The 115343-nt window shown below is 73.3% G+C and carries 94 protein-coding genes, 3 tRNA genes, 2 rRNA genes, 1 other RNA gene and 1 pseudogene (2 of these 101 running past the window's edge); 68 read left to right on the forward strand and 33 right to left on the reverse strand.

The genetic code is table 11. The features are described 5' to 3' along the window. Nucleotides 1-1689: ribosomal RNA gene (locus QPK52_RS16940) — 23S ribosomal RNA — on the forward strand (it extends 1433 nt beyond the left edge of the window). A 74-nt stretch (nt 1690-1763) separates the two neighbouring features. Then, nucleotides 1764-1880: ribosomal RNA gene (gene rrf, locus QPK52_RS16945) — 5S ribosomal RNA — on the forward strand. A 378-nt stretch (nt 1881-2258) separates the two neighbouring features. On the opposite strand, the gene QPK52_RS16950 is transcribed toward rrf, so the two are convergent. Genes QPK52_RS16950 through QPK52_RS16970 form a run of 5 tightly spaced genes read right to left on the reverse strand, consistent with a single transcriptional unit; the run spans nt 2259 to nt 7759 of the window. Next, nucleotides 2259-3569 carry a DUF58 domain-containing protein gene (locus QPK52_RS16950; RefSeq protein ID WP_410538341.1) on the reverse strand — a complete coding sequence of 437 codons (1311 nt, stop codon included), beginning with the start codon at nt 3567-3569 and terminating at the stop codon, nt 2259-2261. Nucleotides 3570-3587: 18 nt separating this feature from the next. Further along, complete coding sequence (locus tag QPK52_RS16955) at nt 3588-4553, reverse strand: AAA family ATPase (protein ID WP_410538342.1); 966 nt, start codon at nt 4551-4553, stop codon at nt 3588-3590. Beyond that, nucleotides 4550-5776, reverse strand: a complete 1227-nt coding sequence (locus tag QPK52_RS16960) for a DUF4350 domain-containing protein (RefSeq protein ID WP_410538343.1) — start codon at nt 5774-5776, stop codon at nt 4550-4552. The genes QPK52_RS16955 and QPK52_RS16960 overlap by 4 nt, the downstream gene beginning before the upstream one ends. Then, on the reverse strand, nt 5773-6489 hold the full coding sequence (locus tag QPK52_RS16965) for a DUF4129 domain-containing protein (RefSeq protein ID WP_410540361.1): 717 nt from the start codon (nt 6487-6489) through the stop codon (nt 5773-5775). The genes QPK52_RS16960 and QPK52_RS16965 overlap by 4 nt, the downstream gene beginning before the upstream one ends. A 22-nt stretch (nt 6490-6511) precedes the next feature. Continuing rightward, entirely contained in the window at nt 6512-7759 is a 1248-nt protein-coding gene (locus tag QPK52_RS16970) for a hypothetical protein (protein ID WP_410538344.1), read from the reverse strand. 150 nt (nt 7760-7909) lie between these two features. Here QPK52_RS16970 and mtnA point away from each other — a divergent pair, with 150 nt between their 5' ends. From mtnA to QPK52_RS17005, 7 genes and pseudogenes are all read left to right on the forward strand, one after another. Then, nucleotides 7910-9100, forward strand: coding sequence for an S-methyl-5-thioribose-1-phosphate isomerase (gene mtnA, locus QPK52_RS16975; protein WP_410538345.1), 1191 nt, complete (start codon nt 7910-7912; stop codon nt 9098-9100). Further along, on the forward strand, nt 9097-9774 hold the full coding sequence (gene mtrA / locus QPK52_RS16980) for a two-component system response regulator MtrA (RefSeq protein WP_014061181.1): 678 nt from the start codon (nt 9097-9099) through the stop codon (nt 9772-9774). The genes mtnA and mtrA overlap by 4 nt, the downstream gene beginning before the upstream one ends. Before the next feature lies 1 nt (nt 9775). Beyond that, nucleotides 9776-11734 carry an MtrAB system histidine kinase MtrB gene (gene mtrB, locus QPK52_RS16985; protein ID WP_410538346.1) on the forward strand — a complete coding sequence of 653 codons (1959 nt, stop codon included), beginning with the start codon at nt 9776-9778 and terminating at the stop codon, nt 11732-11734. Further along, nucleotides 11712-13607 (forward strand): LpqB family beta-propeller domain-containing protein, encoded by a 1896-nt coding sequence (locus QPK52_RS16990; protein ID WP_410538347.1) that lies wholly within the window; start codon nt 11712-11714, stop codon nt 13605-13607. The genes mtrB and QPK52_RS16990 overlap by 23 nt, the downstream gene beginning before the upstream one ends. A gap of 19 nt (nt 13608-13626) precedes the next feature. After that, a pseudogene (locus QPK52_RS16995) lies at nt 13627-14295 on the forward strand (ComF family protein); the annotation flags it as partial. A 552-nt stretch (nt 14296-14847) separates the two neighbouring features. Beyond that, nucleotides 14848-15552: a ribosome hibernation-promoting factor, HPF/YfiA family gene (hpf, locus tag QPK52_RS17000; RefSeq protein WP_410538348.1), complete on the forward strand. Its 705-nt coding sequence runs from the start codon at nt 14848-14850 to the stop codon at nt 15550-15552. Between the two features lie 148 nt (nt 15553-15700). Beyond that, nucleotides 15701-16453: a response regulator gene (locus tag QPK52_RS17005; protein ID WP_410538349.1), complete on the forward strand. Its 753-nt coding sequence runs from the start codon at nt 15701-15703 to the stop codon at nt 16451-16453. A gap of 132 nt (nt 16454-16585) precedes the next feature. Here QPK52_RS17005 and QPK52_RS17010 read toward each other — a convergent pair whose 3' ends face one another. Further along, complete coding sequence (locus QPK52_RS17010; protein ID WP_410538350.1) at nt 16586-17767, reverse strand: winged helix-turn-helix domain-containing protein; 1182 nt, start codon at nt 17765-17767, stop codon at nt 16586-16588. Between the two features lie 92 nt (nt 17768-17859). After that, a complete protein-coding gene (locus QPK52_RS17015; RefSeq protein ID WP_410538351.1) occupies nt 17860-18441 on the reverse strand; it encodes a GNAT family N-acetyltransferase in 582 nt (193 codons plus the stop codon). 190 nt (nt 18442-18631) lie between these two features. On the opposite strand from QPK52_RS17015, the gene secA reads away from it, so the two are divergent. Then, the gene (gene secA / locus QPK52_RS17020; protein WP_410538352.1) at nt 18632-21463 is read left to right on the forward strand and encodes a preprotein translocase subunit SecA; all 2832 of its coding nucleotides are present in this window, start codon (nt 18632-18634) and stop codon (nt 21461-21463) included. 219 nt (nt 21464-21682) lie between these two features. On the opposite strand, the gene QPK52_RS17025 is transcribed toward secA, so the two are convergent. After that, nucleotides 21683-22105 (reverse strand): Rv3235 family protein, encoded by a 423-nt coding sequence (locus QPK52_RS17025; protein WP_410538353.1) that lies wholly within the window; start codon nt 22103-22105, stop codon nt 21683-21685. A 304-nt stretch (nt 22106-22409) separates the two neighbouring features. On the opposite strand from QPK52_RS17025, the gene QPK52_RS17030 reads away from it, so the two are divergent. From QPK52_RS17030 to QPK52_RS17040, 3 genes are all read left to right on the forward strand, one after another. Further along, nucleotides 22410-22925 carry a DUF6912 family protein gene (locus QPK52_RS17030; RefSeq protein ID WP_410538354.1) on the forward strand — a complete coding sequence of 172 codons (516 nt, stop codon included), beginning with the start codon at nt 22410-22412 and terminating at the stop codon, nt 22923-22925. Nucleotides 22926-23019: 94 nt separating this feature from the next. Then, nucleotides 23020-23703, forward strand: a complete 684-nt coding sequence (locus QPK52_RS17035) for an HAD family hydrolase (protein ID WP_410538355.1) — start codon at nt 23020-23022, stop codon at nt 23701-23703. 329 nt (nt 23704-24032) lie between these two features. Then, a complete protein-coding gene (locus QPK52_RS17040; protein WP_410538356.1) occupies nt 24033-29084 on the forward strand; it encodes an NAD-glutamate dehydrogenase in 5052 nt (1683 codons plus the stop codon). A gap of 108 nt (nt 29085-29192) precedes the next feature. Here the strand turns inward: QPK52_RS17040 and QPK52_RS17045 are convergent, their stop codons facing one another. The 5 genes from QPK52_RS17045 to QPK52_RS17065 all read right to left on the reverse strand — a co-directional run bounded on the left by QPK52_RS17045 (nt 29193) and on the right by QPK52_RS17065 (nt 36310). Further along, a complete protein-coding gene (locus QPK52_RS17045; RefSeq protein ID WP_410538357.1) occupies nt 29193-30134 on the reverse strand; it encodes a carbohydrate ABC transporter permease in 942 nt (313 codons plus the stop codon). Further along, the gene (locus tag QPK52_RS17050) at nt 30131-31492 is read right to left on the reverse strand and encodes an ABC transporter permease subunit (protein ID WP_410538358.1); all 1362 of its coding nucleotides are present in this window, start codon (nt 31490-31492) and stop codon (nt 30131-30133) included. The genes QPK52_RS17045 and QPK52_RS17050 overlap by 4 nt, the downstream gene beginning before the upstream one ends. 26 nt (nt 31493-31518) lie before the next feature. Next, a complete protein-coding gene (locus QPK52_RS17055; protein WP_410538359.1) occupies nt 31519-32904 on the reverse strand; it encodes an ABC transporter substrate-binding protein in 1386 nt (461 codons plus the stop codon). Between the two features lie 176 nt (nt 32905-33080). Continuing rightward, nucleotides 33081-35204 carry an FtsK/SpoIIIE domain-containing protein gene (locus tag QPK52_RS17060; protein ID WP_410538360.1) on the reverse strand — a complete coding sequence of 708 codons (2124 nt, stop codon included), beginning with the start codon at nt 35202-35204 and terminating at the stop codon, nt 33081-33083. Beyond that, nucleotides 35087-36310 (reverse strand): FHA domain-containing protein, encoded by a 1224-nt coding sequence (locus QPK52_RS17065; protein ID WP_410538361.1) that lies wholly within the window; start codon nt 36308-36310, stop codon nt 35087-35089. Before QPK52_RS17065 ends, QPK52_RS17060 begins: the two co-directional genes overlap by 118 nt. Before the next feature lie 421 nt (nt 36311-36731). Here QPK52_RS17065 and QPK52_RS17070 point away from each other — a divergent pair, with 421 nt between their 5' ends. The 4 genes from QPK52_RS17070 (at nt 36732) to QPK52_RS17085 (ending at nt 42257) form a co-directional block, all read left to right on the forward strand. Further along, nucleotides 36732-38450: a serine/threonine-protein kinase gene (locus tag QPK52_RS17070; protein WP_410538362.1), complete on the forward strand. Its 1719-nt coding sequence runs from the start codon at nt 36732-36734 to the stop codon at nt 38448-38450. A gap of 132 nt (nt 38451-38582) precedes the next feature. Beyond that, on the forward strand, nt 38583-39902 hold the full coding sequence (locus QPK52_RS17075) for a serine/threonine-protein kinase (protein ID WP_410538363.1): 1320 nt from the start codon (nt 38583-38585) through the stop codon (nt 39900-39902). Between the two features lie 103 nt (nt 39903-40005). Continuing rightward, entirely contained in the window at nt 40006-41124 is a 1119-nt protein-coding gene (prfB, locus tag QPK52_RS17080; RefSeq protein ID WP_093654080.1) for a peptide chain release factor 2, read from the forward strand. Nucleotides 41125-41441: 317 nt separating this feature from the next. Further along, complete coding sequence (locus QPK52_RS17085) at nt 41442-42257, forward strand: LPXTG cell wall anchor domain-containing protein (RefSeq protein ID WP_410538364.1); 816 nt, start codon at nt 41442-41444, stop codon at nt 42255-42257. 163 nt (nt 42258-42420) lie between these two features. Here QPK52_RS17085 and QPK52_RS17090 read toward each other — a convergent pair whose 3' ends face one another. Beyond that, nucleotides 42421-42621, reverse strand: a complete 201-nt coding sequence (locus QPK52_RS17090) for a hypothetical protein (RefSeq protein ID WP_410538365.1) — start codon at nt 42619-42621, stop codon at nt 42421-42423. Between the two features lie 281 nt (nt 42622-42902). On the opposite strand from QPK52_RS17090, the gene ftsE reads away from it, so the two are divergent. The 5 genes from ftsE (at nt 42903) to ssrA (ending at nt 47130) form a co-directional block, all read left to right on the forward strand. Beyond that, nucleotides 42903-43592, forward strand: a complete 690-nt coding sequence (ftsE, locus tag QPK52_RS17095; RefSeq protein WP_093654086.1) for a cell division ATP-binding protein FtsE — start codon at nt 42903-42905, stop codon at nt 43590-43592. 9 nt (nt 43593-43601) lie between these two features. Further along, the gene (ftsX, locus tag QPK52_RS17100) at nt 43602-44519 is read left to right on the forward strand and encodes a permease-like cell division protein FtsX (RefSeq protein ID WP_093654088.1); all 918 of its coding nucleotides are present in this window, start codon (nt 43602-43604) and stop codon (nt 44517-44519) included. 130 nt (nt 44520-44649) lie between these two features. After that, nucleotides 44650-45888: a S41 family peptidase gene (locus QPK52_RS17105; RefSeq protein WP_410538366.1), complete on the forward strand. Its 1239-nt coding sequence runs from the start codon at nt 44650-44652 to the stop codon at nt 45886-45888. A gap of 18 nt (nt 45889-45906) precedes the next feature. Next, nucleotides 45907-46386 carry an SsrA-binding protein SmpB gene (gene smpB / locus QPK52_RS17110; RefSeq protein WP_093654092.1) on the forward strand — a complete coding sequence of 160 codons (480 nt, stop codon included), beginning with the start codon at nt 45907-45909 and terminating at the stop codon, nt 46384-46386. A 372-nt stretch (nt 46387-46758) separates the two neighbouring features. After that, nucleotides 46759-47130: a transfer-messenger RNA gene (ssrA, locus tag QPK52_RS17115) on the forward strand. 92 nt (nt 47131-47222) lie between these two features. Here ssrA and QPK52_RS17120 read toward each other — a convergent pair. Further along, nucleotides 47223-48596, reverse strand: coding sequence for an MFS transporter (locus QPK52_RS17120; protein ID WP_410538367.1), 1374 nt, complete (start codon nt 48594-48596; stop codon nt 47223-47225). A gap of 83 nt (nt 48597-48679) precedes the next feature. Here QPK52_RS17120 and QPK52_RS17125 point away from each other — a divergent pair, with 83 nt between their 5' ends. The 6 genes from QPK52_RS17125 to QPK52_RS17150 all read left to right on the forward strand — a co-directional run bounded on the left by QPK52_RS17125 (nt 48680) and on the right by QPK52_RS17150 (nt 57477). Continuing rightward, a complete protein-coding gene (locus QPK52_RS17125) occupies nt 48680-49657 on the forward strand; it encodes a LysR family transcriptional regulator (RefSeq protein ID WP_410538368.1) in 978 nt (325 codons plus the stop codon). Nucleotides 49658-49837: 180 nt separating this feature from the next. Then, nucleotides 49838-51256 (forward strand): MFS transporter, encoded by a 1419-nt coding sequence (locus QPK52_RS17130; protein WP_410538369.1) that lies wholly within the window; start codon nt 49838-49840, stop codon nt 51254-51256. Between the two features lie 175 nt (nt 51257-51431). Beyond that, nucleotides 51432-52562 (forward strand): uroporphyrinogen-III synthase, encoded by a 1131-nt coding sequence (locus tag QPK52_RS17135; RefSeq protein WP_410538370.1) that lies wholly within the window; start codon nt 51432-51434, stop codon nt 52560-52562. A 111-nt stretch (nt 52563-52673) separates the two neighbouring features. Further along, entirely contained in the window at nt 52674-55034 is a 2361-nt protein-coding gene (locus QPK52_RS17140) for a HelD family protein (RefSeq protein WP_410538371.1), read from the forward strand. Nucleotides 55035-55446: 412 nt separating this feature from the next. Then, complete coding sequence (locus QPK52_RS17145) at nt 55447-56880, forward strand: NAD-dependent malic enzyme (RefSeq protein ID WP_410538372.1); 1434 nt, start codon at nt 55447-55449, stop codon at nt 56878-56880. A 315-nt stretch (nt 56881-57195) separates the two neighbouring features. After that, nucleotides 57196-57477: an HU family DNA-binding protein gene (locus tag QPK52_RS17150; RefSeq protein ID WP_093654109.1), complete on the forward strand. Its 282-nt coding sequence runs from the start codon at nt 57196-57198 to the stop codon at nt 57475-57477. A 100-nt stretch (nt 57478-57577) separates the two neighbouring features. Here QPK52_RS17150 and murA read toward each other — a convergent pair whose 3' ends face one another. Then, nucleotides 57578-58906, reverse strand: a complete 1329-nt coding sequence (gene murA / locus QPK52_RS17155; protein ID WP_093654111.1) for a UDP-N-acetylglucosamine 1-carboxyvinyltransferase — start codon at nt 58904-58906, stop codon at nt 57578-57580. Nucleotides 58907-59133: 227 nt separating this feature from the next. Here murA and QPK52_RS17160 point away from each other — a divergent pair, with 227 nt between their 5' ends. From QPK52_RS17160 to QPK52_RS17185, 6 genes are all read left to right on the forward strand, one after another. Beyond that, nucleotides 59134-59694 (forward strand): YqgE/AlgH family protein, encoded by a 561-nt coding sequence (locus QPK52_RS17160; protein ID WP_093654113.1) that lies wholly within the window; start codon nt 59134-59136, stop codon nt 59692-59694. Between the two features lie 109 nt (nt 59695-59803). Further along, nucleotides 59804-60091, forward strand: coding sequence for a DUF3039 domain-containing protein (locus QPK52_RS17165; protein WP_093654114.1), 288 nt, complete (start codon nt 59804-59806; stop codon nt 60089-60091). 321 nt (nt 60092-60412) lie between these two features. Further along, nucleotides 60413-62161 carry a beta-N-acetylhexosaminidase gene (locus QPK52_RS17170; RefSeq protein ID WP_410538373.1) on the forward strand — a complete coding sequence of 583 codons (1749 nt, stop codon included), beginning with the start codon at nt 60413-60415 and terminating at the stop codon, nt 62159-62161. 382 nt (nt 62162-62543) lie between these two features. Beyond that, nucleotides 62544-63404: an FAD binding domain-containing protein gene (locus tag QPK52_RS17175; protein ID WP_093654116.1), complete on the forward strand. Its 861-nt coding sequence runs from the start codon at nt 62544-62546 to the stop codon at nt 63402-63404. Next, nucleotides 63401-64966 carry a 2Fe-2S iron-sulfur cluster-binding protein gene (locus QPK52_RS17180; RefSeq protein ID WP_410538374.1) on the forward strand — a complete coding sequence of 522 codons (1566 nt, stop codon included), beginning with the start codon at nt 63401-63403 and terminating at the stop codon, nt 64964-64966. Before QPK52_RS17175 ends, QPK52_RS17180 begins: the two co-directional genes overlap by 4 nt. Next, nucleotides 64963-67305 carry a xanthine dehydrogenase family protein molybdopterin-binding subunit gene (locus tag QPK52_RS17185; RefSeq protein ID WP_410538375.1) on the forward strand — a complete coding sequence of 781 codons (2343 nt, stop codon included), beginning with the start codon at nt 64963-64965 and terminating at the stop codon, nt 67303-67305. Before QPK52_RS17180 ends, QPK52_RS17185 begins: the two co-directional genes overlap by 4 nt. A gap of 60 nt (nt 67306-67365) precedes the next feature. Here QPK52_RS17185 and QPK52_RS17190 read toward each other — a convergent pair whose 3' ends face one another. Continuing rightward, complete coding sequence (locus QPK52_RS17190; protein WP_410538376.1) at nt 67366-67965, reverse strand: DoxX family membrane protein; 600 nt, start codon at nt 67963-67965, stop codon at nt 67366-67368. 210 nt (nt 67966-68175) lie between these two features. Then, the gene (locus tag QPK52_RS17195; RefSeq protein ID WP_410538377.1) at nt 68176-69435 is read right to left on the reverse strand and encodes a PP2C family protein-serine/threonine phosphatase; all 1260 of its coding nucleotides are present in this window, start codon (nt 69433-69435) and stop codon (nt 68176-68178) included. A gap of 348 nt (nt 69436-69783) precedes the next feature. Here QPK52_RS17195 and QPK52_RS17200 point away from each other — a divergent pair, with 348 nt between their 5' ends. From QPK52_RS17200 to QPK52_RS17235, 8 genes are all read left to right on the forward strand, one after another. Continuing rightward, nucleotides 69784-71280 (forward strand): MFS transporter, encoded by a 1497-nt coding sequence (locus QPK52_RS17200; RefSeq protein ID WP_410538378.1) that lies wholly within the window; start codon nt 69784-69786, stop codon nt 71278-71280. 45 nt (nt 71281-71325) lie between these two features. Continuing rightward, nucleotides 71326-71523 carry an Arc family DNA-binding protein gene (locus QPK52_RS17205; RefSeq protein WP_410540362.1) on the forward strand — a complete coding sequence of 66 codons (198 nt, stop codon included), beginning with the start codon at nt 71326-71328 and terminating at the stop codon, nt 71521-71523. Then, the gene (locus QPK52_RS17210) at nt 71524-71907 is read left to right on the forward strand and encodes a type II toxin-antitoxin system death-on-curing family toxin (RefSeq protein WP_410538379.1); all 384 of its coding nucleotides are present in this window, start codon (nt 71524-71526) and stop codon (nt 71905-71907) included. It begins immediately after the preceding gene. A 107-nt stretch (nt 71908-72014) separates the two neighbouring features. Then, nucleotides 72015-73805, forward strand: a complete 1791-nt coding sequence (locus QPK52_RS17215) for a DEAD/DEAH box helicase (protein WP_410538380.1) — start codon at nt 72015-72017, stop codon at nt 73803-73805. Between the two features lie 442 nt (nt 73806-74247). Beyond that, nucleotides 74248-74892, forward strand: coding sequence for an IclR family transcriptional regulator (locus tag QPK52_RS17220; RefSeq protein WP_093654126.1), 645 nt, complete (start codon nt 74248-74250; stop codon nt 74890-74892). A 104-nt stretch (nt 74893-74996) separates the two neighbouring features. Continuing rightward, the gene (locus QPK52_RS17225; RefSeq protein WP_410538382.1) at nt 74997-75797 is read left to right on the forward strand and encodes a S16 family serine protease; all 801 of its coding nucleotides are present in this window, start codon (nt 74997-74999) and stop codon (nt 75795-75797) included. A 270-nt stretch (nt 75798-76067) separates the two neighbouring features. Continuing rightward, nucleotides 76068-77258, forward strand: a complete 1191-nt coding sequence (locus QPK52_RS17230; protein WP_410538383.1) for a S8 family peptidase — start codon at nt 76068-76070, stop codon at nt 77256-77258. Between the two features lie 158 nt (nt 77259-77416). Further along, nucleotides 77417-78001, forward strand: coding sequence for an RDD family protein (locus tag QPK52_RS17235; RefSeq protein WP_410538384.1), 585 nt, complete (start codon nt 77417-77419; stop codon nt 77999-78001). A gap of 136 nt (nt 78002-78137) precedes the next feature. Here the strand turns inward: QPK52_RS17235 and hppD are convergent, their stop codons facing one another. Next, on the reverse strand, nt 78138-79283 hold the full coding sequence (gene hppD, locus QPK52_RS17240) for a 4-hydroxyphenylpyruvate dioxygenase (RefSeq protein ID WP_410538385.1): 1146 nt from the start codon (nt 79281-79283) through the stop codon (nt 78138-78140). Nucleotides 79284-79405: 122 nt separating this feature from the next. On the opposite strand from hppD, the gene QPK52_RS17245 reads away from it, so the two are divergent. Further along, nucleotides 79406-79891, forward strand: a complete 486-nt coding sequence (locus QPK52_RS17245) for an Lrp/AsnC family transcriptional regulator (RefSeq protein WP_410540363.1) — start codon at nt 79406-79408, stop codon at nt 79889-79891. A 244-nt stretch (nt 79892-80135) separates the two neighbouring features. After that, entirely contained in the window at nt 80136-81800 is a 1665-nt protein-coding gene (locus QPK52_RS17250) for an RDD family protein (protein WP_410538386.1), read from the forward strand. Between the two features lie 216 nt (nt 81801-82016). On the opposite strand, the gene QPK52_RS17255 is transcribed toward QPK52_RS17250, so the two are convergent. Next, nucleotides 82017-82292, reverse strand: coding sequence for a hypothetical protein (locus QPK52_RS17255; RefSeq protein WP_410538387.1), 276 nt, complete (start codon nt 82290-82292; stop codon nt 82017-82019). A 355-nt stretch (nt 82293-82647) separates the two neighbouring features. Between QPK52_RS17255 and QPK52_RS17260 the strand changes: the two genes are divergently transcribed. Both QPK52_RS17260 and QPK52_RS17265 read left to right on the forward strand, forming a co-directional pair. After that, on the forward strand, nt 82648-85023 hold the full coding sequence (locus QPK52_RS17260; RefSeq protein WP_410538388.1) for an immune inhibitor A domain-containing protein: 2376 nt from the start codon (nt 82648-82650) through the stop codon (nt 85021-85023). 171 nt (nt 85024-85194) lie between these two features. Next, the gene (locus tag QPK52_RS17265; RefSeq protein WP_410540365.1) at nt 85195-85545 is read left to right on the forward strand and encodes a hypothetical protein; all 351 of its coding nucleotides are present in this window, start codon (nt 85195-85197) and stop codon (nt 85543-85545) included. A 22-nt stretch (nt 85546-85567) separates the two neighbouring features. Here the strand turns inward: QPK52_RS17265 and QPK52_RS17270 are convergent, their stop codons facing one another. Together QPK52_RS17270 and QPK52_RS17275 are read right to left on the reverse strand one after the other, a co-directional pair. After that, nucleotides 85568-86161 carry an isochorismatase family protein gene (locus tag QPK52_RS17270; protein ID WP_410538389.1) on the reverse strand — a complete coding sequence of 198 codons (594 nt, stop codon included), beginning with the start codon at nt 86159-86161 and terminating at the stop codon, nt 85568-85570. 166 nt (nt 86162-86327) lie between these two features. After that, nucleotides 86328-87662 carry a nicotinate phosphoribosyltransferase gene (locus QPK52_RS17275; protein WP_410538390.1) on the reverse strand — a complete coding sequence of 445 codons (1335 nt, stop codon included), beginning with the start codon at nt 87660-87662 and terminating at the stop codon, nt 86328-86330. 212 nt (nt 87663-87874) lie between these two features. Between QPK52_RS17275 and clpS the strand changes: the two genes are divergently transcribed. The 8 genes from clpS to QPK52_RS17315 all read left to right on the forward strand — a co-directional run bounded on the left by clpS (nt 87875) and on the right by QPK52_RS17315 (nt 93913). Next, nucleotides 87875-88186 (forward strand): ATP-dependent Clp protease adapter ClpS, encoded by a 312-nt coding sequence (gene clpS / locus QPK52_RS17280; protein WP_245769831.1) that lies wholly within the window; start codon nt 87875-87877, stop codon nt 88184-88186. Further along, on the forward strand, nt 88186-88791 hold the full coding sequence (locus QPK52_RS17285; RefSeq protein ID WP_410538391.1) for a DUF2017 domain-containing protein: 606 nt from the start codon (nt 88186-88188) through the stop codon (nt 88789-88791). The genes clpS and QPK52_RS17285 overlap by 1 nt, the downstream gene beginning before the upstream one ends. Nucleotides 88792-89234: 443 nt before the next feature. After that, complete coding sequence (locus tag QPK52_RS17290; RefSeq protein ID WP_410538392.1) at nt 89235-90794, forward strand: alanine/glycine:cation symporter family protein; 1560 nt, start codon at nt 89235-89237, stop codon at nt 90792-90794. 98 nt (nt 90795-90892) lie between these two features. Beyond that, nucleotides 90893-91324 (forward strand): Mov34/MPN/PAD-1 family protein, encoded by a 432-nt coding sequence (locus QPK52_RS17295; RefSeq protein ID WP_410538393.1) that lies wholly within the window; start codon nt 90893-90895, stop codon nt 91322-91324. 91 nt (nt 91325-91415) lie between these two features. Then, entirely contained in the window at nt 91416-91574 is a 159-nt protein-coding gene (locus QPK52_RS17300; protein WP_410538394.1) for a putative leader peptide, read from the forward strand. A 99-nt stretch (nt 91575-91673) separates the two neighbouring features. Then, a complete protein-coding gene (locus tag QPK52_RS17305; protein WP_093654152.1) occupies nt 91674-91952 on the forward strand; it encodes a MoaD/ThiS family protein in 279 nt (92 codons plus the stop codon). Continuing rightward, nucleotides 91952-92902, forward strand: coding sequence for a PLP-dependent cysteine synthase family protein (locus QPK52_RS17310; RefSeq protein ID WP_410538395.1), 951 nt, complete (start codon nt 91952-91954; stop codon nt 92900-92902). The genes QPK52_RS17305 and QPK52_RS17310 overlap by 1 nt, the downstream gene beginning before the upstream one ends. A 255-nt stretch (nt 92903-93157) precedes the next feature. Then, nucleotides 93158-93913 (forward strand): MBL fold metallo-hydrolase, encoded by a 756-nt coding sequence (locus QPK52_RS17315; RefSeq protein WP_410538396.1) that lies wholly within the window; start codon nt 93158-93160, stop codon nt 93911-93913. Between the two features lie 132 nt (nt 93914-94045). Here QPK52_RS17315 and QPK52_RS17320 read toward each other — a convergent pair whose 3' ends face one another. Then, nucleotides 94046-95248, reverse strand: coding sequence for a PTS transporter subunit EIIC (locus tag QPK52_RS17320; RefSeq protein WP_410540366.1), 1203 nt, complete (start codon nt 95246-95248; stop codon nt 94046-94048). A gap of 437 nt (nt 95249-95685) precedes the next feature. Between QPK52_RS17320 and QPK52_RS17325 the strand changes: the two genes are divergently transcribed. The 4 genes from QPK52_RS17325 (at nt 95686) to rdgB (ending at nt 98031) form a co-directional block, all read left to right on the forward strand. Further along, entirely contained in the window at nt 95686-95919 is a 234-nt protein-coding gene (locus QPK52_RS17325) for a glucose PTS transporter subunit EIIB (RefSeq protein WP_410538397.1), read from the forward strand. Nucleotides 95920-96012: 93 nt separating this feature from the next. After that, nucleotides 96013-96756, forward strand: a complete 744-nt coding sequence (gene rph, locus QPK52_RS17330; RefSeq protein WP_410538398.1) for a ribonuclease PH — start codon at nt 96013-96015, stop codon at nt 96754-96756. A 166-nt stretch (nt 96757-96922) separates the two neighbouring features. Next, nucleotides 96923-97303: a hypothetical protein gene (locus tag QPK52_RS17335; protein ID WP_410538399.1), complete on the forward strand. Its 381-nt coding sequence runs from the start codon at nt 96923-96925 to the stop codon at nt 97301-97303. Nucleotides 97304-97425: 122 nt separating this feature from the next. Beyond that, the gene (gene rdgB, locus QPK52_RS17340; RefSeq protein WP_410538400.1) at nt 97426-98031 is read left to right on the forward strand and encodes an RdgB/HAM1 family non-canonical purine NTP pyrophosphatase; all 606 of its coding nucleotides are present in this window, start codon (nt 97426-97428) and stop codon (nt 98029-98031) included. Between the two features lie 86 nt (nt 98032-98117). Here rdgB and QPK52_RS17345 read toward each other — a convergent pair. The 3 genes from QPK52_RS17345 to bcp form a co-directional block, all read right to left on the reverse strand. Further along, a tRNA-Leu gene (locus QPK52_RS17345) sits at nt 98118-98201 on the reverse strand. 48 nt (nt 98202-98249) lie between these two features. After that, nucleotides 98250-99248 (reverse strand): HNH endonuclease, encoded by a 999-nt coding sequence (locus tag QPK52_RS17350; RefSeq protein WP_410538401.1) that lies wholly within the window; start codon nt 99246-99248, stop codon nt 98250-98252. Nucleotides 99249-99403: 155 nt separating this feature from the next. Beyond that, nucleotides 99404-99871, reverse strand: coding sequence for a thioredoxin-dependent thiol peroxidase (gene bcp, locus QPK52_RS17355; RefSeq protein ID WP_410538402.1), 468 nt, complete (start codon nt 99869-99871; stop codon nt 99404-99406). A 195-nt stretch (nt 99872-100066) separates the two neighbouring features. Between bcp and QPK52_RS17360 the strand changes: the two genes are divergently transcribed. After that, complete coding sequence (locus QPK52_RS17360; RefSeq protein ID WP_410538403.1) at nt 100067-100384, forward strand: DUF3618 domain-containing protein; 318 nt, start codon at nt 100067-100069, stop codon at nt 100382-100384. 76 nt (nt 100385-100460) lie between these two features. Further along, nucleotides 100461-100763: a GroES family chaperonin gene (locus tag QPK52_RS17365; protein WP_093655608.1), complete on the forward strand. Its 303-nt coding sequence runs from the start codon at nt 100461-100463 to the stop codon at nt 100761-100763. 112 nt (nt 100764-100875) lie between these two features. Here QPK52_RS17365 and QPK52_RS17370 read toward each other — a convergent pair whose 3' ends face one another. Together QPK52_RS17370 and QPK52_RS17375 are read right to left on the reverse strand one after the other, a co-directional pair. Then, nucleotides 100876-103308, reverse strand: a complete 2433-nt coding sequence (locus QPK52_RS17370) for a transglycosylase domain-containing protein (RefSeq protein ID WP_410538404.1) — start codon at nt 103306-103308, stop codon at nt 100876-100878. A 444-nt stretch (nt 103309-103752) separates the two neighbouring features. Further along, entirely contained in the window at nt 103753-105063 is a 1311-nt protein-coding gene (locus tag QPK52_RS17375) for an SGNH/GDSL hydrolase family protein (protein WP_410538405.1), read from the reverse strand. Between the two features lie 274 nt (nt 105064-105337). Here QPK52_RS17375 and QPK52_RS17380 point away from each other — a divergent pair, with 274 nt between their 5' ends. Further along, a complete protein-coding gene (locus tag QPK52_RS17380) occupies nt 105338-106723 on the forward strand; it encodes a DUF445 domain-containing protein (RefSeq protein ID WP_410538406.1) in 1386 nt (461 codons plus the stop codon). A 36-nt stretch (nt 106724-106759) separates the two neighbouring features. Here the strand turns inward: QPK52_RS17380 and QPK52_RS17385 are convergent, their stop codons facing one another. Further along, a complete protein-coding gene (locus QPK52_RS17385; protein ID WP_410538407.1) occupies nt 106760-107644 on the reverse strand; it encodes an aldo/keto reductase family oxidoreductase in 885 nt (294 codons plus the stop codon). A gap of 119 nt (nt 107645-107763) precedes the next feature. On the opposite strand from QPK52_RS17385, the gene QPK52_RS17390 reads away from it, so the two are divergent. Beyond that, entirely contained in the window at nt 107764-108627 is an 864-nt protein-coding gene (locus QPK52_RS17390) for a LysR family transcriptional regulator (RefSeq protein ID WP_410538408.1), read from the forward strand. Between the two features lie 91 nt (nt 108628-108718). Here QPK52_RS17390 and QPK52_RS17395 read toward each other — a convergent pair whose 3' ends face one another. Further along, nucleotides 108719-109810, reverse strand: coding sequence for a Gfo/Idh/MocA family oxidoreductase (locus QPK52_RS17395; RefSeq protein ID WP_410538409.1), 1092 nt, complete (start codon nt 109808-109810; stop codon nt 108719-108721). Nucleotides 109811-109866: 56 nt separating this feature from the next. Here QPK52_RS17395 and QPK52_RS17400 point away from each other — a divergent pair, with 56 nt between their 5' ends. The 5 genes from QPK52_RS17400 (at nt 109867) to QPK52_RS17420 (ending at nt 113950) form a co-directional block, all read left to right on the forward strand. Further along, nucleotides 109867-111030 (forward strand): ROK family transcriptional regulator, encoded by a 1164-nt coding sequence (locus QPK52_RS17400; RefSeq protein WP_410538410.1) that lies wholly within the window; start codon nt 109867-109869, stop codon nt 111028-111030. 200 nt (nt 111031-111230) lie between these two features. Further along, nucleotides 111231-112010 carry an HAD-IIA family hydrolase gene (locus QPK52_RS17405; RefSeq protein WP_093654177.1) on the forward strand — a complete coding sequence of 260 codons (780 nt, stop codon included), beginning with the start codon at nt 111231-111233 and terminating at the stop codon, nt 112008-112010. 123 nt (nt 112011-112133) lie between these two features. Beyond that, entirely contained in the window at nt 112134-112874 is a 741-nt protein-coding gene (locus QPK52_RS17410; protein WP_410538411.1) for a hypothetical protein, read from the forward strand. 20 nt (nt 112875-112894) lie between these two features. After that, nucleotides 112895-113617, forward strand: a complete 723-nt coding sequence (locus QPK52_RS17415) for a class F sortase (protein ID WP_410538412.1) — start codon at nt 112895-112897, stop codon at nt 113615-113617. 180 nt (nt 113618-113797) lie between these two features. Next, on the forward strand, nt 113798-113950 hold the full coding sequence (locus QPK52_RS17420; protein WP_177213816.1) for a hypothetical protein: 153 nt from the start codon (nt 113798-113800) through the stop codon (nt 113948-113950). Between the two features lie 107 nt (nt 113951-114057). Here the strand turns inward: QPK52_RS17420 and QPK52_RS17425 are convergent. Beyond that, nucleotides 114058-114131 (reverse strand) — tRNA-Lys (locus tag QPK52_RS17425). 187 nt (nt 114132-114318) lie between these two features. On the opposite strand from QPK52_RS17425, the gene QPK52_RS17430 reads away from it, so the two are divergent. Next, the gene (locus QPK52_RS17430) at nt 114319-114969 is read left to right on the forward strand and encodes a nucleoside/nucleotide kinase family protein (protein WP_410538413.1); all 651 of its coding nucleotides are present in this window, start codon (nt 114319-114321) and stop codon (nt 114967-114969) included. Nucleotides 114970-115011: 42 nt separating this feature from the next. Here QPK52_RS17430 and QPK52_RS17435 read toward each other — a convergent pair. Both QPK52_RS17435 and QPK52_RS17440 read right to left on the reverse strand, forming a co-directional pair. Beyond that, nucleotides 115012-115085, reverse strand: a tRNA-Lys gene (locus QPK52_RS17435). A 177-nt stretch (nt 115086-115262) separates the two neighbouring features. Next, nucleotides 115263-115343 carry the final stretch of an IclR family transcriptional regulator gene (locus QPK52_RS17440; protein ID WP_410538414.1) on the reverse strand. The gene runs 645 nt beyond the window's last position, so the window shows 81 of its 726 coding nt (coding positions 646-726); its start codon lies off the right edge, out of view; its stop codon occupies nt 115263-115265.

The raw sequence follows: 115343 nt of genomic DNA on the forward strand, positions 1-115343 counted from the left end.
GGGTCAAGCTGATCTGCCCAGGGTAAGTCGGGGCCTAAGGCGAGGCCGACAGGCGTAGTCGATGGATAACCGGTTGATATTCCGGTACCCGCTGTGGAGCGCAAGGGCCGAGCCCGGTGATGCTAAGTCCGTGAAGCCGCCCGCATCCTTCGGGGTGTGGTGCTGGTGGAGCCGACGGCCCGATCCGGTAGTAGGTGAGTGATGGGGTGACGCAGGAAGGTAGTCCAGCCCGGGCGGTGGTTGTCCCGGGGTAAGGGTGTAGCCCGTTGTGCAGGTAAATCCGTGCAACGTTCGAGGGTGAGACCTGATGCCGAGCCGATGTGGTGAAGTGGATGATCCTATGCTGTCGAGAAAAGCCTCTAGCGAGTTGCACGGCGGCCCGTACCCTAAACCGACTCAGGTGGTCTGGTAGAGAATACCGAGGCGTTCGGGTGAACTATGGTTAAGGAACTCGGCAAAATGCCCCCGTAACTTCGGGAGAAGGGGGGCCACGCCTGGTGATCCGTCTTGCACGGTGAGCTGGGGGTGGCCGCAGAGACCAGCGAGAAGCGACTGTTTACTAAAAACACAGGTCCGTGCGAAGCCGTAAGGCGAGGTATACGGACTGACGCCTGCCCGGTGCTGGAACGTTAAGGGGACCGGTTAGTGGTGCTTCGGCGCCGCGAAGCTGAGAACTTAAGCGCCAGTAAACGGCGGTGGTAACTATAACCATCCTAAGGTAGCGAAATTCCTTGTCGGGTAAGTTCCGACCTGCACGAATGGCGTAACGACTTCTCGACTGTCTCAACCATAGGCCCGGTGAAATTGCACTACGAGTAAAGATGCTCGTTTCGCGCAGCAGGACGGAAAGACCCCGGGACCTTTACTACAGCTTGATATTGGTGTTCGGTTCGGCTTGTGTAGGATAGGTGGGAGCCGGTGAAGCATGCACGCCAGTGTGTGTGGAGGCGTTGTTGAAATACCACTCTGGTCGTGCTGGATGTCTAACCCGGGTCCGTGATCCGGATCGGGGACAGTGTCTGGTGGGTAGTTTAACTGGGGCGGTTGCCTCCCAAAGGGTAACGGAGGCGCCCAAAGGTTCCCTCAGCCTGGTTGGTCATCAGGTGGTGAGTGTAAGTGCACAAGGGAGCTTGACTGTGAGACTGACGGGTCGAGCAGGGACGAAAGTCGGGACTAGTGATCCGGCGGTGGCTGGTGGAAGCGCCGTCGCTCAACGGATAAAAGGTACCCCGGGGATAACAGGCTGATCTTCCCCAAGAGTCCATATCGACGGGATGGTTTGGCACCTCGATGTCGGCTCGTCGCATCCTGGGGCTGGAGTCGGTCCCAAGGGTTGGGCTGTTCGCCCATTAAAGCGGTACGCGAGCTGGGTTTAGAACGTCGTGAGACAGTTCGGTCCCTATCCGCTGTGCGCGTAGGAGTCTTGAGAAGGGCTGTCCCTAGTACGAGAGGACCGGGACGGACGAACCTCTGGTGTGCCAGTTGTTCTGCCAAGGGCATGGCTGGTTGGCTACGTTCGGGAGGGATAACCGCTGAAAGCATCTAAGCGGGAAGCCTGCTTCGAGATGAGGACTCCCACCCCCACTGAGGGGGTAAGGCTCCCGGGAGACGACCGGGTTGATAGGCCAGAGATGGAAGCCGGGTGACCGGTGGAGTTGACTGGTACTAATAGGCCGAGGGCTTGTCCGTAGATGTTCGCGTCCACTGTGTGGGTTCTGAGACCACGACCCGTCTGGCCGGCGGTTGCGTGTGTGTCATGGTGTTTCGGTGGTCACAGCGTGAGGGAAACGCCCGGTTACATTCCGAACCCGGAAGCTAAGCCTTTCAGCGCCGATGGTACTGCATGGGGGACCGTGTGGGAGAGTAGGACGCCGCCGAACGATTGTTCAGCCTCGGTCTTCGAGTTTCGACTCGGAGACCGAGGCTTTTTCACGTTGTGCTTCCACGAGGCGTGCTGCCGACATCGACGGATGGCGGACCACCCTCGGTTCTGTGGCGATCGTGGTATTCCCGGGGCGATGCACGGGACCGGACTGGCGGCACAGCCCCTGGAAGCTGCTGCCGGGCGGTCCCGGGAACAGCCGGAAACCGGCAGGCTGGGGCCCGGCTGTACGTGCACGGGCACAACCGTCGGGCTGCGGCTTTCCACTGCCGTCGGGTTTTTCTGAACGAGCACCGGAGGGGGTCGATACCGACCCCGGGGCTTTCGCGTTCACCGGCCTACGTGCAGCTTCTTTCCGGGCATCGTCGTCGAAAGCTCAGAGGCGGCCGGCGGCCTTGAGGGCGAGGTAGGCGTCGGCCAGGGCCGGGGCGAGCTCGTCGGGGACGGCGTCCACGACGGTGACACCGCGGCGGCGGAGCCGGGACGCGGTGTGGCGGCGTTCTGCCTGTGTCCGGGCTGCGGCCGCGGCTCCGTAGACGGCGTCGAGTGTGCCGCGTGCGGTGGCCATCTCCTCGATGCGGGGGTCGGCGACCGATGCGACCAAGACGGTGTGGCGCTGGGTGAGGAGAGGGAGTACGGGGAGCAGGCCCTCCTCCACGGGGGAGGGGTCGAGGCCGGTGAACAGGACGACGAGGGAGCGCTGAGGAGCGTTGCGGAGGATGGTCGAAGCCATGCCTCGGGCATCGGACTCGATCAGTGCCGGTTCGAGCGGTGCCATCGCCTTGACCAGTGCGGGCAGCAGGTCGTGGGCGGTGCGGCCCTGGACTGCGGCGCGCACCTGGCGATCGTAGGCGAGAAGGTCGAAGCGATCACCCGCGCGGGCGGAGAGGGCGGCCAGCAGCAGGGCGGCGTCCATCGCGGCGTCGAGGCGCGGGATGTCGCCCACCCGGCCCGCCGAGGTGCGCCCGGTGTCCAGGACGGCCAGGATGCGGCGGTCGCGTTCGGGGCGCCAGGTGCGGACGGCGACGGTGCTCTGACGGGCGGTGGCACGCCAGTCGATGGACCGGGTGTCGTCGCCGGGGATGTACTCGCGAAGGCTGTCGAACTCGGTGCCCTCGCCGCGGGTGAGGACGCTGGTGCGCCCGTCGAGTTCACGGAGCCGGGAGAGCCGCGAGGGAAGGTGCTTGCGGCTGGTGAAGGCGGGCAGGACGCGCACCGTCCAGGGGACGGAGTGACTGCCCTGGCGGGCGGCGAGGCCGAGCGGGCCGTACGAGCGCACGGTGACGCGGGCGGCGTGGTGGTCGCCGCGCCGGGTGGGGCGCAACTGTGTGGTGAGGCGGCGGCGTTCCCCGCCGGGTACGGTCAGCCGGTGCCGGGAGGCGGCGATCTCGGAGCCGGCCGTCCAGACACTGGGCGGCCAGGCGTCGCGGAGGTGCGCGCGGAGCGGGCGTCCGGTGGGATTGGTGACGGTGAGCCGGACTTCGGCGGGCTCACCGAGTCGAACTGATGTATCACCGGAACGGGTGAAAAGGAGCTTTCGGACTGGTGCCGCGCGTCCCAGGTCGTACAGAATTGCGAGCAGCAGGGTGAGTTCCACGGCGAGCAGGCCGGTCCAGCTCGGGAGCAGGAAGCCGACGAGAAGCGCGCCGAGGGCGGCGATGAGGGCTGTACGTCCGGTGAGAGCCATCGGTCGGTTCGCGTCGCCTCAGCGGGGCACGGGGACATGGGCGAGCAGTGAGGAGATCACACTGTCCGCGGTGACACCCTCCATCTCGGCCTCGGGGCGCAGTTGGATGCGGTGTCGCAGGGTGGGCAGGGCGAGCGCCTTCACATCGTCGGGGGTCACGTAGTCACGTCCGGTGAGCCAGGCCCAGGCGCGTGCGGTGGACAGCAGTGCGGTGGCGCCGCGGGGTGAGGCGCCCAGGGAGAGCGAGGGGGATTCGCGGGTGGCACGACAGATATCGACGACGTAGCCGGCGACCTCGGGGGAGACGGATGTCTTTGCGACCGCGGCCCGCGCCGCGTCGAGTTCCGCGGGGCCGGCCACGCGGCGTACGCCGGCGGCGGCGAGGTCACGGGGGTCGAAGCCCTCGGCATGCCGGGAGAGCACCTTGATCTCCTCCTCTCGGGAGGGCAGCGGGACCTGGAGCTTGAGCAGGAAGCGGTCGAGCTGGGCTTCGGGGAGGGGGTAGGTGCCCTCGTACTCGACGGGGTTCTGGGTGGCGGCCACCAGGAAGGGGTCGGGGAGCTTGCGCGCGGTGCCCTCGACGGTGACCTGCCGTTCCTCCATGGCCTCGAGCAGGGATGCCTGGGTTTTCGGTGGGGTGCGGTTGATCTCGTCCGCGAGGAGGAGGTTGGTGAACACCGGACCGGGCTGGAAGGAGAACTCGGCCGTGCGGTTGTCGTAGATGAGCGATCCGGTGACGTCACTCGGCATCAGATCGGGGGTGAACTGGACACGCTTGGTGTCGAGTTCGAGCGTGGCGGCCAGGGCGCGGACGAGGAGGGTCTTGGCGACACCCGGGACGCCCTCCAGCAGCACGTGCCCGCGGCAGAGCAGGGCGACGACAAGTCCGGTGACGGTGGCGTCCTGGCCGACCACGGCCTTGGAGATCTCGCTGCGCAGAGCCTCGAGGGCGGCGCGGGCGCTGTCTGCGGAGGGGGCGCTCACGGGGTGCGGTCCTTGTCTCTCGGAGATGGGGTGATGCGGCGTTCGAGGAGGTCGAGCCGGTCGGCGAGCCGGACGAGGGCTTCGTCGTCGGCGGGGGCCGGGCCGAACAGAAGGCTGTGGATCTGGATGCCGTCGTCTCCGGTGCGGGCGGCGACGGCCGGACACAGGGCCTCGGAACGGTGTGCCTGTGCGGTGGGTACGCCGGCGAGGGGGGCGATCCGGGCGCGGGTGGCCGAGCGCAGCGCTTCGGCGGCGCGTTCGCGCGCGTTCGCCTGGCGGTAGAGGCGGGCGCGGCCCTCGGTCGCCTCGGACGCCGGGACAGCCACGGGCAGCCGTTCGGGGACGAGGGGGCCGAGGCGCCTGGCCCGCCAGAGGGCGGCGAGGACCGCGGCGATCGCGAGCTGGAGGGCGCCCCACCGCCAGCCGGAGGGGATGAGGTCGAAGAAGCTCTCGTCGCCGCCGTCGGTGGCGGTGGCGTCGTCCAGGGAGGGGAGGTACCAGACCAGATGAGGACGGGAGCCGAGGAGTTGCAGGGCGAGCGAGGCGTTGCCGTGGTCGTCGAGACGGTGGTTGTACAGCAGGTCCGGGGCACCGAGCACCACGGTGTCGCCGTCGCCGGTCTCCGCGGGGAGCCTCAGCAGTGTGGGCAGTTCGCCGCTGGGGTAGCAGGCCTCGACCGAGGAGGCGGAGGTGGTGTAGGTGATGCCGCCGAGTTCGGCCGCGCCCGCGCGCCGGGCGTACGGGGCGTCGCAGCCGGGGCCGAGCACCTCGACGGAGGCGGGCTCCACGGCGCGTACGTCCGGGGCCAGGGTGCCCAGCGAGGCGGGGCCCGGGGCCAGCAGGACGGTGCGGCCTCCGCTGTCGAAGGCGGCGGCGCGCAGCGCGGACTGCTGACGCGCGCTGAGCAGGTCGGGGTCGGTTACCAGCAGTGTGGTGTCGGGGCCCAGTGCCTCGGTGGCCTCGGCGATGCCGGTGACGACGGTGGTGTCCACGCCGCGGTCGGCGAGGAGTTCGGCGGTGGCGCGGCTGCCGTAGCGGTCGGCGGAGCGGGGGTCGAGCAGTCCGTACTGCTCCCCGGAGCGGAGGGCGGCGATGACCAGGCCGGCCAGCGCCAGGACGGCCGCTGCCAGCAGCAGGCCGCGGGCGCGTCCCCACAGCTGGCGTGCGGTGGGCGATACCGGGGTGGCCGCGGCACTGGACGGGGTGGGCGGTGCGGTCGTCATACGGCGCCTCCGCCGGGGGCCGCGGGGGTGGGACGGCCGCCGGCGAGGTGGGGCCTGCTGTGCCGGACGGCTTCGTCGAGGTCCCGCAGCCGCAGGTACGCGGCCTGGTCGGCCGGCCGCCCGGCGTATGTGACCTCGTCGAAGGCGAGGGCGGCGGCGTACAGGCCCGTGGTGTGGTCCGGGAGGACCCGGGCGGCTTCGGCGGCGGCCTCGTCGGCGGTGCGGCCGGGACGCGGGTCGAGCAGGGCGCGTTCCTCCAGGGAGCGGACGAGCGCGCGCATCCTCTCCTGGAGGGCTTCGCTCCAGCGGGCGGCGGAGGCGTACCGCTCGGCCGCGGCGCGGTGCTCGTCGGCACTGCGCGGGCGGTCGTCGAAGAGTTCGCCGCGTCCGGCGGATCCGGGCGTGCGGCGCAGTGCGCCCATGCGCAGCCTCAGGCCGACCAGGAGGAGTACGACGAGCAGGGCGACGACCGTGAGGCCGACCCAGCCGCCGGGCGTGGCCCCGGCGGCGGCGTCGAGAAGATCGCCGATCCGCTCCCACACCCAGTCGAGGAGGCGCCGCAGCGGGCTCGGGTCGTTCTCGTGGTACATGGGCTTGGACAGTTCGTCCTCGGCGGCCTCGCGCGCCGGGACGCGCGGGATCGTCACCGGAACCCCGTCGTCGGAGTCGTCGGAGCGCACGGCGAACGGGGCCTCCCGTACCGCCGTGCGCATGCCCTCGGACCGCGTCACCACATCAGTTCCCCGGGGTGGTGCCGTCGGCGGGCCGTTCGTAGCCGGGAACTCCCGCGGCGCGGGCGAGTTCGAGGTCGAGGGCCTCGCGGCGGATGCGCTGATCCATGTAGAGGAGGGCGGTGACGCCCGCGCTGAGCGGGAGGGTGATGGTGGAGGCGAGTACCGCGCCGATGCCGACGACGATCAGGTATGTCCAGGTGATGTCGGCGACGCTGCCGGTCATGAAGCTGTCGATGCCGTCGCCGCTCAGTACCGGGGCCAGCAGGGAGGCGGGAAGCTGGATGATCATGCTGATCATGAAGGCCAGCACGACCGTGAGGAGCTGGATGCCGAAGATGCGCCACCAGGAGTTCCGCACAAGCTTGGCGGAGCGCCGGAGGGCGGCGAGGACGCCCTGCCGCTCCAGCATCAGGGCGGGAGCGGAGAGGCAGTAGCGGACCCACAGCCAGACGGCCGCCACGGTGCCCGCGAGGCCGCCGAGGAGGCCGATGCCTATTCCGGCCACTTCCGAACCCGCCACGCCGAGGAGGATGCCGGGCAGGAGACCCAGGGTGACGGCACCGACCACGATCAGTCCCACCAGCAGCGTCAGTCCGAGCAGGCGGGCGAGTTGCGGCCGGGAGTCGCGCCATGCCTCTCCGGTGGACACCGGGCGGCCCAGAACGGCACGGCTGACCACCACGGTGAGCATCGCGGTGGCGATGACCGTGCCGACCAGGGAGGCCAGCAACTCGACGCCCAGGGCGCTGAACGTACCGCTGAGGGCGTCCAGGACCTCGTCCGTGGTCGGCTCCGCCTTGGTCTCCAGCGCCTGCAGGCCGCTGTTGTCCCGCATCCAGACGCCGGTTGCCACGGTGGAGGCGAGCTGGATCATGATCGCGACCGCGAGCGAGATGCCCAGGACCGTCCGCCAGTGGGCCCGTGCGGTGGAGACCGCCCCGTCCAGGATCTCGCCCACGCCCAGGGGGCGGAGCGGGATGACACCGGGTTTGGCCGCGGGCGGCTGGTTCCAGTTTCCCCAGCCGGGCCCGCCCGGCGGCGGGGGAGGAGGCGCGCCCCAGCCCTGCGGGGCGGCGGGCGGCTGCTGTGGCGACCAGTTCGTGGGCGGTTGCGCTGGTGGGGCCTTGTCGATGGACACCTTGTCGGTGGGCTGCCCGGAAGTACCGCCACCGGATGCGCCCCCGCCGGAGGCGGGGGGAGGATCGGAAGGGGAGGATCCGGGCGAGACCCAGCCCGGAGAGTCACTCACAGCAGTTCACCTCGTGTTCTCGCGGCCTGTCCGTGGGGATGTATCGGCTGGTTGGCAGCCATCGTGCCATGGGCCGCCGCGGAACGGAGCGGGCCCTGTGGCTCCCGGTTGCCTTCGACTGATGGTCGGGAGAAGGGGCAGACTGTCCGAATGGTTGACCAGACTGAGGAACGATCCACGGCTTCGGCGCCCGATGACGCACCGGTTCCCGTTCCCGCGCTGCGCTGGGAGGAACCTCCTGAGGGGCCGGTGGTGGTGCTGCTCGACCAGACCCGGCTGCCCGCCGAGGAGGTCGAGCTCGTCTGCACCGATGTGCCCGCACTGGTGGAGGCGATCCGCTCGCTTGCGGTGCGCGGGGCGCCGCTGCTGGGGCTGGCGGGTGCGTACGGTGTCGCACTGGCCGCCGCCCGCGGCTACGACGTGACCGATGCGGCCGAGCAGCTCAGGCACGCGCGTCCGACCGCGGTCAACCTCGGGTACGGGGTGCGCCGGGCCGAGCGGGCCTTCCGGACTGCGGCCGACGGCGGTGCGGGATACGAGCGGGCGGCCGCCGCGGCGCTCGCCGAGGCCCGCGCACTGCACCGGGAGGACGCCGAGGCGAGCGTGCGGATGGCCGAGCACGGCCGGGCGCTGCTGGGCGAGCTGCTGCCGGGCGGCGGCTACCGCGTCCTCACACACTGCAACACCGGGGCGCTGGTCTCCGGTGGTGGGGGCACCGCGTTCGGTGTGGTGCGGGCCGTGCACCGCGCCGGCGAGCTGCGCAGGCTGTGGGTGGACGAGACCAGGCCGCTGCTCCAGGGGGCGCGGCTGACGGCGTACGAGGCGGCCCGGGAGGGCATGGCCTACACGGTGCTCCCGGACAGCGCGGCCGGTTCGCTGTTCGCGGCGGGCGAGGTGGACGCGGTGCTGGTCGGCGCGGACCGGATCGCGGCCGACGGCTCGGTGGCGAACAAGATCGGCAGCTATCCGCTGGCGGTGCTGGCCCGCTACCACCACGTGCCGTTCGTGGTGGTGGCGCCCGTGACCACGGTGGACCTGGAGACGGCCGACGGCGGGTCGATCGAGGTGGAGCAGCGTCCCGGCCACGAGGTGACGGAGTTCGCGCCGCCGACGGTGCCGGGGGCCGGCGCGGAGCCGGGCAGCGGCATCCCGGTGGCTCCGCTGGGCGCGCAGGCGTACAACCCGGCCTTCGACATCACTCCGGCGGAACTGGTGACCGCGATCGTCACCGAGCGGGGCGTGGTCTCACCGGTCACGGGGGACGCGCTGGCCGAGCTGTGCTCGCCCTCACCGTCACCCCGGGAAAAGTCACGATCGGGTAATGGGATGATGGACGCATGAAGGGACGCGTCCTGGTCGTCGACGACGACACCGCACTGGCAGAGATGCTCGGCATCGTGCTGCGCGGCGAAGGCTTCGAACCGTCGTTCGTGTCGGACGGAGACAAGGCCCTCGCCGCCTTCCGCGAGACCAAGCCCGATCTGGTGCTGCTCGACCTGATGCTGCCGGGCCGGGACGGCATCGAGGTGTGCCGGCTGATCCGTGCCGAGTCCGGGGTGCCGATCGTCATGCTCACGGCCAAGAGCGACACCGTCGACGTGGTGGTGGGTCTGGAGTCGGGGGCCGACGACTACATCGTCAAGCCGTTCAAGCCCAAGGAGCTGGTGGCCCGCATCCGGGCGCGGCTGCGGCGGTCGGAGGAGCCCGCGCCCGAGCAGCTCGCCATCGGAGACCTGGTCATCGACGTGGCGGGGCACTCGGTGAAGCGCGACGGGCAGTCCATCGCGCTGACCCCCCTGGAGTTCGACCTGCTGGTGGCCCTCGCCCGCAAGCCGTGGCAGGTCTTCACCCGCGAGGTGCTCCTGGAGCAGGTGTGGGGCTACCGCCACGCGGCGGACACACGGCTGGTCAACGTCCATGTGCAGCGGCTGCGCTCCAAGGTCGAGAAGGACCCGGAGCGGCCCGAGATCGTGGTGACCGTACGCGGCGTGGGGTACAAGGCCGGACCAAGCTGACATGTGGCGTGGCGGTCGATTCCTCCCGGACGGGCTGCTGTCCGAAGGGGCGACGGGCAGCCGGGCGCACCCTCTGTTCCGGATGTTCGTCCGCTGGGTGCGACGCCCGCTGCTGGCCGTGGCACGGCTGTGGCGGCGCAACATCCAGCTGCGGGTGGTGACCGCCACGCTGCTGATGTCCCTCGCGGTCGTCCTGCTGCTGGGCCTGGTCGTCATCGGCCAGGTCAGCAACGGGCTCCTGGACGCCAAACAGCAGGCCGCGCGGAGTCAGGCCGCCGGGGGCTTCTCGGTGGCCGAGCAACTGGCCGACGACGCGGCCGACGACGTGGCCCAAGGTGGCACCGGCAACAGCCGCGACGGGCGCCAGGACACCGGCACCTGGCTGAACAACCTGGTGACGCAGCTCGCCAGCGGTGGCCAGGGCGTCTACTACCTGGTGGCGCTCAGCTCCGAGGAGGGGCCGGACACCTTCGGCACGGGGGAGGGCTCGGGCAACCACGGGCCCCGCGCGTCCTTCGACCTCAAGCCCGAGGAGAGCGTGTCGCCGCAGCTCCGTGCGGCGCTGGACGACAGCCCCGACACCCACGAGCAGTACGGCACGATCGTGCTGGAGGGCGGCCGGACCGAGGCCGCGCTGGTGATAGGAAAGCGCCTCAACGACCCCAACGGCGATCCGTACCAGTTGTACTACCTCTTCCCGTTCCAGCAGGAGGAGAAGTCCCTCAGTCTGGTCAAGGGCACCCTCGCCACCGCCGGGGTCTTCGTGGTGGTGCTGCTGGGAGCCATCGCCTGGCTCGTCGTTCGCCAGGTGGTCACCCCCGTCCGGATGGCCGCCAGGATCTCCGAGCGGCTCGCCGCCGGACGTCTCCAGGAGCGGATGAAGGTCAGCGGCGAGGACGACATCGCCCGGCTGGGCGAGGCCTTCAACAAGATGGCGAAGAACCTCCAGACGAAGATCCAGCAGCTGGAGGAGCTGTCCCGGATGCAGCGCCGCTTCGTCTCGGACGTCTCCCATGAGCTGCGCACCCCGCTCACCACGGTGCGGATGGCCGCCGATGTCATCCACGAGGCGCGCGGCGAGTTCGACCCGGTGACGGCCCGCTCGGCCGAACTGCTGCTGGGGCAGCTGGACCGCTTCGAGTCGCTGCTGGCGGATCTGCTGGAGATCAGCCGCTTCGACGCCAAGGCGGCCGCGCTGGAGGCCGATCCGGTGGATCTGCGCGATGTGGTCAGGCGCGTTCTGGAGGGTGCGGAGCCGCTCGCCGAGCGCAAGGGCAGCCGCTTCCTGGTGTACGGCGACGAGCGGCCGGTGATGGCGGAGGCCGACGCCCGGCGTATCGAGCGCGTGCTGCGCAACCTGGTGGTCAACGCGGTCGAGCACGGTGAGGGCCGGGACATCGTGGTCCGGCTCGCCTCGGGCGACGGCGCGGTGGCCGTGGCGGTGCGCGACTACGGCGTGGGGCTCAAGCCTGGCGAGGCCAACCGGGTCTTCAACCGCTTCTGGCGTGCCGACCCGGCCCGTGCCCGCACCACCGGCGGCACCGGCCTGGGCCTGTCCATCGCGGTCGAGGACGCCAGGCTGCACGGTGGCTGGCTGCAGGCATGGGGCGAGCCCGGCGGCGGTTCGCAGTTCCGGCTGACCATTCCGCGGACCGCGGGGCAGCCGCTGCGCGGTTCCCCCATCCCCCTGGAGCCGGCCGACTCCCGCCGGCGGAGGGAGGAGGCCCGGGCCGCTTCCGGCGGGGCGCGCGCCTCCGTACCGTCCCCGGCCCCGTCCCGGGGGCCCGTGCAGGAGCCGCACCGGTGGCCCGGTGGCGCGGTGGCGGCACCACCGAGGGAGGCCGGGGACGGCGGGAGCACCGCGGGCGGCGGGGAGCCGGACATGCGGAGGCGGACGGCGCAGGGGCCGGAGGAGCCGATGGAGGAGCAGGGTGGACATGGTGAACGGCAGGGCGACTGAGCGCTCCCGGGAGGGCTTCCGTCCTCCCCGCTCCCCCCGTACGCGCCGCAGGTCCGCGGCGGTGCTCGGCGCCCTCGTCCTGCTGCTCGCCGGGTGCGCGTCCATGCCCTCCGAAGGCGAGGTCCGCAGGGTGGACCCCTCCTCCCGGGCCGACACCGACTCCCAGGCGCGGGTGTTCGGGGTGAGCCCGCGGAAGGGCGCGCAGCCCTGGCAGATCGTGCGCGGTTTCCTGGAGGCCACCACGAGCGACGAGCCGGGGTTCGCCACCGCCCGCGAGTACCTCACCGGCAGGGCCGCGCACAGCTGGGATCCCTTCGCCCGTACGACGGTGCTCGGCGTCACCCCCACCGTGCTCGCCCCCGGCCGCTCCTCCACCGGCGAGGAGGAGGACGGCACCACCCTGGAGGTGACCGGCCCCACCGTCGCGCTGGTGGACAGCGAGCACGCCCACCGGCCCAGCAACGGGACGTACCGGGAGACGTTCCACCTCGTCCGGGTCGGCGGCGAGTGGCGCATCGACCGGCTGCCGGACGGGCTGGTGGTGGCCGAGGCCGACTTCGAGCGCAACTACGAGTCGGTCAACACCTACCACTACGCCGACCTGGGCCCGGACACCGGCGCGGTGACGCGGGGCGAGGACGTCCTGGTCGCCGATCCGGTCTACGTGCGGGAGCGCATAGACCCGCTGACCGAGGCGGTCGAGGCGCTGCTGGACGGCCCGACCGGCTGGCTGGCCCCGGTGGTCGGCTCGGCCTTCCCCGAGGGCACACGGCTCGCCGGTGGCACGAAGCTCTCCCCGAACGACTCCGGCACGCTCACCGTTCCGCTGGTCGTACGCGACGGGAAGGGACGTGAGCGTCCGCTCGGGGTGGGGAGCGCCCAGTGCGACCGGATGGCCGCCCAGGTGCTGCACACCGTGGACGGCCAGGTGTCGGCCAGGACCTCCCGGGTCCGGCTGACCCGGGGCGACGGCGGTGCGGAGCTGTGCTCCCTGACCCGTGACGAGGCCGAGGCGTACGCGCCGGGCCGGCTGGGCGGCGACGGCGGCGGCCAGTACTTCGTCGACGACCGTGACCGGCTGGCCGTGGTGCTGGGCGACGGCGACCGCACCGCGCCCGTCAACGGCCCGTTCGGTGCGGGGCAGATCCGGATGGGCGCGGTCTCGGTGAGCCGGGACGAGAAGCGCGGTGCGGGGGTGTCGCTGGACGGCCGGTCGCTGTTCGTCGCCCCGCTCACCGCCGACACCGGGCTCGGCGCCCCCGTCGTGACCAGTGGTGCGCAGCGGGAGAGCGACGGGCTGACGACTCCGAGCTGGGACGGGCTCGGCGATCTGTGGGTGGCCGACCGCGATCCGGACAGGTCCCGGCTGCTGTGGCTGCGCGGAGGCCAGGAGGAGGCGAAGGAGGTCGAGGTGGTCGGTCTCGGCCGCGGCCGGATCGAGGCGCTGCGGGTCTCCTCGGACGGCGTGCGCATGGCACTGCTGATCAGCGAGGAGGGCCGGACGACCCTGCGGCTCGGGCGCATCGAGCGGGAGGAGTCCGAGGACGGGAGCCCCACGGCGACCGTGGAGGGCCTGCGGCCCATCGCTCCGCGGATGGATGAGGTGCTGGACGCCTCCTGGGCGGGCGACAGCAGGCTGGTGGTCGTCGGCCGGGAGGCGAAGGGCGTGCAGCAGTTGCGCTACACGGCGACGGACGGCTCGTCGGCCGGCCCCTCCACGCTGCCCGGGCTCAACGGGGTGACCGGGGTGGCGGCCTCGGAGAACGGCGACAAGCCGCTGCTGGCCGACACCGGGGAGGGCATCGCCCGGCTCGAGCGCGCCGAGTGGGAACTGGTCACGGACAAGGGATCGATGCCCGCCTACCCTGGGTAGTCGTCCCGGTGTGTTCGGTATGCGGGAGTGGTGGCGGGAACTGGCCGACCTGGTGCTGCCGGCCGACTGCGCCGGGTGCGGTCTGCCGCGCACCGGCCTGTGCGCGCGGTGCCGGGAGCTGCTGAGCGGGTCACGGCCGTGGCGGGTGCGACCGGATCCGCCGCCGGACGGCCTGCCGCCGGTCCACGCGTGCCTGGCGTACGCCGACGAGGTACGGGCGGTGCTGCTCGCGCACAAGGAGCGCGGCGCCCTGCGGCTGGCCGCACCGCTGGGGGCGGTGCTGGCCGGTGCGGTGCGGGCGGCGGCACGGGGGAGTACGGGGCCGCTGCTGCTGGTGCCGGTGCCCTCCGCAAGGCGCTCGGTGGCGGCGCGCGGCCACGACCCGGTGCGGAGGATGGCGCTGGCGGCGGCCGGAGAGCTCAGGCGCGGCGGGCGGAGGGCGCGGGTCCTGCCCGTACTGCGGCAGCGGCGTGCCGTGGCGGACCAGACGGGGCTGGACGCCCGGCAGCGCCTGGCCAATCTGGCCGGCGCGCTGGACACGGCGGCCGGTGCGGGGCGGCTGCTGGAGCAGGGTCCCGTGGTCGTGGTGGACGACCTGGTGACCACGGGCGCCTCGCTCGCGGAGGCGGCGCGGGCGCTCGGCGGGGCGGGCGGGAGGGTGGTCGGCGCGGCGGTGGTGGCGGCCTCGCGGCCCGGCGCCCGCTAGTGCCGCGCCCGCCGGGACGTCTGTGAGGTGCCGGTGAGGCGCCGGCGGGGTCCGCTCGCCTCTCGCCCGGTCTCGCCGCCCCCGGGTCCCGCACCGGTGTGCGGACGCTCGCCCGGCAGGCGGTTCGCGGGGCGTACCCCGGCCGTGAGTGGGCAGTGTGGTCCGTACGGGCGGGGAACCGCAGGCGGGAGCGCCTCGTTCCCGGCGTGAGGGCGAAGCCGCCCGCGACCGGAGGTACGTGCCGACAGGGGGTGCCGAGTTTCCCCCGGCGGAGGTAGGTTCGGTTGTGAGGAATGGCGAAGGTCGTTCCGTACGGCGGGACATGTGCGCTGCACGGCGTTCGCCCGGCTTTGCTGCTCATTCTCCCGGAAACGGGAGGGTGGCGATCTTCCCGACTGGGGAGGAGGAGGTGAAAGTCGCAACCCGACGTAGGGCCGGACGGTGACGGGCAGGGGCCCGCATCTTCCGGACTCGGTGCACAAAGGGCGTGCTCCGCCGCTCAGGCCGCGGAGGCGCCCGGGAACGGAGTTCTGCGTGGACATCGTCGTCAAGGGCCGTAAGACAGAGGTGCCGGAGCGGTTCCGCAAGCACGTGGTCGACAAGCTCAAGCTGGACAAGATCCAGAAGATCGACGCCAAGGCGATCCGCCTCGACGTCGAGGTGTCCAAGGAGCCCAACCCGCGTCAGGCCGACCGCTCCGACCGGGTTGAGATCACGCTGCGCTCCCGTGGTCCGGTGATCCGCGCCGAGGCGGCGGCGGCCGACCCGTACGTGGCGCTGGACTTGGCCACGGAGAAGCTGGAGTCGCGGCTGCGCAGGCAGCACGAGAAGCGGGTCTCCGCGCGGAAGGGGAACGGCCACCACCGGATTCCGGCGCGCGACGTGGCCGTGACCGTGCCGAACGCGGCGACCATCGGCGAGGACGGCCGGCTCGGACCGCAGCGCACGGCGGCCGAGGAACAGCCCGTCACCACCAGGGTGGGACCACTGGAGGTCCAGGGGGAGGGCCCTCTGGTCGTCCGGGAGAAGACCCACGCGGCGGCCCCGATGTCGTTGGACCAGGCCCTGTACGAGATGGAGCTGGTCGGGCATGACTTCTACCTGTTCGTCGACTCCGAGACCAAGCTGCCGAGCGTCGTCTACCGGCGGCACGGTTACGACTACGGCGTCATCCATCTGGAACCCGACCCGTTCGTGGAGGAGGCACCGCAGGGCGCCGGAGGCGCTCTGGGTGGCTGATAACAGTCGCTGACGCCGCGAACCGGACCCGCCCCCGGCCGAACGAGGAATTCGGCCGGGGGCGGGGGCATGGAATCATGGCCATGTCCAACCGGTGCCCTGCATCGGCCGGTTGGCGCTGCGTAGCCTGGCTGCAGGGGGAGGAACGATGGCGGACAGCTTCGGGCCCGTGACGCCCGGCGCGCGGGACGGCGGCCGCGGTGCCGCCCCCGCGGACGCGGGCGCGGAGGGCCTGCGCAAGGAGCCCATCCGGGTCCTGGTCGTCGACGACCACGCCCTCTTCAGACGCGGGCTGGAGATCGTCCTCGCGCAGGAGGAGGACATCGAGGTCGTCGGCGAGGCGGGGGACGGGGCCGAGGCCGTGGACAAGGCCGCGGACCTGCTGCCCGACATCGTGCTGATGGATGTGCGGATGCCCCGGCGCGGCGGTATCGAGGCATGCACCTCGATCAAGGAGGTGGCCCCCAGCGCGAAGATCATCATGCTGACGATCAGCGACGAGGAGGCCGACCTCTACGACGCGATCAAGGCCGGGGCCACCGGCTATCTGCTCAAGGAGATCTCCACCGACGAGGTCTCCACCGCGATCCGCGCGGTCGCCGACGGGCAGTCGCAGATCAGCCCGTCCATGGCGGCCAAGCTCCTCACCGAGTTCAAGTCGATGATCCAGCGCACCGACGAGAAGCGGCTGGTGCCCGCGCCGCGCCTGACCGACCGGGAGCTGGAGGTGCTCAAGCTCGTCGCCACCGGCATGAACAACCGCGACATCGCCAAGGAACTCTTCATCAGCGAGAACACCGTCAAGAACCACGTCCGCAACATCCTGGAGAAGCTCCAGCTCCACTCCCGGATGGAGGCCGTGGTCTACGCGATGCGGGAGAAGATCCTGGAGATCAGGTGAGGCGGCCCGGCCCCGCGGCGACCCGGCACTGCCGACGCGGCCCGCGGTGGGGCCCGGGCCGCGTCGGCAGTGCCGGGCACACCGGGCACAGGCGCTCCGGAGGTGCCGAACGTCCCAAAGGCGGCGGGCGCGTCAGCCGACGGCCGCGGCGAGGGCGGTGGTGAGGGCCGAGGCCAGTGCCGGGTCGTCGCAGCGCTCGACACGGACGGCGTCGCAGCCCACCCAGTCCGCCGCCTCCCGCAGCGCCCGGGCCATCGGCTCCACCGCCCCGCCTCCCGCCATCGACACCTGCCGCGCCACCAGCGTCCTCCCCTCGCGAGCCGGATCGACCCGGCCCAGCAGCCGTCCCCCCGACAGCAGCGGCATCGCGAAGTAGCCGTGTATCCGCCGGGCCCTGGGCACGTACGCCTCCAGCCGGTGGGTGAAACCGAAGATCCTCTCGGTGCGCCTGCGATCCCAGATCAGCGAGTCGAACGGCGACAGCAGCGTGGTGCGGTGCCGCCCCCGGCCCCCGGACGACTCGGCCTCCAGCGCCGCAGGGTCCGCCCAGGCGGGTTTTCCCCAACCCGCCACCTCCACCGGGACCAGACCCGTCTCCGCGACGACCGCGTCGACCTGCTCGCCCTTCAGCCGGTGGTAGTCGGCCAGATCCGCGCGGGTGGCCACGCCCATCGCCGCACCGGCCCGGGCGACCAGCCGGCGCAGGCACTCGTGGTCGGTCAGATCGTCGTGGAGCAGCTCGCCGGGGACGGCGCGCTCGGCCAGGTCGTACACCCTCTTCCAGCCGCGCCGCTCGGTGCAGACCACCTCGCCGGTGTCCAGCAGCCACTCCACCGCGATCTTCGTCTCGGACCAGTCGTACCACTCGCCGCCGTTCTTCGCGCCGCCCAGCTCGGTGGCCGTCAGCGGGCCGTCGGCCTTCAGCCGGTCGCGTACGGCGGCGCAGGAGCGCTCGGAGTCCTCCATGCGGTGCCAGCGGTGCCCCCTGGCCCGGAACGCCCGGCGCCGGAAGGCGAAGTACGGCCACTCCTCGACCGGCAGGACGCAGGCGGCGTGCGACCAGTACTCGAAGGCGTGCCCTCCCGTCCAGTACGCCGCCTCCACCGTGTCGCGGCCGACCGCTCCCAGCCGTGCGTACGGCACCAGTTCGTGGGAGCGGGCCAGCACCGAGATGGTGTCCAGCTGCACGGCCCCCAGGCGGCGCAGCATCCCCCGCACCCCGGCCCGGCGGTCCGGCGCTCCCAGCAGTCCCTGCGCGCGCAGCGCGATCCGGCGGGCCTCGTCGGCGGAGAGTGAGAGTGAGACGGTGGTCATGCGCCGACGATAGGGCCTGGCACCGACAACAGGGCCCGGAAGCGGCCGGCGCCCGTGGCCTGCGGGGGCCGGGGCCCGCGGGTGCGCGGGCGCTACGGCGCGGGCAGGTACGGCACGGCCGCCGTCCGCCCCCAGTCGGAGGGCAGCAGCGACGCCACCCACGCGTCCCGCCGGGTCCCGCGGAAGGTGATCCGCGCCCGCAAGGTGCCCTCCACCACGAAGCCCAGCCGCTCCGCCACGGCCCGCGACCCGGTGTTCCCGGCCTCGGCGAACCACTCCAGCCGCTCCACGCCCAGCTCGCCGAAGGCCCAGTCGGCCACCGCCCGCGCGGCTTCCACGGCGTATCCGCGCCCCCGCCGCTCCCTGGCCGTCCAGTAGCCCAGCTCCGCCAGGCGTCCCTCCGGGCCGGGCGGGGTGATGCGCACCAGCCCCACCGAACCGGTCAGCTCCCCGTCCCTGGTGAAGACGCCGAAGTTGTACGCGGTGTCCTCGCGCCAGCCGGCCGGGCCGATGCTGAGCACGAACTCCTGCGCGTGCCGCCGCTCGTACGGTTCGGGGAGGGTGGTCCAGCGCAGGATGTCCGGATCCTGGCAGGCGGCGTGGACGGCGGGAACGTCCCGCGGCTCGAAGGGACGCAGCACGAGGCGCTCGGTGCCGAGGGTGACGGGTCGCATGGAGGAGATTGTGCCGGTCATCCAATCGGGCGGAACCGGCACCTTCCGAGTCTCCGGCACGTTGGGGGGTACAGGGGCCGGTGCCCCTCGCATACGATGGCCGGTGCGGCTGGGCCCGACGCAAGGAAGAGGCCCGCCGTGCCAGAGCACCCAGACCGTGCCCGGCCCGACCGGCAAGGAGCCAGCCTACGTGTCCGTCTTCGGCAAGATCATGCGTGCAGGTGAAGGCAAGATCCTGCGCAAACTGCACCGCATCGCGGACCAGGTGTCGTCGATCGAAGAGGATTTCGTCAACCTCAGCGACGCCGAGCTGCGGGCGCTCACGGACGAGTACAGGGAGCGCCTCGCCGACGGAGAGTCCCTCGACGACCTGCTGCCCGAGGCCTTCGCGACGGTCCGCGAGGCGGCCAAGCGCGTACTCGGCCAACGCCACTACGACGTGCAGATCATGGGCGGCGCCGCCCTGCACATGGGCTACGTCGCCGAGATGAAGACCGGTGAGGGCAAGACGCTGGTGGGCACCCTGCCCGCGTACCTCAACGGCCTGTCGGGCAAGGGCGTCCACCTCATCACGGTCAACGACTACCTGGCCCAGCGCGACTCCGAGCTGATGGGCCGGGTCCACAAGTTCCTGGGCCTGACGGTCGGATGCATCGTCGCCAACATGACCCCGTCGCAGCGCCGCGAGCAGTACGCCTGCGACATCACCTACGGCACCAACAACGAGTTCGGCTTCGACTACCTGCGCGACAACATGGCGTGGTCGAAGGACGAGCTGGTGCAGCGCGGCCACAACTTCGCGATCGTCGACGAGGTCGACTCGATCCTCGTCGACGAGGCCCGCACCCCGCTGATCATCTCGGGCCCGGCGGACCAGGCCACCAAGTGGTACGGCGACTTCGCCAAGCTGGTGAGGCGGCTGGAGCGCGGCGAGCCCGCCAACCCGATCAAGCAGCAGCCGGAGACGGGCGACTACGAGGTCGACGAGAAGAAGCGCACGGTCGCCATCCACGAGTCCGGTGTGGCCAAGGTCGAGGACTGGCTGGGGATCGACAACCTCTACGAGTCGGTCAACACCCCGCTGGTGGGCTACCTCAACAACGCGATCAAGGCCAAGGAGCTCTACAAGAAGGACAAGGACTACGTCGTCCTCGACGGCGAGGTCATGATCGTCGACGAGCACACCGGCCGCATCCTGGCCGGCCGCCGCTACAACGAGGGCATGCACCAGGCGATCGAGGCGAAGGAGGGGGTGGAGATCAAGGACGAGAACCAGACGCTCGCCACGATCACCCTCCAGAACTTCTTCCGCCTCTACGACAAGCTCTCGGGCATGACCGGTACGGCCATGACCGAGGCCGCCGAGTTCCACCAGATCTACAAGCTCGGCGTGGTGCCGATCCCGACCCACCGCCCGATGATCCGCAAGGACCAGTCGGACCTGATCTACCGCACCGAGGTCGCCAAGTTCGACGCGGTGGTCGAGGACATCGTCGAGCGGCACGAGAAGGGCCAGCCGGTCCTGGTGGGCACCACCTCGGTGGAGAAGTCCGAGTACCTGTCGCAGCAGCTGAAGAAGCGCGGCGTGCCGCACGAGGTGCTCAACGCCAAGAACCACGAGCGTGAGGCCGCGATCGTCGCCCAGGCGGGCCGCAAGGGCGCCGTCACGGTCGCCACCAACATGGCCGGCCGCGGCACCGACATCAAGCTCGGCGGCAATCCGGACGATCTCGCCGAGACCGAGCTGCGCGCCAAGGGCCTGGACCCGGTGGAGAACGCCGAGGAGTGGGCGGCTGCCCTGCCCGGGGCCATGGAGCGCGCGGAGCAGGCCGTCGCGGCGGAGCACGAGGAGGTCACCGAGCTCGGCGGCCTGTACGTGCTGGGCACCGAGCGCCACGAGTCGCGCCGCATCGACAACCAGCTGCGCGGCCGCAGCGGCCGCCAGGGCGACCCGGGCGAGTCCCGCTTCTACCTCTCGCTCGGCGACGACCTGATGCGGCTGTTCAAGGCGCAGATGGTCGAGCGTGTGATGTCCATGGCCAACGTGCCCGACGACGTCCCGATCGAGAACAAGATGGTCACCCGCGCCATCGCCTCGGCGCAGTCGCAGGTCGAGCAGCAGAACTTCGAGATCCGCAAGAACGTCCTGAAGTACGACGAGGTCCTCAACCGGCAGCGCGAGGTCATCTACGGCGAGCGCCGCCGCGTCCTGGAGGGCGAGGACCTGCACGAGCAGATCATCCACTTCATGGACGACACCATCGACGCCTACGTCCAGGCCGAGACGGTCGAGGGCTTCGCCGAGGAGTGGGACCTGGACCGGCTGTGGGGCGCGTTCAAGCAGCTCTACCCGGTGACGGTCACCGTCGAGGACCTGGAGGAGGCCGCCGGGGGCCGCGACGGCATCACGGCGGACTTCATCGCCGACGCCATCAAGGACGACATCCACGAGCGGTACCAGGAGCGCGAGAAGCAGCTCGGCTCGGAGATCATGCGCGAGCTGGAGCGCCGCGTGGTCCTCTCCGTCCTCGACCGCAAGTGGCGCGAGCACCTGTACGAGATGGACTACCTCCAGGAGGGCATCGGCCTGCGCGCCATGGCGCAGCGCGACCCGCTGGTGGAGTACCAGCGCGAGGGCTACGACATGTTCATCGCGATGATGGACGGCATCAAGGAGGAGTCCGTCGGCTACCTGTTCAACCTGGAGGTCCAGGTCGAGCAGCAGGTCGAGGAGGTGCCGGTCGAGGAGGCCGGGCCCGCCCCCTCCCTGGAGAAGGCCCCGCAGGAGGAGGCCGTCGCGGCGGGCGGGCGCCCGGCGATCCGGGCCAAGGGCCTGGACGCCCCGCAGCGTCCGGACCGGCTGCACTTCTCCGCGCCGACCGTGGACGGCGAGGGAGGTGTCGTCGAGGGCGACTTCGCCAGCGGTGAGGACGGCGGCCCGGTCCGCTCGCCCGCGGACGGCATGACCCGCGCCGAGCGCCGCAGGGCGCAGAAGGAGAAGGGCCGCCGCCGCAAGAAGTGACCCGGCGACCGCCGCCGCACGGCGGCCGGCGGTCCGCTCCGGGGCCGGTTCGGGGCCGGTTCGGGGCCGGGCGTCCGAGGAGGACGCCCGGCCCCGCGGCGTCTCCCGCACCGCACGGGCCCCCGCGTCCCGCGCGGTGCGGTCGGGGCGCACCGGTCGCATCGGCCGGACCGGTCGGGATGGTCCTGCCGGCCCGACCGTTCGGGACGGCCGGGGCGGTCAGGGCACGGTGTCGAGCTCGACGGCGGAGCACAGCCAGCGCTGGTCGCGGGAGCGCTCCAGGCGGAAGGCCAGAGCGCGCAGCCGGTCGCCGGCGGCGATCCGGGCGAACGCCTCGACCGCGCCGGGACGGGGCTGCGACCAGCCGACCTCCCGGACCACCGGAGCCGGTCCGCCCGTCACCGCAGACCGCAGCGGGGTCAGCGGGGCGAGCCGGACCAGCTGCTCGTACGCCTCGTCGCGGGTGTGGCCGAGCAGCAGGTGGACCGGCCGCAGACCGCTGAGGACGAGCACCAGCCGGTGTGCGAACCAGTAGGGCGGCAGCCGGTCGCGTTCGCGCTGCCTGGCGGCGAGCAGGGCCGAGCGGGCCGGCCGCCGGGAGTCCCGGCGGCCGGGAGGGGCGGTACGGCTGGTGGGCGGCATGGTCTCTCCCCGTGGTCTTGTGCGGTCTTCCGCACGCCGATCAGCTTACTGGGCGGTAACTTCCATCCCGGTTTCTACTGGGCGGCCCGCGGTGCGGCAACGACCGATGGACGGTGGCGGCGGGCCGTCTGTGTTTCACCTGTCCGGTGGAGGAGTCGCCGGGGCTTGACGGCCGAGGCCGCTGACCTGCGCCGTCCGTCCGGGACGGGAGGACGGATCCGGCCGGGACCGGGGGCGTCCGGCGCGCGGAAGCCGCCGTATGCTGTCGGAACACCCGGAGCGGCCTTACACGAAAGTGGTGGCGATGCGCGTCTATGTCCCCCTCACCCTGCCCGGCCTGGCGGCCGCGCACCGGGCGGGCGAGCTCGGCCCCGGCCCGCTGACCGCCTACGCGGTCACCCCCGGGCTGCGCGAGTGGTACGTCTCGGACGACATCGAGGAACTGGAGTACGCCGCGCTCGGCCGCGCCGCGCAGGCCTCGCTGCGGCTCCTGGCCGTCGCCCCGGACGTCCCGCGCCGCCGGGTCGTGGTGGCCGTCGACGTGCCCGACCGCGAGGCCGTGGCCGACCCGGACCGGGGCCTGGACCCGGCCGCGCTGGGCGAGGTGCGCATCGAGCGGGCCGTGCCGCTGGAGCGGGCCGCCGCCGTACACGTCGACGGGGACGACGCCGAGGCGGACGTCGCCGCGGCGGCGCAGGCGCTGGGCGCGGCCGACCAGGGCGACGACGACGCCCGCTTCACGGTGGACGGGGCGGACGACCACGAGCTGCTGTGGTACGCCACCCAGGAGATCGGCGACATCGTGGGGGAGCTGGGCTGAGCCCGCTCCCGGCCGGCGCCGCAGGCCCGGCCCACCGACCCGTCCCGCCGACCGCGTCTGTCGCTTGTCACACCCAGCCCTTACCGTCGTGGGTATGGACTCGGGCACGGGGAGAGCCCACATCGTGTGGGACTGGAACGGCACGCTGCTGCACGACATCGACGCGGTCATCGCGGCGACCAACGCCGCCTTCGCCGAGATAGGGCTGCCCGCCATCACGCTGGAGCGCTACCGGGAGCTGTACTGCGTACCGGTGCCGCGCTTCTACGAGCGGCTGATGGGCCGGCTGCCCACCGACGAGGAGTGGGCCGGAATGGACGAGGTCTTCCACCGGCACTACTTCGCGCGCATCGAGCAGGTGGGGCTCGCAGAGGGCGCGGCGGAACTGCTCGCCGCGCGGCGGGAGGCCGGGCTGACCCAGTCGCTGTGCTCCCTGGCCCCGCACGACCATCTGGTGCCGCTGGTGCGCCGGCACGGCATCGAGGAGCACTTCGTCCGGGTCGACGGGAACCTCGGCGGCGGCAGCGGGTCGAGCGTCGGCAAGGCCCGGCAGATGGCGGCGCACGTGGCGGCGCTCGACGGGTTCGATCCCCGCCGCACCGTGGTGGTCGGCGACGCGGTGGACGACGCGGTGGCGGCCGCCGCCGTGGGTGCGCGGGCCGTGCTGTACACCGGCGGCTCGCACAGCAGGAGCAGCCTGGAGGCGGCCGGGGTGCCGGTGGTGGACAGCCTCACCGAGGCGGTGGAGGTGGCCGAGCACGTGATCGCGGGGGACTGAGACCGCCGTGCGCCGTGTCGCCCGCGGCCCGGTGGATGCTGTCCACAACGTCCAATTCCGGCCCCCGGTTTTGTACACATACTGTCCATGACGGGGCCCGGCCGAGGAGGGGTAGCCTAGCCGCGTGATCAGCGAGACACCCGCGGGAGGCAGTGCCGCCTCCGACCCCGGGCACCCGTGCGACGCCGCCGGGACCGGGGATGCCGCAGGTCACACCCTCTCCGGGCATGACGCCCCGCTCCGGCGGACACTTGGTGTGCCGGCGCCGGACCCTCAGAACCCTCAACGCCTTGACGTCACGCAACGGCGCGCGACAGGAGCCAGACGACATGCAGACCAAGCTGGACGAAGCAAAGGCCGAGCTGCTCGAACGAGCCGCCCGGGTCGCCGACAGCGGTCCCGCCGGCAGCCAACCCGTACCGGGACTGGACGCCGGGGCCCTCGGCCCGTACCTCCAGCGCTACTACCTGCACACCGCTCCCGAGGACCTCACCGACCGCGACCCGGTCGACGTCTACGGGGCCGCGGTCTCCCACTGCCGGCTGGCCCAGCAGCGCCCCCAGGGCACCGCCAACGTCCGCGTCCACACCCCGTCCGTCGAGGAGAACGGCTGGACGTGCACCCACAGCGTCGTGGAGGTCGTCACCGATGACATGCCCTTCCTGGTGGACTCGGTCACCAACGAGCTGACCAGGCAGGGACGCGGCATCCACCTGGTGATCCACCCCCAGGTCATCGTCCGCCGCGATGTCACCGGCAGGCTGCTCCAGGTCCTGGACGCGGGCGCCCGGCCCCGGGAGGAGATGCCGGACGACGCGCTCACCGAGTCCTGGATCCATGTCGAGATCGACCGCGAGACCGACCGCGACGACCTGAAGCGGATCACCGCCGACCTTCGGCGCGTCCTGTCCGACGTGCGCGAGGCCGTCGAGGACTGGCAGAAGATGCGGAACGCCGCGCTGCGGATCGCCGACGGCCTGCCCGACGAGCCGCTCGCCGGCGACCTGCCCGAGCAGGAGGTCGAGGAGGCGCGTGAGCTGCTGCGCTGGCTCGCGGACGACCACTTCACCTTCCTGGGGTACCGCGAGTACGAGCTGACCTCCGAGGCCGCGGACGGGAACGAGGAGCTGCTGCTCACCGCCGTCCCGGGCACCGGTCTGGGCATTCTGCGCTCCGATCCGCACCACGACGACCATGGCGACGACGACCGGGGAGGCGACGACCGGGGAGGCGACGAGGGCGGCGCACGCGGCGGTGACCACGACGGCGCCTCCCCCCGCCCCCACGCGCCCGCCCACACCCACGCCCACCCGGTGTCGCCCTCCTTCAACCGCCTCCCGGCCGGTGTCCGCGCCAAGGCCCGCGAGCACAGGCTGCTGGTGCTCACCAAGGCCAACAGCCGGGCCACCGTCCACCGCCCCTCCTACCTCGACTACATCGGGGTGAAGAAGTTCGACGAGGCCGGCAACGTGGTGGGGGAGCGCCGCTTCCTCGGCCTGTTCTCGTCGGCCGCCTACACCGAGTCGGTGCGCCGGGTGCCGGTCATCCGCCGCAAGGTCGAGGAGGTGATCGGCTCCACCGGCTTCGTCCCCGACAGCCACGACGGCCGCGACCTGCTCCAGATCCTGGAGACGTACCCGCGCGACGAGCTCTTCCAGATCCCGGCCGACGAGCTGCGCGAGATCGCCACCTCCGTGCTGTACCTCCAGGAGCGCCGCAAACTCCGGCTCTACCTGCGGCAGGACGAGTACGGCCGCTACTACTCCGCGCTGGTCTACCTGCCGCGCGACCGCTACACCACCGCCGTGCGGCTGCGGATGACCGACATCCTCATGGAGGAGCTGGGCGGCACCAACGTCGACTTCACCGCCTGGAACACCGAGTCGGTCCTCGCCCGGCTGCACTTCGTCGTCCGCGTCCCGCAGGGCACGGAGCTGGTGGAGCTGACCCACGCCGACGCCGAGCGCATCGAGGCCCGGCTGGTGGAGGCCGCCCGCTCCTGGGCCGACGGCTTCTCCGAGGCGCTGGTCGCCGAGGTCGGCGAGGAGCGGGCGGCCCGGCTCGCCCACCGTTACGGCGGCGCCTTCCCCGAGGGATACAAGGCCGACTTCCCGCCCCGCACCGCCGTCGCCGACCTCCAGTACATCCAGGGCCTGGAACGGGGCGAGGGCGTCAGCGACTTCGCCCTCAGCCTGTACGAGCCGGTCGGGGCCGGCCCCGGCGACCGCCGCTTCAAGATCTACCGCACCGGCGAGCCCGTCTCGCTCTCCGCCGTGCTGCCGATCCTCCAGGCCATGGGCGTGGAGGTCGTCGACGAGCGCCCCTACGAGCTGCGCTGCGCCGACCGCTCCCCGGCATGGATCTACGACTTCGGGCTCCGGCTGCCGGCCAACCACGCGCAGAACCTGGAGGGGGACGCCCGCGAGCGCTTCCAGGACGCCTTCGCCGCCGTCTGGAGCGGCGAGGCCGAGAGCGACGGATTCAACGCGCTGGTGCTGTCGGCCGGACTGACCTGGCGGCAGGCGATGGTGCTGCGCGCCTACGCCAAGTACCTGCGGCAGGCCGGCTCGCCCTTCAGCCAGGACTACATGGAGGACACCCTCCGCCGCAACGTCCACACCACCCGGCTGCTGGTCAGCCTCTTCGAGGCCCGCCTCTCCCCGGACCGCGCCGCCGCCGGCCACGAACTGACCGACGGCCTGCTGGAGGAGCTGGACGGGGCGCTGGACCAGGTCGCCTCGCTGGACGAGGACCGCATCCTGCGCTCGTTCCTCACCCTCATCAAGGCCACCCTGCGCACGAACTACTTCCAGCCGCGCGACGAGGAGTCGGGCCGGCCGCACGCGTACGTGTCGATGAAGTTCGACCCGCAGGCCATCCCGGACCTGCCCGCCCCCCGCCCGGCGTACGAGATCTGGGTGTACTCCCCGCGCGTGGAGGGCGTGCACCTGCGGTTCGGCAAGGTCGCCCGCGGCGGCCTGCGCTGGTCCGACCGGCGCGAGGACTTCCGCACCGAGATCCTGGGCCTGGTCAAGGCGCAGGAGGTCAAGAACACGGTGATCGTGCCGGTGGGGGCCAAGGGCGGCTTCGTCGGCAAGCGGCTGCCCGACCCCTCGGTGGACCGCGACGCCTGGCTGGCCGAGGGCATCGCCTGCTACAAGACCTTCATCTCCGGCATGCTCGACATCACCGACAACCTCGTGGGCGGCCAGGTCGTACCGCCCGAGCGCGTGGTGCGGCACGACGGGGACGACACCTACCTGGTCGTCGCGGCCGACAAGGGCACCGCATCCTTCTCCGACACCGCCAACGAGGTCGCCACCGCCTACGGCTTCTGGCTCGGCGACGCCTTCGCCTCCGGCGGCTCGGCCGGTTACGACCACAAGGCCATGGGCATCACCGCCCGCGGCGCCTGGGAGTCGGTCAAGCGGCACTTCCGCGAACTCGGGCACGACACCCAGACCGAGGACTTCACGGTCGTCGGCATCGGCGACATGTCCGGGGACGTCTTCGGCAACGGCATGCTGCTCAGCGAGCACATCCGGCTGGTGGCCGCCTTCGACCACCGCCACATCTTCCTCGACCCGGACCCGGACGCGGCCACCTCCTACGCCGAACGCCGCCGGCTGTTCGAACTGCCGCGCTCCTCCTGGGCCGACTACGACACCTCGCTGCTGTCGCCCGGCGGCGGCGTCCACCCCCGCAGCGCCAAGTCCATCCCCGTCAGCGCGCAGGTGCGCCAGGCGCTGGGTATCGAGGGCGGCGTCACCAAGATGACGCCGGCCGAGCTGATGAGGGCCATCCTCAAGGCCCCGGTGGACCTGCTGTGGAACGGCGGCATCGGCACCTACGTCAAGGCGTCCACCGAGACCGACGCCGACGTCGGCGACAAGGCCAACGACGCGATCCGCGTCAACGGCCGGGACCTGCGCGTGCGGGTCGTCGGGGAGGGCGGGAACCTGGGCCTGACCCAGCTCGGCCGCATCGAGTTCGCGCACGAGGGCGGCCGGATCAACACCGACGCCATCGACAACAGCGCGGGCGTGGACTCCTCCGACCACGAGGTCAACATCAAGATCCTGCTCAACTCGGTCGTCGCCGACGGCGACATGACCGTCAAGCAGCGCAACGCGCTGCTGGCGGAGATGACCGACGAGGTCGCCGAGCTGGTGCTGCGCAACAACTACGCGCAGAACGTGGCGCTGGCCAACGCGATGCGGCAGGCGCCCGACCTGCTCCACGCCCAGCAGCGGCTGATGCGCAGCCTCTCCCGCCAGGGGCGGCTGGACCGTCAGCTGGAGTTCCTGCCCGCCGACCGGCAGATCCGCGAGCGGCTGGCGCACGGCCGCGGGCTGACCCAGCCCGAGATGGCGGTGCTGCTGGCGTACGCCAAGATCACCGTCACCGAGGAACTGGCGGACACCGGCCTGGCGGACGACCCTTACCTGCAGCGGCTGGCGCACGCGTACTTCCCCACCGCGCTGCGCGAACGCTTCCCCGAGCAGATCGAGCGCCACGCCCTGCGGCGCGAGATCGTCACGACCCTCCTGGTCAACGACACGGTCAACACCGGTGGTTCGACCCTGGTGCACCGGATGAAGGAGGAGTCGGGCGCCTCGGCGGAGGAGATCGTGCGGGCGCACACCGCCTCCCGGGAGATCTTCGGTCTGGCCCGCGTCTGGGACGAGGTCGAGGAGCTGGACAACACGGTGGCCGCCGACGTCCAGACCCGCATGCGGCTGCACGCCAGGCGGCTGGTCGAGCGGGGCACCCGCTGGCTGCTGAACAACCGGCCGCAGCCGCTGAAGCTCGCCGAGACCATCGAGGTCTTCCGGGAGCGGGTGGAGGTGGTCTGGTCCCAGCTGCCCAAGCTGCTCAGGGGCGCGGACCTGGACTGGCACCAGAGCGTCAACGACGAGCTGACCGGCGCCGGGGTCCCCGGCGATCTGGCGCTGCGGGTGGCGGGCTTCTCCTCCGTCTTCCCCGCCCTGGACGTGGTGGCCGTCGCCGACCGCACCGGCCGTGAACTGCTGGACGTCGCCGAGGTCTACTACGACTTGGCCGACCGGCTGGGCATCACCGAGCTCCAGGACAGGGTGAGCGAGCTGCCGCGCTCCGACCGCTGGCAGTCGATGGCCCGCGCGGCGATCCGCGAGGACCTCTACGCCGCCCACCAGCTCCTCACGGCGGACGTGCTGGCCTCCGGGGACGGCAGTGCCACGCCCGAGCAGCGCTTCAAGGCGTGGGAGGAGAAGAGCGCCGCCGTCCTGGGGCGGGCCAGGGCCACACTGGAGGAGATCCGCGAGTCGGACACCTTCGACCTGGCGAACCTGTCGGTGGCGATGCGCACGATGCGCACACTGCTGCGCAGCAACCGCTGACGCGCCGGAGCGCCGAGCGCCCGGGCACACCGGGGAGCAGTGGGAGGGCACGGTGGGAGGGGCGGCCGTCAGGCCGCCCTCCCACCGTGTACGGCGCGGTTGCCGGCCCTACTTCACCGCGCCGGCCATCACGCCCGAGACGAACTGCCGCTGGAAGGCGAAGAACACCACCAGCGGGACCACCATCGACACGAACGCGCCCGAGGCCAGCACGTCGATGTTGTTGCCGAACTGGCGCACCTGCTGCTGGAGGGCGACCGTGATCGGCGGATCGCCCGCGTCGGCGAAGATCAGCGCGACCAGCATGTCGTTCCACACCCACAGGAACTGGAAGATGCCCAGCGAGGCGATCGCCGGGCCGCCCAGCGGCAGGACGACACGGGTGAACAGCCGCACCTCGCCGGCGCCGTCCAGCCGCGCCGCCTCCAGGAGTTCGCGCGGGATCTCGGCGAAGAAGTTGCGCAGCAGGAAGATCGCGAACGGCAGGCCGAAGGCCGTGTGGAAGACCACCACGCCGACGGTGGTCTCGAAGATCCCCAGGGTGTTGAAGAGTTTGGCCACCGGGATCAGCGCCACCTGCACCGGCACCACCAGCAGCCCGACGACAGCCAGGAACCACCAGTCCCGGCCGGGGAAGTCCAGCCAGGCGAAGGCGTATCCGGCCAGCGAGCCGATCACCACGACCAGCACCGTGGAGGGCACGGTGATGACCAGGGTGGTCAGCAGGGAGCCGGTGATGGCGTCGTTCTCCAGCAGGGAGCGGTAGTTGGAGGCCGTCAGCTGCGACCAGTCGCCCAGCGCCGTCCACCAGCCGGAGGAGGAGACGTCGGAACGCTCCCGGAAGGACGACAGCAGCAGCCCGGTCGTCGGCAGCAGCCACAGCAGGGCGACCACGACCAGGGTGAAGCGCACCGCCCAGTGCCCGGTGAGCGCGGCGATCCGCGCGCCGAGCGGCCGGCGCGTCCGGTCGCTCCGCCTCGGCGCCGCGGGCGCGGGCACGGGTGCGGGCGCCGGCTCGGGGCCCGATGCCGTGTCGGAGAGAGTGCTCACCGTCGGTTCTCCCTCCTCAGCCGCCGGATGTTGAAGACCATCACCGGCACCACCAGCAGCAGCAACAGCACCGCGATGGCGCTGCCCACGCCCTGGTCCGCGCCCGTGCCGAAGGACGACAGGTACAGCTGGAGCGCCAGCACGTTCGCGTCGGACTGGGTGGCACCCGGGGCGATGATGTAGACGAGGTCGAAGATCTTCAGCACGTTGATCATCAGGGTGACGAGGACGACCGCGAGCACGGGTGCCAGCACCGGCACCGTGACCCTGCGGAAGACCTGCCACTCGTTCGCGCCGTCCACCCGTGCCGCCTCCAGCAGTTCGCGGGGCACCCCCGCCAGGCCCGCCGCGATCAGCACCATCGCGAAGCCCGCCCACATCCAGACGTAGGAGGCGATGATGGCCGGGGTGATCAGGGACGGGCCGAGCCAGTTGACCCCGTTGTAGGCCTCGGTGAAGTTGGAGGCGGGCAGCCGCAGATGGGCGCCGTCCGCCTCGGCGGGCAGGGTGAAGACGCCGTCCTCGCCGGTGGTGGCGGTGGCCACCACCCTGCCGTCCCGCACGGCCTCGACCACCACCCCGGCCAGGGCCTTCTCGCCCGGGTCCACGACGTTCGGCTCGCCTCCGCCGCCCTTGGCGAAGTCCACCCAGACCGTGCCGGTGACCCCGCCGTCGCCCGCGGGCCGCGCGGGCGACGCCTCGGCGGCGTCGGTCAGGTCCTGGGGAGGTACGCCCACCAGCGGCAGGTTCGCCGGGCCCGCGGCGTCCACCGGGGACCCGGTGGTGTACGAGCCGCCGCCGGTCTTCTCCAGGTCCCCGTTCGGCCGCGGGCGGGCGCCGGGCCAGGCGGAGGCCTCGTTGAAGGTGTCGTGTATTCCGACCCAGACGGCGTTCGCCACCCCGCGGTCCGGGTCCTGCTCGTACACCAGGCGGAAGATGATGCCCGCGGCGAGCATCGAGATGGCCATGGGCATGAAGACGATCAGCTTGAACGCGGTGCCCCAGCGAACCCGTTCGGTCAGCACCGCGAAGATCAGCCCGAGGGCGGTGCAGACGGTCGGGGCGACGATCACCCAGATCGTGTTGTTCTTGATCGCCGTCAGGGTGTCGTCGTCGGTGAACAGCTCGATGTAGTTGCCCAGGCCGACGAATCCGGTGCCGGAGGCGTCGAAGAGGCTCCGGTGGACCGAGTAGACGATGGGATAGACGACCAGCGCGCCCAGCAGCACCAGGGCCGGCAGCAGGAAGCAGACCGCCAGCCAGGGCCGGGTGCGGACGATGGAGGAGCGGTGGGTCCCGGGGGCGGGCGGGCCCGGCGGGCCGGGGGCCGCCGGGCCGCCCGCTGTGGCGGTCGACATGGCAGTCGTGCCTCCGTCCCGGCCCGTCAGTCGCCGTACGCCTTGGCCGCGGCGGCCTCCAGCTCCCGCTGGGCGCCGGCCACGTCCCCGGGATCCGCCAGGAAGTCCTGGAGCGCCTTCCACTCGCCCTCGCCCTTGGTGCCGCCGAAGGCGGCCGGAGCCTGGTCGGACATGTCGAAGCGGAAGTCGTCGCCCGCGGCGATCAGCGCCTCGGCGATGTCGCGCTGCACGTCGTCGGGGTAGACGGAGGTGTCCAGCTCCTTGTTGGGCGAGATGAAGCCGCCCTGCTCCGCCCAGATCGCGGCGGCGTCGGTGGAGGCCAGGAAGGTGAGCAGGGCGTGGGCGCCCTCGCTGTCCTTCAGCGCCACCGCCGCGTCGCCCGCGCTGACCACCGGAGAGCTCTCGCCGACGGCCGGGAAGGGGAAGACCTTGGCGTCCTGGCCGATCTCCGCCTCGGTGTCGCCGATGTTGACGGCGACGAAGTCGCCCTCGTAGACCATCGCGGCCTGCGGCTCCTGGACATCGGCGAAGACCTGGGTGACGGACTTGGGGAACTCCGTGCGCAGCGCGCCCTGGTTGCCGCCCGCCAGCAGTTCCTTCCTGCCGAACAGCTCGCCGAGGGTGGTCAGCGCCTCCTTGACGGAGGGGTCGGTCCACTTGATCTCGTGCTTGGCGAGCTGGTCGTACTTCTCGGGCCCGGCCTGGGAGAGGTAGACGTTCTCGAACCAGTCGGTGAGGGTCCAGCCGTCCGCGCCGCCGACCGAGACCGGCGGGACGCCGGAGTCGGAGATGGTCTGGGCGGTCTCCAGGAACTCGTCCCAGGTCTTCGGCTCGCTCACGCCCGCGTTCTCGAAGGCGGCGGTGTTGTACCAGACCAGGGACTTGTTGGCGGCCTTGAAGTAGACGCCGTACTGCTCGCCGTCGTGGGCGCCCAGATCCCGCCAGCCCTGGGAGAAGTTCTTCTCCAACTGCTCGCGCGCCTCGGCCTTGAGCGGCTTGATCCAGCCCTTCTCGGCGAACTGGTGGAGCACGCCGACCTGCGGCAGCATCGCCACGTCCGGCGGCGCGCCGCCCTCGATCTTGGAACCGACGAAGGTCGCCACGTTGTCACCGGTCGGAACGAAGCCGACCTCGGCGCCCGTGCGCTTCTCGAACTCGTCGAGGACCTTGCGGAAGTTCTTCTGCTCCGGGCCGGTCCACACGGCCGCCACCTGGAGCTTCTGCCCCTTCAGATCCGGTAGTTCGACGGTGGACTCCCGCCCGTCGCCCGCTCCGTTCCCGGAGCCACCGGACTTGTCGCCCCCGCCGTCACCTCCGCCGCAGGCGGCCGTCAGCGACAGTGCCAGCGCCGCGGCCAGCGCGATGCCCGCTCTGCGGGCCCGCGATCGAGTTGTACGGACAGAAGTGCGCATAGCTCACCGTCCCCACTGTGGGCACGGCCGGTCGTCGAACGGCCGCGCCGTACGTCCCGTTCGGTCAGTCCTACGCCTGAACACATTGCCCGGCAACAGCGCTTCACATGTCAAATCGTCGTTCGTGACCGGCTCGTGACCATAAGGCCCGACCTGCCCTGCCGGGCCCGCCGGCGTCACATCAGCGAGGGGGGCGCGGGGGCGCCCGCCTCGCGGGCGGCGCGCTCGACCGCGCTGGCGAGCAGAGCCAGATCGGTCGGCCCGTTGCCCAGCTCGCGTACGGGGCGGCGGGCGGGGGGATCCCCGGCGCGCGCCCAGTCCAGGGGGACCACCGTCGGCCGCAGAGTCGCCGTGCGGGGTATGCGGCCCGACACCCGGCCCGCCTGGAAGGGGGTCACCGAGCCGTCCGGCCGGTGCAGCGACCCGCGCCCCGGCAGCGGCCCCTCCGCGGGGCCGCCCCGGCCGTCCGAAGCGCCCCGGACGTCCGGCCCGTCGCGGGTGTCGGAGCCCAGGAAGGCCCGCAGGACCGCGCCCTGCCCGGTGGCCGTCCGCCCGGTGTGCTCCGGCCGCCCGGTGGCGGCTATCAGATGCACCCCCAGCCGCGCCCCGTCCCGTGCCACGGCCTCCAGCGCCCGGACCACCGAACCGGCCGCCGGCCGGCCGGGGTTGCCCAGGGCGGGGGCGACCAGCGTGTCGAAGTCGTCGACGAGGACCACCAGCCGGGGCAGCGGTCCCGGAGCGGCCGCGGCCTCGGCGGGATCCGCCTCCCCGGGCGCACGGAGCTTGAGGGCGCCGGGCTCGGCGCCCGTGCCGACCCCCGCGCCGGAGCCCGCACCCGTCCGGGGAGCGCCCGCGGCCCGGCGCTGGGCGACCACCCGGGCGGCCGGGCCGCCGGCGGGGCCGACGGCGGCATGGCGCCGCGCGCGCGGCACCTCCGCCGCGTACGCCTCGTAGGTGCGGTCGCCGAGCAGTTCCGCGCGGCGCTTCAGCTCACCGCCCAGGGCCTGGGCGAACTCCCGCATCCGCACCGGATCCCCCGCGGCCAGGTACGTCGTGGCGTGCGGCAGGTCCCCGCAGGCCCGCAGCCCGTCGCCGTCCCCGTCCACCAGGACCAGGGCCAGCCTGTCCGGCCGCTCCCCGGCGGCCAGCGAGGCGGCCGCCGAGCGCAGCAGCTCGGTCTTGCCGGAACCGGCCGGACCCGAGATCAGGAAGGGGCCGTGGCCGGCCGCGAGGTCCGCGGTGACCGGTCCGTGCGGGCCCGCGCCCAGCACGGCCTCGGCCCGCGGACCGGCGGGTGCGCCGCGCTCGGCGGGGTCGTCGGCCCAGCGGGCCAGCAGCGCCGCGGGGGTGGCCCGGGCCAGGCCCAGCTCCTCCAGCAGCCGGGAGCTCGGCGGCAGCGGCACGGGACGGGCCGGGGACGGACCCCTGGCCGCGTCCGCCTCGCGCAGCGGCGCCAGCGCCCGGGCGAACCGCTCGGCCCAGGCCGACGACACCCCGTCCACGGTCGCGACCGGGGCGTTCGCCGGATCCGTGCCGCGCGCCACCACCCGTATCGCCGTGGCGACGGCGCCGCTGAGCAGGCCGACCGCCCCGCAGGAGCGGAAGGCGGGGGAGACGGCGGCCGCCGCCTCCAGGGTCGCGGCGAGCGGTGACGTGGGGGTGGCGGCCGCCGTCTCGGCCAGGCACAGCAGATGGACGCCGGCGGCCGGTCCGTGCGCCGCCAGCCGGGCCGCGGCGTCGCGCAGTTCGGCCGGACCCGGGTCGCCGTCGACCACGGCGACCGTCAGCGGACCGCGTCGCGCGCCCGCACCCGGCTCCGGTTCCTCCAGCCGCCGCAGCAGCTCCTCGGTGCGGGCGGCGGCCTGCTCGCGGTCGTACGCCAGCAGCAGGCGGCAGTCCTGGCCGTGGGCCGGGCGCAGATGCGGCAGCCAGCCCAGCCAGGACCAGTCGGCGCCCTCCGCCGCGTCGTGCGCACCGCCGCGGGGCGCCCGGCCCGGGGCGATCAGCACGATCTCCAGGACGCCCGGCCCGTGCAGCGCGGTGAGCTGGGCGAGGACCGAGCGCACCAGCGGCAGCAGCCGGGCCCGTGGACCGGCCAGACCCAGCGAACCCGTACGCCGCAGGTCCACCGTCACCGGCTCCACGGCCCCGGCCGCGCCTCGGACGGAGCCGAGCCGGACGGTCAGCGCGTCGGGGTGGCCGGGGCCGCGCTCCCACAGGCGGGGGCCGGGGCCCAGGGCGGTGAGCAGGATCTCCGACGGGTCGGGCCAGCGCTCCTGGCCCGCGGACGCGGCGGGCACGGCGGACGGGCCGGGCCGCGCCCGGCCCGTGCCGTGGGCGTCCGCGCCGTCGTCCTCCGGCCGCCCCCGGCGAGCCGCCGCGCCCAGGCGCCCAGGCCGCCGCGCCGGGGCCGCCCTGCGGCCGGGCCGCCGCCGGGAGGCGCGATCCCGGCCCCGTGGGTGCCGCCGCCGGAGGGGAAGGGGTGGTCGGCGCGGCCGTGCTCGATCTCCTCGGCCGCACCCGGACCGCCGGGGACGTACGGGGTGGCCGCCGCGCCGGGGCCGCCCGGACCGCCGTCCCCGGGCCCGTACGGCGACAGCGCCGCCCGGCCCAGCCCGCTGACCGTCTCGGCTGTGGGGGCGGCTGTGGGGGCGGTGGTGCCCGCGGGACCGGCAGGGGGCGCGGAGCCCCGCTCCGGGAGCGGCCCGGCCGCGCCGGCGCCCCCCGCGGCGACCCGCAGGTGCCCCTCCCCGTCCGGAAGGGCGGGCGGCCCGCCCGGCAGCTCCTCCGCCCCGGCCCGCAGCCGTACGGCGGACTCGCCCAGCCGCAGCGTCGCGCCCGGAGGCAGCGGCATCGGACGGTCGTGGACCGCGGCGCCGTCGACCGTCGTGCCGTTGGTGGAGGCCAGGTCGGTGACCGTCACCACCCCCGACTCCGCCACGGTGACCATGCAGTGCAGCCGGGAGACGTCCGGATCGTCCAGTGGCACGTCCGCCTCGGCGGAGCGGCCGACGCGCACCTGCCCGCCCCGCAGCAGATGGACCCCGCCCGCGTCCGGCCCGGCGACCACGTGCAGCCGGGCGCGCGCGCCGGCGGGAGCCGGGCCGTGGCCCCAGGGGGCCGTCGGCCCGTACAGGGACACCACCGCGCCGTCCACCAGCGGCGGCACTCCCAGCATCTGGCGCCCGGCGTCCAGCCGCTGCGCGCCGGAGAACACCGCCACCGCCTCCCCGGAGCCCGCGGCGGGCGCGGCACCGGCGGAGGCGGCCGCCGCCGCGAGGGCACCGGTCACCGCGGAGAGTGTGGTGCCCGCGGGGGCGGTCACCAGCACGTCGCAACCGCCGGTGCTCTGCTCCGCGTGACCGCCGCGCGGCCCGAGGACGGTCAGCCGGATCTGCATCGACATCGGCCCCTTCAGTCCCGTGATGCTGGATGCATCCTCGCACCGACCACTGTCATCGCACCCACGATCCTCCGTCGAATGATCTTGATTGGTCGGCTGTGCACGCAAATGTGGCCGGTAATTGCCCGTCCCCTGCGCGTTTCGCTCCGACGCGAAAACCCGGACGACCGCCCGTCGCTCCGGGAGGGCCGTCCGCACGGGTCCGGGACCGCCCACCGGCAACCGTCCGCCCGCGCGGCGCGTCCGACAGGGCACGGGGACAGGGCACGGGGCGCCCGGACGGGCGCAAGCCCGGCCGGGCGGAACGGCCCGGCCGGGCGCCTGCTCACGCCTGTGCCCTGTCGCACACGGCACTACAGTGAGCCGCCGGAGCGCCGTACAGTGGCGGCTCCGGCAGTTCCGAACGAACCAGGGAGCGCATGACGTGCGGCCGGTAGGGAGCAAGTACCTGCTCGAGGAGCCGCTCGGACGCGGCGCCACGGGCACCGTCTGGCGCGCGCGCCAGAGGGAGACGGCGGGCGCCGAGGCGGCCGTGGCCGGGCACCCCGGCGAGACCGTGGCCATCAAGGTCCTCAAGGAGGAGCTGGCGAGCGACCCGGACGTGGTGATGCGCTTCCTGCGCGAGCGCTCCGTCCTGCTCCGCCTGACCCACCCCAACATCGTCCGCACCCGTGACCTGGTGGTCGAGGGCGAACTCCTCGCCCTCGTCATGGACCTGATCGAAGGCCCGGACCTGGACCGCTACCTGCGGCAGAACGGCCCCTTCTCGCCGGTCGCCGCCGCGCTGCTGACCGCGCAGGTCGCCGACGCGCTGGCCGCCAGCCACGCCGACGACGTCGTCCACCGCGACCTCAAGCCCGCCAACGTGCTGCTCGCCGGTTCCGAGGACGACCCCGCGGGCCTGCGCCCGATGCTCACCGACTTCGGCATCGCGCGCCTGGCCGACTCCCCTGGGCTGACCCGCACCCACGAGTTCGTCGGGACTCCGGCGTACGTCGCGCCCGAGTCCGCCGAGGGCCGGCCGCAGACCTCCGCCGTGGACGTCTACGGCGCGGGCATCCTGCTGTACGAACTGGTCACCGGCCGTCCCCCCTTCGGCGGCGGCACCGCGCTGGAAATCCTCCAGCGCCATCTGACCGAGGAGCCGCAGCGCCCCGGCAACGTGCCCCTGCCGCTGTGGACGGTGATCGAGCGCTGTCTGCGCAAGAACCCCGAGGAGCGGCCCAGCGCCGAGAACCTGGCACGCGCCCTGCGGACGGTCGCCGAGGGGATCGGGGTGCACGCCACGCCCGCGCAGGCCGAGGCCGCGATGGGCGTCGCCGCGCTGCTGGGTCCCGACCCCTCGCCGACCCCGGTGCCGGGGCAGGCCCCGGCCGGCGCCTCCGATCCGACCCAGGTGCTGCCGACCACGGGCCGGCCCGGCGACGGCGCGCCCGCGTACGACCCCGACGCCGCCACCAGCTTCCTGCCGCACGCCGGCGGCCCCGGCCGGGGAGGCCCGGACGAGGGCGCCACCCAGGTCATGCCGCCCGTGCCCCCGGGAACGCCCCCGGGCGGCGGTGACGGTCCCGGGCCCGAGGAACCGCACCCCTGGCAGACCCAGCTGCGCGCCGCCCGGGACCGCAACGAGCAGACCCAGATCCAGCCGCTGGACCCGGAGCAGGACCCGCTGCGCCGCCGCCCCCAGCGCCGCCCCGCCCCGCAGCAGCACCAGCAGCCCCCGCACCAGCAGCACCAGCCGCGGCAGCACGCCCGGCAGCAGCAGCCGCAGCAGCCGTACGCCCCCGCGCCGCAGCACCGGCCGGAGCCGCAGCCGCAGCGGTACGAGCCCCCGCGCCCGCCCGCGCCCCGGCGTGAGCCCCGCCCGCCGCGGCAGCGCACCTCCAACCCCATGCGCATCCCCGGGCTCGGCTGTCTCAAGGGCTGCCTGTTCACGGTCCTCGTCTTCGTGCTCATCTGCGTGCTGGTGTGGAACTTCACCCCGCTGCCCGAGTGGTGGGACCAGGGCCGGCAGTTCTGGGAGGACACCAAGGACTGGGTGGGCGAGGCCTGGACGTGGATGACGGAGTTCGGCAACGCGGCCGAGGAACTGCCCACCGACCTCCCCTCGGACGTCCCCACGGAGCTTCCCGTGGGCAACTGACGGCGAGGGCGGCGGCCCCGGAGGCGGCGGACCGGTTGCTTTGTCGACTTTCGGGGCGGATTTCCGTCCCGGAGGTGGCGGTTGCCGCCATCCGGGGGCACGGCGCCCCCGTGGAAGCGTAGTTTTGTCGCCATGTCACGGAAGATCGGCAGTCGGTACACCGCCCATCGGATCCTGGGCCGGGGCAGCGCCGGCACGGTGTGGCTGGGCGTGGGGCCGAAGGGCAGTCCCGTCGCCGTCAAGCTGCTGCGCGAGGACCTGGCCTCGGACCAGGAACTGGTGGGCCGTTTCGTCCAGGAGCGCACCGCGCTGCTCGCCCTCGACCACCCGCGCGTCGTCAAGGTGCGAGACCTGGTGGTCGACGGCAACGACCTCGCCCTCGTCATGGACCTCGTGCGCGGCACGGATCTGCGCACCCGGCTGGAGCGCGAGCGCCGCCTCGCCCCCGAGGTGGCCGTCGCCGTCGCAGCCGACGTCGCCGACGCGCTGGCCGCCGCCCACGCGGCCGGGATCGTCCACCGCGACGTCAAGCCCGAGAACGTCCTCCTCGACGTCCACGGCCCGGCCGGGCCCGGCGGAGCCCCGCCCGCGCTGCTCACCGACTTCGGCGTCGCCAAGCTGATCGACGCGCCCAGCCGGGGCGGCGGCAGCAAGGTCGTCGGCACCCCCGACTACGTCGCCCCCGAGATCGTCGAGGGCCTGCCGCCGCGCGCCTCCGTCGACGTGTACGCCCTGGCCACGGTGCTGTACGAGCTGCTGGCCGGTTTCACGCCCTTCGGCGGGGGCCACCCCGGGGCCGTGCTGCGCCGCCACGTCACCGAGCGCGTCGCCCCGCTGCCGGGCATCCCCGACGAACTGTGGCAACTGCTCAACCAGTGCCTGGCCAAGGCCCCCGCCTCCCGGCTGCGCGCCTCCGAGATGGCCGCGCGGCTGCGGGAGATGCTGCCGGCCCTGGCGGGACTGCCGCCGCTCGACATCGACGAACCCGAGCCGGAGACCGACGCCTACGGCGGCGAGCGGCGGGGAGCGTACGGACACCACGACGGGCACCACGGCGGCTCCGCGTACGACGACGGCCGGTACGGGCCCGGTGCGGACGCCGACCCGTACGGCGCACCCGCCCGCGGCGCCGTCCCGCTCGTCCACGGCGGGCCCGCCCCCGACTCCACCCGCGACACCCACACCAGCATGCGCGTCCCCGGCGCGGACGAACTGGCGGGCGGCGCCCACGGCACCGCCCGCGCGCCCCGCACCCCGGGCAGCCCGCGCGCCGGATCCGCCCGCCACCGGGCGGCCGAGCGCCGCCGCAGGGTCAGGCAGGGCGTCACGGCCACGGCCGTCGCCGCCGCGCTCGGCATCGGCGGCTGGCTGGCCCTGTCCGGCGGCGGCGAGGAGGGCGGCGGCCCCGCGGTCCCGTCGCAGAGCGAGGAGGACCGCCCGGAGGCGCCCTGAGCGGGCGGCCCTCCCGGTGCACGGCGGGGCCCGGCCACCGGGCCGCCGCCCCCCGCCCGACGGGGCGGCGGCAAAGCTCCTGGCAACCGTTAGTCTGGAGGGCGTGGCAGTCGTCGACGTATCCGAAGCACTGAAGTCCCTCACCTCGACCATGGAGTCGATCGAGGCCGTCCTGGACCTCGAGAAGCTGAGGGCCGAGATCGCCGTGCTCGAAGAGCAGGCGGCGGACCCGGCCCTGTGGAACGACACCGAGAACGCCCAGCGGGTGACCAGCAAGCTGTCCCTGCTCCAGGCGCAGGTCCGCAAGGTGGAGGAGCTGCACGGCCGGATCGACGACCTCGGGGTCCTGTTCGAGCTGGCCGAGGCCGAGGACGACGCCGACACGCGCGCCGAGGCCGAGAGCGAGCTCCAGGCCGTCCAGAAGGCCGTGGACGAGCTCGAGGTCCGCACCCTCCTGTCCGGCGAGTACGACCCCCGCGAGGCCATGGTCAGCGTCCGGGCGGAGGCCGGCGGCGTGGACGCCGCCGACTTCGCCGAGCAGCTCATGCGCATGTACCTGCGCTGGGCCGAGCGCAAGGGCTACCCGACCGAGGTCCTGGACACCTCGTACGCCGAGGAGGCGGGCATCAAGTCCGCCACCTTCTCCGTCAAGGCGCCCTACGCCTACGGCACCCTCTCCGTCGAGCAGGGCACCCACCGCATGGTGCGCATCTCGCCCTACGACAACCAGGGCCGCCGCCAGACGTCCTTCGCGGGCGTCGAGGTGATGCCGGTGGTGGAGCAGACCGACCACATCGAGATCCCCGAGAACGAGATCCGCGTCGACGTCTTCCGCTCCTCCGGCCCCGGCGGCCAGTCGGTCAACACCACCGACTCCGCGGTCCGGATGACGCACATCCCCACCGGCATCGTCGTCTCCTGCCAGAACGAGAAGTCCCAGATCCAGAACCGCGCCGCCGCCATGCGCGTCCTCCAGGCGCGGCTCCTGGCGCACCGCCGGGCGGAGGAGCAGGCCAAGATGGACGCCCTCAAGGGCGACGGCGGCAACTCCTGGGGCAACCAGATGCGTTCGTACGTCCTCCAGCCGTACCAGATGGTCAAGGACCTGCGCACCGAGTACGAGGTCGGCAACCCCCAGGCCGTCCTCGACGGCGACATCGACGGCTTCCTGGAGGCCGGCATCCGCTGGCGCAAGCAGCAGGAGCAGCAGAACGCCGGCTGATCCCCCCGGTCCGCGGCCGGCCCGGGGCCGTTTCCCCGGAAAACCGTGCTCCTGTGTGTCGGTTCTGTCACAACCCGGTCCGCCGGGGCCCTAACTACCCGCCCACCGTGGACATTTCGGGTTGGTCCGGCTTGACGGCGGTGTCGGGGCTGGGAAAGCATTCTGGCCGGCACGCGCGTGTTCGGGGCGCGTAGGTACGGGGGTGGACAGAGCCCGACCGCTGATCGGTCGCCGGCTCGGCACGACGGACCCCGGCACGCAGGAAGCTCCGCACGGCTGCCCCACTGACGAAGACCACTACTGGGGGTAGTTGGCATATGGCAAATTCCAGGACGCGGGTGCGCGTCGCGCGGGTCGCCGCGGGTGCGGTGTTCCTCGCGGGTGTGTCGCTGACGGCCGTCGGCACGGCGTCGGCGCTGGAGGGTTCGGCCGCGCTGGGCGTGAACTTCACGAGTGAAGACGACCCGGAAGTTCCGGACATCCCGGAGAACACCACCGAGGTCAACGTCAACGCCGGTCCCGGCAACACCACGGAGGACCCGGGTAACACGACCGAGGACCCGGGCAACACGACCGAGGACCCGGGTAACACGACCGAGGACCCGGGCAACACCACGGAGGACCCGGGCAACACCACGGAGGACCCGGGTAACACGACCGAGGACCCGGGCAACACCACGGAGGACCCGGGTAACACGACCGAGGACCCGGGCACCGACAGCAATGGCGGCTCGACCGGTGGCTCCACCAGCGGCAACGGCGGCTCGACCGGCGGCAACGGCGGCTCGACCGGCGGCAACGGCGGTTCCACCGGTGGCAACGGCGGTTCCACCGGTGGCAACGGCGGTTCCACCGGTGGTGACGGCGAGCAGCCGGCCAGCACCGGCGGTACCGGTGGCGGGGACGAGGACGCGAACACCTGCATCCTCGACGAGTCCACCGTGGACTGCGGCGGCACCGACACCGACTCCGTCGGCACCAGGCCGATCAGCCAGGAGAAGCCGAAGGAGGAGCTGGCCGAGACCGGCGCCGCCGAGACGACCTTCCTGCTGATCGGTGCCGCCACGATGATCGCCGGTGGTATCGGCTTCCGCCTGATGCCGCGCATGGTGAGCCGCAACACCGTCGCCTGAGCGATCGGCGCGGCGCCGCACACGCCTGACAGCGTGTGACGGCACACGGAGCACAGAAGTCGCGTACGTCAGGGGCCCGGGGACGCATCCAGCGTCCCCGGGCCCCTCACACGTCCCGTACGGTCGCGGCGCGCGCACGCGCCGCACGGCGCCGCGAAGCGGCCTACACGGCGGCCTGGCGGGCCAGCAGGGCCACGGCGATCAGGGTCAGCAGCAGTGCCGCCAGCGCGGCCGGGGAAAGGGAGCCCAGGGAGAACGGTCCGTTCTCCTGGTGCAGCCGCTCGCGGTGCGCGCGGCACACCGAGCAACGGCCCTCACTCACCGGCCCTGCGCAGTTGGCGCACACCAGTCGGTCGCACGTCATGCGATGTCCTCCTTATGCAACGCCAACGCCACCGGACGGCCTTCTGTTCCCGCTTCCGCCTCCGCAGGGTGGAAGCTCTGCTTCCACTGTGCCAGTACCGGGCCCGGAGCGCAGAAAGTCATGGCCAATGCCTGGTTTGTGCCTGATGCGCCGCCGGACAAAACCCCCAACCGAGGACGCCGACTGCGGGCCCCGCGCGGATTCGCGTAGGGTCACCACACCGACGGGGATCCACTCCGCGGTTTCCGCTGCCCCTACCCAGGTCGACGTGGTGTAAATCCGTGATCCGATTCGACAACGTCTCGAAGTTCTACCCCAAGCAGAACCGCCCCGCCCTCCGCGACGTGTCGCTGGAGGTCGAGCGCGGCGAGTTCGTCTTCCTGGTGGGCTCCTCCGGCTCCGGCAAGTCCACCTTCCTGCGGCTGATCCTGAGGGAGGAGCGCGCCAGTCAGGGCCAGGTGCACGTCCTCGGCAAGGACCTCGCCCGCCTGTCCAACTGGAAGGTGCCGCACATGCGCCGCCAGATCGGCACGGTCTTCCAGGACTTCCGGCTGCTCCCCAACAAGACCGTCGGGGAGAACGTCGCCTTCGCACTGGAGGTGATCGGCCGGTCGCGCGGCGACATCCGCAAGTCCGTTCCCCAGGTGCTCGATCTGGTCGGCCTGGCGGGCAAGGAGGACCGGATGCCCGGCGAGCTGTCCGGCGGTGAGCAGCAGCGGGTGGCCATCGCCCGCGCGTTCGTCAACAAGCCGAAGCTGCTGATCGCCGACGAGCCCACCGGCAACCTCGACCCGCAGACCTCGGTCGGCATCATGAAGCTGCTGGACCGGATCAACCGCACCGGGGCGACCGTGGTCATGGCCACCCACGACCAGCAGATCGTCGACCAGATGCGCAAGCGCGTGATCGAACTAGAAAAGGGCCGTCTCGTGCGCGACCAGTCGCGCGGTGTCTACGGCTACCAGCACTGAAAGGACGCCATGCGCGCCCAGTTCGTACTGTCGGAGATCGGCGTCGGTCTCCGCCGCAACCTCACGATGACCTTCGCGGTGATCGTCTCCGTCGCCCTGTCGCTGGCCCTGCTCGGCGGTGCGCTGCTCGCCCGTGAACAGGTGAACAGCATGAAGGGGTTCTGGTACGACAAGGTCCAGGTGTCGATCTACCTCTGCAACGAGAACGACGCCGAGTCCGACCCCAACTGCGCCAGGGGAGCGGTCACCGCGCAGCAGAAGCGCCAGATCAAGGCGGACCTCGACAAGCTCGACATAGTCGAGACGGTCTACCACGAGTCCGCCGAGCAGGCGTACAAGCACTACCGGGAGCAGTTCAAGGACTCCCCGCTGGCCGACTCGCTGACCCCGGACCAGATGCAGGAGTCCTACCGGGTGAAGCTGAAGGACCCGACCAAGTTCGAGGTCATCAGCACCGCCTTCTCCGGCCGCGAGGGCGTCCAGGAGGTCCAGGACCAGCGGAACCTGCTGGAGAACCTCTTCCGGATGCTGGAGGGCATGAACTTCGCGGCGCTCGGGCTGATGGGCCTGATGCTGGTCGTCGCCCTGCTGCTGATCGTCAACACCGTGCGGGTGGCGGCGTTCAGCAGGCGCAGGGAGACCGGGATCATGCGGCTGGTGGGCGCCTCCAGCTTCTACATCCAGATGCCGTTCATCGCGGAGGCCGCGTTCGCGGGGCTGCTGGGCGCGATCGGCGCCACGGTGCTGCTGGTGGTCGGGCGCTACTTCCTCATCGACGCCGGCCTGTCGCTGGCCGAGCAGATGCCGCTGATCGACTTCATCGGCTGGGACGCGCTGCTCAAGGTGCTCCCGCTGGTGTTCGTGGTCGGTGTGCTGATGCCCGCGCTGGCCGCCTTCATCACGCTGCGTAAATACCTGAAGGTGTGATGTGACCGCGATCCGGGAGCGCCCGGGGGCCGTTCGAACTCCCCGGGCGCGCTCCGGATGTGACGAAGGACGCCGTGGCCGTCCGCGCAACCTCCCGTGCGACGCCTGCCCGTGTCCTAGACTCCGCAGCATGTCGGGTACGTCGAAGTTCGTTCCCCACGGTTCCGCCCGGGCCGAGGCCCGGGTCCTGGAAGGCGGGCGCCGGCCTCGCCGCATCCTCCGCGGGGCGGGGCTGACCCTGGTCTTCGCGGTCGTACTGGCGGCCGGGGCCGTCACCGAATCGTGGGGGGACGTCACCGAGGGTGACGCAGCGCCCGTGAGCCCGGGACCGGCCGGCGCGGGGGCGCGGGAGAGCGCACCACCGCACGAGGACGCCGTGCACGACGCCGAGGAACTGGTCAGCCGCAGCGGGGACCGCTGGGCCGCCGCGTACACCGCCCGCGAGTACGCGGGGCTCCGGCAGTCCCTGGACGGCCGGTACGTCGGCGTGGGAGTCTCCGTGCGCAGTACGGGCGCCGACCGCGTCGAGATCGCCCGCGTCCAGCCCGGCAGCCCCGCCGCGAAGTCGGGCGTACGCGCCGGAGACCGGCTGGTCGCCGTCGACGGCACCGGGACCGAGGGCCGCCCCGTCACCGACGTGGTGGCCCTGCTGCGCGGCGGCGCGCCGGGGGAGGGGGCTCCGCCCGGCAGCCGGGTCGTCCTCGGACTCGCCCGCGGGAGCCTGCAGTGGGAGGAGCGGCTGGAGCGGGCCCGGCTCAGCGTCGAGACCGTCACCGTCACCCCCCTGGGCGCGGCCTCCCCCGGTGCGGCGGGGCACTCCGAGGCCGGCGTCACCCGCGTCAGGGTCGACTCGTTCACCAGGGGCACGGGGGAGGAGCTGCGGCGCGCGGTGGAGGGACTTCCCCCGGGCGGGGGGATCCTGCTGGACCTGCGCGGCAACTCCGGCGGTCTGGTCGCCGAGGCCGCCGAGGCCGCCTCCGTCTTCCTCGACGGCGGCCTGGTGGCCACGTACGGGGACGGCGACACCGAGCGCGCGCTGTACGCCCGGCCCGGCGGGAACACCGCCTCCCCCCTGGTGGTGCTGGTCGACGGCGGCACGATGAGCGCCGCCGAACTCCTGGCCGGCGCCCTCCAGGACCGCGGCCGGGCGGTCGTCGTCGGCACCCGCACCTTCGGCAAGGGATCGGTCCAGGAGCCGAGGGAGCAGCCGGACGGCTCGGTCGCCGAGCTGACCGTCGGCCACTACACCACCCCCGGCGGGCGGACCTTCGAGGAAGGGGGGCTGCGCCCGGACCTGGAGGTGCGGCCGGGGCAGGACGCGCAGGAGGAGGCCCGCACGGTATTGAGTGGCCTCGCCACCCGGTCGTAGTGGAACAATGGCGGGGTTATGGCTAAAGAGACGGGGCGCAAACTCATCGCGCAGAACAAGAAGGCGCGGCACGACTACCTCATCCTCGACACCTACGAGTGCGGGCTGGTGCTGACCGGCACCGAGGTGAAGTCGCTGCGGCAGGGGCGGGCCTCGCTGGTGGACGGCTTCGCCCAGCTCGACGGCGGTGAGGCGTGGCTGCACAACGTGCACATCCCCGAGTACAGCCAGGGGACGTGGACCAACCACAGCGCGCGGCGCAAGCGGAAGCTGCTGATGCACCGCGCCGAGATCGACAAGCTGATCGGCAAGCTCCAGGAGTCGGGCCTGACGCTGGTCCCGCTCCAGCTGTACTTCAAGGACGGCCGGGCCAAGGTCGAGATCGCGCTGGCGCGCGGCAAGAAGGAGTACGACAAGCGGCACGCGCTGCGGGAGAAGCAGGACCGCCGCGAGGCCGAGCGCGCGGTCTCGGCGGCCCGCCGACGGCAGCGCGCCTGACGGCCGGGCACGCCGCGGCGGACACCGCCCCCGCCCCCGGCGCGTCCGACGGCGGCGCGTCCGACGGCGGTGCGGCGCGGTGCGCCCCGGCCGCTTACCGCGGTGGCCGTCCGCGCGCCCCGCGTCCCGCCGGAGCCCGGTCGTTCGGCCCCGCCGGTTCCGGCCGGGGGAGCGCCGGGTGCTCCGGGGACCGGAGGCGGCCCGGGGAACAATCCCGGGCCGGGTGCCGTTGGACCGTGCGTACGAGGCCCGCGCGGGCCGGCCCGGCGGCTCCCCGCAGGAGCGGGAATACGTTGGCGGCCTCCCGCGTTGACCCGTACAATGGCACCAGCGCCGTCCGGTTCCGGCCGGGCGAGCTTGTCAAATCAACATGGGGATGATCGGTTTCGACAGCGGCTGTTGAAGCAGGGGAAGCGAGCCGAGGAACGCGGCAATGATCTCGTTAACCATCTGCCGCGAAAAAATAATCGCCAACACCAAGCGCGATTCCTTCGCCCTCGCTGCCTGAGCAGCGACCTGCGAAGTGTCAGCCCAGGGGCGTTCCCGCCCTGGATCCTGGCATCAGCTAGGGAACTTCACCGTTAACCCCGGTCACGGGGGTTGACGGGACATCAAACAGTGACTGGGCCTGTCGGCGGCTTGTCCGCGTGACCGCCGGGGCCGAGAAAATCACAGCGGACTGCGCTCGGAGAAGCCCTGGTTCTGCACCGTTGGACGCGGGTTCGATTCCCGCCATCTCCACTCATCCCATGTGGGCCGAAGGCCCCGCCGTCCACGGACGGCGGGGCCTTCGGCGTGTTCCGGGCCCGCCCGGGCCCATGCCCCCGGACCGTGGCTCAGCGGACCGTGGCCCGGCGCCGCCTCCCGGACGTCCGGGCCCGCGGTCCCGGAGCCCCGGTCGCGGCCGCCGTGGTCAGAGCGACGGCGGCCGCGAGGGCGGCCGCCGCCGGCGGTACCGCGTACCCCCACGAGCCGCCCAGGTGCTCCGCCGCCCAGCCGCCCGCCGCCGAACCGGCGGCTATGCCGCCCAGCAGCGCGGTGACGGCCAGGGTCATGCCCTCGTTCAGCCGGCCGGGCGGGGTCAGCCGCTGGACCAGTGTCATACCGGTGACCATGGCGGGGGCCGTCGCCATCCCGGCGGCCAGCAGCGCGGGGGCCAGCACCAGCAGGCTTCCGGCGGTCGAGGCGAGCAGCGGCAGCGTCATCAGGGCGGCCATCGCGCCCACGCAGACCGCGAAGCGCCGTCCCGGCGATCCCGCCGGGCGCAGGGTGCCGAAGGCGAGTCCGGCCGCGCCCGAGCCCAGGGCCTGGAGGGCGAGGACGGCGCCCGCCGCGCCCTTGTGGCCCAGCCCGTCGGCGTACGCCACGGTCACCACCTCCAGGGCGCCGAAGACGGCTCCGGTGGCGAGGAAGGCGGCCAGCAGCCCCGGCAGGCCCGGGGTGCGCAGCAGCGCGGCCGCGCGGGCGGGGCCGTCGGGCGGTGCGACGGGCGGCTCGGTGCGGCGCTGGGCGGCGAACAGCAGGGTGCCTCCCAGCAGCAGGACGGTGGCGGTCAGGGTGCCCGCCTCGGGGAAGAGCGAGACGCACAGGAAGGTGGCCAGCACCGGGCCGAGCATGAAGCACAGCTCGTCGAGGGCCTGCTCGAAGGAGTTGGCGGTGTGCCGCGCGGCCTCGGCCTCCGGCGAGGAGCCGCGGTACAGGTGCGCCCAGCGGGCCCGGGCCATGCCGCCGGTGTTGGGGGCGGTGGAGCCGGCCGCGTAGGCGGCGAACAGCGTCCAGTCGGGGGCGTCGTGGCGCACGCACAGCAGCAGCGTCAGCGAGGCGGCCGCGGACAGGCACACCGCGGGGACGGCGATCCGGGCCTGTCCGTGGCGGTCCACCAGCCGTGCGACCAGCGGCGCCAGGAGGGCGGTGGCGACCAGCCCGGTGGCGGTGACGGCTCCGGCCAGGGCGTACGAGCCGCGGGTGGTGGCGATCATGATGACCGCGCTGATGCTCAGCATCCCCATCGGCAGCCGGGCGAGGAGGCCCGCGAGGGCGAACGCCCGGGTCCCGGGCGGCGCGAACAGCCGCACATAGGGCGTGAACCAGCGCGTGCGCGCGGTGCGGTTGCCCCGGTCGGCGGACCGGCCGCGCGGCGCGGCGGCCGGTTCGCCGTACTCGGCCGCGGGCGGCGGGACAGGGGCGGGTCCGGTGGACGATTTCGGCATGTACACACCCTGAGCCGGGCCCCTGTGAGGTGTCCAACACTTTGTGGCTGGCCATTGACGCGCTTCCGTTGTCACCATGGGGCGTGCCCCGAGACACCGACCCCCGGCTGCTGCGCGCCTTCGTCGCCGTCGCCGACGAACTGAACTTCACCCGTGCCGCCGCCAGGGTGTTCGTCGCCCAGCAGTCGCTGAGCCGCGACATAAGGCGGCTGGAGGAGCAGCTCGGCACCGTGCTGTTCGTCCGTACGACCCGGCGCGTGTCCCTGACCCCCGAGGGCGAGCGGCTGCTGCCGTACGCCCAGCGCGTGCTGGCGGCGCACGACGAGCTGAACGCCGCGGCCGTACGCGAGGAGCGCCCCCTGATCGTCGACGTCGGCGCCCCGGCCGCCACCGGGCAGCGGGTGCTGGACGAGGCCCGGCGGCTGGCGCCCGACCCGGAGTTCGTCGCCCGCTACCACAGCGGCCTGAGCGGCGCCGCCGCGGAGATCCGCGACGGAACGCTGGACGTCTCCTTCGGCCGGGTCGCCGGACTGGACCCGGCCCTGCTGGGCGTGCTCGACCACCGGCTGATCCGCTACGAGAAGGTGGCCGTGCTGCTGCCGGAGGGACACCGGCTGGCCCGGCTGCCCAGGGTGCCGCTGGACGCGCTGGCGGGGGAGACCCTGTACGCCGGGGCCGGCAACCCCGAGACCGCGGAGTGGACCGACTACGCCCGCCGACTCTTCGCGGGCCGCGGGATAGGGCTCGCCGCGCCCTTCCCCAAGATCGAGGGGGAGGCGGAGTTCACCCGGGTCGTCCGCAGGCGCGGCTGGTCGGTGCTGGCCAGTGAGGCCTTCGCCGCACTGCCGGGCATGGTGCTGCGCCCGCTGGTGGACCCCGTGCCGCTCTCGCCGGTCTCGATGGTCTGGCGGCGCGGCCTGCGCCACCCCGGGCTGGAGGTGCTCCGGGCGGCGGTGCGGCGGCTGGCGGAGGCGGGACGCTGGCGGGAGCGGCCCCACGGCTCCTGGCTGCCGGAGCCGGACGCGCGGGTGCTGGGGGTGGCCGCGCCGCCCGTGCGCTGACCCTCCCCCCGCGCCCCGGACGCGGTCCGGCGGGCGGGCTCACACCTCCTCCGGAGCCGGGCTCACACCCCCTCCGGACTCCGGGTGAGAGCAAGGTTGCGCGGAGGTCACCTGGCGGCACCGGGGTGAAACGCGCCGTCCATAGCGTCGGGAGCCGAAACCCGACGCTATGGAGGCGCCATGACCGCTCCGACGACCGCACCCGGCAGGGGCCGCTGGATCGAGCACTGGGATCCGGAGGACGAGGGCTTCTGGGAGAGGGAGGGCCGCCGCGTCGCCCGCCGCAACCTCGCGCTGTCGGTGGTCTCCGAACACATCGGCTTCTCGGTGTGGAGCATGTTCTCGGTCCTCGCCCTGTTCATGGGCCCCGAGTACGGCATCGACCCGGCCGGGAAGTTCTTCCTGGTCGCCGTCGCCTCCCTGGTGGGCGCCGCGCTGCGGGTGCCCTACGGTTTCGCGGTCGCCCGCTTCGGCGGCCGCAACTGGACGGTGATCAGCGCCGCGATGCTGCTGGCGCCCACCACCGCCCTGCTGGTGGTCATGGAACCGGGCACCTCGTACACCACCTTCATGCTGGTGGCGGTCCTCACCGGTGTCGGCGGCGCCAACTTCGCCTCCTCCATGACCAACATCAACAGCTTCTACCCGCTGCGCCTGAAGGGCTGGGCCCTGGGGGTGAACGCGGGCGGGGGCAACATCGGAGTCGCCGTCGTCCAGCTCGCCGGCCTGCTGACCATCGCCGTCGCCGGGGCCGCACAGCCCAGGCTGCTGCTCGCCGCCTATCTGCCGCTGATCGTCGCCGCCACGGTGCTCAGCGCGCGGTACATGGACAACCTCGGCCCCGTGCGCAACGACACGGGCGCGGCGAGGGAGGCGGCGCGCGACCGCCACACCTGGATCATGTCGCTCCTCTACATCGGCACCTTCGGCTCCTTCATCGGCTACAGCTTCGCCTTCGGCCTGGTGCTCCAGAACCAGTTCGGCCGCACCCCCCTGCAGGCCGCCTCGCTCACCTTCATCGGCCCGCTGCTGGGCTCGCTGATCCGCCCCGTCGGCGGCCGGCTCGCCGACCGGCTCGGCGGTGCGCGGGTCACCCTGTGGAACTTCGGGGCCATGGCGGGGGCGGTCGGCATCGTCGTGGCCGCGTCGGTGCGGGAGTCGCCGGCGCTGTTCATCGCCGGCTTCGTCGTCCTGTTCGTCCTCACCGGCCTGGGCAACGGCTCGACGTTCAAGATGATCCCCGGCATCTTCCAGGCCCAGGCCCGTGCGACGGGCCTGACCGGGGAGGCGGCCGCCGTACGCGCCCGGCGGCTGTCGGGCGCGTCCATGGCACTGATCGGGGCGGTCGGCGGTTTCGGCGGGGTGGGCATCAACATGGCCCTGCGCCAGTCCTTCCTCACCTCCGGCACCGGCACCGGGGCCTTCGCGGTCTTCCTCGGCTACTACGCGGTGTGCGCGGCGGTCACCTGGGCCGTATACCTGCGGCGCGGGGTGGGACGTGCCGGCGGCGGTGCCGGGGGTGCCGGGGACGGTGGCGGGCGTGCCCGTGCCGCGGCGGCGGGAAAGGAGGAGGCGCGGGCCGCTTACGTGGGGGTGTGAGGGGTGGGTGCGCTTGTGGTGGGTGCGGGCCGTGGTGACGTGGTCCGGGTGCGGGGCGGCGCGCGTAACACTGGGGAAACCACGGCGAACCGGGGGCGTCACGCGCGCTTGTCAGGCTCGGTTGCCCACGGCTGTGCGGGCGAGACCCGTACGAACGACTGCGGACGAGGACCCAATGCACCAGGTCGGACCACTGGAAGGCTTCACCGTCGGCGTCACCGCGGCCCGGCGCGCCGACGAACTGGGCGCCCTGCTGGAGCGGCGCGGCGCGGCGGTGGTGCACGCCCCGGCCCTGCGCATCGTGCCGCTGGCCGACGACGGCGAGCTGCTCGGCGCCACCGAGGCGCTGCTCGGCCACGCCCCCGACACGGTGGTGGCCACCACCGCCATCGGCTTCCGCGGCTGGGTGGAGGCAGCCGAGGGCTGGGGGCTGGGCGAGGAACTGCGGGGCGTGCTGGACGGTGCGGAACTGCTCGCCCGCGGCCCCAAGGTGCGCGGCGCGGTACGGGCCGCCGGGCTGACCGAGGCATGGTCGCCGCCGTCGGAGTCGCTGGCCGAGGTCCTGGACCGGCTGCTGGCCGAGGGCGTCGCCGGACGCCGGATCGCCGTCCAGCTCCACGGTGAGCCGCTGCCCGGTTTCGTCGAGGCGCTGCGCGAGGCGGGGGCGGAGGTCGTCGGCGTCCCCGTCTACCGCTGGCTGCCGCCGGAGGACGTCGCCCCGCTGGACCGGCTGATCGACGCCGTGCGGGCCCGCTCGGTGGACGCGCTCACCTTCACGTCCGCCCCCGCCGCCGCCTCGCTGCTGGAGCGTGCGGAGCGGCTCGGTGCGCGGGAGGGGTTGCTGGAGGCGCTGCGGGGGGACGTGCTGGCCGCGTGCGTGGGGCCGGTCACCGCGCTGCCGCTGGTCGCGCACGACGTGCCGGTGGTACGGCCCGAGCGCTTCCGGATCGGACCGCTGGTCCAGCTGCTGTGCCGGGAGCTGCCCGCCCGCGCGCCGGCCCTGCCCGTCGCCGGGCGGCGGCTGGAGATCCGCGGCCACGCGGTGGTCGTGGACGGCGGGCTGCGGCCCGTACCGCCCGCCGGGATGGCGCTGCTGCGGACCCTGGCCCGGCGGCCCGGCTGGGTGGTCTCCCGCGCCGAGCTGCTGCGCGCCCTGCCCGGCGCGGGGCGTGACGAGCACGCCGTGGAGACCGCGGTGGCGCGGCTGCGTTCGGCGCTGGGCGGGCCCCGGATGATCCAGACGGTGGTCAAGCGCGGCTACCGGCTCGCCTTCGATCCGCCGGACGGGGACTCCGGCCCGGGGTGACCGGGGCGCGGGGCGGCGTGCACGCCGCGATCCCCTGGCGTACGGTGGACGGCTGCCCTGAGTACAGCAGAAGGGGGCCGTGCGTTGGGAGCGCAGGAGACAGTGCCGTCGGTGCCGAGGCCCGCCGCCGTCGGCGGCGGCGGGCACGAGGTGCACGACGGCGTACGGGAACGGGAGATCCGCGGGGAGCAGGAGCACCTCGACCGGGTCTACCGGCGTCTTGAGGAGAAGATCCACGAGGCGGAGTTCCTCATGGCGGACGCCGCCAAGGGCGCCCAGGTCGGCACGCCGGGGGCGCTCGCCGAGCGGGACGCGCAGGTCTTCCGCGCCGGTGTGCACCTCAACCGGCTCAACAGCGAATTCGAGGACTTCCTCTTCGGGCGGATCGACCTGCTGCGGGGCAAGGACGGCGAGCGCGGGCCCGACGGCGCGTACACCTCCGTCGAGCCCGCCGACGACGCCGTGCGCACCGGCGGCGCCGGCACCGCCGTCGCGGACATCGCCGAGACCCTGCACATCGGCCGGCTCGGAGTGCTCGACGCCGACTACACCCCGCTGGTCATCGACTGGCGCGCCCCGGCCGCCGCACCCTTCTACCGGGCCACCCCGGTGGCGCCGGGCCGGGTGGTGCGGCGGCGGGTGATCCGCAGCCGGGGCCGCCGCGTACTGGGCGTGGAGGACGACCTGCTGCGCCCGGAGCTGACGGCGTACCTGGACGGCGAGGAGCTGGCCGTGGTCGGCGACGGCGCCCTGATGGCGGCGCTGGGCCGGTCCCGCGGCCACACCATGCGCGACATCGTCGCCTCCATCCAGGCCGAGCAGGACGAGGTGATCCGGGCCCCCGCCGTCTCCGTCACCGAGGTCGAGGGCGGCCCCGGCACGGGCAAGACGGCGGTCGCGCTGCACCGCGCCGCGTACCTGCTCTACCAGGACCGGAGGCGCTACGCCGGAGGCATCCTCGTCGTCAGCCCCACCCCGCTGCTGGTGTCCTACACCGAGGGCGTACTGCCGTCGCTGGGCGAGGAGGGCCAGGTCGCGGTCCGCGCGCTGGGCTCGCTGGTGGAGGGGGCGGAGGCCGACGCCTACGACGAGCAGGCCGTCGCCCGCGTCAAGGGCTCCTCCCGCATGGTGCGGGTGCTGCGCAGGGCGGCGCGCGGCGCGCTGGAGCTCGGCGCGCCGCGGGCCGGCGGGGTGCCCGGCCGGCTGCGGGTGGTCGCCCTCGGCACGCGCCTGGAGCTGGACGCCGACGACCTGCGCCGGATCCGCGAGCAGGCGCTCGGCGGCACCGCGCCCGTCAACCTGCTTCGCCCGCGCGCCCGGCGACTGCTGCTGGACGCGCTGTGGGAGCGCTCGGGGGCCGGCCGGCGGTACACCGACCCGGAGCTGGCGGCCGAGGCGCGCCGGGGGTTCGACGAGGACGTCTCCACCGAGACCGACTTCACCGGCTTCCTGGACGCCTGGTGGCCCGAGCTGACCCCGCGCCGCGTGCTGGCGGCCATGGCGGACGAGAAGCGGCTGTCGCGCTGGGCGCGCCGGGTGCTCCAGCCGCGCGAGGTGCGGCGGCTGGCGCGTTCGCTGGCCCGGCTGGACGCCGGCGGCTCCGGTCCGCTGTCCGTCCACGACGTCGCGCTCCTGGACGAGCTGCGGGTCCTGCTCGGCACCCCCGCCCGCCCCCGCAGGAGGGAGGTGGACCCGCTGGACCAGCTCACCGGCCTGGAGGAGCTGAGCACCTACGCGGACCGCCTCGCCGCCCGTACCGCCCGCGCCGAGCGCCGGGAGGAGGAAGAGCGCACCGACTACGCGCACGTCATCGTCGACGAGGCGCAGGACCTCACGCCGATGCAGTGGCGGATGGTGGGCCGGCGCGGCCGCCAGGCGACGTGGACGGTGGTCGGGGACCCGGCGCAGAGTTCCTGGTCGGATCCGGAGGAGGCCGCCGCCGCCCGCGACGAGGCGCTGGGCGCCCGTCCGCGCCGCCGCTTCGAGCTGACGGTCAACTACCGCAACCCGGCCGAGATCGCCGAGCTGTCCGCCCGGGTGCTGGCCCTGGCCATGCCGGGGTTGCGTCCGCCCCGCGCGGTGCGCGCCACGGGCCTGGTGCCGCGCTTCGCCACGGTGGCGGACGGCTCGGGCGGTGCGGTCGGCCGGGCGGTGCGCGCGGAGGCCGAACGGCTGCTGGCGGAGGTGGAGGGCACCGTCGGCGTCGTGGTGGCGATGGGCCGCCGCGAGCAGGCCCGCACCTGGCTCGCCGGGCTCGGCGGCCGGGTGGTGCCGCTGGGCAGCCTGGAGGCCAAGGGCCTGGAGTACGACGCGACGCTCGTGGTCTCTCCCGCGGAGATCGCAGACGAGTCCCCGGCGGGCCTGAGGGTGCTGTACGTGGCGCTGACCCGGGCCACGCAGCGGCTGACGGTCCTGTCGCGGGAGAAGGACCTGCCGGACGCCGAGGGGGTCCCCGACCTGCTGCGGGAGTGAGGCCCACGGGATTTTCCGATTGCCGGGGCCGAACGGAATCACCGTCGCCGATCGTTTGTTAGCCTGAACGTGGCACCGGCCCGATCCAAGCCCCCGGGCCCAACCTTCGTCGCTTCGAGCGACCACTTGCCGCGAGGCGAGCATGGCGGGTCGGTGTCGCAGACGTGGATCCGAGGGTCCGCACCGCCGAAGGGCGGTGCGGACCCCTCGTCCGTGTGCCCCGGGCCCGGCGCCCGTGGTGTGCCGGGCGTCACACGGCGGACCGCGCCGCGCGTGCCATGGCGGAAAACACTTTCCGCCACCCGGGACCGGTTACCTGCTACCGGCCGGTAGGTGCGACGATCGGGTGACGCGATCCGGCGAGGGGGCCGGATGCGCGGCACAGCACCACGGAAAGCAGAGGAACCCGGCCATGGCAACGGCGCCCAGCGTCTCGTACTCGATGACCATCCGCCTGGAGGTGCCCGCCGGAGGAGCGGCGGTCAGCCAGCTCACCACGGCCGTGGAGTCCTCCGGCGGCTCGGTCATCGGTCTCGACGTCACAGCCTCCGGCCACGAGCGGCTGCGCATCGACGTCACGATCGCCGCCTCCTCCACCGCGCACGCCGACGAGATCGTCGCCAAGCTGCGCGAGGTCGAGGGCATCGCCATCGGCAAGGTCTCCGACCGGACCTTCCTGATGCACCTGGGCGGCAAGATCGAGATGGCGTCCAAGCACCCCATTCGCAACCGCGACGACCTGTCCATGATCTACACCCCGGGCGTGGCCCGGGTCTGCACCCAGATCGCGGCCAACCCCGAGGACGCCCGCCGGCTGACCATCAAGCGCAACTCCGTCGCCGTCGTCACCGACGGCTCGGCCGTGCTGGGTCTGGGCAACATCGGACCGAAGGCCGCGCTGCCGGTCATGGAGGGCAAGGCGGCCCTCTTCAAGCGCTTCGCCGGCATCGACGCCTGGCCGCTGTGCCTGGACACCCAGGACACCGACGCCATCGTCGAGATCGTCAAGGCCGTCGCCCCCGGCTTCGCGGGCATCAACCTGGAGGACATCTCCGCCCCCCGCTGCTTCGAGATCGAGGCGCGGCTGCGCGAGGCCCTGGACATCCCCGTCTTCCACGACGACCAGCACGGCACCGCCATCGTGGTGCTGGCCGCGCTGACCAACGCGCTGCGCGTGGTCGGCAAGGACATCGAGGACGTGCGGGTCGTTATGTCCGGCGCCGGGGCCGCCGGCACGGCCATCCTCAAACTGCTGCTGGCCGCCGGCGTCAAGCACGCGGTGGTCGCCGACATCCACGGAGTGGTGCACGCCGGGCGCGCGGACCTGGTGGGCGCCGCGCCCGACTCGCCGCTGTGCTGGATCGCCGACAACACCAACCCCGAGGGCGTCACCGGCACGCTGAAGGAGGCCGTCGTCGGCGCCGACGTCTTCATCGGCGTCTCCGCCCCGGACGTCCTCGGCGCCGAGGACGTGGCCGCGATGGCCGACGGCGCGATCGTGTTCGCGCTCGCCAACCCCGATCCGGAGGTGGACCCGGCGGTCGCCCGCCGGACCGCGGCGGTGGTGGCCACCGGCCGTTCGGACTTCCCCAACCAGATCAACAACGTGCTGGTCTTCCCCGGCGTCTTCCGGGGCCTGCTCGACGCCCACTCGCGCACGGTCAACGAGGAGATGATGCTGGCCGCGGCGCGGGCGCTGGCCGACGTGGTGCACGAGGACGAGCTGAACGCGAACTACATCATCCCGAGCGTCTTCAACGACAGGGTCGCGGGTGCGGTCGCCGGAGCGGTGCGGGATGCGGCCATCGCGGCCGGGGAGTCTGTGACGACCGCCACGGCGCCCTGACCGTGCGGGACCGGCGCGTCGGGGGCATCCCACCCGGATGGCCCCTTAGGGTGGCGAAAGCCGCATCGAGGGTGGCTACGGAGTGTAATCGTCGCGTGTCACAGGCGTCCTCCGGGTGATGTCGCGGGGCCCCGGATTGGCATTACCACCGCAGGTGGGGGCAGGATGCTTCCCCGAGGGCCGCGTCCTGGGAGCGCCCCCGCGGACGCGGAAGGTCTGGCAGCAGACCCGGGTCCGGGGACTGTCCGAGGGCCCTGGCAGCATCGGCTTCGATCTCATGCCTCACAGGCAAGAAAAACCACGGGAGTACGAATTATGAACCGCAGTGAGCTGGTGGCAGCGCTGTCCGAGCGCGCCCAGGTGACCCGCAAGGACGCCGACGCTGTGCTGGCCGCGTTCGCCGAGACCGTCGGCGAGGTCGTCGCCAAGGGCGACGAGAAGGTCACCATCCCCGGCTTCCTGACCTTCGAGCGCACCCACCGTGCCGCTCGCACCGCGCGCAACCCGCAGACCGGCGACCCGATCGAGATCCCCGCGGGCTACAGCGTGAAGGTCTCCGCGGGCTCCAAGCTGAAGGAGGCCGCCAAGGGCAAGTGAGCCCTGGCGCGGCACCACAGGCGCACGCATGAGGGCGGTCACCCCGCAAGGGGTGACCGCCCTCCGCGTCGCATGCGGCGGCCCGGCCGGGCCGGTGGGGTCAGGCGGGCAGTTCCACCCGCGCCCCCAGCGCCGGCAGCTTCTCCATGAAGTTCTCGTAGCCCCGGTTGATCAGGTCGATCCCGTGGACCCTGGAGGTCCCCTGGGCCGCCAGGGCGGCGATCAGGTACGAGAAGCCGCCGCGGAGGTCCGGGATGACCAGATCGGCCCCCTGGAGCTTCGTGGGGCCGGACACGACCGCCGAGTGGAGGAAGTTGCGCTGGCCGAAGCGGCACGGCATACCGCCCAGGCACTCGCGGTAGAGCTGGATGTGCGCGCCCATCTGGTTGAGGGCGGAGGTGAAGCCCAGCCGCGACTCGTACACCGTCTCGTGGACGATCGACAGGCCCGACGCCTGGGTCAGGGCCACCACCAGCGGCTGCTGCCAGTCGGTCTGGAAGCCGGGGTGGACGTCCGTCTCCAGGGCGATGGCCTTGAGCGCGCCGCCCGGGTGCCAGAAGCGGATGCCGTCGTCGTCCACCTCGAACTCGCCGCCCACCTTGCGGTAGGTGTTGAGGAACGTCATCATCTCGCGCTGGCTGGCGCCGCGCACGTACACGCTGCCCTCGGTCGCCAGCGCCGCGCTCGCCCAGGAGGCCGCCTCCAGGCGGTCGGGCAGGGCGCGGTGGTTGTAGCCGCCGAGCTTGTCCACGCCGGTGATGCGGATCGTCCGGTCGGTGTCCATGGAGATGATCGCGCCCATCTTCTGCAGTACGCAGATGAGGTCCTCGATCTCCGGCTCCACGGCGGCGTTGGAGAGTTCGGTCACGCCCTCGGCCAGCACGGCCGTCAGCAGGACCTGCTCGGTGGAGCCGACCGACGGGTACGGCAGCTTGATCTTGCAGCCGCGCAGCCGCTGCGGAGCCTCCAGGTACTGGCCGTCGGCGCGCTTCTCGATCACCGCGCCGAACTCGCGCAGCACGTCGAAGTGGAAGTTCACCGGGCGCCCGCCGATGTCGCAGCCGCCCAGGCCGGGTATGAAGGCGTGGCCCAGCCGGTGCAGCAGCGGGCCGCAGAAGAGGATCGGGATGCGGGAGGAGCCCGCGTGGGCGTCGATGTCGGCGACGTTGGCGCTCTCCACGTGGGAGGGGTCGAGCACCAGCTCGCCCGATTCCTCGCCCTTGCTCACGGTGACGCCGTGCAGTTCGAGCAGACCGCGGACGACCCGCACGTCGCGGATCTCGGGGACGTTGCGCAGCCGGCTCGGTTCGCTGCCGAGCAGTGCGGCGACCATGGCCTTGGGCACGAGGTTCTTCGCGCCCCGGACTCTGATCTCGCCCTCCAGCGGTGTGCCGCCGTGGACAAGGAGTACGTCGTCAGTGCCGGTCATGGGCCTCGCGTTCCAGGATGAAGAAGAGCAGGGGCACAGGGAATGGTAATGGCCGTGCACCCGGGCCGTATCCGTCCGTCCGGGGCGCGGACGGGTCCGGGCGACGGACGGGTGCGGCCCGCACCGGCGCCGGGCTGCGCCCGGTCGCGCAGCGTGTCCGGTCCGCTCCGCGGTGTCGTGCGCAATTCGGGCCCCCGTCCGGGCCCGGAGTGCGGGATCATTGGGGCATGACCGAGGTGACCTCGCTCACCGGGCGGCTGCTCGTCGCGACGCCGGCGCTGACCGACCCGAACTTCGACCGTGCGGTGGTGCTGCTCCTCGACCACGACGAGGAGGGCTCGCTCGGCATCGTCCTCAACCGGCCGACGCCCGTGGACGTCGGCGACGTACTGGAACCCTGGGCCGCGCTGGCGGGGGAGCCGGGCGTGGTCTTCCAGGGCGGGCCCGTCTCGCTGGACGCGGCGCTCGGCGTGGCCGTCATCCCGGGGGGCGAGGGCCCGCTGGGGTGGCGGCGGGTGCACGGGGCCATCGGCCTGGTGGACCTGGAGGCGCCGCCCGAACTGCTGGCCGCCGAACTGGGCTCGCTGCGGATCTTCGCCGGGTACGCCGGATGGGGGCCGGGCCAGTTGGAGAACGAACTGGAGGAGGGCGCCTGGTACGTGGTGGAGTCCGAGCCCGGCGACGTCTTCGCGCCGGACCCGGAGCGGCTGTGGCGGTCCGTGCTGCGCCGCCAGCGCAGTGAGCTGGCGATGGTGGCCACGTATCCCGACGACCCCTCGCTGAACTAGTGCCGTGACCGGCGGGGTTCGCCCGGCGGCTGGGCGTCCCGCCCCGGCTTCGGCGGGGGCGCGGCGGGTTCGGGTGCCCCCGGGGGCGGCCGCAGTACCCTTGGGGCCCATGAGCACTCCTGAGCCCGAGCGCGGGACGGGCACCGGCACCCTCGTCGAGCCCACCCCGCAGGTGTCCCACGGCGATGGCGACCACGAGCGCTTCGCCCACTACGTCCAGAAGGACAAGATCATGGCCAGCGCGCTCGACGGGACCCCCGTCGTCGCGCTCTGCGGCAAGGTCTGGGTCCCGGGGCGCGACCCCAAGAAGTACCCGGTCTGCCCCATGTGCAAGGAGATCTACGAGTCCATGGGAGCCGGCGGCGACAAGGGCAAGGACGGCGGCGGCAAGAAGTGACGCCGCCCCCCGGCGGCCCTTCCTCTCCCGTCTCGCCCTGATTCGCCCCGCACAGGGCCCGTCACTCCTCCGGCGGCCCCGGAACGCACCCCGGTGCGTTCCGGGGCCGCCGTGCGTAAGGGCGCGTGTCCGGGGCCGGCCGGGTGTCTTGTCGGCCGCGGCCGGTTCCCCTACCCTCCTGCGCAGTTGTGCAGAGCGAAACAGGCGTTGCACACGATGCAACGCTTCTTCTCCAGGGTCGCCCGGGAGCGGGACGCCGAAGACGAGGGCGCGCGCGCCGATGGTGTGCGCCGCCCGCGAAGCATGCGAGGAGAACCGGGCATGTACGAGCCCGATCTGGTCCCCCTGCCCCGCTCCGTCGAGGACGGCGGCGGACGGCTGGCGCTCGGCGCCCGGACGGTGCTCGACGCCGGCCCCGGCACCGAACGGGCCGCCCACTGGCTGCGCACCGCCCTCTCCGCGGCCACCGGTCTGCCCCTGCCGCCCGCCGGCGCGTACGCCGGAGGCGGCCGGGGGAGTGACGCGGACGGCGGCCGCGGCGCCGCCGTACGGTTGCGCGTGGACGAGGCGGTCGCCGCCGAACTCGGCCCCGAGGGCTACCGGTTGGACGTGACCGGCGACGGCGCCGAGATCCGCGGCGGTGCGGCCCCCGGCGTCTTCTGGGGCGCCCAGACGCTGCGGCAGCTCCTCGGTCCCGCCGCGCACCGCCGCGCGCCGCTGCCCGGTCGCGCCTGGTCGCTGCCGTACGTCCGCGTGGCCGACGCGCCCCGCTTCGCCTGGCGCGGCTTCATGCTGGACACGGCACGGCACTTCACGCCCAAGGACGGCGTGCTGCGCTGGATCGATCTGCTCGCCGCGCACAAACTCAACGTGCTGCACCTGCATCTGACCGACGACCAGGGATGGCGCCTGGAGATCGCGCGCTTCCCCCGGCTCACCGAGGTCGGCGCCTGGCGCCGGCGCACCAGGCTGGGGCACCGGGCCTCCCCGCTGTGGGACGTGCGTCCGCACGGCGGTTTCTACACCCACGACGACGTCCGCGAGATCGTCGCGTACGCCGCCGAGCGCCACGTCACCGTCGTCCCCGAGATCGACCTGCCCGGCCACTCGCAGGCCGCGATCGCCGCCCACCCGGAACTGGGCAACGCCGACGCGCGCGAGGGCGTCCCGGAGGTGTGGGACGACTGGGGCGTCAGCACCGACGTCCTGGCCCCCACCGAGGCCGTACTCCGCTTCTACGAGGGGGTGTTCGAGGAGGTGCTGGAGCTGTTCCCGGGCGAGTTCGTGCACATCGGCGGCGACGAGTGCCCCGGGGACCAGTGGCGGCGCTCCCCGGCCGCGCGGGCGCGGGCCGCGGAACTCGGCCTGGACGGCGTGGACGCCCTCCACGGCTGGTTCGTACGGCACTTCGACCGCTGGCTGGCCGAACGCGGGCGCCGCCTCGTGGGGTGGGACGAGATCCTGGGGGACGGTGCGGGGGGAGCGGCCGGAGCAGCCGGAGCGGACGGGACGGGCGCGGGTGTCGCGGGCGCCGGGCTCGGCCCCGGCGCGGTGGTCTCCTCCTGGCGGGGCCGCGCGGGCGCGGTCGCCGCCGCACGGGCCGGGCACGACGTGGTGATGTGCCCCGAGCAGGAGGTCTACCTCGACCACCGGCAGGACGGCGGCGAGGACGAACCGGTGCCCATCGGGTACGTGCGCACCCTGCGCGACGTGTACGGCTTCGACCCCGTGCCGCCCGAACTCGCGGGCACCGGCGCGGCGGAGCACGTCGTCGGCGCGCAGGCCAACCTGTGGACGGAGGTCGTGGAGGACCAGCGGCGCGCCGACTACCAGGCCTTCCCGCGGCTGGCCGCCTTCGCCGAGGCGGTGTGGTCGGGGCCGGGCGCCCGGGACGGGGAGGACGGCCTTGAGAGGCGGTTCCGGGACTTCGAGCGGCGGATGGCCGCCGCGCACTACGCCCGCCTCGACGCGCTGGGCGTGGCCTACCGGCCGCCGTCGGGGCCGTACCCCTGGCAGCGCCGCCCCGGTATCGCGGGACGCCCGTTCGAGGAGCCGCCGAAGGATTCCTGAGGCCGGTCCCGGAGCCTTCCCCCGAGGAGATGCCGGGAGTTCCCGGGCCCGGTGCCCCCGGCGCACTCCGCGCGGTTCCCGCGCCGAGTCCCGGACTGCGCCGCAACGGCACCCGAAATGGCCTGTATAAAGTAGTACAAGGTCTCCCAGGGGTGGCAAGGCGCCCTTGTCGGTGACAACCGCCGAAAGCGGGCCATCGGCCAGGTCAGGGACGGATGCTCCCTTCGCGGACCCCGGCTCCGGCGGCCCCCCGGAATGTGCCAGAGTTGCCACGTCCGGGTTCCCAGCACGTACGGTACGGCTGGGCAGCCGGGACGACCGGGGAAGGGGCGCTGGATTGAGCACGCACGCACCGCACGCACCACGGGCGGCGCAGCCGGTCATGCTGCCGGCCACGCTCGACGAGGCCGTGGCCGCTCTCGCCGCCACGCCTGCCGCCGTGCCCGTGGCGGGCGGCACCGACCTGATGTCCGGGGTGAACTCCGGACTGCTGCGGCCCGCCGCGCTGGTCGGCCTGGGCCGGATCAGCGAGATCCGCGGCTGGGAGTACCAGGACGGCCACGCACTGCTCGGCGCCGGCCTCACCCACGCCCGTATGGGACGCCCCGACTTCGCGGCCCTCATCCCCGCCCTGGCCGCCGCCGCCCGCGCCGCCGGACCGCCGCAGATCCGCAACGCCGGGACGCTCGGCGGCAACATCGTCACCGCCGCGCCCACCGGCGACTCCCTGCCCGTCCTCGCCGCGCTGGAGGCCACCGTGCTGGTCGCGGGGCCGGGCGGTGCGCTGCGCGAGGTCCCCGTCAGCCATCTGCTGGCCGGCATGGAGATGCTGCGGCCCGGTGAGATCGTCGGCTATGTGCGCGTGCCGCTGCTGCACGCCCCCCAGGCGTTCCTCAAGGCCACCGGCCGCACCGGCCCCGGACGCGCGCTGGCCTCGGTCGCCGTCGTGCTCGACCCCGTCCGCCGCGGGGTGCGCTGCGCGGTCGGCGCCGTCGCGCCGATGCCGCTGCGCCCGGTGGAGGCCGAGCAGTGGGTGGCGTCGCTCATCGACTGGGACGGACGACGGGCTCTGGCCCCCGAGGTGCTGGCCGCGTTCGGCGACTACGTCGCCATGGCCTGCATCCCCGATCCCCCCGCCCCGGAGGGCGGGGGGGAGGCTCCCGTACTTCCGCCCGCGGCACTGCACGTACGGCGTACGGTGGCGACACTGGCCCGACGGGGGCTCGGGAGGGCACTCGCATGAGCAACGAGCAGCAGGGGCCGTTCCGGCAGGACGGCCGGCCCGTGCCTCCCCCGGCGCCCGAGGGCGGCTGGGGAGGCGAGTACGACGGTGACTCCACCGCCTTCATACAGCTTCCCGAGAACCTGCCGGGCCCGTACCAGTACGGGTCCGCCGACGGGTCCGGCGGCATGCCCGATCCGCTCGCCGCGCCGGGCACCGGACACGGCTGGGAGCCGCCCGCCATCGACCCCGTCGCCCACCCGGCGCCGGGGGCCCGGGTGCCGGTGACCCCGGAGGCCACCACCGACCCGGCGGCCCCGGTGCAGTGGACCATGCCGTTCGCCGGAGGCCAGGCGGAGTCCGCGTCCGCGTCCGCCGAACCCCAGCGGCCCGGGCGGGAGCAGGCCCCGCCGCCCGGCGCGGCCGCCGCCATGGGGCAGGGCGCCGCGGCGGCCCTGGCCGGTTCGCACGAGGCGCGCGTACGGCAGCAGCGCCGTCCGCAGGGCGACGGCGCTCAGGAGGCCCTGGAGACCCAGGAGGCCCAGGCGCCGGCGGACGGCTCCGGTGGCGACTGGAGCGCGGTCCCCGCGCCCGGCGCGACCGGACAGTGGTCGATCCCGTTCGCGGCGGCGGGCAGCCCCGACGACTCCGGCGAGTACCTGGCCGCCGCGGCGGCCGGGAGGGCCCCCGAGCCGCCGGTCAGCGGACCGCGGGAGGCGCACGGCCCGGAGGCGCACGACCGGGAGACGGAGGCGGCCGGGCCGGCGGAGCCCGGCGCGGAGACCGCACCGGACGCGGATGCCGGGAACGCGCCGGAGGAGCCGGGCGCGCCGGACGCCGGGGAGGCCGGGGGCGCCCCGGAGCCGCCGGCCGCCGGGGAGGCGCCCGCCGGGGAGGCGCCCGCCGATCCGTCCGCGCCGCGGGCGGCCGAGGTCGACAGCGAGCACCCGCACGTCTCCTACGTCCTGCGTGTCAACGGGGCCGAGCGGCCCGTGACCGACGCCTGGATCGGCGAGTCCCTGCTCTACGTGCTGCGCGAGCGCCTCGGCCTGGCCGGCGCCAAGGACGGCTGCTCGCAGGGGGAGTGCGGGGCCTGCTCCGTCCAGGTCGACGGACGCCTCGTCGCCTCCTGCCTGGTGCCCGCCGCCACCACCGCCGGGTCCGAGATCCGCACCGTCGAGGGACTGGCCCAGGGCGGCATGCCCTGCGACGTGCAGCGGGCGCTCGCCGCCTGCGGCGCCGTGCAGTGCGGCTTCTGCGTGCCCGGCATGGCGATGACCCTGCACGACCTGCTCGAGGGCAACCACGACCCGACGGAGCTGGAGACCCGCCAGGCCGTCAGCGGCAACCTCTGCCGCTGCTCCGGCTACCGGGGCGTGCTCGACGCCGTCCGCACGGTCGTCGCCGAGCGCGAGGCCGCGGCCGCCACGCTCGCCGAGGCCCGGGAAGCCGAAGCCGGAGGCCGCCGCACCGGCGATGGCGGGGAGCGGGGCGACGGCTCCCGCATCCACATCCCGCACCAGGCCGGACCGGCCTCGGGCCGCACCCACCACGACCCGCCGCAGGACGGAGGCGCGCAGTGAGCAGTGACGCGGTGACCGCCACCCCGGCCGGAGGAGTGCCCCTCACCGGCGCCGCCGCGGGAGCGGAGGCCGAGCGGACGCGGTACGGACTCGGCGCCTCGCTCCAGCCCGCCGACGCCCTCGCCAAGGTCCAGGGGACCTTCCCCTACGCCGCCGACCTGTGGGCCGAGGGGCTGCTGTGGGCCGCCGTGCTGCGCTCCCCGCACCCGCACGCCCGCATCGTCTCCATCGACACCGCGCCGGCCGCCGAGATGCCCGGGGTGCGGGCCGTCATCACCCACGAGGACGTGCCCGGCGACGCCACCCACGGCCGCCGTGTCGCGGACCGGCCCGCCTTCGCCCGCGACACGGTGCGCCACCACGGCGAGCCCATCGCCGCCGTCGCCGCCGACCACCCCGACACCGCGCGGCTGGCCGCCGCCGCCATCGCCGTCGAGTACGAGGTCCTGGAGCCGGTCACCGACCCGGAGAAGGCGTTCGAGGCCGAGCCGATCCACCCCGACGGCAACCTGATCCGGCACATCCCCCTGCGCTACGGCGACGAGTCCGTCACCGGAGAGGTGGTCGTCGAGGGCCTGTACCGCATCGGCCGCCAGGACCCCGCCCCCATCGGCGCCGAGGCCGGGCTCGCCGTGCCGCGCACCGACGGCGGGGTGGAGATCTACACCGCCTCCACCGACCCGCACACCGACCGCGACCTGGCCGCCGCCTGCTTCGGGCTCCGCCCCGAGCAGGTCAAGGTCGTCGTCACCGGTGTCCCCGGAGCCATGGCCGACCGCGAGGACCTGAGCGTGCAGCTCCCGCTCGGCCTGCTGGCGATGCGGACCGGCTGCCCGGTCAAGCTCGCCGCCAACCGCGAGGAGTCCTTCCTCGGCCACGCCCACCGCCACCCCACTCTGCTGCGCTACCGCCACCACGCCGACTCCGAGGGCCGGCTGGTCAAGGTCGAGGCGCAGATACTGCTGGACGCCGGCGCCTACGCCGACGACTCCGCCGACGCGCTGGCCGCCGCCGTCTCCTTCGCCGCCGGCCCGTACGTGGTGCCGCACGCCGCGATCGACGGCTGGGCCGTGCGCACCAACAACCCCCCGTCGGGCCATGTGCGCGGCGAGGGCGCGATGCAGGTGTGCGCCGCTTACGAGGGCCAGATGGACAAGCTCGCCGCCAGGCTGGGCATGGACCCGGTCGAGTTGCGGATGCGCAACGTCATGGCCACCGGCGACCTGCTGCCCACCGGCCAGACCGTCACCTGTCCCGCCCCCGTGGCCGAGTTGCTGCGCGCGGTGCGCGAGGCGCCGCTGCCGCCGCTGCCCGCCGACGGCGCGGACGGCGCCCCCGGCCCGGAGGAGTGGCTGCTGCCCGGCGGCCCCGAGGGGGCGGGCGACCCGGGCGCGGTGCGGCGCGGGATCGGCTTCGCGCTGGGCATGGTCCACATGCTGGGGGCGGAGGGCACCGACGAGGTGTCCACGGCCACGGTGAAGGTCGACGGACCCGTCGCCACGGTGATGTGCGCGGCCGTGGAGACCGGCCAGGGCTTCTCCACCCTCGCCCGGCAGGTCGTCCAGGAGGTCCTCGGCGTCGAGGAGGTGCACGTCGTCGCCGTCGACACCGACCAGCCCCCGGCCGGACCGGGCGCGCGCGGGCGCCACACCTGGGTCTCGGGCGGCGCGGTGGAGCGGGCCGCCAAGATGGTCCGCACCCAGCTCCTCCAGCCGCTGGCCGCGAAGTTCGGGATGTCCACCGAGCTGCTGACCATCGCCGACGGCAAGATCACCTCCTACGACGGGGTGCTCAGCACCACCGTCGCCGAGGCCCTGGAGGGCAAGGAGCTGTGGGCCACCGCCCAGTGCCGCCCCCACCCGACCGAGCCGCTGGACGAAACCGGCCAGGGCGACGCCTTCGTCAGCCTGGCCTTCGCCGCGATCCGGGCCGTGGTGGACGTGGACGTGGAACTGGGCACGGTCCGGGTGGTGGAGATGGCCGTGGCCCAGGACGTGGGCCGCGTACTCAACCCCCAGCAACTGCGCGCCCGGATCGAGGCGGGCGTCACCCAGGGCGTCGGCGCGGCCCTCACCGAGCACCTGCGGGTCTCGCGCGGCGTGGTGCGCCACCCCGATCTGACGGCCTATCCGCTGCCGACCGCGCTGGACGCCCCGGACATCCGGATCGTGAGGCTGGTCGAGGAGCGGGACGTGGTCGCTCCCTTCGGCGCGAAGTCGGTCAGCGCGGTACCGGTGGTGGTCTCCCCGGCGGCGGTGGCGGCGGCGGTGCGCGCCGCGACCGGGCGCCCGGTCAACCGGCTGCCGATCCGCCCGCAGGCCGCGGTGGCCAACCCCTGACCCTCCGCCGGTCTCCCGCCCGGGCGGGGTGACCGGTTCAGGTCCGGTCCCGGCCGGGCGTCACCCCTCGCCGTCCCGCGCCGCGCCCCGTGCCGAGGCCCTGGGGCGCGGTGCGTGGGCGGCGACGGCGAGACCGGCCGCCACCAGCACCACGTTCTTGAGCACGTACTGCCCGGCCATGGTGGGGTAGGCCAGGCTCCCGTCCCACATCTCGGCGGGCAGGACGGCCAGGGCCGTGAACGTCCCGGCCATGTGGACGAAGAAGGCCAGCAGCGTCAGCCGCAGCAGCAGCCCGGTGACCAGGCCGGCCCCGATCAGTATCTCCGCCGTCGCCAGCAGCGGCCGGGACAGGTCCACCGGTAAACGGCCGGAGGTCAGCTCGCTCATCACCCGGGTGGCCATGTCCTCGGCGGGGCTGGCGCCCGGCATGAGCTTGAGCGTCCCGAACCACAGGAACAGCAGCCCGACGGAGACCCTCAGCACCGTGAAGCTGTGCCGCCGGTAGAGGGCGGCCAGGGCGCGCGGGCCGCGCGGGAGGCGGACGTCCGGGTGGCCGGGCCCGCTCACGGCCGCCGCCGGCGCCGCCCTCCCCGGTCCGGCGGGCCGGGGACTCTCGCGGTGGGTCTCCTCGTGCGCGGGGGGACGCAGGTCGGAACTCATGTGTGCCTCCGTGGGGGGAAGGGCGGCGACCGATTGTGGGAGCGCTCCCACGCACCGTTGCGCGGACTGTACGGTCGTGCTCGGACACCTGGCAAGACGCCTCGCGCGGCGGTTTTCGGCCTTTCGGCGGTGCTTTCCGCCGATCCACGGGGGCGCCGATCCACGGGGACGCCGGACCCGGGTTCCACCGGAGCCGGGCCCCGGTGGCGCTCAGCCCCGGGGGCGGGGGAACAGGGCGGGGGAGGCCTGGGTGAGACTGGCGCCGGTGTGCGCGTCGCGGCGCACCGGCTCGGGGCCGTACCAGTCCAGGCACATCACGGTCGCGTCGTCCTTCAGCTCGCCCCTGTTGGCGTCGAGGACCGCCATGGTCAGGATCTGGGTGGCCTCGCGCGGATGGAGCTCCTGGGTGTCCTTGAGCAGCGCGGGCAGGTCGACGAGCCGGGAGCGGCGGTCCAGCATCCCGTCGGTGAGGATGACCAGCCGGTCGCCCGGCCTGAGCTCCATCCCCTGCACCTCGTACAGGCGATGCGGCTGGACCCCGAAGGGCAGGTTGACCCTCAGCCCGACCTCCTCCACCCTGCCGTCCCGCAGCAGCAGGGGCCAGGGGTGGCCCGCGTTGACGAGCGCGACCCGGCCGTCGCGCAGGCACACCCGCAGCAGCAGCCCCGTCGCCATGGCGCCGCCGCTGTGGTCGACCATGGCCTGATGGGCCCGCCTCGCCTGCTCGGCCAGGTCGCAGCCCGCCCGGCGCGCGCCCCGCAGGGCGCCGACCAGCAGGGTGGCGAGCATGGCGGCGTTCACCTCGTGGCCCATGGCGTCGGTGACGGACAGGTGCAGGGTGTCGCGGTCCAGGGCGTAGTCGAAGGTGTCGCCGCCGACGTTGCCCGCCGGCTCCAGGGCTCCGGCCACCGCGAACTGCGCGGCCTCGCACGACAGCGACGAGGGCAGCAGATTGTGCTGGATCTCGGCGGCCAGACTGAGCGGGGCCGTCCGCTGCCCCCACTGGTAGAGGTCGGTGAAGCGCTGGTTGGCGATGACGATGTAGGCGAGAGTGTGGGCGGCCCGGCTGATCTCCCGCAGTGTTCTGCGGTCCGGATCCGCCGGAACGCGCACCTCCAGCAGGCCGATGGAGTCCCCGCGGTTGGTGACCGGGGCGATCACCCGCTGCCCGCCGTCGCCGTCGACGGCCTCCGCCAGTCGCAGCCGCTGGGTGCGGATCACGTCGCCGTAGACGGTCCCGAACAGCGGGATGGTCTCCATGCTCTCGCCCGTCCCCACCTCGCCCGCCGTGCTCATCCGCACCACCGACTGCCGTGCCAGGTCGGTGATGAGGAACGACACCGAGGTCGCGCCGAAGCGCCGCTTGAGTTCCCGGGCCACCACGTCGACGGACTCCACCGGCGACGCGGCCTCCGCCGCCGCGAGGATCCCCGTATGGGTGCCCCGTTCGGTGTCGTACTCGACCGTCATCGTCAACTCCCCTCGCCGGAACACGCTCGTTCCGGGCCGTCGTCGGCACGCTCCGGACCTCCACCCCGGATGCCGCGCCCCTCATGGTCCGCTGCCGTATCTCCTGTGGTCCGTATGCCCCGGCTTTCCGTTTCAGTGCGCGCGGCTGTGCCGGGCGGCGGTGCGGTGGCGCTCGTATGGCGCTCGTACAGCGCTCGTACGGGCGCCGCCGGAGCGGGCGGAGCCGCCCGGAGACGCGCCCCTCCGGCCCGGGGCGGGCCCCCTCCTTCGGACCTGGTCCGGGAGAACGAGCCGATCACCGCCCTCTGACAGGCGCCAGTGTCGGAGACGGGCCTTACCCTGAGGCGCATGACCGCACTCGACGACGAGCTCGACGGTTCCCTGGACGGGGACCTCGGCACAGTGGCCCCCATCACCCCCGTTCTCACCCCGGTGCCCACTCCGGAGGCGGACGGCGGAGTGCTCGGCCGCACCTACCGGGCGCTGACCCTGGGCATCGTCTCCGTCGTCCTCCTCATCGCCTTCGAGGCGACGGCCGTCGGCACGGCCATGCCCGTCGCCGCCGACCGGCTCGACGGGGTGTCGCTGTACGCCTTCGCCTTCTCCGCGTACTTCACCACCAGCCTGCTGGGCATGGTCGCCGCCGGCCAGTGGTGCGACCGCAGCGGGCCGCTGGCGCCGCTGGCCGCCGGGATCGGGGCCTTCGCCGTCGGGCTGCTGCTGTCGGGCACGGCGGCGCAGATGTGGGTCTTCGTCCTCGGCCGGGCGGTGCAGGGCATCGGCGGCGGGCTGGTGATCGTCGCGCTGTACGTCACCGTCAGCCGCGCCTACCCCGAGCGGCTGCGGCCCACGGTGATGGCCGCCTTCGCGGCCTCCTGGGTGATCCCGGCCGTCGTCGGGCCGCTGATCGCCGGCACGGTCACCGAGCAGCTCGGCTGGCGCTGGGTGTTCCTGGGCATTCCCGCCCTGGTCGTCCTGCCCATCGCGGTCATGCTCCCGCCCCTGCGGCGGGCCGCCTCCGGGCCGCCGCCCGGCGGGGCCAGGCCGCTGGACCACCGGCTGATGCGGCTGGCGGTGGCGGTGTCGCTGGGGGCCGGGCTGCTCCAGTACGCCGGCCAGGACCTGCGCTGGGTCTCCCTGGTCCCGGCCGCGGCCGGCGCGGCCCTGATGGTCCCGGCCGCGCTCGGACTGCTGCCGCGCGGCACGTTCCGCGCCGCGCGCGGGCTGCCGACGGTGGTGCTGATGCGCGGCATCGCGGCGGGGTCGTTCATCGTCGCGGAGAGCTTCGTGCCGCTGATGCTGGTGAGCCAGCGCGGGCTGTCGGTGACGATGGCCGGCCTCTCCCTCGCGGCGGGCGGCGCGACCTGGGCGCTGGGGTCGTTCCTCCAGTCCCGGCCCTTCGCCGAGGCGCACCGGGAGCGGCTGGTGCGGTACTGCATGGTGCTGGTGACGGCGGGGATCGCGGCCACGCCGCTGGTGCTGCTGGAGTCCGTGCCGGTGTGGACGGCGGCGGTCGCGCAGGCGGTGGGCTGCTTCGGGATGGGCGTGGTGATCTCGTCCACGAGCGTGCTGCTGCTGAAGCTGTCCAAGCCGGAGGAGGCGGGCGCCAACTCCGCGGCCCTCCAGCTGAGCGACGGGCTGTCCAACATCGTGCTCCTCGCCGCCTGCGGCGCGCTCTTCGCGGGTCTGGGCGGCGGCGCGGTGTCGGTGGGGCACGGCGCGGGCGAGGCGGCGAGCGCCGCCTCGGCCTCCCATCCGCTGGCGTTCGTGGCGGTCTACCTCCCGGCGGCGGCGGTCGCCCTGACGGGCGCCCTGGTGGCGGGGCGGATGCGGGTGGGGAAGTAGTTGGTACCGTGATGGGGTCACTAGTGGTACTGTTTTGGTATGGCTATGAACCTGCGCATGCCCGATGAGCTCCAGGAGGCACTAAAGCAGCGTGCCGAGGAGGAGGGGAGAAGCATGCACGCCATAGTGATCCAGGCCATCGAGCGCTATCTGGTGGAAGAGGCGGACCGGGCGACAGTCCGCAAGCTGGGGGCCAAGTACGCGGCCAAGCACGCGGACCTGCTGCGGAGGCTGGGGGAGTAAGTGAAGTACCTGTCGGTCCAGTTCGCACTGGACCTGGCCGAGCTTGCCTGCGGGGGGCAGGAGATCGCGGTCCGCGATCTGGGGCTGCTCGACTCCGCTCTGCTCCGCCCTCGGTCGCAGATGTTCGGCATCGAGGCGTATCCCGGTCTCTTCGAGAAGGCGGCCGCGCTGCTGCACTCACTGGTCTCGAATCATCCGCTGGTGGACGGCAACAAGCGCCTGGCATGGATGTGCACCGCCGTCTTCCTCGACATGAATGGGGTTGACATGGCGGACATCGACCAGGACCGCGCGTACGACCTCGTGGTCGACATCGCCGCGGGCAAGCTGGAGGACGTGTCGCTCATCGCGGATTTTCTGAGGGCGCTGCGCGGCGATCTGTGACGTGGATCGCACCCCTTCCCGCCATCCGGGATGTCACCCGGATGGCGGGACGGGCGCCCCGGTAGTCTGACGCGGTTGCCGATCGCCGACCCAGTTCAGCGGAGACCGTGACTACCACGACCACGTCCCACCACCTCTCGCCCGCGTTCCCCGGCCGTGCCCCCTGGGGCACGGCGGGCAAGCTGCGAGCCTGGCAGCAGGCCGCGATGGACCTGTACATCGAGAAGCAGCCGCGGGACTTCCTCGCCGTCGCGACACCGGGCGCGGGAAAGACGACCTTCGCCCTCACCCTGGCCTCCTGGCTGCTGCACCACCACGTCGTGCAGCAGGTGACCGTCGTCGCGCCGACCGAGCACCTGAAGAAGCAGTGGGCCGAGGCGGCGGCGAGAGTGGGCATCAAGCTGGACCCGGAGTACAGCGCGGGCCCGCTGGGCCGCGAGTACCACGGTGTGGCGGTGACGTACGCCGGCGTCGGTGTGCGCCCGATGCTGCACCGCAACCGCTGCGAGCAGCGCAAGACGCTGGTCATCCTGGACGAGATCCACCACGCCGGCGACACCCGCTCCTGGGGCGAGGCGTGCTTCGAGGCGTTCGAGCCCGCCACCCGCCGCCTGGCCCTGACCGGCACGCCCTTCCGCTCGGACACCAACCCCATCCCGTTCGTCACCTACGCCGAGGACGGCGAGGGGATCCGCCGCTCGGTGGCCGACTACACCTACGGCTACGGCAAGGCGCTGTCCGACGGCGTCGTGCGTCCGGTGATCTTCCTGTCCTACAGCGGCAACATGCGCTGGCGCAGCAAGGCGGGTGACGAGCTGGAGGCCAGACTCGGCGAGCCGATGACCAAGGACGCCATCTCCCAGGCGTGGCGCACCGCGCTCGATCCGCGCGGCGACTGGATGCCCAGCGTGCTGCGCGCGGCAGACACCCGGCTGACGGAGGTCCGCAAGGCGATCCCGGACGCGGGCGGGCTGGTGATCGCCGCCGACCAGGACTCGGCGCGCGCCTACGCCAAGCTGATCCGCGAGATCACCGGCAGCGCCGCGACCGTCGTGCTCTCCGACGACGCCGGGGCGTCCAGGCGGATCGAGGAGTTCAGCCGGAGCGACGACCGCTGGATGGTGGCGGTGCGCATGGTGTCCGAAGGCGTGGACGTGCCGCGCCTGGCGGTCGGGGTGTACGCCACGACCATCTCCACGCCGCTGTTCTTCGCCCAGGCCGTCGGCCGTTTCGTGCGCTCCCGGCGGAGGGGCGAGACCGCCTCCGTCTTCCTGCCCACCATCCCCATGCTGCTGGGCTTCGCGCACGAGATGGAGGTCGAGCGCGACCACGTGCTGGACAAGCCCAAGAAGGGCGGGGAGGACGCGAACCCGTACGCGGAGGAGGCCGACCTGCTGAAGGAGGCCGAGAGGCAGCAGGACGAGGACACCGGCGAGCAGGACCAACTGCCCTTCGAGGCACTGGAGTCGAACGCGGTCTTCGACCGGGTGATGTACGACGGCGCCGAGTTCGGCATGCAGGCCCACCCCGGCAGCGAGGAGGAGCAGGACTACCTGGGCATCCCCGGGCTGCTGGAGCCGGACCAGGTGCAACTGCTGCTTCAGAAGCGGCAGGCGCGGCAGATCGCGCACAGCCGCCGCAAGCCGGACTCCGAGGCCGATCTGCTGGAGACGCCCGCCGAGAGGCGTCCGGTGGTCACGCACAAGGAGATGCTGGAGATGCGCCGGCAGCTCAACTCGCTGGTCGGCGCGTACTCGCACCAGAGCGGCAAGCCGCACGGCGTGATCCACACCGAGCTGCGCCGGGTCTGCGGCGGTCCGCCCACCGCCGAGGCGACGGCCGGGCAGCTTCAGCAGCGGATCGCCAAGGTGCGCGAATGGGCCACCCGGATGCGGTGACGGGGGCGGAACACGGACGGAGACGGGGGCGGGGACAGAAGCGCGGAGGGCGCGGACTCGGCAGGGTCCGCGCCCTCCCGCGCACCACCCTCCACCGCCCGGTGGGCGCGATGGGCGCCATTGTGCACATCTGTGCGCTCTGCGTACGGGTGTGGGAGCGTGTCCATGGCCCGAGCCGGACCGCTGTGACCTGCTGCTGTACGCAATGCGGATAAACCATGCCAGCGGCGCCCGGATTCTGGACAGAGTCTTCCGGACGGCGGGCGGGATCGCTAGGTTTCGCGTCACGCACACGCCCCGTGGCAGCGTCGCCTCGGAGCGCAGCCGGTGCGGCCCGCCAAGCGACCGGCGGCTTGCCGGGAACAGCACGCGCGTCCGCCGACGGGACCGGCGGCGCATCTCCCGGAGCGGAGTCGCCGGCACACAACGGAGGAGGGGCGTCGTGACCGCGGAGACATCTCAGACGCTCGACCGGGGACTGCGCGTCCTCAAACTGCTCGCCGACACCGACCACGGCCTGACCGTCACCGAGCTGTCCAGCAAGCTCGGGGTCAACCGGACGGTCGTCTACCGACTGCTGGCCACGCTGGAGCAGCACTCCCTGGTGCGCCGGGACCTGGGCGGCCGGGCCCGCGTCGGGCTCGGGGTGCTGCGGCTGGGGCGGCAGGTCCACCCGCTGGTGCGCGAGGCGGCCCTTCCGGCGCTGCGGGCACTGGCCGAGGACGTGGGCGCCACCGCGCACCTGACGCTGGTCGACGGCAACGAGGCCCTGGCCGTCGCGGTCGTCGAGCCGACCTGGACCGACTACCACGTCGCGTACCGCACAGGCTTCCGCCACCCGCTCGACAAGGGCGCGGCAGGGCGCGCGATCCTCGCCGGGCGCCGTCCGGACCGGGACCTGGAGGACGGCTACGTCCTCACCCACGGCGAGCTGGAGGCCGGCGCCTGCGGCGCCGCCGCCCCGCTGCTGGGCGTCAACGGCATCGAGGGCAGCGTCGGCGTGGTGATGCTGTCGGAGTCGGTGCCGCAGAAGGTGGGGCCCCGTGTGGTGCAGGCGGCGCAGGAGGTCGCCGACTTCCTCCGCTAGCGGTAAGGACCGGTCCGCCTCGGTCCCCCGACCCGGTTCGGCCTGACCCGGCCCGACCCGGTCCGGGTCCGCGCGCGGGGCGGCGGTGAACTAGATTCACCCCCATGCCGGCTCTGTCCTCCCGTACCCAGGCCCTCGCGATCTGCGGGACGCTCGTCGCGGCGCTGCTCGCGGTCGCCGCGCTCGTCCCGCTGCCGTTCTCGGTCGCCCAGCCCGGGGTCACCGCGGACGTCCTGGGCGAGTACCGGGGCAGGCAGGTCATCACCGTCGACGGGGCCGGCGACCCCGGTGGCGGCGACCCCGGGGCGGAGCGGTCGCGGGGGCGGCTGCTGGCGACCACCATCGCGGCGACGACGCCGGACACGACCGTCCGGCTGGCCGACGTGGTGGACGCCTGGTTCGACACCGGGCGCGCGGTGATGCCGCGCGACTCGGTCTACCCGGTCGGCGACGACGCCGAGGAGATCGAGGAGCACACCACCGCCCAGATGGAGGAGTCGCAGACGGAGGCGGTGACGGCCGCACTGCGCCAGCTGGGCATGTCCGAGGACGAGGTGGAGGTGGAGCTGCGGCTCGCGGACGTCGGCGGCCCCAGCGCCGGGCTGGTGTTCGCCCTCGGAGTCGTCGACGAGATCGACGACGGGGACCTCACCGGCGGCCGTACGATCGCCGGCACCGGCACCATCACCGCACGCGGCGAGGTCGGGCCGGTCGGCGGCGTCCCGCTCAAGACCCAGGCGGCGGCGCGCGACGGCGCCACCGTCTTCCTGGTGCCCGAGGCGGAGTGCGACGACGCGCGGGCCGAACTGCCCGAGGGCCTGCGCCTGGTGCCCGTCACCACCCTGGAGGGCGCGCTGAGTGCGCTCAGGGCGCTGCGGGACGGCGGCCGCGTACCGAGCTGCTGAACCCGGGGCAGGCGGGAGGATCCTCGCGCCCCGGCGGTGCGGAACCCGGCAGTGCGCAGTGCTGACCTGCGGCTGTACCGCCCGGACCGGGACGGGTGGCCCCGTGCGTGGGGGGCCGCGGTGACGGTGTGCGGAGCCGGCGTGGAGATCCCCCCGGCGATCTTGTCTTGTACTCGTCAGTAAGTGACCCTCCTCACGGCGGGAGCGCGGGGGACGACCCGCCGGTCTGCGGGTCCGCGCAGACCTTTCCCGACGACGAGGAGGATCCGCGTGAAGGCAGCGAAGAGAACGACCCGGAGCCGTACCGGGGTGGGCCTGGCCGCGGCCGTGGTCGCCGCGGCGCTCGGGCTCGGCTCCGCGGCACCGGCGGGCGCGGCGCAGCCGTCCCAGCGGGAGGCCGGCTACATCGTCATACTCAAGGGCGCGCCGGGCGCCCTGACCACGACGTCCGCGAAGGAGCGGAACAAGGACCTGACCGAGCGCTACGGAGCCGCGCTCGGCCGCACCTTCACCACCGTGCTCAACGGGTTCTCGGCCCGTATGACCCCCGCCGAGGCCGCGCGCCTGGCGGACGATCCCTCCGTCGCCTCCGTGGCCCCGGACCGCAAGGTGACCATCTCCTCCGCCCAGCCCGCCCCGCCCTCCTGGGGGCTGGACCGCATCGACCAGCCCGACCTGCCGCTGGACGACGTCTACGACCACCCGGACGCGGCCGGCCGCGGGGTCACCGCGTACGTCATCGACACCGGCGTCCGCATCAGCCACCAGGACTTCGGCGGGCGAGCCTCCCACGGCTACGACGCCGTAGACGGCGACACGACCGCGGACGACGGCCACGGACACGGCACCCATGTGGCGGGCACCCTCGCCGGATCCTCCTACGGTGTGGCCAAGGAGGCCGACATCGTCGCCGTCCGCGTCCTGGACGACAGCGGCGCCGGCACCACCTCCCAGGTCGTCGCGGGCATCGAGTGGGTGACGGAGAACGCGCGCAAGCCGGCGGTGGCGAACATGAGCCTCGGCGGCCTGATCGACCCCGCGATCGACACCGCCGTGCGCAACTCCATCGCGTCCGGCGTCACCTACGCCGTCGCGGCGGGCAACTCCAGCGCGCCGGTGTTCCTGCACTCGCCCGCCCGGGTCTCCGAGGCCATCACCGTCGGCGCCACCGACAGCGGCGACGCGATGGCGGCCTACTCCAACTTCGGCCTCGGCGTGGACATCCTGGCCCCCGGCTCGTCGATCACCTCCGCCTGGAACACCGGCGACTCGGCGGCCAGCACCGTCTCCGGCACCTCGATGGCCACCCCGCACGTGGCCGGTGCCGCCGCCATCCACCTCGCCGAGAACCCCTCGGCCACCCCGGCCCAGGTCTCGGACGCGCTGACCTCGGCCGCGGCCCGTGACAAGATCAGCGGCAATCTGCTCTCCCCCGACCGGCTCCTGCAGGTCACGGACTGACGGCGCGTCCGCGCCACGGACCGGCCCGCGCCCCCGCCAGGGGCGCGGGCCGGCCCGCGGCGGGGGGTGCGGTTTGGCGGCCGGGGCGGGCGCTGCTTGGATACCGGCCTTGACTTCCTTCCCCTCCCCGGCGGGGGGACCCCTCGAAAGGACACCCGATGAGCCACCCGGCGCCTCCGCCGCCCCACATACCGCAGCCTTCCGTACCGCCGCCCCACATGCCCCCGCCCGGGCAGCCCGGCCCCTCCGGGCCGTACGCCTACGCGCCCCCGCCGTACGCCTACGCGCCGCCCCCGCTGCCGGGCCCGCCGCCGGAACTGGTGGCCCCGCTGGGCAGGCGCTTCCTGGCGAAGCTGGTGGACGGGCTGGTGATGGCGGCGATCGTGGCCGGGATCACCGTGCCGTGCGCCATCCACCTGGACACCGATCCCGAGGGTGTGACGGAGGGGCTGGCGATCACCGGCATCGTCTTCTCGCTCCTCTTCGCCTTCCTCCTCTACGACCCCGTCCTCACGTCCACCGGCGGCACCGTGGGGAAGCGGCTGTGCGGGCTGAAGGTGGCGCGCATCGAGACCGGCGAGCAGGTGGGTTTCGGGGCCGCGCTGGGGCGCCATCTGATGGCGGGACTCATCAACAACGCGATGTGCGTGCCGCTCGCCTATCTGTGGTGCACCTGGGACAAGCCCTTCCACCAGGGGCTGCACGACAAGATCGTGCGCACCGTGGTCGTCCGCACCAGATGACGGCCCTCCCGGGACGGCCCTCCCGGCGGCGCGCGGCGCCGCGCCCGGAAACGGGCCGCGGCCCCGCCGTCAGGGAGGTGGGGCCGCGGGACGCGCCGCGCGCCGTGCACCGCGCGCGGGGAGCGGGAGCGGAGGCTCAGAGGTTGCCGCGCCGCTCCTGCTCGCGCTCGATGGCCTCGAACAGGGCCTTGAAGTTGCCCTTGCCGAAGCCCATGGAGCCGTGGCGCTCGATCATCTCGAAGAACACCGTCGGACGGTCCTGGACCGGCTTGGTGAAGATCTGCAGCAGGTAGCCGTCCTCGTCGCGGTCGGCGAGGATCTTCAGCTCGCGCAGCTCCTCGATCGGCACACGGGTCTCGCCGACCCACTCGCCCAGGGTGTCGTAGTAGGAGTCGGGGGTGTCCAGGAACTCCACACCGGCGGCGCGCATGGCCCGCACGGTGGCGACGATGTCGTTGGTGGCGAGCGCGATGTGCTGCACGCCCGGACCGCCGTAGAACTCCAGGTACTCGTCGATCTGCGACTTCTTCCTGGCGATCGCGGGCTCGTTGAGCGGGAACTTCACCTTGCGCTTGCCGTCGGCGACGACCTTGGACATCAGCGCGGAGTACTCGGTGGCGATGTCGTCGCCGACGAACTCCTTCATGTTGGTGAAGCCCATGACCTTGTTGTAGAAGGCCACCCACTCGTCCATCTTCCCGAGTTCGACGTTGCCGACGCAGTGGTCGATGGCCTGGAAGAACCGCTTCTCCTGCGGCGCGACGATCGGCCTGGCCGCGGTGAAGCCGGGCAGGTAGGGGCCGTCGTAGCCGGAGCGGTCCACCAGGGTGTGGCGGGTCTCGCCGTAGGTGGCGATGGCGGCCAGCACGACGGTGCCGTGCTCGTCCTTGATCTCGTAGGGCTCCTCCAGGCCGGTGGCGCCGTGCTCGACGGCGTAGGCGTACGCGGCCCGGGCGTCCGGCACCTCGATGGCCAGGTCCACCACGCCGTCGCCGTGCGCGGCGACGTGCTCGGCGAGGAAGCGGCCGCGCTCGGTGGCCGGCTTGATGACTGACGTCAGGACGAAGCGGGCGGAGCCCGACTCCAGGACGTAGGAGGCGGTCTCGCGGCTGCCGTTCTCGGGGCCGGAGTAGGCCACGAGCTTCATGCCGAAGGCCGTGGAGTAGTAGTGCGCGGCCTGCTTGGCGTTGCCCACGGCGAAGACGACCGCGTCCATCCCCTTCACCGGGAAGGGATCGGCCTGCCGGGCGGTGCTGGGGGTGTTGTGCATGGTCTCAGTCATGGCCGCAGGCTCCCGCTGTTCCACAAGATGCGCAATAGTTCGTGTGAAAGCTGAGCAATCTGTATAGTGATTCAGCCATCACTCCGGTCGATCTGTACAGGATGACCATTGGGAGGCAGGCCATGGGCATCGACGAACTGGACGGCCGGCTGCTGGAGCTGCTCGCCGCCGAACCGCGCATCGGCGTACTGGAGGCGTCCCGCCGTCTGGGCGTGGCCCGGGGCACCGTGCAGGCGCGGCTGGACCGGCTGCAGGGCAGCGGGGTCATCCGCGGCTTCGGCCCCGACGTCGATCCCGCGGCCATCGGCTACCCGGTCACCGCCTTCGCCACGCTGGAGATCCGGCAGGGGCAGGGCCGCGACGTACGGGCGCACCTGGCGACCGTCCCGGAGGTGCTGGAGCTGCACACCATCACCGGCCGCGGCGACATGCTCTGCCGTCTGGTGGCCCGCTCCAACGCCGACCTCCAGCGGGTGATCGACAAGGTGGTGGGGTTCGAGGGCATCGTGCGGGCCTCCACGGCCATCGTCATGGAGAACCCGGTGCCGCTGCGGATCGTCCCGCTTGTGCGCCAGGCGGCCCGAGACGCCGGGGGATCCGTCTCCTGACACCCGGTCATGGGTCCGGGCCGCGCGGGGAGTGGGGAGGCGGGGCGCCGGCCGTGCGGCGTGACGCGTTCCCCGCGGCGCGGCGACGGGCCCCGGTGTCGCTGGATGGGGGTGGGGTCGCCGATGGCCGGGGCGAGAGACCTCCCGTCTCTGGTAGATGTGGAGCCAGCGCTCCCCGGTTGCGCCGCCGGACGGGGAGCGGCACACGCCACAGCGACGGCCGAGCAGATACGGGACCGGACACATGAGCGCCCCTCCGTCAGCATCCGCCAACGGCAGCCCGGGCCCGGGCTACTACCCCGACCCGTCCATTCCGGGATACATCCGCTACTGGAACGGCGCCGCGTGGGTGCCGGGAACGAGCCGTCCCGAACCGCGCGAGGGCGAGCCGATGCCCGCGGCGCCCCCCGGGGTGGTGGTGCAGGCCCCTCGTCCGCCCTCGCCCGCCGCTCCCTCGCCCACCGCCTCCCCGGTACCGGCCGCGCCCTCCGTGCCGGGTGAGTCCCCGCAGGAGGAGACCGGCCCGGTCTTCCTGGACGAGGAGGAGACCACCGGGGACCGGGCCGCGGCCCCGGCGCGCGCCCCGGGCGACTTCCTGCCCCAGCCGCGCGGGCGCGGCGAGGTGGAGATCCGCCCGGGGGACCGGGTGACCACCTGGGACGACCCCTCCCGGCTGCACGGTGTCCGGCCCGAGCCCGCGTCCGCCTGGCAGGCCGACGCCGCACGGCAGACGGGCTTCGACGGAGAGCGGGACGGCCGCGTCTCCTGGGGTGCGGGCGGTGCGGGCGGTGCCGGCGAGGGGGCGGCCCCGGCCGCGCCACCGGCGCTGGGCGCGGGCCGCGCCCCGCAGGCGCTGGGACCGGGCCCGGATCCGCGCGGCGGCTCCGGCCGCGCCGAGGGCGCCGGACCGGCGGACGGCGAGAACACCGGGAACGCGCAGCCGCGCGACGAGGGCACCGTGCGGATGCGGCCCGTACGTCCCGAGGGCACCGCTCCGGCGGCGGGCGGACGGTCCGCCGGGCGCGAGGACACCGTGGGGCTGCGCCGTACGGAGGCGCCCGCGGTGGGCGCCCCGGCCGCACCGGTGCCGAGCGCGCCCGCGGCGCCCGTGCCCGCCGAGCCGGCGGGCCCCGCCGCGCCCGTCGGCCCCGCTTCCGCGCAGCCCTCCTGGACGCGGCAGGTGCACGAACTGGCCCAGCGCGCCCCCGCGTCCGCCGCTCCGGCCCCCGCGCCGCCGGCCTCCACGCCCCACGCCCCCCTGCCGCACGCCCCCCTGCCGCACGCGTCCGCCCCCGCCGTGCCGCAGCAGCAGTCGCCGGCCGGGCGGCCCGGCGGTCCCGAGCAGGTCGTGCCCTGGCGTCCTCCGGTCGACGACCCCTTCCTGCGGGCCGCCCAGCGGCAGGCCCGCCCCGCAGGGCTCGGACGCAGGCTGGGCGCCCGCCTGGTGGACGGCGTCCTCACCGCGGCGGTGGCCGCGGCGGTGGCCCTCCCGTTCGCCGGCCCCAGCGCCGAGCACTTCCGCAAGCAGGTGGAGGCGGCCGAACAGGCCGGTGAGACACGGCAGATCTGGCTGGTCGACGGCACCACCGGCGTCTACCTGGCGATCGTGCTCGGCGCCCTGTTCCTGTTCGGCCTCCTCTACGAGGTGCTGCCCACCGCCCGTTGGGGCCGCACGCTCGGCAAGAAGCTGTTCGGCGTCCAAGTGCTGGACATCGAGGAGCAGGACACCCCCTCCTTCGGCGCCGCGCTGCGCCGCTGGCTGGTGTACGGACTGCTGGCGCCGGTGGGCATCGGCGTGGTGAACGTGCTGTGGTGCCTGTTCGACCGGCCCTGGCGGCAGTGCTGGCACGACAAGGCGGCGCGCACCTTCGTGGCGCGCGGTACCGAGGAGTCCGTCCCGGCCGGATGACGTCCCGGCCGATGACGCTCCGGGGAGTCCCCCGGACGGCCCACCCCTGATGCGCGGTGCGCCGCGGCGCGGTCGACTCTGAGCATGAGAACGCGAACGCCGTGCCGGATACGCAGGCCGCGCCGCCCCGAGGAGGGCGGCGCGGGCGGAGCGCCCGGCGCGGGAGAGGGACGTACGGCCGGTGCGCGCGGCCCGCCGGCCCGCGGCCCGGCCGGGTCAGCGGCGCGAGGAGGTCTCCGCCAGACGCCGGCCGCCGTCGGCGCTCTCCGCGCCGCGCTGCGCGGGCACCGTGCCGGCCGCCGTACGCGAGGCCCCGGGGGAGCGCCGGAGAGGCACCCTGGCCGCGACGAGCAGTCCGAGCGCGAGCGCCGCACTCGCGATGACCGCGATCCCGGCCCCCGAACGCGCCTGCGACACCAGCAGCATCGCGAGAGCCGAGAGGATGACGGTGGCCGAGCCGTAGGCGAGCTGTGCGGGATTCGGACGCGGCATGACGGAATCCGTCCTCCGGGATCGGTGGTTGACCGGGGGCGAGGTCGCCGGACGGCGAACGTGGTCCGTCGAACGACTCTACGATGCCGGATGCCCGTACGCAGTCGCGGGTAAGCGCGACCTGACCCGCCGCCACCGACGCGCCGATGCACAGGGGGCGCACGGAGTCACGCCCCGGCCGCACCGTCATCGGCCGTTACCGTCCGGTCTCCGGACTCCGCAATTGGCTGGCCGGACACGGTACTTGCGTGGCGTGTTCAAATCAAGGACTGTTTTTTCGGCCGCCGCTCATGTCGAATGCCTCCACGCGTGTGCACACACGTGCCATGGCCATGCATGGGGAGGGCAATACCTAGTGAAGAGCCAACGGAGGACGATCAGATCCGCCGCCCTGGCCACGACGGTCGCCGTCATAGGGGCGACCTTTCTGACCGCCGGCACCGCCTACGCCCACGAGGGCACCGCACCCGACGGCCGTGACCCGGCCGCCGCGGAACACGGCGACCACGCCAGGGGCGGGCACAAGCACGGCAAGGACAAGGACGGCAAGCACGTCGACCACGACCTGCCCGGCCCGCTCACCAAGAAGCAGCGCTCCCAGCGCCTCGCGGCCCTTGAGCGGCTCGCCTCCGGCCAGAAGCCCGTGACCAAGAACGGCTCCAAGGTCATGAAGCTCGGCGACGACAAGTACGTCGAGATGGAGCAGACCAAGACCGACAAGATCTTCACCATTCTCCTCGAGTTCGGTGACAAGATCGACCCCCGGTTCGGCGGCACCCCCGGTCCGCTGCACAACCAGATCGCCGAGCCCGACCGCAAGCAGGACAACACCACCCTGTGGAAGGAGGACTTCAGCCAGGAGCACTTCGAGGAGATCTACTTCGGAGAGGGCAAGGGCTCGCTCAAGACGTACTACGAGACCCAGTCCTCCGGTAAGTACTCCGTCGACGGCATGGTCTCCGACTGGGTCAAGGTCGACTACAACGAGGCCCGTTACGGCAACAACGCCTGTGGTCAGAGCACCTGCAACACCGTCTGGGACGCCGTCCGCGACGGTGTGAACCAGTGGGTCGCCGACCAGAAGGCCGCCGGCAGCACCACCGAGGAGATCAAGGCCCAGCTGGCCGAGTACGACCAGTGGGACCGCTACGACTTCGACGGTGACGGCGACTTCAACGAGCCCGACGGCTACCTGGACCACTTCCAGTTCGTCCACGCCGGCGAGGACGAGTCGGCCGGCGGCGGCGCGCAGGGCGAGGACGCCATCTGGGCCCACCGCTGGTACGCCTACGGCACCGACTACGGCAGGACCGGCCCCGAGTTCAACAAGGCCGGCGGCACCGAGATCGGCGACACCGGCATCTGGGTCGGCGACTACACCGTGCAGCCCGAGAACGGCGGCCTGGGCGTCTTCGCCCACGAGTACGGCCACGACCTCGGCCTGCCGGACCTGTACGACACCAGCGGCGGCGAGAACTCCACCGCCTTCTGGACCCTGATGTCGTCCGGTTCCTGGCTGAACAACGGCAAGGACGCCATCGGCGACTGGGCCGGCGAGATGACCGCCTGGGACAAGCTGTCCCTGGGCTGGCTGGACTACGAGACGGCCAAGGCCGCCACCAAGTCGCGGCACAAGCTGGGTGTTTCGGCCCACCAGGGCAAGAACCCGCAGGCGCTGATCGTGGAGCTCCCCGAGAAGGAGGTCACGACCTCCGTCGTGGAGCCCGCGGCGGGCGAGAAGCAGTGGTGGAGCGGCAGCGGTGACGACCTGCGCAACTCCCTGACCCGTACCGTCGACCTGACCGGGGCCTCCTCCGCGTCGCTCGACCTCAAGGGCTGGTGGGAGATCGAGGAAGGCTACGACTACCTCTACACCCAGGTCTCCACCGACGGCGGCGCCACCTGGACCGCCCTGGAGGGCACCCGCAACGGCGAGCCGCTCGGCAAGGACGCCTCCGGCGCCCCCGCCCTCGACGGCTTCTCCGGCGGCTGGGAGGACCTCTCCTTCCCGCTGGACGCCTACGCCGGCAAGAAGATCGACCTCCGCTTCCACTACCGCACCGACGGCGGTGTGGCGGAGAAGGGCTTCACCGCCGACGAGATCACCATCACCGCCGACGGCCGGGCGATCGTCACCGACGGCGCCGAGGGCGACGACAACGGGTGGACGGCGAGCGGCTTCTCCCGGATCGGGGGCTCGTTCACCAGCTCCTACCCGCAGTTCTACATCGCCGAGAACCGCCAGTACGTCTCGTACGACAAGACGCTGAAGACCGGCCCGTACAACTTCGGCTGGGCGAACACCCGTCCCGACTGGGTCGAGCGCTACGCCTACCAGAACGGTCTGCTGATCTGGCTGTGGGACACCTCGCAGCTCGACAACAACACCAGGGTCCACCCGGGTGAGGGTCTGGTCCTCCCGATCGACGCGCACCCCAAGGCCGAGAAGTGGGCCGACGGGACGACGATGCGCAACCGCATCCAGTCCTACGACTCCACCTTCAGCTGGTACCCGACGCGTGGCATGACCCTGCACAAGAACGGCGTTGCCACCAAGATCGGTTCGAAGATGGGCAAGCCCTACTTCGACGACCGCAAGGGTACGTACTGGGACGAGTCCAACCCGACCGCGAGCGTGAAGGTGCCCGACACCAACACCCGCATCACGATCGTCAAGCAGCCGCTCGACGGCAGGACGATGACCCTCCAGGTCGGACCCTCCACCAAGTGACACCCGAGTGACGCCCCGGTGACGCTGCGTTTGCGCAGGTCGCCGCGGTAAGGCAGTGAACGGTCGGCCGTCGCCCCCTAGCGGGCGGCGGCCGATCGTGCTGAGAATGCGCGTACCGCCCGAGGGCGGGTGGCCATTGTTGACGTGGTGTATAACGGGGGAGTGGTGAAGATGGCAGGCGGTGGCTGGACCAGGCTGCCGGACGGCAGCGTGGTCGTGGCGCTCTCCGTGCCCCGGCCGGGGCACGGCGGGCAGCGTGCCCGCTTCCTGGTCCACGCGGCCAACCGCGCCCGCGCCCTGACCCGGCTGAGGAACCTCGGCCTGCGCGCGGTCTACCTGCGCGGCAACACCGAGCCGCCCACCCCCGACGAGATCAGCGCGGTACTGCACCACCCCGACGGCCTGGTCTGGCGCCCGGCCCCGCAGCACGGCGCCGCCGGCGCACCCGCCGACGAGGGGACGCGCGCGGAGGGCGGCTTCTGGCGGCCCATAGGCGCCCTGCGCCGCGCCGCGGCCGGCTAGGACCGCAGGGCCGCCGCCGCGTTCAGGCGGCGCGGACCACCGGCTCGCCCGACAGCTCCACGCCCGCCCCGCGCATCTCCTCCAGCGCCAGCTCGGTGGTCCGCGCCGCCACCCCGGCCGTCATGCCGAGCAGCACCCGGGTGCGGAAGCCCTCACGGGCCGCGTCCAGCGCGGTGGCGCGCACGCAGTGGTCGGTGGCGATGCCCACCACGTCCACCTCCGTCACATCACGGGAGCGCAGCCAGTCGGCGAGCGGGGTGCCGTTCTCGTCCTTCCCCTCGAAGCCGCTGTAGGCGGCGGCGTACGCGCCCTTGTCGAAGACCGCGTCGATCGAGCCGGAGGCGACGGCCGGGGCGAAGTTCGGGTGGAAGCCCACGCCCTCGGTCCCCGCCACGCAGTGCGCGGGCCAGGAGTGGCGGAAGTCGGGGCGGTCGGAGAAGTGGTCGCCCGGGGAGACGTGGTGGTCGCGGGTGGCCACCACGTGGCGGTATCCGGGGGTGCTCTGCCCGACGAGGTCGGTGATGGCCGCGGCCACGTCGGCACCCCCCGCCACCGCGAGGCTGCCGCCCTCACAGAAGTCGTTCTGGACGTCTACGACGATCAGGGCCCGGTGCATGGTGCACACCTTTCGGCTGGAGTGGCTGTGGCTGGCTGTTGCTGCGGCCGGCTGTTGCGACCGGCGGCCGGCCCGCGGCCGGCGCGGTCCGCGGGGGGACGGGGGCGGGACGTGTCCGACCATAGACACTCGGCGTCCGCCGCGGGAGTGCGAGGACACGCGGCGCTCACCCCCCGGTGTACTCGGTGGGCAGGACAGGCTCGCCGCGCGAGAGCTGCGTCGCCGACAGCGGCAGCCCGTCGCGGGCCCGCAGGTGCCGCTCGCGGGCCGCCTCCAGCCGCTCGCGCGCCACGATCTCCCCGCCGCGGACCAGGTCCACCGTCAGCAGGTGGTCCGCCAGCTCCGCGGGCACCTCGCCGGTGCCGACGACCTCGGCCTCGGCCACGCCGTCCGCGTCCGGCCGCCGGGCGGCCCACTTCACGCCCCCGACCGACAGCTTCCCGCCCATGGACTTCTTCGCCACCGGGCGCAGCGGCGCGCCGGGGTCGGAGGAGTCGGCCCGGGCCACCAGCTTGTAGACCATCGAGGCCGTGGGGTGCCCGCTGCCGGTGACCAGCTGGGTGCCCACGCCGTAGGCGTCCACCGGGGCGGCGGCCAGCGAGGCGATGGCGTACTCGTCCAGGTCGCTGGTCACGATGATCCTCGTGTCCCGCGCCCCCAGCTCGTCGAGCTGCTGCCGCACCCGGTGGGCGAGCAGCAGCAGGTCGCCGGAGTCGATGCGCACCGCGCCCAGGCCGGGGCCCGCCACCTCCACGGCGGTGCGGACGGCCTCGGCCACGTCGTAGGTGTCCACCAGGAGCGTGGTGCCGCTGCCCATGGACTCCACCTGCGCGGTGAAGGCGTCCCGTTCGGTGTCGTGCAGCAGGGTGAAGGCGTGGGCGCTGGTGCCGACGGTGGGGATGCCGTAGCGGAAGCCCGCGGCCAGGTCGGAGGTGGTGGAGAAGCCGCCGACGTACGCGGCCCGGGCCGCGGCCACCGCCGACAGTTCGTGGGTGCGGCGCGCGCCCATCTCGATCAGCGGGCGCCCCCGGGCCGCGACGGCCATCCGGGACGCGGCGGCGGCGACGGCCGAGTCGTGGTTGAGGATCGACAGGATCACCGTCTCCAGCAGCACGCACTCGGCGAAGGTGCCCTCCACCCGCATGATCGGCGAGCCGGGGAAGTAGACCTCGCCCTCCGGGTAGCCGCTGATGTCGCCGCGGAAGCGGTAGTCGGCCAGCCACTTCAGGGTCGGCTCGTCCACCACCTCCCGCTCGCGCAGGAACTCCAGGATCTCCGGCTCGAAGCGGAAGTTCGCCACCGCGTCCAGGACTCTTCCGGTGCCCGCCACCACGCCGTAGCGGCGGCCCTCTGGCAGACGGCGCGTGAAGACCTCGAAGACGGAGCGCCGGTCGGCGGTCCCGCCGCGCAACGCCGCCTGGACCATGGTGAGTTCGTAGTGGTCGGTGAAGAGGGCGGTGGACGGCACGGCGACCGGCAGGCCCAGGTCTGCGGTGTTCATGGGACGGATGCTACCCCCAATCTCGTCACTTTGACGATATCCGGTTCCGGGGAACCGCGCCGCCGCCCGCCGGAACCCCGTTTGCACCACCGCCCGGTCAGGGTGGCAGCATGGGGACCGTGAGCGACGACACACACCGGACGACACCCCCGGCCGTCGCGGTCGCGCGGCCGCCCGCCGCGGACCGCGTACCCGGTCCGCACGGCGCCCATGTGGCGCGGCTGTCGGTCGCCCCCACCGAGATCACCCGCCCCGAGTCGGGCGAGGCCCCCCGGGTGGTGTCCGAGCCGGACGTCCCGTGGGTGACGGTCGTCCACAACGACCCGGTGAACCTGATGAGTTACGTGACCTACGTGTTCCAGACCTACTTCGGTTATCCGAAGGAGAAGGCCAGGAAGCTGATGATGGACGTCCACCACAAGGGCCGCGCGGTCGTCTCCAGCGGCACCCGCGAGGAGATGGAGCGCGACGTACAGGCCATGCACGGCTACGGCCTGTGGGCGACCCTCCAGCAGGACCGCTGATGGCAGGGCTCTTCCAGCCCGCGGCCGGCGTGCCCGGAGGCGCCGCCGTCGCGCTCGACGAGGTGGAGATCTCCATCCTGCGCAGCCTCACCGTCCAGCTCCTGGAGCTCATCGGGCCCGGCCCGGGCGCCGGCGAGGACGGCGGCGAGCAGGACCCGCTCGCCGCGCTGATGGCCGACGGCCCCACCGAGCCGCCCTCCGACCTGGCACTGGCCAGGCTCTTCCCCGACGCCTACGGCGGCCCCGGCGCCGGAGGGGACGAGGAGACGCGCGAGGCCGCTGCGGAGTTCCGGCGCTACACCGAGAACGACCTGCGCGCCCGCAAACGGGAGGACGGCCTCGCCGTCGTGCGCACCCTGGACTCCCTCGCCCCCGCCGGCGAGGGGGGAGCGGTGCTCACCCTGACGCCCGAGCAGTCGCGCCGGTGGCTCGGCGCGCTCAACGACCTGAGGCTGGCGATCGGCGCGCGCCTGGAGATCGCGGACGACGAGGACGGCGACGAGCTGTACGCGCTGCCGGACGGCGACCCGCGCAAGCCGATGGTGATGGCGTACCTGTGGCTGGGGGCGCTCCAGGAGTCGCTGGTGGAGACCCTGGCGCCCTGATGCACCGGGCGGCCCGCCGCGCGGGCCGCGACGGTCCGCCGCCGCTTCCGGCGGGGCCGGCGGGACGCGCCGCCTTCCGGCATTTGTTTGTGCCATACATTAAAAAGCCCCTGTGAACCCGTCGCGTCGCACAGGGTGACTAAAACTCTCCGTTAATCGGATGCGACGCTTCTTTGGGCGGGATGACTGCCCGATTCATCCCTCGATTCCCCTGTGTGACCCGACCGTAATATGAGCATGTGATCCAGGTCACACCGGCGCGGTAGCGCAGCGTGATAGGAACTCCCAACCCGATTTTTATCCGAGTCTTACAACTCGGAGAACTTCGGAGGAAACTGCGCTCGAAACCGGACGCCGAGGTCGGTCCTTCCGCCGCACCACAGGCAACCACCGTTGCACCCGCCCCCACACGTCCTCGCAGCCGCTACAGCCAGAGGGAACCCATGGCAAACGAATCCTGGACTACACGGATCGACGAATCCATCACCGAATTCGTCGATCCGGTCGCCTCGAAAATCAGCGACATCGTCTTCTACACCATCCCCCTCGGGGAGACCGAGTTCCCCTGGATCGTCGGCTGGCTGGTGGTCGCGGGGCTGGTGTTCACCGGATACTTCGGTTTCGCCCAGGTCCGCCACCTGCCCAAGGCCCTCAAGCTGGTCCGCGGCAAGTACGACCAGAAGGGCGCCCCCGGTGAGGTGAACCACTTCCAGGCCCTCACCTCCGCCGTCTCCGGCACCGTCGGCCTCGGCAACATCGCCGGTGTGGCCATCGCGGTCACCATCGGCGGCCCCGGCGCCACCTTCTGGATGATCGTCTGCGGTCTCCTCGGCATGGCGACCAAGTTCGTCGAGTGCACCCTCGGCGTGAAGTACCGCGAGGTCCACGCCGACGGCACCGTCTCCGGCGGCCCGATGCACTACCTGCGCAAGGGCATGGCCGAGCGCGGCCTGGGCGGCGTGGGCAAGGTGCTCGCCGTCGGCTCCGCCGTCGCCCTGCTGTTCTTCACCTTCTTCGGCGGCAACCTCTTCCAGGTCAACCAGAGCCTGGAGCAGCTCCAGTCCGTCACCGGCGGCGACGACAGCCTCTTCAGCAGCTCCGGCGGCGCCCTCTTCTTCGGCATCCTGATCGCCGCCCTGGTCGCCCTGGTCCTCATCGGCGGCATGCGCTCCATCGGCGCCGTCACCAGCCGGCTGGTCCCCGCGATGGCGATCATCTACGTCATCGCCTGCCTGTTCGTCATCCTGACCAACATCACCGCCGTGCCCGACGCCGTCTCGGACATCGTCGTGGGCGCCTTCGCCCCCGAGGGTGTGGCCGGCGGCCTCATCGGCGCCCTGATCGTCGGCTTCCAGCGCGCCGCCTTCTCCAACGAGGCGGGCATCGGCTCGGCCCCCATCGCCCACTCCGCGGTGAAGACCAAGCGCCCCGCCACCGAGGGCCTGGTCGCGATGATCGAGCCGTTCATCGACACCGTCGTCATCTGCACCATGACCGCGCTGACCATCGTCATCGCCCGCACCCCGAGCTGGGAGGCGGCCCGCGAGGCCAGCGCCAACGGCGACCCGATCGCCTCCGGCGTCTCGCTCACCTCGGACGCCTTCGAGACCGCGATCTCCTGGTTCCCGTACATCCTGGCCGTCGCGGTCCTGCTCTTCGCCTTCTCCACGATCATCACCTGGAGCTACTACGGCCTGAAGGCGTGGACCTACCTCTTCGGCCGCAGCAAGACCAGCGAGAACGTCTACAAGGTGCTCTTCAGCCTCATCGTCATCACCGGTGCGCTGATGTCGCTGTCCTCCCTGGTCTCCCTGGCCGACTCCTTCCTCTTCCTCGCGGCGGTGTTCAACATCATCGGCCTCTACCTGCTGGCGCCCGTCGTCAGGAGGGAGCTCAACCGCGTCCTCGACTACGTCCGCCGCCGCGACGCGGGCGAGACCGACGAGCAGATCGAGGCCGCCGAGGCCGCCGAGCCCGGCGAGGCCACCACGCTCGCCAAGTGACACCCGCCCCCCGGGGCACGGCACCGCGCGGGCCCCGCCCGTACCGCACACCGGTACGGGCGGGGCCCCGTCCGCGTGCCCTGCCTATGCTGTCGCCCATGCTGACCATCACCCAGGAGCTGCACGACAAGATCGTGGCCCACGCCCGCCGGGACCACCCCGACGAGGCGTGCGGCATCATCGCGGGCCCGGCCGGCAGCGGACGCCCCGAGCGCTTCATCCCCATGCTCAACGCCGCCCGCTCGCCCACGTTCTACGAGTTCGACTCCGCGGACCTGCTGAAGCTCTACCGCGAGATGGACGACCGCGACGAGGAGCCGGTGGTCGTCTACCACTCCCACACCGCCACCGAGGCATACCCCTCGCGCACCGACGTCGCCTACGCGGGCGAGCCCGGCGCCCACTACGTGCTGGTCTCCACCGCGGAGTGCGGCAACGACGAGGGGCCCTTCTCCTTCCGCTCCTTCCGCATCGTCGACGGCGAGATCACGGAGGAGGAGGTCAGGATCGTTACCGCCTACGAGGACTGATCCACAAGCCTCCGACAACAGGTGAGACGGCAGGGTCCGCATCATGGAACAGGTATCCGGATCCGGAGGCGGGAATCGTTACGATGAGCCCATGGTTAACCACGACGTGAGCGATACCCGCCGGGGTAAGTCCCCGGGCACGCTGCTCGTGGCGCGCCTGCACGTCGATCTGTGCCGCATCGCCAGCGCCATGGGGTCTCCCCGGTGCCGCGGTGCGGCATGCCGGTGCCGCGCGGCCGGCCGCGTCTGACCCGGACGGCCATCCCCGCGCGGCCCGCCCGGCCGCACCCCGCGCACGCGCCCGCGCCAGGCCCACACGCTTCCCGCCCTCTCCCACAGGAGTACACCCATGGCCATCGAGGTCCGCATCCCGACCATCCTCCGCACCTACACCGACGGCCAGAAGGCCGTCGAGGGCGACGGCGGCACCCTCGCCGAGCTCATCGAGGACCTGGAGACCCGCCACAGCGGCATCCGGGAGCGGCTGGTCGAGGGCGGCGAGCTGCGCCGCTTCGTCAACGTCTACCTCAACGACGAGGACGTCCGCTTCCTCGACGGGATCTCCACCAAGCTGAGCGACGGCGACAACGTGACGATCCTCCCCGCCGTGGCCGGGGGCATGCGCTGATGCGCTACGACTCGCCGATCGCCGCGGTGGGCAACACCCCTCTGGTGCGCCTGCCGCGGCTCTCGCCGTCCGAGGACGTCCGCATCTGGGCCAAGCTGGAGGACCGCAACCCCACCGGCTCGATCAAGGACCGCCCGGCCCTGTACATGATCGAGCAGGCCGAGAAGGACGGCCGGCTCACCCCCGGCTGCACCATCCTGGAGCCCACCTCCGGCAACACCGGCATCTCGCTGGCCATGGCGGCCAGGCTCAAGGGCTACCGCATGGTCTGCGTCATGCCGGAGAACACCAGCGCCGAGCGCCGCCAGCTGCTGGCCATGTGGGGCGCCGAGATCATCTCCTCCCCGGCCGCGGGCGGCTCCAACACCGCCGTGCGCGTCGCCAAGGAGATCGCCGCCGAGCACCCCGACTGGGTCATGCTCTACCAGTACGGCAACGCCGACAACGCCGGCGCCCACTACGCCGGCACCGGCCCCGAGATCTACGCCGACCTGCCCTCGATCACCCACTTCGTCGCGGGGCTCGGCACCACCGGCACCCTGATGGGCGCCGGCCGCTACCTGCGCGAGAAGGTCCCCGGCATCCAGATCGTCGCCGCCGAACCGCGCTACGACGACCTCGTCTACGGCCTGCGCAACCTCGACGAGGGCTTCGTCCCCGAGCTGTACGACGAGACCGTCCTCACCACCCGCTACTCGGTCGGCTCCGAGGACGCCGTCACCCGCACCCGCGAACTCCTCGCGCAGGAGGGCATCTTCGCCGGAGTCTCCACCGGCGCCGCCCTCCACGCCGCCATCGGGGTCGGCCGCAAGGCCGTACGCGCGGGCCGGAGCGCCGACATCGTCTTCGTCGTCGCCGACGGCGGCTGGAAGTACCTGTCCACCGGCATCTACACCGCGCCCACCACCGAGGCCGCGGTCGAGGCCCTCCAGGGACAGCTCTGGGCCTGAGCCCGACCCGCACGTCCGCGACGCCCGCCCGCCGCGCCCGCCGTACCCCGCCCCTCCGGCGGCCGGGAGCGGCGGTGCGGCGGCCGCCGCCCGGGACCGCGCGCCCCCGAGGCCGCGCGCCGCGCGATCCGCGCCCCGCACCACCCCCGCCCTGGTGATTCCGCCCACAACGGGGCACTGCGGAGGAGCCACCGGCCCCCATGCGCCTTACGCTCAGGTAACCCCTCTTCCCGGGCCACGGAGGTTCCTTCCCCTATGAAGCTCACCGTCGTCGGCTGCTCGGGATCGTTCCCGTCCGCGGAATCGGCCTGCTCCAGCTACCTCGTCGAGGCCGACGGCTACCGGCTCCTGCTCGACATGGGCAACGGCGCCCTGGGCGAGCTGCAACGCCACTGCGGCCTCTACGACCTCGACGCCATCGTCCTCAGCCACCTCCACGCGGACCACTGCATCGACATGTGCGCGTACTTCGTGGCCCGGTACTACCGGCACGAGGGAGGACGCTGCGAGGCCATCCCGGTGTACGGCCCCAAGGGCACCGAGCAGCGGCTGACCACGGCCTACGCCGACACCCCGTCCGAGAGGTCCATGAGCGAGGTCTTCGACTTCCACGACCTCGCCCCCCGGAGCACCTTCCGGCTCGGACCGCTGACCGTCACCGCCGACCGGGTGCGGCATCCGGTGGAGACCTACGGCTTCCGCGTCGAGCACGACGGCAGGGCCCTCGTCTACTCCGGCGACACCGGCCCCTGCGACGCCCTGTGCGACCTGGCCCGAGGCGCCGACCTCTTCCTGTGCGAGGCCTCCTTCACCGACGGCAAGGAGGACATCCCCGAACTCCACCTCAACGGGCGGCAGGCCGGGGAGTGCGCCCGGGACGCGGGCGCCGGACGACTGGTCCTCACCCACATCCCGCCGTGGACGGACCCCCAGCACAACCTGCGCGACGCACGGGCCGCCTTCGGCGGCCCCGTGGAGATGGCCCGCCCCGGCGCCGTCTACGAGATCTGACCGGCCGCCGGCCGGGCCCGGCGGTCACGGACCCGGCCGGCGCGGCACGGGCCGTACGGCACCCCGGACACCGGAACCGACACGAGCCCGGCAGGGCCCGGCACAGGGACCGGCACAGGGACCGGCACAGGGCTACGCCCGGTACTGCGCCTTCTCCTGCTCGGCGATCTCCGCGTCCGACTCCCGGCCCGGCGTCGGCAGGTCGAACCGCGTGATCGCGAACCGGAAGACCGCGTAGTAGACCACCGCGAAGCACAGCCCCAGCACCACCAGCAGCCACGGCCTGGTCGCGATCCCCAGGTTCAGCAGGAAGTCGATCGCCCCGGCGGAGAAACCGAAGCCGTCCCGCGCCCCCAGCGCCCAGCTCAGCGCCATGGACACCCCCGTCAGCACCGCGTGGACCGCGTACAGCGCCGGCGCGATGAAGATGAACGTGAACTCGATCGGCTCGGTCACCCCGGTGACGAAGGCGGTCAGCGCGATGGAGAACATCATCCCGCCCACCACCTTGCGGCGTTCGGGCCGCGCGCAGTGGTACATCGCCAGACAGGCCGCGGGCAGGGCGAACATCATGATCGGGAAGAAGCCGGTCATGAACTGACCCGCCGTCGGGTCCCCGTGCAGGAAGCGCGCGATGTCCCCCTCGTACCGCACCCCGCCGTCCTCGTAGGAACCCGCCTGGAACCACGGGAACGAGTTCAGCAGATGGTGCATGCCCACCGGGATCAGCGCCCGGTTGGCCACCCCGAACACTCCCGCCCCCAGCGCGCCCGAACCCACCAGCCACTCGCCGAAACCGTGGATCCCCGCCCCCAGCACCGGCCAGGCGTATCCGAAGACCACGCCCAGGAACAGACCCGCGAACGACGCCAGGATCGGCACCAGCCGGCGGCCGCCGAAGAAGCCCAGCCAGTCCGGCAGCTTCCTGCGGTGGTAGCGCTGGTAGAGCACGGCGGTGACCAGCCCCATCACCACACCGCCCAGCACACCGGCGTCCGCGGGCCGGGCGACGCCCTCCTCGGGAGGCAGGTTGGGATCGCTGAAGGTGGCCATCACCTGCTGGAAGACCAGATAGCCCACGACGGCCGCCAGCCCCGTCGAGCCGTCCGCCCGCCTGGCGAAGCCGACCGCGATGCCCACGGCGAACAGCAGCGGCAGATTGTCCAGCAGCGCCCCGCCGCCCGCCGCCAGGAACTCGGCGATCCGGTTGACGAAGTCCGGGAAGCCCGCCCGGCCCAGCATGTCCTCGTAGCCCAGCCGGACCATCAGAGCCGCCGCGGGCAGCACCGCGATCGGCAGCATCAGACTGCGGCCGATGCGCTGGGCCACCGCCATCGCGCCCGCGCCGCGCCTCTTTCCGCCCCCGCCCCTGCCGCCTCCGCCCCCGTCGCCTCCGTCGTCGGATGTCCTGGCAGTGGCCGTGGTCATCGGCTTCCTCCCGTGGGGCCGTGCGGTCCGCGCCGCACATCCGCATCGCAAGCATCACAAGGGCAATAGAGTGCTTAAGTCACCTTGTAACACGAACAAAGGCATCGAAAGCACCCAGACGGGCAACGAGGCCGACGGAACGGGGACAGTGCCGGAATGCAGTACCCGGACCGCCCGCGGGCCCGCACCCTCTTCCCCGCGGGGCCGGGAAGCGGTATGGAGCCGGTGAGGCCCCTATCGCGAAGTGTGCATAACGTGGGTTAATGTGCCAATCCAGTCCGGATGGGGCACGGACACAGGACGGGCCGAGACGGCCGGCGGCAGCCGGCGGGAAGGCGGAGGACATGCCCGGCAAAGCGGAGAACATCGTCGCCGGACTCGGCGGCATCGACAACATCGTCGAGATCGAGGGCTGCATCACCCGCCTGCGCACCGAGGTCGAGGACCCCGCCCTCATCGACGAGGCCGCGCTCAAGGCCGCCGGCGCACACGGCGTCGTGAGGATGGGCTCCGCCATCCAGGTCGTCATCGGCACCGACGCCGACCCCATCGCCGCCGAGATCGAGGACATGATGTGACGGGCCGCCCCGCCCCGGGGCGGCCCCCGCGCACCGGGCCACCAGGCCGTTCACCCCAACGGCCGCCCCGCCCGTGGCACTAGGCTCGCACCCATGTCACGCATCGACGGCCGCACAGCCGAACAACTCCGACCCGTCACCATCGAACGCGGCTGGAGCAAGCACGCCGAAGGGTCCGTCCTCATCTCCTTCGGCGACACCCGCGTCCTCTGCACCGCCAGCGTCACCGAAGGCGTACCCCGCTGGCGCAAGGGCAGCGGCGAGGGCTGGATCACCGCCGAGTACGCCATGCTCCCCCGCTCCACCAACACCCGCGGCGACCGCGAGTCCGTCCGCGGCAAGATCGGCGGACGCACCCACGAGATCTCGCGCCTCATCGGCCGCTCCCTGCGCGCCGTGGTGGACCTCAAGGCCCTCGGCGAGAACACCGTCGTCCTCGACTGCGACGTCCTCCAGGCCGACGGCGGCACCCGCACCGCCGCCGTCACCGGCGCCTACGTCGCCCTCGCCGACGCCCTCGCCTGGGCCCGCGGCAGGAAACTCCTCCGCGCCAAGGCCCAGCCGCTGACCGGCACCGTCTCCGCCGTCAGCGTCGGCATCGTCGACGGCAACCCCCTCCTCGACCTCTGCTACGAGGAGGACGTCCGAGCCGAGACCGACATGAACGTCGTCTGCACCGGCGACGGCCGCTTCGTCGAAGTCCAGGGCACCGCCGAGGGAGTCCCCTTCGCACGCGCCGAACTCGACGCCCTCCTCGACCTCGCCGTCGCAGGCTGCGCCCAACTCGACGGCGCCCAGCGGCACGCGCTGGACACGGACGCGCTGCCTCCGGCCTGACCTCCGGCCCGCCCTCGGCGACGGCCCCGTCCGGGCCGCCCGGGTGACGCCCGGTGAGAACGCGGGCGGAGCGCGGAACTTTGCGAGCGCTTTACGCGTCCTACAGGGCACGGGCCGTACGGGTCGAGCCGTGCGGCCCGTCCAGACATCAGGAGGACCACGACCCATGCGCAGACGGACCGCCCTCGCCGCCGCCCTCGCCCCCGTCGTCCTCACCCTCCCCCTGGCGGGCTGCAGCACCGTCCAGAACGCGCTGGACTGCGCCAACACCGCCGTCGTCGTCGTGGACAGCGCCAACGCCCTCCAGCAGGCCGTCGCCGACGGCGTCGAGAACCCCGCCGAGGTGGACCGGTCCCTGGACCGCATCAACGAGAACCTCGACAAGATCATCGAGAACACGGACAACGCCGACATCACCCGGGTCGCCGAGGACATGCAGAAGGCCGCCGACGACGTCCGCGAATCCGTCGAACAGGGCAGGACCCCGGACGCCGGCCCCCTCGCCGACGCGGCCGACGAACTGACCCAGGTCTGCACCCCCGGCTGACGGGCACCGGGCCGGCGGGCTCCGGTCCCCGACCCCGGACGCCGGTCCCCGACCCCGGACGCCGGCACCGGCGTCCGGCCCGCCCGGTGATTCCGGCCGCCGCAACGGGATAATCGGTCCCCATGAGCCAGCGTCTGATCCTCGCCACCCGCAACGCCCACAAGGTCCGAGAACTCGAGGCCATCCTCTCCGCCGCCGGACTGGACCTCACCCTGGTCGGCGCCGACGCCTACCCCGAGGTCCCGGACGTCAAGGAGACCGGCCTCACCTTCGCCGAGAACGCACTCCTCAAGGCCCGCACCCTGGCCAAGGCCACCGGAGTGCCCGCCGTCGCCGACGACTCCGGTCTGTGCGTCGACGTCATGGGCGGAGCCCCCGGCATCCTCTCCGCCCGCTGGGCCGGACGCCACGGCGACGACAGGGCCAACCTGGACCTGCTCCTCGCCCAGCTCTCCGACATCGACGACCCCCACCGCACCGCGTACTTCGCCTGCGCGGCGGCCCTGGCCCTGCCCGACGGCACCGAGCGCGTCGTCGAGGGCCGCCTGGCGGGCACCCTCCGCCGCGAACCCGCCGGCGCCGGCGGGTTCGGCTACGACCCGATCCTCCAGCCCGAGGGCGAGACCCGCACCTGCGCGGAGCTGAGCCCGGAGGAGAAGAACGCCATCAGCCACCGCGGCCAGGCGTTCCGAGCCCTGGCCCCCGTGGTCCGGGAGCTGCTGGGCTGAGACCGCGGGGCAACGGCCGCGGGGTCGGTCCGCCGGGAACACCGAAGGCCCGGCTCAACGAGCCGGGCCTTCGAATCCAAGGTGCGTGCGGCCGGTGGGATTCGAACCCACACGGGGAAACCCCCACTGGGACCTAAACCCAGCATGACTGCCAGTTCCATCACGGCCGCCGGTCGCCGCCCATCGTACCGGTTCGGCCGCTCCCGGAGAGTCGTCGGCTACGGTGCTCCCCGCCGGTTCCGGCCACACCATGTGTCTGTGATCGCGTGGCAGTTCGGGCACAGATAGCGCAGATTCCCGCGACGGTTGTCGTGCCAGTCCCCGTTGACGTGGTCGATGTGGAGGGTCATCACCGCCTCACGCCACTCGCCGGGGTTGCCGCAGCCGACGCATTGGTATGGGACGCCGATCTCGTCCAGAGCCCGGCGCAATCGCGCGTGGTTCACACGGGGTGTGCCTCGGGGACGCACGCGCAGGACTTCGCCGGCGATCCGCTTCGGCGTCCTCGGGCGGGGTTCGCGTCTGCTTCGCCGCCTGAAGTGAGACGTGTCCAAGCCCAGCCGTACCACCTGCCGGTGCACCCGCCGGTGGTTCGCGTCGTTGACCGGAAGCCCCAGATGGCGCATCACATCGGCATAACTCGTGCTGCTCGGGACGGCGGCGCGGAGCGCCGTCTCGGGGACGGTGATGCGCGCGTGGGAGAAGTGCGAGACGTCGACGCCCAGTTCGGTGAGCATGCGGCGCAGCGCGGCACGCGACCCGCTGTCGTCGGCGAGGCCCAGGGAACGCGCCAGGGAGCGGACGCTGGTGGCGGTGGCCGCTGCCTTCCTCACCTCTTCGGGCGCGACCGGAAGACCGACCCGGGGACGATTCAGCGCGGGGAGATGGCTGGTGTCGATTCCGGCGGCGGCGATACGGCGCCGGATGTGGGAGAGCGTCCCCGTCGCGGGTGTCGCGCCGAGCTTGGTGACGACCTCGCGCAGCGTGCTCGAACCCGCGACGGCCTCGGCGATCGCCGTGTCGGTGTACTTCCGCCATGGACTCTGCCGCCCGAAGTGGCCCGTGTCGATTCCGTACTCGGCGACGAGCCGCTGGAGCGTGCGGCGCTTTCCCCCGCTGACCTCCGCACCCAGCTCGCGCATGAGGTGCGCCCATGTCGAGGAACGGGCGACGGCTTCGGAGAGCTCCTCCCGTGTGTACGCACGACCGGCGGCCATGGCCCCTCCCCCTGTGAACCGTCCGCGCGTGGTCGTTCGGTCTTCCGTCGCGGACTCGCACTGGTCAACGAACGGCGCGTGGGGTGGTTACGCCGCCCGGGGGAGGAGCCCCGGGGCGGGTCCCCGAGACCCCGGGGCCCGGAGGCCCGGCGGGCTCAGAGGGAGAGGTCCCGGATGAGCTTGGCGACATGGCCGGTGGCCTTGACGTTGTACAGCGCCCGCTCGACCTTCCCCTCCTCGTCGACGATCACCGTGGAGCGGATGACGCCGGTGACGGTCTTGCCGTAGAGCTTCTTCTCCCCGAAGGCGCCGTAGGCCTCGAGGACCTTCTTCTCCGGGTCGCCGACGAGGGTGACCCGGAGGTTCTCCTTCTCGCGGAACTTCGCGAGCTTCTCCGGCTTGTCGGGGGAGACGCCGATCACCTCGTAGCCCGCGCCGGCGAGGAGGTCGAGGTTGTCGGTGAAGTCGCAGGCCTGCTTGGTGCAGCCGGGGGTGAGGGCGGCGGGGTAGAAGTAGACGATCACCTTGCGTCCGGCGCGGTCGGCGAGCGAGACGGGGTTGCCGTCGGCGTCGGGCAGGGTGAAGGCAGGGGCGGTGTCGCCGGGTTGCAGTCGCTCGCTCATCGGTACTCCTCTGGCCGGGCCGGCGGTCCCGTGGTCGGGGCCGTTATCGGTTCGAAAGCCTAGCCACGGGGTGTGACGGGGGTGGCGGGGGGCATCGGAGGTGAGGGAACTGCCAGACTGTCCGGTAGCCGGGATCCCGGTACAGGGCGGCCCGGGTGGGGCGGACGAGACGGATGAGACGACGGAGGCAGTGCGGTGTCGGAAGCCAGGACCCCCGCGGAGATCGAGGCGGAGATCGTCCGCAGGCGGCAGGAGCTCGCCGAGACGCTGGACGAGCTGGCGGTGCGGGTGCACCCGAAGACGATCGCCGACGGTGTGAGGGCGCGGGCGGCGTCGGCCGTGGACCGCACCGCGGGCCGGGCGTACGTCGCGGTGAACCACGCGCTGTCGGATGTGCGGGACCGCTTCACGGACGAGGAGGGCCGTCCGAGGGCGGCGCGGATCGTGCCGGTGGCCCTGGTGGCGGTGGGGGTGGCCGGGCTGCTGGTGCTGTCGTCCCGGCGCCGCCGCTGAGCGCCGTGGAGACGGGCTGAGATACGGTTCTGCCGTGAGCTCCAAGACGTCCCACCACGACAAGCTGCCCATCCGGATGCTGCACGACCGGGTGCTGGTGCGTACCGACATTCCCGAGGGCGAGCGCCGTTCCTCCGGTGGCATCGTCATCCCGGCGACGGCCGCGGTCGGCCGCAGGCTCAACTGGGCCGAAGTGGTCGCCGTCGGGCAGAACGTGCGCACGGTGGAGCCGGGCGACCGCGTGCTGTTCGACCCGGCCGACCGGGCCGAGGTGGAGGTGCGCGGGGTCGCGTACGTGCTGATGCGCGAGCGTGATCTGCACGCGGTGGCGGCCGAGCGGCTGCAGGGGTCGGAGGACTCCACCGGGCTGTACCTGTAGGAGGGCGAAGGCCGCAGGAGCGGGCCCCGCGGACGTACCGCGGGGCCCGTCGTGCCGTCCGCTCCGGCCGCCCGCCGAGGGACGCCGGTCCGGGGCCGGTCCTGAGAACGTTCTACGGCCGGGGGGAGCCGGAGGCGCCGGGGGACTCCTGCGGGAGGGGCCCGGCGGACGCCTTGGCCGCGGGGGCCGGGGAGGATGCGGCTGCGGCGGGGTTCTTGCCGTCGGCCGCCCCGGCGGAGGGCTTCGCCGGTTTACCCGGCTGCTCGTCCGCCTTCTTCCCGCGGTCGCGGTCCCCGGCGTTCTTCCCGCCTTCTTCCCGCTTCTTCTCCCCGTCCTTCCCCTCCGCCTTTCCGCCCTTGTGCGGGGTGCGTTCGCCGTTGGCGCCGTCGTCCCCGGTATCCCCGCCGCTCCCGGTGTTCTCGGCGTCGTCCCGGCCGGGGGCGGAGGCGTCCGGGCTCTCCTCGGAGCCGTCAACCTGGGTGGGTTCCTCCTCGGGGGCGCCGGGGCCGTCGGACGGTTCGGAGGGGCCGGCGCTGCCGGAGGGGCTGGGGGAGGCGTTGGGGAGCCGGTTCTTGCCGGGCTTGAGGTCGAAGTCCCTGACGGGGGTGCCGCGCAGCGCCTCGGCGGTGTAGGCGGCCCAGATCCGGGCGGGGATGCCGCCGCCGTTGACACGGGGGAGTCCGGCGGCGCCGTAGAGGGGTTTGTGGGCGCCGGTTTCGGGGTTCTGTCCCATGACGGCGACGACGGTGGCGAGGTCGGGGGTGTAGCCGGCGAACCAGGCGGCCCGGTCCTCCTCGGCGGTTCCGGTCTTGCCGGCGGCGGGGCGTCCGGCGGCCTGGGCGGCGGTGGCGGTGCCGCTCTTGACGACGCCGCGCAGGACGGCGGTGGTGGCGTCGGCGGTGGAGCGGGAGACGGCCCGCAGGGTGGCCGGTTCGGGGACGCGGACGCGTTCGCCGCCGTGCCGGATCTCCTTGACGAGGCTGTGGTCGATGCGTTCGCCGTGGTTGGCGAGGGTGGCGTAGGCCTGGGCCATGTCGAGGGTGCTGGGGGTGGTGGTGCCCAGGGAGATGGATCCCTGGGCCTCGGCCATGCCGGGGGTGGTGTCGGGGAGGCCGAGGCGGGCGGCGGTCTCCTTGACCCTGGCGGGGCCGACGTCCACGCCCATCTGGGCGAAGACGGCGTTGACGGACTTGTTCATGGCGGTGCTGACGGGGATGTCGCCGTAGTCGACCTGGTCCTCGTTCTCGGGTTTCCAGGTGGTGGGTCCGCCGGGGCCGACGACGGTGCGTCCGCTGTCGCCGTTGTAGGTGGTGTCGGGGCCGATGGGGTCGCCGTCGCGGGTCTTGGCGCGGTGTTCGAGGGCGGCGGCGTAGACGAAGGGCTTGAAGGTGGAACCGGGCTGGTAGTCGCGGCGGGTGGCGTTGTTGACGAACTGCCGGGTGTAGTCGACGCCGCCGTACATGGCGACGACCTCGCCGGTTTCGGGGTCGATGGAGGTGCCGCCGGCGCGGACGTGGCGGTCGATCTCGCGTTCCTCGCTGAGCTGGGAGAGCAGTTCGCGCTCTACGGCCTTGACGAAGGCGTCCTGTTTGCGGCGGTCGATGGTGGTGGTGATGCGGAATCCGCCCTGGGCCAGGCGCTCCTCGCTGAGGATGTCGCGGGCGGCGAGGTGCTGTTTGACGGCTTCGACGATGTAGCCGCGCTGGCCGGACAGGCCGGTGGGGGGCTTCGCGGGGTCGGGCTGGGGGAACTTCGCGGCGGCGCGTTCGCGGGGGGTGAGCCAGCCTTCCTTGACCATGCCGTCGAGGACGTACTTCCAGCGGGCGACGGCGCGTTCCCTGTTCTCGGGGTGGGCGGCGACGTCGTAGAGGTTGGGGGAGTTGAGGAGGGCCGCGAGGTAGGCGCCCTCGGCGGTGGTCAGGTCGCCGGCGTCCTTGCCGTAGTAGGCCTGGGCGGCGGCCTGGACGCCGTAGGCGTGGCGGCCGAAGTAGCTGGTGTTGAGGTAGCCGGCGAGGATCTCGTCCTTGCTGGCCTCGCGGTCGAGTTTGAGCGCGATGAAGAACTCCTTGGTCTTGCGGGTCAGGGTCTGTTCCTGGCCGAGGTAGTAGTTCTTCACGTACTGCTGGGTGATGGTGGAGCCGGACTGCTTCCCCTCGCCCCGGAGCATGTTCCAGCCGGCGCGGGCCATCGCCACCACGTCGACGGCGGGCTGGTGGTAGAAGTCCCGGTCCTCGGCTGCCAGTACGGCGTGCCGGGTGCTCTCGGGGACGGCGTCGAGCTCGACGTTCTGGCGGTTGATGTCGCCGTCGCGGGCGAGCTGGCTGCCGTCGGAGTAGAGGTAGACGTTGTTCTGCGCGGCGGCCGCGGAGTTGGGTGCGGGGATCTCCACGAGCATGTATCCGGTGATCAGGGCACCCGCGCCGGCCAGGAGGGCCACCGAGGTGGCGGCCAGGAGTGTCCTCCAGGTGGGCAGCAGGCGCCGCGGGCCGGTGCGCCGCGGCCTGGGTTTCTGGTCGCCGTTGGGCTCCTCGGGCTCCTCGCTCATGACCGCAGGGCTCCTTGTCGGTATGGGACTTTCGTACCGGTTCCTGTGGATTGCCCCGTAGGACACTGTGGCATCATCCGCGCCGACGGGCGAGGCAGGTTCACACCGCTGGCGGTGCGCGGCGGAGTGCGGCGGCACGAACGGGCGTGCGAACCGTTCGGCGGTCGGCCCGTTGACGGCTGGCCGCCGGCGCCGCGGGGCCGGCCGGGACCTCACGCTCCGCCATCACCCGGGAGGGTGCCGGAAGGCCGCCGCACATCGGCCGCACATCGGCCGCGAACCGGCCGTGAACCGGCCGGGATCCGCTTCGCGGGCGGGGCCGGGGGCCGCCCGCCCGGATGCGGGCGCGGGGGCGCCGGGTTCGGCGTCCCCGGGCGCCGGGGAAGGGGGCGGCGCGCGGGCCGCCGAAGGCCGGGAGCCGGGACCGGGGACCGGAAGCCGGGGTCAGAGCCTGGCCGGCGAGGCGCCCTTGAGGAGGTTCAGGTCCAGGGCCCCGGCCATCGCGCGGAAGCCGCTGTCGCTGGGGTGCAGACGGTCGCCCGAGTCGTAGACGGGGAGCAGCCGCTGCGGGTTGGCCGGGTCGCGCAGGGCCGCGTCGAAGTCGACGACCGCGTCGAACACGCCGCCGCGGCGGATCTGCTCGTTGACCTGCTGCCGTACGGCCTCCAGGCGCGCGTTGTGCTTGCGGTGCCCGCCGAACGGCGTCAGCGTCGCCCCGACCACCCGCAGTCCGTGCCGGTGGGCGCGCTGGGTGATCCGCTCCAGGCCGTCCACGATCCTGCGGGGGTCGGTCTGGTGGGGCGTCTTGAGGATGTCGTTGATGCCGAGCTGGACGACCAGGACCTTGGCGCCGGTGCCGGAGAGCACGTCCCGCTCCAGCCGGTTCAGGGCGCTGGGCCCGTTCCTGGGGTCGGCCGGGGAGGCGTCGAGGAGGATCCGGTTTCCGCTGATGCCCTGGTTGAGGACGCTGTAGCGGGGGGCTCCGCGCTCGGTGCGCAGCCGGTCGGCGAGGAAGTCGGTCCAGCGGTGGTTGGCGCCGATGCTGGAGGTGACGCCGTCGGTGATGGAGTCGCCGAGGGCCACGACGGCGGCCTCGGTCTCGTTCGTCCACACGTCCACGGCCGTCACGTGCCGCCAGTAGGTGGTCCGCTCGGTGTAGGGGGCGCCGGTGGTGTCGGCGGCCCGGTCGCCGCGGGCCAGGTAGCTGGTCTGGCGCGCGTGGGGGTGGTGGGTGACGGCGCCGGAGCCGGTGGGGGAGTAGAGGGTGACGAGCAGGTCGGCGGCGGCGGGCACGTTCAGCCGCACCGCGTCGCTGGTGACGGCGGAGCCGACCGGGATGGTCACCTCGTTCCGGTCGCCGAAGGTCAGCCTGCGCATGCTGCCGGGCGTGGCGGCGGGACTGCTGGGCTCGGCGGCCAGGGCGAGGGTGGCGTGGGTGATGGTCAGCGGGCGGGTGCCGAAGAGGTTGGAGAACCGGACGCGGGCGGCGCTGCCGCCGACCGAGGTGTGCACCACGTTCCGCAGGGAGGCGTCCGGGTGGCCGCCCGGGGCGTTCGGCTCCGCGGAGGCGGGGGAGGCGGACCAGGTGCCCACCCAGGTCCCGGAGGAGGCCGGCGCGGCGTTCTCCCCGCCCCGCGGGACGGCGGTGTCCGGGGCCGCGCCCCTGAGGCCGGCGCCGACGAACACGGCGCTGGAGACCAGGACCACGACGGCCGCGAGCCCTGCCAGCAGGGCGTATCCCATGTTCTTGCTCACGGGCGGCAGCCTCGCTCGTACACGGAAGAGTCCCCCCTCGGGCGGTGCGGGCCCAGGTGTGCGAAGTGATCGGCGGTTTCCCCATGATCCCACGGCGGTCGGCGTGGCCCCGCCGGGTGGCCCGGCCTGTTACGTGATCGATGAAAGGACGTGAGGCGTCCGGGTGCCGCCGGCCGCCTCGTCCGCGGTGTGGGACGCGGGCGGCGCGTTCGGCGTTCCACCGCCGGCCCCTTGCGACAATTGCGGTCGGGGACGGCGCGGACGGGTGGAGAAGATGGAGCGGACGACGACGGACGGGAAGAACGCCGAGGACTCCGGCAACGCCGGGAGCGGAGGCGGCAGCGGCGGAGAAGGGCGGACGGCGGGCTCCAGGACGCCGGCCGGGGCGGTGTTCGACCCGGTGGCCTTCACCGCGGCCGACGAGGAGAAGCGGCGCGGGGTGCGCCGGATGAAGGCCATCGCGACGGGTGCGCTGCTGCTGGCGGCACTGGTGTTCGCGCTGGCCACCTGGGCGGAGCGGTCAGGCGCGGGCGCCTGGGCCGGTTATGTGGCCGCGGCGGCCGAGGCCGGCATGGTGGGCGCGCTGGCCGACTGGTTCGCGGTGACCGCGCTGTTCAAGCGGCCGATGGGGCTGCCGATCCCGCACACCGCGATCATCCCGAACAAGAAGGACCAACTGGGGCGCAGCCTCGGCGACTTCGTCGGCGACAACTTCCTGGCCGAGGAGGTGGTGCGGCGGAGGCTGCGCTCGGTGGGCATCGGCGGCAGGCTGGGCGCCTGGCTGGCCCGGCCGGCCAACGCCGACCGGGTGACGGCGGAGCTGTCCGCCGCGCTGCGCGGGGCGCTGGCCGTGCTGCGGGACAACGACGTGCAGGCGGTGGTGGGCGAGGCGATCACCCGGCGCGCCCACGCCCAGGAGATCGCGCCGGGCCTGGGCCGGATGCTGGCCCGGATCGTCGCCGACGGCGGTCACGCCCGGGTCGTGGACCTGGTGGTCTCACGGGCCCACGACTGGCTGGTGTGGCACAGCGACTCGGTGATGGAGGCGGTGGCCGGCGGGGCGCCGGGGTGGACGCCGCGCTTCGTGGACCGCAAGGTCGGCGAGCGCGTCTACCGGGAACTGCTGCGCTTCGTCTCGGAGATGCGGGACATGCCCGACCACCCGGCGCGCGAGGCGCTGGACCGCTTCCTGCGCGACTTCGCCGCCGACCTGCAGTCCGACGAGGAGACCCGGGCGCGGGTGGAGCGGCTGAAGTCGGAGATCCTGGACCGCGACGAGGTGCAGGAGCTGATCGCCTCGGCCTGGTCGGCGGTGCGGGCCATGGTCGTGGCGGCGGCCGAGGACGAGCGCAGCCAGCTGCGGCTGCGGGCGCGCGCCTCGCTGCTGTCGCTGGGCGCGCGGCTGTCGGGGGACGGCGGGCTGCAGGGCAAGGTCGACGGCTGGATCGAGGGGGCGGCGGGGCACGTCGTCACCACCTACCGGCACGAGATCACGTCCCTGATCACCGAGACGGTCGAGAGCTGGGACGCCGAGCACACCTCTCGCAAGATCGAGGCGCACATCGGCCGCGATCTGCAGTTCATCCGGATCAACGGCACGGTGGTGGGCGCGCTGGCGGGTCTGGCGATCCACACCGTCGCCCACGCGCTGGGCGGCTGAGACCGCGCCCGCCGCCGTGCCGTGCCCCGCGTCCCGTCAGCGGCCGATCCCGTCCAGTTCGGCGAGATCCTCGTCGGAGAGCGGCAGGCCCGCGCCGGCGGCGTTCTCCCGCAGGTGCGCCACCGACGAGGTGCCGGGTATGAGCAGGATGTTCGGCGACCGCCGCAGCAGCCAGGCCAGGGCGACCGACATCGGTGTCGCGTCCAGCCGGGCGGCCACGGCGGACAGGGCCGCGGACTGCAGCGGGGTGAAGCCGCCGAGCGGGAAGAAGGGCACGTAGGCGATGCCCTTGCCGGCGAGGTCGTCGATCAGCTCGTCGTCCTGGCGGTGGGCGAGGTTGTACATGTTCTGCACGCACACGATCGGTGCGATCGCCTGCGCCTCGGCGACCTGTTCCGCCGTCGCGTTGCTCACCCCGAGGTGCCGGATCAGGCCCTGCCGCCGGAGTTCGGCGAGGGCCTCGAAGGGTTCGGCGAGCGAGCCGGGCCGGGGGCCCTGAGCGTCGCCGAGCCGGAGGTTGACCACGTCGAGCGAGTCGAGGCCGAGGTCCTCGAGGTTCTCGTGGACGGCGCGGCGCAGGTCCTCGGGCCGCCGGGCGGGGGGCCAGCCGCCCTGCCGGTCGCGGACCGCGCCGACCTTGGTCACGATGTGCAGCGATTGGGGATAGGGGTGCAGCGCCTCACGGATCAGCCGGTTGGTGACGCGCGGTCCGTACGCGCCGGCGGTGTCGATGTGGCTGATCCCGAGGTCGGCGACCTCGCGCAGGACGGCGAGTGCGCCGTCGCGGTCGGCGGGCGGACCCATGACCCCGGGGCCGGCGAGCTGCATGGCGCCGTAGCCGAGGCGGGTGACGGTCAGATCGCCCAGGGTCCAGGTGCCGCCGGGCAGCGACGTGGAGAGTGTGTCCGTGGTTTCGCTCATGCCGCCGATGCTCGCCTGCGGACGGGCGGCGCATCCAATACCGATGCGATGCCCTGTCATACCCGTCGGGTATCACCCGGCTATGCTGCGACCGTGGACGATCTGGACCCCCGGGCGCCGTGGAGACCCTGGAGATCCGCGAGCTGCGGTACTTCACGGCCGTCGCGGAGGAACTGCACTTCGGCCGTGCCGCCGAGCGCCTCGGCATGTCCCAGCCGCCGCTGTCCCGGGCGATCCAGCGGCTCGAACGGCGCCTCGGCGTCCGCCTGCTGAAGCGCAACCGCCGCGGCGTCCTTCTGACCGGTGCCGGGGAGGTGCTGCTGCACGAGGGCCGCGCGGCCCTCGACGCGGCGGCCGCCGCCGCCCGCCGCACCCGCCGTGCCGGCGGCGCCGACGGTCCGGGCGGCCCCCGTGACCGCCTGGTGCTGGCGGTGAAGGCCGGCGCGTCCCACGAGCTGCTGCACAGGCTCCTCGACGCCTACGCGGCCGAGCCCGGCGCCGCCGAGATCGAGGTGCTGCCGAGCGGCACGTGCGATCAGGAGGCGATGCTGCGCGACGGCCGGGCCGACGCGGCGCTCATGCACGCGCCGTTCAACTCCCTGGCCGGGTTCGACAGCGAGGAACTGACGACCGAGGGGCAGATCGCCATCCTGCCCGCCGGGCACCCCCTCGCCGCGCGGAGGAGCCTGTCCCTGGCCGAGGTCGGCGACATCCCCGGTCTCCCGCTCGCCCGCTGGGCCCGCCGCGGCACCTACCCGCCCGGCCCGGGCCCCGAGATCCACGACCAGACGCAGCTGGCCCAGCTGATCGCCCTCGGCCGCACCGTGGCCGTCTTCCCCGAATCGGCCCGTGCCTGGCTGTGGGCCGAGCACGCCGCCGTCCCCCTGACCGACGCGCCCCCCGTCGTCACCCACATCGCCTGGCCCGCGCACAGCCGCTCCCTCGCCCTCGCCGGGCTGATCCGCACGGCCACCGGGCTGTGACCCGGCGGCCGCGGGTCCCGCCGCACGGACCAGGGCCGGATCGCTCCCGGGCAGGCGGGAGGCGCGGCGCCGGTCGCCGTTCCGGTGCTCCTCAGTCCCCGAGCCGTACGGTGCGGCCCTCGGTGGCCGAGGTGCGGGCCGCCTCCAGCACCCGCAGGGCCTCGGCCGCCTCCCGCGCGCCGACCGGGGGCTCGCCCCCCTCGCGCAGGGCCGCGGCGACGGCGGCGTAGTACGCGGGGTAGTCGCCGGCGCGGGACGGCACGGGCCGTACGTCGTCCGCCGCGCCCAGGGTGCCCCAGGCGGACTCCGGCTCCGCGCCCCAGGGCTCGCCCGGCGCGGGGCGGGCGCCGGCGCGCAGGGCGTCCTCCTGCGGGTCGAGGCCGTACTTGACGTAGGCGGCCCGGCTGCCCAGCACCCGGAAGCGGGGGCCGAGGGCGGCGGCGGTGGAGCTGACCCACAGGTGGGAGCGGGTGCCCGAGGCGTGGTGGAGGGCGATGAAGGTGTCGTCGTCGGCCTCGGCGCCGGGGCGGCGCACATCGGACTCGGCGTAGACGGAGGCCACCGGGCCGAAGAGGGTGAGCGCCTGGTCCACCACATGGCTGCCCAGGTCGTACAGCAGGCCGCCGAGTTCGGCGGGGTCGCCGGACTCGCGCCAGCCGCCCTTGAGGTTCGGGCGCCACCGCTCGAAGCGGGACTCGAAGCGCCACACCTCGCCCAGCGCGCCCTCGGTCAGCAGGTCGCGCAGGGTGAGGAAGTCGCCGTCCCAGCGGCGGTTCTGGAACACCGACAGCAGCAGTCCGCGGCGTTCGGCCAGGTCGGCCAGCGTCTCGGCCTCGGCGGCGCCGGCCGCCAGCGGTTTGTCGACGACGACGGCCAGTCCGGCCTCGAGCGCCCGGGTGGCCAGCTCGACGTGGGTGCGGTTGGGGGAGGCGACGACCACGAGGTCGAGCTCGCCGGCGCGCGCGAACAGCTCGTCGGCGTCGGCGGCGGTGCGCAGCTCCTCGCCGTGCTCGGCACGGGCCTGCCGCTGCCGTTCGGGGGAGGAGGTGACGACGGTGTCCAGCACGAGGCCGTCGGTGGCGGCGATCATCGGCGCGTGGAAGACGGAGCCGGCCAGGCCGTAGCCGATCAGTCCGACGCGCAGAGGGTGGGGGACCGGGGAGGCGGTGGAGGCGGCATTCATGGCGCCCACTTTGGCAACAGCGTTGCGGAAGTGCAAGCGGGCGCGAGAATGGAACCGTGACCCCTGTCTCCCCCGGCCCCGCCGTCCCCGCGGCCGCCGCCTCTCCGGCCGCCGCGAACCTGCCGGCCCTGCGCGGCCACAACGCCGCGCTCGTCCTGGACCTGCTGCGCGCGGCGGGCGAGGCGGGCGCGAGCAGGTCCGAACTGGCCGAGGCCACGGGGCTGACGCCGCAGGCCGTCAGCAAGATCACCGCCCGGCTGCGGGACGCGGGCCTGGTGGCGCAGGCGGGGCGCCGCCCCTCCACCGGAGGCAAACCGCGCACTCTGTGGCGCCTGGTGCGCGACGCGCGCCACGCGGTGGGTCTGCACCTGGACCGCGACGAGGTCACCGCCGTCCTGGTGGATCTGCTGGGCGGCGTGGTCGCGGCCCACCGGGCCCCCTTCGATCTGGGCGCGCCCTGCCGGGCGGCCGTGGACGCGGCGGCCGGTGCGGTGCGCGCCCTGCCGGCCGGTCCCGGCCGAGGCGGCCGCCCGCTGGGCGTCGGGGTGGCGTGCCCGGGCCCGCTGGACCACCGCACGGGAGTGCTGCGGCGGGTGACCGGCTTCCCCCACTGGGACGGCCACCCGCTGCGGGACTCGCTGTCCCGGCGGCTGGGGCTGCCCGTCGTGCTGGACAAGGACACCAACGCGGCGGCCCTCGGCCTCGCCCTGCGCGAAGGAGAGGAGGCCGGGGGCGCGTCGTTCGCGTATCTGCACCTGGGCACCGGGCTGGGCGCCGGGCTCGTGCTGGACGGGGTGCTGTACCGGGGCAGGCGCACCGGGGCCGGCGAGTTCGGCCACCAGGTGGTGCAGCTCGACGGACCGGAGTGCGGCTGCGGCGACCGCGGCTGCCTGGAGGCGCTGTGCCTGGCGGCCGTCGCCCGGGGCGACGCCGCCGGGGCCGCCCGCGTCCTGGGCACCGGGGCGGCGGGGCTGGCCGGGCTGCTGGACGTCGACCGCGTGGTGCTCGGCGGCCGGACGGTGCTGGCCGACCCGGAGCCGTACCGCGCGGGTGTGGAGCGGGAGCTGGCGGCCCGGGCCGCGCGCACCGACGGCCGGGCCGTACCGGTGTCCGTCGCCCCCGGCGGCACGCGGCTGGTCGCCCGCGGCGCGGCGCATCTGGTCCTCGCGCCGCTCTTCGGCCGGCTCGAACCGGGAACGAGACCGGAGGACCTCGGTTGATGCCGGGGGCCGGAACGGTGCCGGACCGCGCAGGGCGGTGCCGGGGAGTGCCGGGGGGTGCCGGGGGATGCCGGGCCCGGCCCCGGAAAGACGGTGCCGGGGAGTGCCCGGCGGACAGTGACTACCCTGAGGGCGTCGGCGCAGCACAGCGCGGTGCCGCCGCCACGCCCCGATGTGCGTACGACAGGCAGGAGTGACGAATGGCGGAGCGCAAGCCGATCGAGTCATGGCTGACGGACATGGACGGCGTCCTCGTCCACGAGGGCGTGCCGATCCCGGGGGCCGACGCCTTCCTCAAGCGGCTGAGGGAGTCGGGCAAGCCGTTCCTGGTGCTGACCAACAACTCGATCTACACGCCCCGCGACCTGCACGCCCGGCTGAAGCGGATGGGCCTGGACGTCCCGGTGGAGAACATCTGGACCTCCGCCCTGGCCACCGCCAAGTTCCTGGAGGACCAGCGGCCGGAGGGCACCGCGTACGTCATCGGCGAGGCGGGGCTGACCACCGCCCTGCACGACATCGGCTACATCCTCACCGACACCGACCCCGACTACGTGGTGCTCGGCGAGACGCGCACCTACAGCTTCGAGGCGCTCACCAAGGCGATCCGGCTGATCAACGACGGTGCGCGGTTCATCGCCACCAACCCCGACGAGACCGGCCCGTCCGCCGAGGGCGCGCTGCCGGCCACCGGGTCGGTCGCGGCGCTGATCACCAAGGCGACCGGGCGCGAGCCGTACTTCGTCGGCAAGCCCAACCCCCTGATGATGCGGGCCGGGCTCAACGTCATAGGCGCCCACTCCGAGTCCAGCGCGATGATCGGCGACCGGATGGACACCGATGTGCTGGCCGGACTGGAGGCCGGGATGGAGACCTTCCTCGTCCTCACCGGGCTGACGCGGCCGGCCGACGTGGACCGCTTCCCCTTCCGGCCCTCGACGGTCGCCGACTCGATCGCGGATCTCGTCGAACGGATCTGAGCCCGGCCGCGTCCGCACCGGTCCCGCCCCGCCCGCGCTCGAACGGAGCAGCGCGGGGCGGCGCCGGGATGCGGGGCGGCGCGGGGCGGCGGATCTTCGGGAGTACCGACCCGGAGGTTCGACATGGGCATCTTCCGCACCGTACGACCCGCTCCGAGCGTCCTCGCCGCGGCGCTCGCCGTCTGCGCCGCGGCGGCCCCTCCCGCCGGTCTCGCCGCTCTCACGGCCCTCGCCGTCCCCGCGGCGGCCGCCGAGAGCCCCGGCGCCGAATCCTCCCGCCCGCCCAGCCCTGCGGCCTCCCTCCCACCCAGCCCTGCGGCCTCCCTCCCGTCCGGCCCGGGCACGGCGGAGTCCGGTTCGCCGCAGGTGTCGGTACGGGTGACGCCCGCGAAGGTCCGGCCCGGCACCGAGATCGAACTGTGGGCCGTGTCCTGCGGGGGCACCGTCGCCACCGCCCGCTCCGAGGCGTTCGTCGCCGACGCGCTGCTGGCGCCCGGCGCCGACGGCGGCGGGCTGCGCGGCGAGGCGGTCATCCGCTCGGACGCCGAGCCCCGGGAGTACCGGATCACGGTGGAGTGCATGGGCGTGAAGGTCGCCGGCCGGGTGACCGTGCACCACCCCGGGACCGGAACCGCCTCCGGGGGCCCCTCGCACCACGCCACCGACCCGGCCGTGAGCCCGGTCGCCCCCGTGCCGGCCGGAGGCGGCGGCACCGCGAAGGCGGCCGGCGACGGGGGCGGGGAAGCCGGACCGAGCGCCCTCCACACCGCCCTGGGCGCCGGGCTGGCGGGCACCGCCACCCTGGTCGTCCTCTGGCGGGCCGTGGCGCTGCGCCGCCGGTCCCGCTCCGAATCCGACCGCTGAGCCGGCCGGCGGCGACGGCCGTGTACGACGACGTCCCGGGCGGGGAGCCGCGCACGGGCTGCGCCTCCCGGCTGGCGGCGGGAGCGGTGTGGGCGGTGCTGCTGCTCGGACTGTGGCTGTGGGGGAGGGAGCTGACCGACCCCGCCGCCCCGCCGCCGGATCCGGCGCGGGCGGGGGCCCCGGCGTCCGACCGGGCGCGGGGCGGCGGATCCGGCCACGCGCCGCTGCCCGGCGCCGAACCCAGGCGCATCGACATCGACGCCGTCGGCGTCCACGCGCGGATCATCGAGCGGGGGCTCGACCGAGAAGGTGCCGTGGAGCCTCCGCCGATGGACGCCCCCGACACCGTCGGCTGGTACGCCGACGGCCCGGCGCCCGGCGCGGAGGGGGTGGCGCTGCTGGTGGGCCACCTGGACACCGACACCGGCCGGGCGGTCTTCCACCGCCTGCCCTCGGTGCGCCCCGGGGACCGGATACGCGTCGCGCGCGCCGACGGCAGGACCGCGGAGTTCACCGTCGAGGACGTCGCGATCGCCGAGCGGGCCGACTTCGACCCGCACGAGGTCTACGGCGCCCGCCGCCCCGGAAGCGCCGAACTCCGGCTGATCACCTGCACCGGCGCCTTCGACCGGGCCAGCGGCTCCTACACGGCCAACCTGGTGGTCTCGGCGTACCTGACCGGTGTCCGCCCCGGTCCCGGGGCGGACACCGGCCGGGCCGACGGCGCGGACCGTGCGGGCTGAGCGGGCCGGGCCGGACGGCGGTCCCGTGCGCAACCGCCGTCCGGCCCGGTCGTTGTCGTCACCGGGGTGAACCTCCGGCCGAAACCGGTTGTGCTCACCGTCCGCCCGGGATTGAGGAGAGGGGAGACGCGGTACTCGGGCACCGAGATCCCCCAGGAAACGGAAGGCTGCCGCCCCGCCATGTATGACACAGCTGAACCGGAAGCCGACGACCCGCCCGCCGCGACGCGGGCCCTCGACGAGCTGACGATCTCACCGCCCCCGCTGCTGCGCCTCGCCGGGGACGGCGACGACGACGAGTGCGAACCGCACATCTGCCGGGGCATCGACTGAGGAGCGGGTGCGGAAGGGGCCGGGGGAGCGGGTGCGGCTCCCCGGGAACGCGCCGGAAAAAGCGTCCGGGCCCCACCGCGGAGAGCGGTGGGGCCCGGATCGACGGGTACGCCGCCAGGGACTCGAACCCCGGACCCGCTGATTAAGAGTCAGCTGCTCTAACCAACTGAGCTAGCGGCGCCCGCAGGGGCGGTGGTCCGCGCGGAGTGCGCCGACCGGTGCCGAACTGCGGAAACCAGCATACCCGACACCGCGGGGTGCTCCGTCCAGGCCGCCGCCGGGCCCTGCCGCGCCGCCTGCCGTGCCGCCTGCCGCGCCGCCCGGCGCGGTCTCCCGCGCGGGGGCGCGGGGCGGTTAGGTTCCCGGTCATGCGAACCGGTGAGCTGATGGACCTGGCATGGCGGCTGACGGCCCGCGCGGAGGGGAGGCGGGCCGTGCTCGGCCTGGCGGGGCCGCCCGGCGCGGGCAAGTCCACCCTGGCCGAGGCCCTGGTGGCGGGGTTGCGGGGGCGGTACGGGGCGGACGCGGCGGCGTACGTCCCGCTGGACGGCTTCCACCTCTCCAACGCCCAGCTGGACCGGCTGGGCCTGGCCGCCCGCAAGGGCTCGCCCCCCACCTTCGACGTCCACGGGTACGCCGCCCTGCTGCGGCGCCTGGTCCTCGAACCGGACCACGACGTCTACGTGCCCGACTTCGACCGGACCCTGGACGAGCCGGTAGCGGCCCGCCACGTGGTGCGCCCCGGGGTCCGGCTGGTGGTGACGGAGGGGAACTACCTGGCCTGCGACCTGCCCGGCTGGCCGGACGCGCGGGAGTCGATCGACGAGCTGTGGTACGTGGAGGCCGACCGGGAGGAGCGCCGCCGCAGGCTGGTGGAGCGCCAGACGGCCGGGGGCCGCACCGCCGGGGAGGCCCGGGAGTGGGTCCGGTCCAACGACATGCCCAACGCGGAGATCGTGGAGGCGTCGAGGGCGTCGGCGTGTGTGAAGCTGTCGTTCCACTGGTCGGGACGCGAATGACGCAGGGCCCCCCGCGCGATGCGAGGGGCCCTGCGTCTTCGGTACGCCGCCAGGGACTCGAACCCCGGACCCGCTGATTAAGAGTCAGCTGCTCTAACCAACTGAGCTAGCGGCGCCTGCGGGCAGCGACTTCGGAGGACTCACGGGGAAGACCTCGTGGAGCGCGCTGTCGTGGACCATACTACCCGCTCCCCGAGGTGCTCCCGACCGCGCGCCCGGCGTGGCCGGCCGGGTGCCCGGTGACCTGCCCGCCGGCCTTCCCCCGGCCTGCTCCGGGGCGTGTCCGGCACGGTTCACAGGGACAGCGGCAGCAGCACCCCGGCGGCCTGCTCGCTCAGCGCCTCGGCGGCCCTCCGCAGCCGGTGGGTCTCCTC

The organism is Streptomyces sp. KL2, from assembly GCF_046529545.1.
GTDB lineage: Bacteria > Actinomycetota > Actinomycetes > Streptomycetales > Streptomycetaceae > Streptomyces > Streptomyces radiopugnans.

Bases quoted from the DNA above. Each gene is read 5' to 3' on its own strand.
- QPK52_RS16950 (WP_410538341.1), bottom strand. From the start codon at position 3,569: ATGGCTCTCACCGGACGTACAGCCCTCATCGCCGCCCTCGGCGCGCTT.
- QPK52_RS16960 (WP_410538343.1), bottom strand. From the start codon at position 5,776: ATGACGACCGCACCGCCCACCCCGTCCAGTGCCGCGGCCACCCCGGTA.
- QPK52_RS16965 (WP_410540361.1), bottom strand. From the start codon at position 6,489: ATGCGCACGGCGGTACGGGAGGCCCCGTTCGCCGTGCGCTCCGACGAC.
- mtnA (WP_410538345.1), top strand. From the start codon at position 7,910: ATGGTTGACCAGACTGAGGAACGATCCACGGCTTCGGCGCCCGATGAC.
- mtrA (WP_014061181.1), top strand. From the start codon at position 9,097: ATGAAGGGACGCGTCCTGGTCGTCGACGACGACACCGCACTGGCAGAG.
- mtrB (WP_410538346.1), top strand. From the start codon at position 9,776: ATGTGGCGTGGCGGTCGATTCCTCCCGGACGGGCTGCTGTCCGAAGGG.
- QPK52_RS16990 (WP_410538347.1), top strand. From the start codon at position 11,712: ATGGTGAACGGCAGGGCGACTGAGCGCTCCCGGGAGGGCTTCCGTCCT.
- QPK52_RS17005 (WP_410538349.1), top strand. From the start codon at position 15,701: ATGGCGGACAGCTTCGGGCCCGTGACGCCCGGCGCGCGGGACGGCGGC.
- QPK52_RS17010 (WP_410538350.1), bottom strand. From the start codon at position 17,767: ATGACCACCGTCTCACTCTCACTCTCCGCCGACGAGGCCCGCCGGATC.
- QPK52_RS17015 (WP_410538351.1), bottom strand. From the start codon at position 18,441: ATGCGACCCGTCACCCTCGGCACCGAGCGCCTCGTGCTGCGTCCCTTC.
- QPK52_RS17025 (WP_410538353.1), bottom strand. From the start codon at position 22,105: ATGCCGCCCACCAGCCGTACCGCCCCTCCCGGCCGCCGGGACTCCCGG.
- QPK52_RS17030 (WP_410538354.1), top strand. From the start codon at position 22,410: ATGCGCGTCTATGTCCCCCTCACCCTGCCCGGCCTGGCGGCCGCGCAC.
- QPK52_RS17035 (WP_410538355.1), top strand. From the start codon at position 23,020: ATGGACTCGGGCACGGGGAGAGCCCACATCGTGTGGGACTGGAACGGC.
- QPK52_RS17040 (WP_410538356.1), top strand. From the start codon at position 24,033: ATGCAGACCAAGCTGGACGAAGCAAAGGCCGAGCTGCTCGAACGAGCC.
- QPK52_RS17050 (WP_410538358.1), bottom strand. From the start codon at position 31,492: ATGTCGACCGCCACAGCGGGCGGCCCGGCGGCCCCCGGCCCGCCGGGC.
- QPK52_RS17055 (WP_410538359.1), bottom strand. From the start codon at position 32,904: ATGCGCACTTCTGTCCGTACAACTCGATCGCGGGCCCGCAGAGCGGGC.
- QPK52_RS17065 (WP_410538361.1), bottom strand. From the start codon at position 36,310: ATGTCGATGCAGATCCGGCTGACCGTCCTCGGGCCGCGCGGCGGTCAC.
- QPK52_RS17075 (WP_410538363.1), top strand. From the start codon at position 38,583: ATGTCACGGAAGATCGGCAGTCGGTACACCGCCCATCGGATCCTGGGC.
- QPK52_RS17085 (WP_410538364.1), top strand. From the start codon at position 41,442: ATGGCAAATTCCAGGACGCGGGTGCGCGTCGCGCGGGTCGCCGCGGGT.
- QPK52_RS17090 (WP_410538365.1), bottom strand. From the start codon at position 42,621: ATGACGTGCGACCGACTGGTGTGCGCCAACTGCGCAGGGCCGGTGAGT.
- ftsX (WP_093654088.1), top strand. From the start codon at position 43,602: ATGCGCGCCCAGTTCGTACTGTCGGAGATCGGCGTCGGTCTCCGCCGC.
- QPK52_RS17105 (WP_410538366.1), top strand. From the start codon at position 44,650: ATGTCGGGTACGTCGAAGTTCGTTCCCCACGGTTCCGCCCGGGCCGAG.
- smpB (WP_093654092.1), top strand. From the start codon at position 45,907: ATGGCTAAAGAGACGGGGCGCAAACTCATCGCGCAGAACAAGAAGGCG.
- QPK52_RS17120 (WP_410538367.1), bottom strand. From the start codon at position 48,596: ATGCCGAAATCGTCCACCGGACCCGCCCCTGTCCCGCCGCCCGCGGCC.
- QPK52_RS17130 (WP_410538369.1), top strand. From the start codon at position 49,838: ATGACCGCTCCGACGACCGCACCCGGCAGGGGCCGCTGGATCGAGCAC.
- QPK52_RS17135 (WP_410538370.1), top strand. From the start codon at position 51,432: ATGCACCAGGTCGGACCACTGGAAGGCTTCACCGTCGGCGTCACCGCG.
- QPK52_RS17145 (WP_410538372.1), top strand. From the start codon at position 55,447: ATGGCAACGGCGCCCAGCGTCTCGTACTCGATGACCATCCGCCTGGAG.
- QPK52_RS17150 (WP_093654109.1), top strand. From the start codon at position 57,196: ATGAACCGCAGTGAGCTGGTGGCAGCGCTGTCCGAGCGCGCCCAGGTG.
- murA (WP_093654111.1), bottom strand. From the start codon at position 58,906: ATGACCGGCACTGACGACGTACTCCTTGTCCACGGCGGCACACCGCTG.
- QPK52_RS17160 (WP_093654113.1), top strand. From the start codon at position 59,134: ATGACCGAGGTGACCTCGCTCACCGGGCGGCTGCTCGTCGCGACGCCG.
- QPK52_RS17165 (WP_093654114.1), top strand. From the start codon at position 59,804: ATGAGCACTCCTGAGCCCGAGCGCGGGACGGGCACCGGCACCCTCGTC.
- QPK52_RS17170 (WP_410538373.1), top strand. From the start codon at position 60,413: ATGTACGAGCCCGATCTGGTCCCCCTGCCCCGCTCCGTCGAGGACGGC.
- QPK52_RS17175 (WP_093654116.1), top strand. From the start codon at position 62,544: ATGCTGCCGGCCACGCTCGACGAGGCCGTGGCCGCTCTCGCCGCCACG.
- QPK52_RS17180 (WP_410538374.1), top strand. From the start codon at position 63,401: ATGAGCAACGAGCAGCAGGGGCCGTTCCGGCAGGACGGCCGGCCCGTG.
- QPK52_RS17190 (WP_410538376.1), bottom strand. From the start codon at position 67,965: ATGAGTTCCGACCTGCGTCCCCCCGCGCACGAGGAGACCCACCGCGAG.
- QPK52_RS17195 (WP_410538377.1), bottom strand. From the start codon at position 69,435: ATGACGGTCGAGTACGACACCGAACGGGGCACCCATACGGGGATCCTC.
- QPK52_RS17200 (WP_410538378.1), top strand. From the start codon at position 69,784: ATGACCGCACTCGACGACGAGCTCGACGGTTCCCTGGACGGGGACCTC.
- QPK52_RS17205 (WP_410540362.1), top strand. From the start codon at position 71,326: ATGAACCTGCGCATGCCCGATGAGCTCCAGGAGGCACTAAAGCAGCGT.
- QPK52_RS17225 (WP_410538382.1), top strand. From the start codon at position 74,997: ATGCCGGCTCTGTCCTCCCGTACCCAGGCCCTCGCGATCTGCGGGACG.
- QPK52_RS17235 (WP_410538384.1), top strand. From the start codon at position 77,417: ATGAGCCACCCGGCGCCTCCGCCGCCCCACATACCGCAGCCTTCCGTA.
- hppD (WP_410538385.1), bottom strand. From the start codon at position 79,283: ATGACTGAGACCATGCACAACACCCCCAGCACCGCCCGGCAGGCCGAT.
- QPK52_RS17245 (WP_410540363.1), top strand. From the start codon at position 79,406: ATGGGCATCGACGAACTGGACGGCCGGCTGCTGGAGCTGCTCGCCGCC.
- QPK52_RS17250 (WP_410538386.1), top strand. From the start codon at position 80,136: ATGAGCGCCCCTCCGTCAGCATCCGCCAACGGCAGCCCGGGCCCGGGC.
- QPK52_RS17255 (WP_410538387.1), bottom strand. From the start codon at position 82,292: ATGCCGCGTCCGAATCCCGCACAGCTCGCCTACGGCTCGGCCACCGTC.
- QPK52_RS17265 (WP_410540365.1), top strand. From the start codon at position 85,195: ATGGCAGGCGGTGGCTGGACCAGGCTGCCGGACGGCAGCGTGGTCGTG.
- QPK52_RS17270 (WP_410538389.1), bottom strand. From the start codon at position 86,161: ATGCACCGGGCCCTGATCGTCGTAGACGTCCAGAACGACTTCTGTGAG.
- QPK52_RS17275 (WP_410538390.1), bottom strand. From the start codon at position 87,662: ATGAACACCGCAGACCTGGGCCTGCCGGTCGCCGTGCCGTCCACCGCC.
- QPK52_RS17285 (WP_410538391.1), top strand. From the start codon at position 88,186: ATGGCAGGGCTCTTCCAGCCCGCGGCCGGCGTGCCCGGAGGCGCCGCC.
- QPK52_RS17290 (WP_410538392.1), top strand. From the start codon at position 89,235: ATGGCAAACGAATCCTGGACTACACGGATCGACGAATCCATCACCGAA.
- QPK52_RS17295 (WP_410538393.1), top strand. From the start codon at position 90,893: ATGCTGACCATCACCCAGGAGCTGCACGACAAGATCGTGGCCCACGCC.
- QPK52_RS17300 (WP_410538394.1), top strand. From the start codon at position 91,416: ATGGTTAACCACGACGTGAGCGATACCCGCCGGGGTAAGTCCCCGGGC.
- QPK52_RS17305 (WP_093654152.1), top strand. From the start codon at position 91,674: ATGGCCATCGAGGTCCGCATCCCGACCATCCTCCGCACCTACACCGAC.
- QPK52_RS17310 (WP_410538395.1), top strand. From the start codon at position 91,952: ATGCGCTACGACTCGCCGATCGCCGCGGTGGGCAACACCCCTCTGGTG.
- QPK52_RS17315 (WP_410538396.1), top strand. From the start codon at position 93,158: ATGAAGCTCACCGTCGTCGGCTGCTCGGGATCGTTCCCGTCCGCGGAA.
- QPK52_RS17320 (WP_410540366.1), bottom strand. From the start codon at position 95,248: ATGGCGGTGGCCCAGCGCATCGGCCGCAGTCTGATGCTGCCGATCGCG.
- QPK52_RS17325 (WP_410538397.1), top strand. From the start codon at position 95,686: ATGCCCGGCAAAGCGGAGAACATCGTCGCCGGACTCGGCGGCATCGAC.
- rph (WP_410538398.1), top strand. From the start codon at position 96,013: ATGTCACGCATCGACGGCCGCACAGCCGAACAACTCCGACCCGTCACC.
- QPK52_RS17335 (WP_410538399.1), top strand. From the start codon at position 96,923: ATGCGCAGACGGACCGCCCTCGCCGCCGCCCTCGCCCCCGTCGTCCTC.
- rdgB (WP_410538400.1), top strand. From the start codon at position 97,426: ATGAGCCAGCGTCTGATCCTCGCCACCCGCAACGCCCACAAGGTCCGA.
- QPK52_RS17350 (WP_410538401.1), bottom strand. From the start codon at position 99,248: ATGGCCGCCGGTCGTGCGTACACACGGGAGGAGCTCTCCGAAGCCGTC.
- bcp (WP_410538402.1), bottom strand. From the start codon at position 99,871: ATGAGCGAGCGACTGCAACCCGGCGACACCGCCCCTGCCTTCACCCTG.
- QPK52_RS17365 (WP_093655608.1), top strand. From the start codon at position 100,461: ATGCTGCACGACCGGGTGCTGGTGCGTACCGACATTCCCGAGGGCGAG.
- QPK52_RS17370 (WP_410538404.1), bottom strand. From the start codon at position 103,308: ATGAGCGAGGAGCCCGAGGAGCCCAACGGCGACCAGAAACCCAGGCCG.
- QPK52_RS17380 (WP_410538406.1), top strand. From the start codon at position 105,338: ATGGAGCGGACGACGACGGACGGGAAGAACGCCGAGGACTCCGGCAAC.
- QPK52_RS17385 (WP_410538407.1), bottom strand. From the start codon at position 107,644: ATGAGCGAAACCACGGACACACTCTCCACGTCGCTGCCCGGCGGCACC.
- QPK52_RS17395 (WP_410538409.1), bottom strand. From the start codon at position 109,810: ATGAATGCCGCCTCCACCGCCTCCCCGGTCCCCCACCCTCTGCGCGTC.
- QPK52_RS17405 (WP_093654177.1), top strand. From the start codon at position 111,231: ATGGCGGAGCGCAAGCCGATCGAGTCATGGCTGACGGACATGGACGGC.
- QPK52_RS17410 (WP_410538411.1), top strand. From the start codon at position 112,134: ATGGGCATCTTCCGCACCGTACGACCCGCTCCGAGCGTCCTCGCCGCG.
- QPK52_RS17420 (WP_177213816.1), top strand. From the start codon at position 113,798: ATGTATGACACAGCTGAACCGGAAGCCGACGACCCGCCCGCCGCGACG.
- QPK52_RS17430 (WP_410538413.1), top strand. From the start codon at position 114,319: ATGCGAACCGGTGAGCTGATGGACCTGGCATGGCGGCTGACGGCCCGC.